Raw genomic sequence first — 90732 nt, 5'->3', positions numbered from 1 at the left:
TACTTCTTCTTGAAGATAAAAGCGGCTTTCCCCGGAAAGCCGCGATGAACCTTTTATTTTACGTGCTAACAGCCGTTTTTCTGACCGATAAACAATTTAAGCAGATAGATAAAACAAACAATCAGAAAAATAAATAGAGAAGCAAATTGGTACGTAGATAGATAGGTAAACACTAACGTTCAATGTGAAATGCTAACACTTCCTTGTGTCATTCTATCGCTGATAAGAAATCCCCCTCCCACCAGCAATAAGCTACTTGCAGTAAATACCATGCAGTAGGTTAATCATCGCTTTTACTTCTTCACTACTCAATGTGTAATACACAGTTTGAGCTTCTTTGCGAGTTTCGACCAAACCATCTCTTCTCAACCAAGCAAGATGTTGAGATAAAGCAGACTGACTCAGTTCCAACTTGCCACACAACTCCCCAACCGACAGTTCAGTGCCATGTAATAGGCACAAAATCTGTAAGCGACGCTCGTTAGCCATGGCTTTGAGTAGAATCACAGCTTGTGCTGAGTTCTTCTCCATCTCTTTTAAGTTCATAGTTTGGCTCCCTACAACCTTTACGCCAACTACGGGCTATCAGTATTTCCGGCATATTGCGGAGTTATGATAATCGATATCAATTCATTAACAAACTATCTCACTCGAACAATTTGCTAAAATCTGCGTCACATACGTTTTTTACTGCTGGATGTTGGATCATCCTCTCAGCAAATATGACGTAGTACTCCTCTTTTAACTCTTCAATACCGCCTAATAGTTGCAGTGATGTGTCGTCTTCCACTTCAGACATATAAAGCGTCGGTGCTAAAAATATTACGTCATGATGGTAACGAGCAAAAGCCTTCATCAATGCGGCATCATCAAACTCACCTAAAATATCTGGCTTAAGCCCTTGTCTATCAAACCATTGCAGCACTTTACGACCCATTGAGGTTCGGCTGCCAGGGATCAAAAGCTTTCTTTGCTCCAATACAGCAGGGAAATTAACCCCTTCAACCTGACCTGAACTAAAAAAGCTCATTCCACTCTCACCCAGCTTTTTACTGAACAGGCCCGGGCTTTGACTAGAGTCCACCGGACAGTCAGACAAAATCATATCGAGCTTATGTTGAGAGAGTTGCTCAAGTAGCATTTCATGGGTCGATTCAAAACAGCGCAAGTGAATGCTGTTATCTGGAGGGATGGTCGACATCAGTATCTTACTGACGAGTCTTTTAGAGAGCGCATCCGCGACGCCAACATCAAACAGAATATTGGAGTGCTGGCTGTAATTCACGATGTCCAGCATCTCGTAACTCAGGCCAAACATACGATCGGCATATTTAAAGACCAGTTGCCCAAGCTCTGTAGGCTCAACACTTCGGCCATTACGCTTGGTCAACTTGCCATCCATGCGTTCTTCTAAGGCTTTTATCTGCCCCGTTACCGTTTGTGGTGTTAGGAATAGGGCTTCTGCAGCTTTAGTAACAGAGCCTTGCTTGCAAACCATCCAGAAGTAATACAGATGGTTGTAGTTGAGATGCGACATAGATTTGCCGTAATAAAAGAGTAGATACCCTTTTATATCAAATATGACACCGCCACTCAACAAACTCGGAAAAACCTAACCAAACATAGATTTACCACTTATTTTTTCGAAGTGTATGATTTCATAATGTAATATTTCATCGATTATTTTCAATTTTTTTCTAACTTTTAAGATCTATATCACCTATAGAATTTCCATTAAAAAACAATTAAAAACAACAACTTAAAACAACCACATTAGCAATTGGAATATTTAAAGAGTAAATCATCACAAAAAAGTCGCACCTAAACCAAAATGTAATATTACTGAAATATTTCCCCTCTAACATCACGCTCAGATTAAACAAACAGACCAAACACAGACTTAAACGGTCCAATGGAGAAAACATTATGAACCAAGCTACTACTGCAGCAGCGCCTATCTCGAGCACTACTCGTTGGCTACGCTGGGCTAACTTGGCATTCATGCTTTACCTACTATTACTTTCAGTTTCAATGGTTGGTACAGGCTTCAAATGGGCAACAGGCGAGCAAGCAAAGGTTCTTTTCGAATTTGCTTCACACCCAGTTGCAGGCTTAATGATTGGTTTAGTAGCAACAGCGCTTATTCAATCATCAAGTACAGTTACTTCAATTATCGTTGGCCTTGTGGCAGGTGGTTTACCTGTTGAGCTAGCAATTCCTATGATCATGGGTGCTAACATTGGTACTACGGTAACCAATACGCTAGTTAGCCTTGGTCACGTTCGTTGTAAAGAAGAGTTCAAACGTGCATTCGCAAGTGCGACAATCCACGACTTCTTTAACCTATTAGCCGTTGCTATCTTCCTACCACTAGAGATGGCGTTTGGAATTCTAGAGAAAATTTCTCACTGGTTAGTATCACCGATGCTAGCAACAGGTGATATGAGCATGGGTGGTCTTAACTTCATCAAGCCAATCACTAAGCCTGTTGTAAGTGCGATTAAAGAACCACTATCAACGTTTGGCGACACTGTTGGCGGCATCATGCTTATCGCTCTAGGTATCGCAACTATCTTCGTAGCTATTACTGTAATGGGTAAGCTGATGAAGAGCCTAATGGTTGGTCGTGCTCGTGAGATTCTAAAGAACGCAATCGGTCGTGGTCCAATCCACGGTATCGCTTCTGGCTCTATCGTGACTATCCTTGTTCAGTCTTCTTCTACGACAACAAGCTTGATGGTTCCACTAGTAGGTTCAGGTGTTCTTAAAGTACGTGACGTTTACCCATTCACTCTGGGTGCAAACATCGGTACATGTATTACGGCTCTACTTGCAGCTACAGCAGTGTCTGGTGAGTTCGCAGTATTCGCACTACAAATTGCTCTAGTACACTTGGTGTTCAACATCATGTCAACGGTATTCATCTTCGGTATCCCGTTCCTACGTGAACTTCCAGTTAAAGCGGCAGACATGATTTCAGACATGGCTGTGAAGAACAAAGCTGTAGTGGCTGGTTACCTTGTTGCGGTATTCCTTGTACTGCCTGGTAGCGTGTTAGCTCTTACCGCTTAATAGCAAAATAAACATCGCTTATAGCAAAGCCCGCTACCTCCTAGGTTGCGGGCTTTTTCTTTTTAAGAGCAGATACGGGATTCGTGTAAGCGAGTATCGAAGAGAAAGAGCCAATGCGCGTTGAGAGTATACGAGTAACATAAAGCATCACACAGCATATGATTTCTCTGCTCTTCGAATCTCGATTACTCGTCACTGTAACTTAGATACAAAAAAGGCTGCACAGAGGCAGCCTTTCAATCAAACAAAGCGAGTGAGATTAAACCGAGAATGGGTACTTAATCGCTTCGTGGCATTCGTAACCTTCAACCCAGAAGTCATCCATCGTTACCCATGTTTCCAAATCTTCTAGAGACTTAATCTGAGGATTGATATGGAATGTTGGGCCAGCTAACGGCTCACGCTTTAACTGGATATCACGCATAGGTGCAAGTTGATCTTCGTAAATATGAGCATTTACTAGCTTATGGTAAGCCACGCCAGCTTTCTTACCCGTGATTTGCGCCATGATAGCTAGGAAGACATACACTTGAACCATGTTGAAGTTCAGGCCTAGCGGTACATCGCAAGAGCGCTGAGTGCTGTTTAGGTACAGAGTATCACCAAGTAGTGAGAAGTGATGGCTGTACATACACGGACGCAAACATCCCATGTGGAACTCACCTGGGTTGTAGAAGTTTAAGATCTCGCCGCGGTCATCAATACCGTTAGTTAGATCATCAACAATCTTCTTCAGTTGGTCGATATGACCGCCGTCAGGTTTTGCCCATGCACGTCCTTGAACGCCATAAACACGGCCCATGTCATCTTCACCCTTGCGGTAAGGGTTATTCAGCCATGCTTCATTCAGGTTAGAATTCGCATCCCAAGTTTTAGTCCCTAGCTTACGAAAATCTTCAGCATTGTCGTAACCACGGATATAGCCAAGCAGCTCAGCAACTGCGGCTTTCCAAAAACTCTTACGCGTTGTTACCAGTGGGAATTGGTTATTACCAACATCATATTCAAGGTCAGCATTGATCACGGTTAAGCAACGCTTGCCCGTGCGTTCATTTTCAATCCAAGTACCGTCATCAACGATACGCTGACAGAGATCTAAATACTGTTTCACACCAATTCCTTACTTCGTTTGTTGTGGTAATTCGTCTTTGTAGTGACCACGCTTGTATGCCCACACCATCATCAGCACACCGATGATAACCATTGGCAGTGACAAAATTTGTCCCATAGAGATAAATCCACCGAACAAACCTAGGTGAGCATCAGGTTCACGTACGTATTCTACTAAGAAGCGGAATGTACCATATCCAGCTAGGAATAACCCTGATACAGAACCAAGAGGACGCGGCTTTTTGATAAACCAGTTCAAGATGAAGAACAGCACGATACCTTCAAGCGCCATCTCGTAAAGTTGAGATGGGTGACGAGGAAGTGGACCACCGTTAGGGAACACAATCGCCCATGGCACATCAGTCACACGGCCCCAAAGCTCGCTGTTCATGAAGTTACCTAGACGGCCCATACCTAAACCAAATGGGACGAGTGGTGCAATCATGTCTGCCACGCCAAAGAAGGTGCGACCATTCTTTTTCGCATACCAGAACATTGCGGTGATAACACCCAGCAAGCCACCGTGGAAAGACATACCGCCAGTCCATACCTTAAATAGGTACAGTGGGTCTGCTAGGAAAAGGTCAAAGTTGTAGAAAAGTACGTAGCCAATACGACCACCCAACACCACACCTAGAAAGCCAGCAAACAGTAAGTCTGATACTTGCTCTCGAGTCCAACCACTACCCGGTTGATCAGCTCGGCGATTTGCTAACCAAAGAGCAAACATAAAACCGACAAGGTACATTAGGCCGTACCAACGAACTGAGATTGGTCCTAGTTCAATAAGAACAGGATCGATATTTGGGAACTCGATAAAACCCTGAGACATACTTGGCTCTCTATCTAAATTGATTAACGGTTAGCTCAATGACTAACAGAAAAGACACTACAGCAGCATTGTGGCTGCTATAAACATTAAAAATACCGCAAAGAATTTCTTCAGCACAGGGGTTGGCAATTGAGTGGCCAGTTTCGCACCCACTCGAGTGGTCAAAACTGAGGTACAAGATATCGCGATCAAAGCCGGTAGATAAACATAACCCAAGCTATACGCAGGAAGAGCATCGACAGAAGATCCATGCCAAATGAAACCTAGCATTCCCGAAATCGCGATAACACAACCGCATACCGAAGATGAGCCGACGGCTTTACGCATTTCCACACCGTGATGGTTAAGGAAAGGTACCGATAAAGACCCACCGCCAATGCCCGCTAAGCTTGATACCAAACCAATCCCGCCGCCACACAACACGGTTTTAGCTGAACCCGGCATCGATTTTTGGCTCTTGGAGCGAATCGACAATAGCATTTGCAACGCCAACACCAAAACAATCACACCAAAGACTTTTGGTAAGTATTGAGCTGGAATTACATCGGCCACGAAAGAGCCGAGGAAGCCACCTATCACCACACCTGGCATCAACCATTTAACGACAAACATCTCTACGTTACCCAACTTTAGATGGTTAATCGCAGACGATCCCGACGTAACGATGATGGTTGATAGCGAAGTAGCCAATGCCATTTGCATCGCAAACTCTTGGGGGATACCCGCTTTAGGAAGCAAAAACAGTAAGGCAGGAACAACCAGCAAACCACCACCAATGCCTAGCAAGCCTGCTAAAACACCAACAATAGCACCAAGGCCCGCTAACAAGCCTATCAGTTCATATGACACGTTAAATCCTATTTTTTACCTGCTCGAATGAAGCCTGTAAATTCACGCTCTTCGAAATAGTTCAGCATCATACTATAGATGTCACTACCATACGGTTTTGAAAGTGCCTTATTTGCCAAATCCTGTAATTCAGCCAAGTTCGATTGACGAATCAAATATTTGGTTCTTGCGACATTCGAGGTATTCATACTTAACGTCTCATACCCCAATCCAATCAATAGCAGCGCGCCCATCGGGTCACCGGCTAACTCGCCACAAATACAAACAGGTAATTGATATTGCTTACAAGTATCATGAATTTGTTTTAATGCCATGATCACCGCAGGGTGCATTGATTCATAGACATCGGATACTCGTGAATTGTTCCGATCAACCGCTAATAAATATTGGGTTAAGTCGTTGGTACCGACTGAAACAAAGTCGACCTTATGCGCAATCAGCGGCAGTATGTACAGCATGGATGGCACTTCAATCATGATACCAACGCGAGGCATACGCACTCGGTTATCAAGCTCATGCACTTCATCATACGCTTGTTCAATCAACTGTAGCGCGTCATCCAACTCCTGTGCACCAGAGATCATCGGCAGCAAAATACTCAAGTTATGGCTTTCACAGCTCGCACGTAGCATGGCACGTAACTGAATAATAAAGATGTCAGGATGATCGAGCGTAAACCGAATACCACGCCAACCAAGGAATGGATTGTCCTCTTCGATAGGAAAATACGGTAAGGCCTTATCACCACCGATATCGAGTGTACGCATCACCACTTGTTTCTCTGGGTAGCTTGCCAGTACAGAACGATACTGCTTGAATTGTTCATCCTCTGACGGGAATCTTTGCTGCAACAAGAAAGAAATTTCAGTTCGATACAGCCCTACGCCATCAACGCCTTGGTTGATAGCGATGTTAGTGTCTGCACTTAAACCCGCATTAAGCAGAATCTCGACTTGCTTGTTGTCTTGCGTTTTTGCCGGTAGGTACAGCTCGCGATTGACCATAGAGGAGAGCTCACTCTCTTCTAGAATCAGCCCTCGATACTCTTTGAGCAGGCTTTTAGTCGGCTCAATAAAGATCTCACCGCTATACCCATCAACAATCGCTCGCTTGCCATTAGCTTGAGCTAGGTTGAGGTTTACCCCCATGACGGAAGGTATGCCAAGCGCTCGAGATAAAATCGCTGCGTGCGAGTTCGCCGCCCCTTCCAAGGAAATCACCGCTAAGAGCTTTTCTTTGGGAATAGACGCTAATACCGAAGCGGTTAACTCACGAACCACTAGGATAATCGGCTTATCTAACGTGCGAAGTTCATGTTCAGAGTTGTGGAGGAAATAGAGCAGCCTTTGTCCGAGCTCTCGGATGTCTTGTGCTCTCTCACGAAGATACACGTCCGACATACGAGCAAAGCGATTAGAATAACTCTCTACAACCTGTCTTAGTGCCCAATCGGCTTTATCGCCTTTCTGGATTTGGCTTTTTAGATCCTTACGCAGCATAGGATCGTTGAGTAAGTGAGTAAACAGGTCAAAGATCGCCAACGCATCTTTATTGATTTCGCTATCTAAGCGCTTTCGCATGCGCTTAAAGTCATTGAGGGCGTTTTCAACCGCTACCGCCAACAACTCATGCTCTCTCTCTATATTGAGCGTCGAAGCAGGATAAACATCGGTGAGTTCAGGCTGAGTGTTGTCCCACCATAAGTCACCAATCGCCACGCCCGATGAAGCTGCAATACCTTTAGTAGCCGGTAGCTTCTGTTGCTCTAACAGCCAATGGCCTTGAGTTTGGGCGTGCGCCACAATAACGGCAAGTTGTGCAGAGAGCGTGACAAGGAAGGATTCTTCCATCTCACTAAATAAACGTGGGGTCTTCTGTTGAATGACCAATACACCGAGCACTTGCTTGCGGTGGATAATCGGAGTACCGAGAAAAGAGTGATAGACGTTTTCTCCAAGCTCTGGAAAAAACTTATAAGCAGGGTGAGCAGACGCTTGTGCAAGGTTGATAGGTTCAGCACTTCTTTTAACAAGGCCAACCAGACCTTCGTCAAAACCAATGTGAATGCTATTGCCTTTGAAGATCAGGCCTTGAGTTGCCATCAACTCAAGGCGCTGCATATCATTATTTGCCAAATACACGGTGCAACATTCCGTCTGCATCGCACTGCATGTCTCTTTAACCAAAATATCAAGAGCCGTCGACACATCTTCAACTCTTGATACGTGTTCAACTATTTCCCTTAGTTGACTGAGCATGCTTAACCTCTACGCAATTTGCGCTTTCCTTTTATTTTTCGCTCTTTAAACGGCATTGCTAAAGATGCGAACTCTTTCATCGCTCGACGGTAAACATCTCGCTTGAAAGAAACAACTTGTCGAACTGGGTACCAGTAACTCACCCAACGCCAACCATCAAACTCAGGTGTACTTCCACGCTGCATATTGATATGCGATTCATCGCAATCTAAGCGCAAAAGGAACCACTTCTGTTTTTGTCCAATACAGACAGGTTTAGAATCCCACCGAACCAGTCGTTTGGGTAGCTTGTAGCGTAACCAATGACGACTTGTCGCGACGATCTTTACATCCTTTTTAGTAAGGCCAACCTCTTCATACAACTCGCGGTACATTGCCTGTTCCGGAGTCTCACCTTCATCTATTCCCCCTTGAGGGAATTGCCATGAATGTTGCCCGTATCGTTTAGCCCAGAAGACCTGACCATGGTTGTTACAGATTACAATACCAACATTTAATCGGTAACCATCGCCATCTATCACTGGCCAACCTCTATCTAAATTTTTAATTACTCTGATTTTTCCACATATCCCCAATCGGAGCAAACTTAGTGACGTGATAAGCGCTATATTTATGAATAATAACTAGGAATATGGATAAGTTTTGCTCAAATTCTAGTTACCCACACAATAGTGAGACATAGACCACATTTATTCACCTTTTCTGTGAATAACTATGTGAAGAATTACCCGCAATCGTTTTTTTTAATCCATAGATTCATCAACACCAAAAACAACAAATCAGTCAAAATAATTTTATTATTATATAAATCAGTAAATTAAAATAACATTCTAGTTTTAAAAAACATTAGAAATGTAAAAGATCTTTCAGAAACCTGACATGGTTAAAGATCAACCACTCCGATGTTTATCCACACTACTAAGTGAAAGATTCATTTTGAACCCCATTTGGCAAGCATTTTATCCACCATAAACCCCTGTTTATTTATCCACTAAATTAATATTTCAATTAATTACCTTTATGTCCTGTGGATAACCCTGAGTTTGATCCCTTTTCTCGCAAGGAGATCATTTCTTAACCAGTCGTCATATGGTGATAACTTCTGATAAAATCATTTTTTTGATCATGCCTTTTATTATGAAACCAGAACCACAAACACAACAAGAGCTGTTAGAGCGCGCGTATGCCATCGCCGGAATGACCTTTAAAGAGCTCGCTGACGAAGCTGAGATGGTGATGCCAAACGACCTTAAGCGTGATAAAGGCTGGGTTGGGCAGCTATTGGAATGGCACTTGGGTGCACCTGCAGGCAGTAAGCCAGAACAAGATTTTGCCAAGCTCGGTATCGAGCTAAAAAGCATTCCGATTAGCTACTCTGGCAAGCCACTCGAAACCACCTTTGTGTGTGTTGCTCCTTTGATGGGTGTGCAAGGCATAACTTGGGAAACCAGCCACGTTCGAAACAAGCTGTCTAAGGTGTTGTGGATCCCTGTCGAGGGAGAAAGAGAGATCCCGCTAGCAGAGAGGCATGTAGGATCCCCATTATTATGGACACCTAGCCAAGCTGAAGACGAACTCTTGAAGCGAGATTGGGAAGAACTGATGGAGTTGATCGTTTTAGGCAATGTTGAACAGATAACAGCAAGACACGGTGAAGCACTGCATTTACGTCCGAAGGCTGCTAACAGTCGTGTGTTAACGGAAGCTTACGGTGCAAGCGGAAAACCTATCAAAACTAAACCACGTGGTTTCTATCTGCGAACTCAATTCACCCATAAATTACTGACAACACATTACGCATAGATCGTTTAATCGAGCCTCGATAGCCAAAACTATCAGTGCGTTAAAAAACAGTCTGGAATTAGAATCAATATCTCGCTACCAACGCCTCTTAATGAGGTTTGAGCGCCAGTTCAATATCACAGTAGCTTTGGCTTGGCTCATTACCAAACTCATCATAGGCGTTGTGTAAGCGAAGATACGCCTTTTCAAAGCCGAGCCGGAGTAACTCCTCTTTCACTTGATCCAAGGATCCAAAGTGAAGCGGCTCGCCGTCTTGCTTTACCGGTTCTAGCTTATGTTTGTACTCCACCGCCAATAGATATTCTGATATATCAGAACAGCCAATAACGTACACTTTGGGTGTTTGATAAGAGTCTTTGTGCTCTCCATGTAACCACATGTCTAACTGATGCTTTTGCATAACCGGCCTCCCTTACTCTCTATAGCTTAGTAGAACTCTATTTCTTTACTAGATAACGACTTAAAAAAGCACAGATCTCGGCTTAAAAAAGCAAAAAAGAGAAGCAAGCGCTTCTCTTTTTTGGCCAGTTCTAGTTCAAAAGTTTGCACTTTCGACGCCATAACTATCACTGTTAATTATCTTAGGGGTTGAAAGGTGCTATCAACCCCGCAGATTACGTCGGTATTCGCGCACTTAAGACACGACGAAGGTGACGTACTCGACGTTCAATCGTGACGACTTCTGGTTCAGAAAAACCAATCGGTCGACCGTCAGCTTCAAGACCAATATCTCTTAATAAGTGAGTATTGTTCCATGGCAGCTCATATGAACTACGACGAACTTTTCGTTGCCATTCACGCTCTTCACGACGAAGATCGGCACGGATAAGGACTGTTGCTAATTTTAAATATACTGAGTGACGCATAATAACTCTCCAGTTGTTGAATCAACTGAGGAAAAATAGCGTGTTAGATAGTATGAGGGCTTCTCACTTAGCTGCTATTTTTCCGCAGCCAAATAAGGGTACGGATCTATTAGTTAGGTTTATCTTGAGTGTTTCGATCGGCCATGGCTGATGTGTGTGACATATCAGTCACCATGTCAGTACATGGATCAAACGACGCGCAAATATGCTGTATAAAATCGAAATGTTTCATTTGCGCCTCCAAGCTAACTAAAAAATCCAAAAAGAAATGAGATAATAAAAGCAAATAAGTCTTTGTTAAACCATTGCTTTCACGGTTAAAGTCTAACCAAGTGAGTATATTATTCAACCGATAATTGATTAACAATTTCAAAACAAATGATTCACCCAAAATATCAGTTGCATATCACTTTATATATAACATATTCACTATGATTATATAAAATCACAGAACATCTCTCTTAAAGGCCGAGCCTCCAATAGCTCAATCTATCAATCTGTCAGCTGTCAGCTGCCAACAAAAAGTTGTAGCAATGGATATAAAAAAACCACGCATCATGCGTGGCTCTTAGATTTACACTAACTGGATAGAATCAATGAATAGAGAGCTCTAAACAACGCCTTCAGAAATCAGGCTATGTTTATTCAGCAATCGGTACATGGTTGCACGCGAAACTCCAAGCTCCTTAGCGGCCAACGATACTTGACCACCATAAGATTCCAGAACAATCAGCAACGCATCTCGCTCTGAACGCTCACGGATACTTTTGAGACTGCGGCGCTCATCATTCTGTTTTGGTAAATCCAGTTGTTGATCGTCAATGATCACCGCATCCGACATCAGCACGACACGCTTAATTTGATTCATCAGCTCACGCACATTACCCGGCCAGTGATAACGATTCATCGAGCGGATAGCATCGTCTGAAAAGCTCTTCGCTTGAGCATTGAACTCTTTTGAATACTCGCGTAGAAAATGATTAGCCAGTACTGAAATATCACTCACTCGCTCTTTCAAGCTCGGAACGTGAATACGCAGAACATTAATGTAATGATAAAGCTCTTCATTGAAGTCGCCCTCGATCAATGCCTTTTCGATATCAGAAGAGTTCGCGGCCAGAATACGCACATCGACAGGCTTAGGACCATCCGCAGTTTCAATTTTACCTTCTTGTAAGAAACGCAGCAGGTTCAACTGCTGATTACGTGGCATCGCCAATACATCATTGAGTAAGATGGTTCCGCCGTCGGCTTCTTCCAACAGACAAGGTGCTGCAGCGGGCTGTGCAGAGATACCAAATACCTCGGCCTCTATTCTCATTTCAGATAAGGCACGACAATTGACCGTTAAAAATGGCTTTTGCGCTCGCGAAGAGTTTTGATGAATTGAGCGTGCAACCGTCTCTTTTCCTGATCCACTCTCTCCGTAAATCAGGATACTGACATCAGTCGGCCCAATGCGCTTTACTTGGTCTCTCAAACGCTTCACAGCCACAGAGTCGCCAAGCAAACCCATATTGTTGTTGATGCCGTAGTTTGGCCATACTTTCTGCTCAAGCTTGAGCATACCCAATTGGTGACCAATGGTACTCAATAACTGGGCATCTGGGATTGGCGCCGTGAAAAAGTCGATACAGAAGTTCACGATAAATTGGCAAATGGTATCAGAGCTCAATTGCGATTCACGAATAAAGGCGAGCCATCTTACTTGCTTGTTGTTGCTCACGAGATTAGCGATACCGTTAAGGCTAAACTCATCATGACTAAGATCCACAATGCCAATGCATGGGCCAATGTCAGCAATCAAGGCATCGGCTTTTCGTAAATCTGCACACTGGGTACATTGCCAACCCACTTGCTCTAACACTGATAACCAGGGTTCGTACGCACCACCAACGACGATAAGAGAACCTGGTAAGGAATCCATCTTAAATTGAGTTCCCATCCTTCTTCCTTATTCTATTTTTATTTAAATCAAGCTAATACGAGTCACTGCTTCATCGTTCGACAAAATGCCACGAGATCGTATTCAGCGCAGGACGTATAGTAGTGAGACTATCTTAGATTTTATGTCTCAATAGTAAGACTATGTCAGAAATAATGGTTTTTCGAATCAAGAGTGCGGTACAGGCTAGGTTTTGCAGCCTAAAAACAGAAAAAGCCACCCGAAGGTGGCTTTTTTAATTAGATGGGCTGTTACATCCCATAAGCGAGTATTACGCTTGTGGACGCATTGCCGGGAACAAGATCACGTCACGGATTGTGTGCGTATTTGTAAATAGCATCGCTAGACGATCAATACCAATACCTTGACCCGCTGTTGGCGGTAAGCCGTGCTCTAGTGCAGTAATGTAGTCTGCATCGTAGTACATCGCTTCGTCATCACCCGCGTCTTTTGCGTTAACTTGCGCTTTAAAACGCTCATCTTGGTCTTGTGCATCGTTAAGCTCAGAGAAACCATTCGCTACTTCACGGCCACCGATGAAGAACTCAAAGCGGTCAGTGAAGAATGGGTTGCTGTCGCTACGACGAGCCAGTGGAGAGATGTCCGCTGGGTAACCCGTGATGAATGTTGGTTGAATTAGCTGAGGCTCAGCCGTTTCACCAAAGATCTCTTCAAGAAGCTGACCACAAGTCCAGAATTTCTCAACGTACAGACCTACTTCTTCTGCAATTTTAACCATCAATTCTCTGTTCTGAAGATCATCTTCAGTCAGAGCTTGAATGTTTGCATTTTCAGGTGTGTAGTGTTTGATTGCATCGAACATGCTCATGCGAGCGTAAGTGCCACCGAACTCAACCGTTTCGTCACCGTAAGGCATAGAAGTAGAACCAAGAACGTCCATCGCTGCTGTGCTTAGCATCTCTTCAGTTAGATCCATTAGATCTTTGTAGTCAGAGTACGCTTGGTAGAATTCCATCATTGTGAATTCTGGGTTGTGACGTGGAGATAGACCTTCGTTACGGAAGTTACGGTTGATCTCAAATACACGGTCAAAACCACCAACCACTAGACGCTTAAGGTAAAGCTCAGGTGCAACACGTAGGTACATGTCGATGTCTAATGCGTTGTGATGAGTGATGAATGGACGTGCTGTAGCACCGCCTGGGATCACGTGCATCATTGGCGTTTCAACTTCTAGGTAGCCTTTTGAGCTCATGAAGTTACGGATTGAAGACACAAGCTTAGAACGCACAATGAATGTGTTACGAGAGTCTTCGTTCACGATTAGGTCAACGTAACGCTGACGGTAACGCATCTCTTGGTCAGTTAGACCGTGGAACTTCTCTGGTAGAGGACGAAGTGCTTTAGTTAGCAGTTCAAACTCTTCCATGTTCACGTAAAGGTCACCTTTACCAGATTTGTGAAGCGCACCTTTAACACCGATGATGTCACCGATATCTAGGCCTTGGTACTTCTCTTTCAGTACTTTTTGTACGTCTTTCGCTGCGTATGCTTGGATACGACCAGAAGTTTCTTGAATCGCAAGGAATGGACCACGCTTCGCCATAACACGACCAGCGATCGCAACGATGTGGTTAAGCTCTTCTAGCTCTTCCTTAGTCTTCTCACCGAATTCCGCTTGAAGATCGCCAGCTAGGTGCTCGCGACGGAAATCATTTGGGTGACCGTTCGCTTTGCAGTTCAAGCGGATGTGATCCAGCTTGCTACGGCGTTCAGCGATTAGTTTGTTCTCTTCAGGTGAAGAAGCTTCTTGTGCGTTTTCGTTTTGAACAGCATCAGTCATTAGAGATGTACCTTGCTTTTATAATTTGGACAGCTATATTTTTGAAAATATAGGCATTTTTACCAATATTATTGGTAAAGCTTAATAGTTGGTAAAGCTTACAGACCTGATTTCAGGCTAGCTTCAATAAACTTGTCTAAGTCACCGTCAAGAACCGCTTGAGTATTGCGATTTTCGATGCCGGTGCGCAAATCTTTGATACGAGAATCATCCAGTACGTAAGAGCGGATTTGACTGCCCCAACCGATGTCTGATTTCGTTTCTTCGCTCGCTTGTTTTTCAGCATTTTGTTTTTGAATCTCAAGTTCAAAAAGCTTAGCACGTAGCTGCTTCATCGCTTGGTCTTTGTTCTTATGCTGCGAACGGTCATTCTGACATTGAACCACGGTGTTAGTCGGAACGTGAGTAATACGTACCGCTGATTCCGTGGTGTTTACGTGCTGACCACCAGCGCCAGAGGCACGGTATACGTCAATACGTAGGTCAGAAGGATTAATGTCGATCGTAATGTTGTCATCAATCTCAGGATAGATAAACGCAGATGCAAATGAAGTATGACGACGACCACTTGAATCAAATGGTGACTTACGAACTAGACGGTGAACACCAGTCTCTGTGCGTAACCAACCGTAAGCATACTCACCAGAAATACGTACCGTTGCGCCTTTAAGGCCAGCAACATCACCATCCGACACTTCGATAACTTCAGTCTTGAAGCCTTTCGAATCTGCCCAACGTAAGTACATGCGCAACATCATTGAAGTCCAGTCTTGAGCTTCTGTACCGCCCGAACCTGACTGTAAATCGATGTAGCAATCTGATGCATCGTGATCACCAGAGAACATACGACGGAATTCCAGCTTCTCTAGCTTAGCTTCAAGCTCGGCCAGTTCTGGTTCAATTTCATCGAACGTTTCTTGATCTTCTTCTTCAACCGCAAGCTCTAATAGGCCATCAACATCCTCAACACCTTGGTCAAGTTGGTCGATCGTTTCTACTACCGCTTCCAATGCAGAACGTTCTTTACCTAGCGCTTGAGCACGCTCAGGTTCGTTCCATACATCCGGTTGTTCTAATTCTGCGTTTACTTCTTCTAGACGCTCTTTCTTAGCGTCATAGTCAAAGATACCCCCTCAGGATATTTGTGCGCTCAGACACATCCTGCAGACGGTTTTTTATAGGATTGATTTCAAACATTTTAGCTCATCATTTATGAGTAGAATTTAACCGAAGAATTGTACTCAAAAGTGTGACGGAGATACAGAATTTTTTAGAGTGGTGAACCAAGATTCAACAACTTAATGGGATATAAAATTGACAGGCATAAAAAACACGTAAATTTTGTAAGGGCAGGAAGGAAAACAAGCCCTGTTTTTGAACAGAGCTTGTTGAATTTGGCACTATATGATGAGCATTATTGAGCCCAAAATCACTATTTGGCTTCGATATGATCAATCATCAGCTGCAACGATTGGTTGCCGCGAAATTCGTTGATATCGAGCTTAAATGCAAGATGAACGGTTTTTACTGATGCATCAGGCCAGCGACGTAGGTCGACGTTAAAGGCAATACCGTCAATCATCACATTGGTTGGGTGGCCTTTGTAGAGCGGCTCAAGCATCAGCTTAAGGTGCTTTTCACCCACCAGCTTTTGGTGCAGCACTTTAAACTCACCATCGAAGATTGGCTCAGGGAAAGCTTGTCCCCACGGGCCACCTGAACGCAGCGTTTCAGCGGTGTGCATCGAGAACTCTTCTGGTAACAGCTCACCATCAGACAAGATAATGCCCTTCAGTGCTGTTTCTCCAAGTTCATTCTTCACCACATCATTGAACAGCTTGCTGAAGCGTTCAAAGTCCTTTTCCATGATGGTTAAACCAGCCGCCATTGCGTGGCCACCAAATTTAAGAATCAAGCCAGGGTTTTGAGTATCAATTCGGTCCAATGCATCACGCATGTGCAGACCCGGAATTGAACGACATGAACCTTTGATACTGCCTTCGCCGCCATCTGCAAACGCAATCACTGGGCGGTGGTATTTGTCTTTGATACGCGAAGCCAAAATACCAATCACACCTTGGTGCCAATCACGTTGGAATAGTGCCAAGCCAGAAGGTAGGTCGTCTTTACCAAATTCAAGGCGCTCACAAAAAGCCATCGCTTCTTGCTTCATACCCTCTTCGATCTCTTTACGTGTTTGGTTCAAGCCATCTAACTCACTCGCCATTCGACGAGCCGCATGGATGTTGTTACTCATTAGCAGCTCAACACCAAAAGACATGTCGTCTAATCGACCAGCTGCATTGATACGAGGACCAAGAGCAAAGCCAAAGTCAGACGCCACCAAACGCTTAGCGTCTCGCTTAGCAATTTCGATCAAGGCTTGAATGCCCGGACGAGCTTTACCCGCACGAATACGTTGCAAACCTTGATGAACTAAAATTCGGTTGTTTTCATCGAGTGGAACCACGTCGGCAACCGTACCCAGCGCCACAAGGTCAATCAGTTCCATCAACTTAGGTTCTGTCATGCCGCGCTCTGCAAACCAACCCAATTTACGCATGTGAACACACAATGCCATCATCAGGTAAAAAGCGACACCAACCCCCGCTAGGGCTTTCGAAGGAAAAGCACAACTTTCAAGGTTTGGGTTAACCATAGCATCGACCATTGGCAGTTCATTGCCCGGCAAGTGATGATCGGTAACCAGAACCTCTAGCCCTTTCTCTTTAGCAAAGCGAACACCTTCAATTGAAGATACACCGTTGTCGACCGTCATGATCACTTCAGCACCAAGCTCGATTGCCTGTTCAACAACCTCAGGGCTCAAGCCATAACCATCTTCAAAACGGTTTGGTACCAGATAGTCGACGTTAGAGCTGCCGAGCATACGTAACGCTAAAACAGACAGCGCCGAGCTGGTCGCGCCATCGGCATCAAAGTCACCAACAATGATGATGCGTTTTTGCTGCTGAATAGCTTTGAACAACAGCTCAACCGCAGCATCAATGCCGCCCAGTTTTTGATAAGAGTGCAAGCCTTTCGCTGCTGTCTCTAGTTGGTCGGCACTGTCGATTCCACGACTCACATAAATGCGCTTTAACAAGTCAGGTAAGTGAGCAGGTAAGACTGAAATGTCGACCTCAGGACGGCGTTGGATCTCTATCATATAAAAATGGGCCCGATATCAATCAGGCCACTCCTTAAATCAAAAACATGGGGGATAAATTGGCAATACAGAAAACGAGATTATTGCTCTAAACGTTGAAGAAGTTGTGCTGGCGGTAAGTAACCACTCACCAACTCACCACTTGCTAGCACGATAGCCGGTGTGCCATTGATGCCAAGCTCACGACCCAGTTGGTATTGTTTAGCAATGATCTGCTTTTGCTCTGCTAGGTCTTTACCAGACGCTGGCATTTGACGGTTTACTTTAGCGTCATGCATCGCTGTTTTTGGATCATCTGAAGCCCAGATTGCTGCCATTTGATCGGCAACTTGCCCTGTCGCACCTTGGCGTGGGTAAGCCATGTAACGAACGGTAATACCCAGATCGTTGTAGCCCTGCATTTGGCTGTGCAGACGAACACAGTAGCCACACGTAATGTCAGTAAATACCGTCACAACATACTTTTCGTTATCGGCTTTGTATTCAATAACCGTATCCGACATCGCCGCGACTTTTTCAGCATTCAGCGGAGCTTGACGCTCAGCCAAAACATCACTGAACTTACCGTTTTCATCTAAAGAGTAAAGTGTACCGGCTAGAAAGTGATCGCCCTCTGGAGAAGAAAATATAATGCCGCTGTTGGTTTGAACTTCTAACAAACCATCGATATCCGAAGGAACAATCTTATCGACCTTAATACCGATTTTTTCAAAACGCTTAGTTAACGCAGCTGTATCAATAGCTTGAGCTGGAGCAGCTTCTACGGCTGTTGATGTTGTTTCTACTTTCGCTTCTGATGCATTACATGCAGTAATCATAAGAGGAAGCGCTAGTAGAGGAAGACGGCGTAATACGCTCATTAAGTTCACCTTAAAAATAAATGGATTTAAGCACGTGGGTGATGCTGCGCATGAATTTGCTTGAGCCTTTCAGTCGCCACGTGAGTATAAATTTGGGTTGTCGATAAGTCACTATGCCCAAGTAACATCTGTACGACCCTGAGATCTGCGCCATAGTTCAGTAAATGCGTCGCAAAAGCGTGTCTCAATACGTGTGGTGACAACAATTCTGTGTCGATACCAGCGACGACCGAGTAGTGCTTAATACGATACCAGAACGTCTGACGGGTCATTTGCTTGGCGCGTTTACTCGGAAAAACCACATCAGAACTGTTTTCGCCAAGTAGATGTGGACGACCCTGTTCAATAAAAGTCTCTATCCAATCCACCGCATTTTCGCCCATTGGTACTAAGCGCTCTTTGCCACCCTTACCAATAACACGCACCACGCCCTGTCTTAGGCTGATGTTTTCCATCGTCAAGCTAACCAGTTCTGTCACACGCAAACCGGTTGCATAGAGTAACTCAAGCATCGCCTTATCGCGAAGCTCAATCGGATCGTTCGGATCTGGCGCATCGAGCAAAGCATCAACCTGTTCTTCGCTCAAATCTTTCGGCAAGCGTTGCGGCAGCTTCGGGCTGATCAACAAGGCACTTGGATCATCGCCTCTGATTTTCTCGCGGTGCAAATATTGGAACAAGCGACGAATCGCCGACAACATACGGGCACGAGAGGTCTGCTTAAAATCGGCGTCGGCTAACCAGCCTTGATAATCCTGTAAACCTGAAAGGCTAATGAAGTCGAGGCGGTAATTGTTCTTTTCCATCCACGCTAATAACTTGGACAAATCGGTACGGTACGAGACAAGCGTATTCTCCGATAATCCTCGCTCCATCCACATAGCATCTAAAAACTGCTCAACGAGACCGTGGTCTGCGCTCTGCCCTTGAGGCGACTGCATAGTGTTACTCACAATATTGGAAACTGTTTTGAGAGTATGCCAGAGCAAATATGAATGCCATAAAAATTACGACTTGAGCGGATAATCGCTGCAATCGAAGTCGATTTATGGTTAGAATTCGCCATCTGAAATTAAAATCGAACGTTTGCTATGAAAATTGGATTATTTTACGGCTCAACCACCTGCTACACAGAAATGGCAGCAGAGAAAATTCGCGGCATTATTGGTGAAGACCTAGTTGATATCCATAACGTGAAAGAAAGCCCTCTTTCATTGATGGCGGACTACGACCTTTTATTGCTGGGCATCTCGACTTGGGACTTCGGTGAAATCCAAGAAGATTGGAATGAACTGTGGGAAGACATCGCAACCACGCCTATGAAAGGCAAGGTTGTGGCTCTGTTTGGTTTGGGTGACCAAGAAGGCTACGGCGAATGGTTCCTAGATGCGATGGGTCTATTGCATGATGAACTGAAAACCGCGGGTGCAGAGTTTGTTGGCTTCTGGCCAAACGATGACAGCTACGAGTTCGAAGCGTCTAAAGCGTTAACCGAAGACAAATCTCAATTCGTTGGTTTGGCGCTTGATGAAGATTCACAATACGAGCTAAGCGACGACCGTATCGCAAGCTGGGTTGAGCAAGTACTGGTTGAGTACAGCGAAAAGCTATAACCAAACAGAAGTACTCCCGGCTAAGTAGCTAACCAAGTAACTAGCTGGATATAAAAAGACCACAGAATACAAAAAGGCCTCATTACTGCGAAGTAATGAGGCCTTTTCTATTTCATCTCGAAGGACAATCTAATCTCAACGGAAGATTAAACAGTCTCTTCAGCCATCTCTTGTTCTGTTGACTTGCCAACAAAGAACATACAGATGATTGCAGCCGTTGTTGGAAGCAACCAACCCATACCGATCTCAAACAGTGGCAGCATCTTAAGTGCAGACACGTCTACACCCGCTACTTTAGCGCCATCAATAAGAGCAAACAGCAGTGACACTAATACCACTACGCGGTAAGCCGCTTTTGGATTAGGGAAACGGCTACGTAAGAATGTCAGAGCAACCAACGCGATAGCGACTGGGTACAGTGCAAACAGTACTGGAACAGACAGAGAAATCAGTTGAGAAAGACCAACGTTCGCAACGGTTGCACAAGCTACACCATTGATGATTACCCAAGTCTTGTAAGACAGAGGCGTTAGCGAGCTGAAGTAATCAGAACATGCTGACACAAGGCCAATCGCCGTAGTTAGACATGCTAATAGTACGATCACAGAAAGCACTAGCTGACCAGAAGGACCAAACAACGATTGAACGTATAGGCTTAAAATAGCACCGCCATTGTCTGCACCAGCTGCGACTGTTGCACTTGTTGCGCCTAGGAAAAATAGAGAGATGTAAACAAACGCCAGACCCGCTGCGGCAATACAACCCGCGCTAATTAGGTACTTAGTCGTCGCTGCACGGTCAGTAATGCCCTTGCTACGAATCGCATCAACAATCAGCATACCAAACATCAAAGAAGCAAAAGTATCCATGGTGTTGTAGCCTTCAAGGAAACCTTTGGTTAGTGGTTGAGTGATGTACTCACCGTGAGCCGCAAGAATATCGCCTTGAGGGTTAACGAATACAGCAATCGCCAGCACAACCAAACCAACGAACAGTGCAGGTGTTAGCACCTTACCAATGACGTCAATAAGCTTACCTTGCGACCATGAGAAGAACATCGCTACTGCAAAAAATGCAATCGAAAAGAGAGTTAGGTGAGCTTGAGAGGCATCGATGAAGAACGGTTTCACCGCCATCTCATAGGCAACAAGGCCAGTACGCGGTGCAGCAAATGCAGGACCGATAATGATAAAGATCAGTACAGCCATGATGGTTGCTGCTTTCTTAGGAAGATCTTTAGTTAAGTGACCCCAAGAGCCACCAGCCACTGCGACCGCGACGATAGTGATTAACGGCAGACCAACGGCAGTCAGCAGAAAACCAGACATCGCTGGAAGGAAGTGATCACCGGCTAATTGGCCAGCTAGAGGTGGGAAGATGATGTTACCCGCACCCAAGAAAAACGCAAAAAGCATAAAGCCCAATGCCATTATATCTGTTAGTTTTAGACTCTGTTTCACAGATAATCCTTAATTATATTTATGAATTTATGTTGTGCTTACATGAATGTTACAGCTCAAAGCTGTCAATCAATCTATAAAATAGTCGCGCATAATGACGAAACAACTGGCTAGCTGCAAGTCACCACACAAAAACACCATATAAATTTGCATATGAGAACAAAAAGCAGTGGATTCCACTAGCTATAGAAAAATAGCCACAATTATAAACTAACCATAATGCACAACAATATTCTTCCAAGCAGAACATTGATTCATACAAGCGGTTAACATTAGAGCTAATCACTTAAAATATCTCGATACTCAGAACATTAATGAAAGACAAAACAGTGCAAACTAAAAGCTTCAATTTTAAGCAATTCTCAATTTACGGCGGGAAAAGCGGTATGCCAGTCAGTACCGATGGCGTATTACTTGGCGCTTGGGTAAGCCTGCCACAAAGATCATGTGTACTCGATATTGGAACCGGGACAGGTCTGCTGGCTTTGATGGCTGCGCAGCGTTTTGAAGATGCTTCAATCTCTGCGATAGATATTGATCAACACGCTATTGATGCTGCCACTGTCAATATTGAGCAGTCGCCTTGGCAAAATCGTATCTCCCTTGATCACGGCAGCGTGTTAACAACCGACTTTCCACAAAGGTTTGATGCGATCATCTGTAACCCGCCCTACTTCAACTCTGGAGAACAGGCGCAGCAAAGCCAAAGAGCCACCGCCAGGCACACCGACAGCTTGGATCATTTAGCGCTTGCCCAGCGTTGTTTCGAGATAACAACCGACGCCGCGACTGCCAGTTTCATCCTACCGACGCCTGAGGGGGAAGGTTTTATCAAGCTTGCCGAGCAATGTGGTTGGTATCTAGCAAAACGCCTTGATGTAAAAACAACAGATAAAAAGCCAGCTAGCCGAATTTTATTCGAGTTATCTAAAGACCCTGCTTGCGAGCAAGATTTGCAGCGCGAATCGCTTACAATTCACCATCAAGGTGGTTATAGCGAAGCATTTATTGCGCTCACTAAAGATTTTTATCTCAAGATGTAGCAAATACCATGTGATCCTAATCACTAATGCTTCTATAATGTCCGACTACTCTTTTTTATCGTCTGCTTTTTGAGGCAGAAACATTTATTGCTTGTGGAGAAACAACAGTGATCAGAACCTTTGCAGAACTCGATCTAAACCAAGAGCTGCTTAAAGCAATTGACGAAATGGGCTACGAACGTCCAACACAGATACAAGCTGAAGCAATCCCACAAGCGTTAGATGGAAGAGACGTTTTGGCTTCTGCGCCAACAGGTACTGGTAAAACAGCATCATTTGTATTGCCAGCACTGCAATACCTACTGGATTTCCCACGTAAGAAATCTGGCCCTGCACGTATGCTTATCCTGACGCCAACGCGTGAGCTAGCAATGCAGATCACCGAACAAGCACGTGAGCTTGCTAAATACACCAGCCTAAATATCTTCACGATCACAGGCGGTGTGATGTACCAAGAGCACGCAGATATCTTAAGTACCACTCAAGATATCGTAGTAGCAACACCTGGCCGTTTGATGGAATACATTGAAGGCGAGCGTTTTGACTGTCGTGCGATTGAATGGCTGGTTCTAGATGAAGCCGACCGCATGCTAGACATGGGCTTTGGTCCTGTTGTTGACCGTCTGTCTGCAGAGTGTCGCTGGCGTAAACAAACTTTACTGTTCTCAGCAACGCTAGAAGGTAAAGGCATTGAAGGCTTCACTGAAGATCTACTGAAAAACCCAGCGGAGATCGATGCGAAATCATCACTTCGTGAGCGTAAGAAGATCACTCAGTGGTACCACCGTGCAGACACAGCAGAGCACAAGCTGAACATCCTAAAGCACGTCATCACAGAGCAAGCTGAGCGCAGCATCGTATTCTTGAAGACGCGTGATCGTCTAGGTGATCTACGAGCTCAACTTGAAAGCGCGCAAATCCCATGTGCGTGGATCCAAGGTGAAATGCCTCAAGATCGTCGTAACAACGCGATTGCTCGTTTCCGTGACGGCTCTGTAAACGTACTACTAGCGACTGACGTTGCTGCTCGTGGTATCGACCTTCCAGACGTAAGCCACGTAATCAACTACGACATGCCACGTACTGCTGACGTATACCTACACCGTATTGGCCGTACTGCTCGTGCTGGTAAAAAAGGTAACGCGGTTTCTATCATTGAAGCGCACGATCAACTAATGATTGAGCGTGTGGCTCGTTACACAGACGAACCAATCAAAGAACGCTTTATTGAAGGCATGCGCCCTACGCATAAGAAAGCGGCCGTGACTAAGAAGAAGAAGCCGAAGAAAGAAGATAAGAAAGCGGTAGAGAAACAAAAAATCGCGAAGAAGAAAAAAATCGCGAAGAAAAAGAAAGCAGCAAAGAAGAAGTAATCTACCAGCTTCAACGATTCAATAAAAAAGCCCCATGCAGTTCGCTGCATGGGGCTTTTCTCTATCTGGTCTGTTATCAGGCTAAAACCGAGAGCTACTCGTTAGCCAAGGACTACTAGTTTTGCTCTTCGCGCTTAAAGACAAGCTCTTTCGCGTTCGACTCTTCTTCAACGAAGTAGTAGCCCGCCGTATCAAACTGGGTCAGCGCCTCAACCGAGTCGATCTTGTTCTCGATGATGTAGCGAGCCATCATGCCACGCGCTTTCTTCGCGTAGAAACTGATCACCTTGTACTGACCGTTCTTGCAGTCTTTGAATACAGGGGTAATCACTTGGCCATCCAAGTTCTTCGGCTTCACGGCTTTAAAGTATTCGTTAGACGCCAAGTTGATCAACACATTGTCGCCTTGAGCATTCAACGCTTCATTCAGCTTGTCTGTGATGATGTTGCCCCAGAACTGGTACAAGTTAGTACCACGAGCATTCGCCAAGCGTGTACCCATCTCTAGGCGGTATGGCTGCATCAAATCTAATGGCTTAAGCAAGCCATATAACCCAGAAAGCATGCGCAGGTGGTCTTGTGCGTAGTCAAAATCTTCATCCGATAGCGTTTCAGCGTCTAGGCCAGTGTATACATCGCCTTTAAAGGCTAGGATTGCTTGGCGTGCGTTGTCTTGGGTAAAGGTCTCGCTCCACTGCTCAAAGCGCGCTACGTTCAACCCTGCGATTTTATCGCTGACTTTCATCAGTGCAGAAATATCTACTGGCGTCAGTTTGCGGCACTCTTCAATCAGCTCAGCAGAGTGTTCAACAAACTCAGGCTGACTAAAGCGTTCCGTCGCTAATGGTGATTCGTAATCAAGTGTTTTGGCTGGAGAAACGACAACTAACATAACTTTACCCTAATCGGTTATCTAACTGGATGCTGCTAGAGTATAGAAAAAACATCAACTTGTCTTTATGACTCTTCCTATTACTTCGATAGGGAGAATGAGCTTCGATAGACAGAATGAGACAAATGACAGGCAAACAAAAAGGCTAAGGTCGAAACCTTAGCCTTTCTAATCACTTTAGGATGAGCCGTTTATCGCTCCAACAAGATTACTTCTTGTTGTTGTCCCAAATACCGTCTTCCAGCTGAGACTTAAGCTCTGGGAAGTCATTCGAATCGAATGTTGGTACTTTACCCGCGTCTAGTTGGCGGTTGTAGTCTTTCGCTAGCTTAATCACGATACCTGATAGCAGGATAATCGCCACCAAGTTAACAATCGCCATTAGGCCCATCGATACGTCAGCCAGTGCCCATACCGTTGGTAACGTCGCTAGAGAACCGAACATAACCATACCCAGAACAACGATACGGAACAGCACTAGGCCCTTCTTGTTGTTGTGCTCAAGGAAGATAAGGTTCGTTTCAGCGTACGAGTAGTTTGCAATGATTGAAGTGAAAGCGAAGAAGAAAATCGCTACCGCTACAAAAATGCCGCCCCATTCGCCCACTTGTGCTGTTAGTGCACGTTGCGTTAGTTCGATACCCGTTACTTCACCGTGTGGTACATACTCACCAGACATCAGGATGATTGCGACTGTTGCTGAACAGATAACAATGGTATCCATGAACACGCCTAGCATTTGCACGTAACCTTGTGATGCTGGGTGCGGTGGGTAAGGCGTAGCAGAAGCTGCTGCGTTTGGCGCAGAACCCATACCCGCTTCGTTCGAGAACAAACCACGTTTGATGCCGTTAATCATCGCTTGTGCGATTGCGTAACCTAGGCCACCCGCTGCTGCTTCTTGCAGACCGAATGCACTCTTGAAGATAAGAGCCAGTACTTCAGGCACTTTCTCGATGTTCGCGAACATCACGTACATAGCGATCGCTAGGTAAGCCAATGCCATGATTGGAACGATGATTTCTGCTGTGCGTGCAATCTTACGGATACCACCGAAGATAACGAACGCAGAGATGATTACGATACCAACACCAACGTAGCTACGCTCAAGGTCGAATGCCGTATTCATTGCGCTTGCAATCGCGTTCGCTTGAACCGCGTTGAATACAAGACCAAATGCAATGATGAGGAAGATAGAGAATAGAACCCCCATCCAACGCATGCCTAGGCCTTTCTCCATGTAGTATGCAGGGCCGCCGCGGTAGTTACCGTCGTTATCACGCGTTTTGTATAGCTGTGCCAGTGTGCTTTCTGCAAACGATGTTGCCATACCTAGCATTGCGATTAGCCACATCCAGAAGATAGCACCAGGGCCACCAGCGGTTAGTGCTACAGCAACACCTGCCATGTTACCCGTACCTACACGAGCAGCGAGACTAGTACAAAGAGCTTGGAAAGAAGAGATACCAGCACTGTCTGCTTTACGGCTGTTTCTAAGAACAGAGAACATGTGGCCGAAATGGCGGAATTGAATGAAGCCTAGTCGTACAGTGAAGTAGATACCCACACCAACCAGTAAGTAAACTAAGATAGATCCCCAAAGGAGATCGTTCATCAAATTGATTAAGTCTGTCACGTGAACCTCGTAATTGAGTTTAAGCACCGATCATGCTTCCTAGCCTTCCTCTTAATCGCCTATGCCTCTGTCAATGTTGTGTCGGCACTCTTGTTATATTCTTGCGGCGATTGAGACTGTAAATGTCGCTTCATGCATCCATTTTACGTATCAGTGTATTTTTTGACGGGCGGATAATGCAGCGAGACGGCCTAAAAATCAATATGCAAATACACTTATATTAAAATGACATTTCACTAATAACACACCTTTTGTTAACACAACTTTCAACAATGCAGCCCAATAAAAGTCACATTATCGGGACATAATATCAACAACAGCCACGGCACTACCCCAACAAGAACACCATCCTATAAAAATGACGTCAGCCTAGGTTTTACAAGGTATAGTGAAGATCTTCGTTTTTTTCTAGGCCAATGAGATCCCTATACCGCACGGTACCATGTGCACTTCAATGCATTGTAGTCAAAACGCTATTCCATTCGCACAATGAATTAACATTCAATAACCCCCAATTTAATCGTTTACTTAGGTTTGTTTGCCTGTTTTTTATACATAATAATTCTCACAATGTGTGAGCATGCATAAGAAAATAGAACAAAAGCTTCATGGATTTGAAACAAATGAGAAACAAATCAAAGTTATTGTGAACCTAAATATGATATTTATTGGTTCGTAAGAACTAGTCCCACGGAAGGAGATATGGCTTATGGATAGCTTTCAATTCGATGAAGTATCAGAACTAGAAATGCCTCGTGTAACTCAAAAATCACGCTCGAAACCACTCAAGCGTAAGTGGCGTGAAATCGAAGCCATCAACGATCGTAGGCAGCTTGAGAAAGAGCTGAGAGAGATGAACCTAGGTCTTGATTTTAGCCTTGACGATATAAAACTTTAATCAGCACGATAAGAAATCAGATAGCAAAAGGCACCTATATAGGTGCCTTTTTATTTTTTGAGGTAGTTAATCCGCTCAAAGCGCCATTTAGAAACCAACCCTCTAATATAGAGGACACCTAAAATAGGTGCACCTCAACATTACAACGGGCTAAACACACTCTTGTTCATTTTGTCGAACCCGAGCCGCGAGTTGGCGATATTGATCGGCGATGGTCTCTCCAAAAACAGGGTCATCTTCCGGTTGAAGCCATTGAGACTCCACTTCTTGCCAATCTTTCACCGTGAACGCCTCAACAATCATGGGTAGCACATGCTTCTCTTCATATTCCATGTGCTTTCGCTGAGCCTTAACAAACGCTTCAAGCTGCTCAATAAAGACTTGCTGAGGAACCACCGCATCTTGAAGGATCATATCGACCAAACCTAAAAAGTCCGCCGTTTTCTCAGAAAGCAATTGATGCTCTAACTCCAAGTCTTCAATCGCTTGCTCGCTGCCATATTGCTTAAGATAGTAGCGATAAATGACGTCTTCTTTAGGGTGATGCACTTTGTCTGAATGGTTCATAAGGTAATGAACCACCTCTGCGATCAGGCTATAGTTTATTTCTCGCTCCTGTTTCAGAAACTCTAACTTACTGTTGAGTATCGCGAGTAAACGAGCCATATAGCCATGCTCTCGTCTTATCCTTTCAATCATCATAGTATTGCACTCCATTACACCTACTATTTATAAGTGTATACGAATATGCTGATTTATGATTTGACCCTGCTCAGAAAACCACCAACCTACACTTCTGTTGGTAAACGCCAGTCAATAGGTTGTTGATCCATAGAAGAAAGCAGCTTGTTGGTTGTAGAGAAATGCTGACAACCGAAGAATCCACGGCGTGCCGATAATGGCGATGGGTGAGGTGCAACCAACACATGATGCTTGTCGTCATCAATCGCTTGACCTTTCTTCTGGGCGTGTGCGCCCCACAACAAAAAGATGATCGGTTCAGAGCGCTGATTGAGCTCAGCAATAATGGCATCGGTAAAGGTTTCCCAGCCACACTTAGCATGTGAGTGTGCTTTTGCCTCTTCGACTGTAAGGACTGTGTTCAACATCAACACCCCTTGCGATGCCCAAGAATCGAGATAACCATGACTAGGAATCTCAAAGCCCTCTATATCTTGTGCAAGCTCTTTGTACATATTGCGTAGAGAAGGTGGGATTTTCACACCAGGAAGCACTGAGAATGCTAAGCCGTGAGCTTGGTTAGCACCGTGATAAGGATCTTGCCCTAAGATAACCACTCGCACGGATTCGAAAGGCGTCATATCAAAGGCACTGAACACCTGTTCTTGTGGCGGGTAGACGGTTTTACCACTATTACGTTGCTGTTCAACAAACGCGAGGACACTCTGAAAGTACTCTTTATCACGTTCATCATTAATAATGGATTCCCAAGTCTTTGGTGCGGTCATCGTTTTACTTCCCAATCATCAAGGTTTCTAGCGGCTTTCGCCAGACAAAAAAATAGCTGTATCGGCTAACTGTCCTAAATAAGGCTCTAGTTATACCTCATACAGCTATCAATAAACATGATGTGTAGGGTTCACTTGTTGATGAATCATAATAATCAGTTCAAGTTGTGCTTATCTCGATTAACCACTTTTCTGCTGTGTACGATGGTGGCCGTGGTTATGCACGTGACGGTTTGGTGTAGGTAAACGGCGTGCGACAGCAATAGTTGAAGTTTGGGTGATTGAATACATAAAGGCACCTCCTCTAAGACATCGTGAACTACATATTCACTTTAATACTATGAAAGAAAGGTGCCAATTTTTAGAAATAGACGGAAATAAATTTCCCCCTCTATTATTACGCTTGTTCGCTCGCTAGCGTTGCTGAGCGATGAAACATTCTAAGTTGTTGAATTTCCTCTTTCCAGATCGTCGAATCAATGGTTTCCAAGATAAGAGGGATACCATTAAAGCGAGAATCAGAGGCAATATACTCAAAACAATCCCAGCCAATTTCGCCTTTTCCTAAAGAATGGTGTCGATCGACTCGGCTCGCGAACTCAGCTTTTGAATCATTGATGTGCATTGCTCTTAGATAGTGCATACCCACGATGCGGTCGAACTCAGCAAAAGTATGCTCACACGCCTCTTTTGTACGTAAGTCATAGCCAGCAGTAAACGTATGGCAGGTGTCTAAGCACACACCAACACGTGACTTATCTTCTACCTGTTCGATGATCTCTGCTAGATGTTCAAACTTCCAACCCAGATTAGTGCCCTGCCCAGACGTATTCTCGATCACTGCGATTACGTCAGGTACCGCTTGATGAGCTAGGTTGATCGATTCAGCGATCTTCGCCAAACATTCGCTTTCTGAGATTTTCTTTAAATGACTCCCAGGATGAAAATTCAAAAGCGTTAATCCAAGTTGATTACAACGCTCCATTTCATCAATAAAAGCCGCGCGTGATTTCTCTAGCTTCTCTTCTTCTGGTGCTCCTAGGTTAATAAGGTAGGAGTCATGAGGAAGAATGTGCTCAGCACCGAAGCCCAACATTTTGCAATTAGCTTTAAAGGCACTAATGGTTTTCGCTTCTAGCGGTTTTGCCGCCCACTGTCTCTGGTTCTTGGTAAACAGTGCAAACGCATTGGCGCCAATTTCACGTGCACGCATAGGCGCCTGATCAACTCCACCAGCAGCCGAGACATGAGCGCCAATAAACTTAATATTTGTTTCCGGTTTTGAGGATGAATTATTGTTTGTCATTAAATCACTTTACACTTTCAGAATGCTTAATAAATAAAGGGTCGTATCGGTTGTAGTTCAATAAAAACACAACAAATGTAGTAAACTTACAACAAATATGACTGTTAAATATTTTTTATACTTTAAAATATTTTGTAATTACTTTGTTTTCAAAGGTTTTATTGATTTACCTCAATATAATCACCTTTGTAAAAATATGGTTTTTGGTTGTTTTTTGACTTAAATCAATGTTAACCTTACTAATATTAGGTATATATTACCCAGCTCAATAAAAATCGAAAGTTAACACCATAATCAAACCACATTCAGTGGACTAGGAGATAGTTATGATCCAAGGTATTCAAATTACTAAAGCAGCAAACGATGACCTACTAAACTCAATCTGGCTACTAGATAGCGAGAAGAATGAAGCTCGTTGTGTTGTTGCTACTGCAGGTTTCGAAGCTGACCAAGTTATCTCAGCTGCAGACCTAGGCGAGTACGAAAGCCGTGAAGTTGCAATCGAAGCAGCACCACGCATCGAAGGTGGCCAACACCTAAACGTTAACGTTCTTAAGCGTGAAACGCTAGAAGATGCAGTTGCTCACCCAGAGAACTACCCACAGCTAACCATCCGTGTATCGGGTTACGCTGTACGTTTCAACTCTCTAACAACTGAACAGCAACGTGACGTTATCGCACGTACGTTCACTGAGTCTCTATAATTTTTAGAGCTTAAATTAGAATACAAAAACGGCGCTCATTGAGCGCCGTTTTTATTTGTTCGAAAAACAAATGGACGTTACGGTTGAACTCGACGAAGCACAGCTTTTAGCGCTTCAAAATCGTTATCAAGATCTTCAGACAACAATTCCATCGCCGCGTGTTTTGCTAGCGGGCCAGGCAGTTCGATATCAGAACCTAGGATGTCATCAACCACTTCTTTGAATTTCGCTGGGTGTGCTGTACACAGGAACAAGCCAGTTTCGTTCTCTTGCAGTTGCTCTTCCAGTAGACGGTAAGCAATCGCACCATGTGGTTCACATAGGTAACCTTGTGCTTTTAGGTCGCGAACTGACTCAGCGCTCTGCTCGTCAGATACTTTACCTTTGCCTAGTGTATCTAAGCCCCAACCTTTCAGTTGGCAAAGCTCTTCGATACGAGGCCAGTTGTTTGGTTGGCTTACGTCCATCGCGTTCGATGTTGTCGCAACAGTCGGTTTTGGATCCCATTGACCTGTTTCTAGGTAACGAGGAACAGTGTCATTTTCGTTAGTTGCTGCGATAAAACGCTTAACAGGTAGACCTAGCGCTTTAGCCAATAGACCAGCCGTTAGGTTACCAAAGTTACCACTTGGTACAGAGATAACGAGGTTTTCACGTTGCTCTTTAGTCAGCTGAGAAGCCGCCTCAAAGTAGTAACAGATCTGAGCCATTAAACGGCTGATGTTGATCGAGTTTGCCGAATTAAGACCGATCTCTTTACGCAGTTCAGCGTCATCAAATGAGTCTTTAACTAGAGCCTGACACGCATCAAAGTCACCATCAATCGCCACAGTGTGGATGTTCTTGCCAAGCGTACAGAACAGCTTCTCTTGCAGTGGGCTGATCTTGCCTTTCGGGTAAAGAATCACAACATTGATGTCTTCCATGCCGTAGAAAGCATGCGCAACCGCCGCACCAGTATCACCTGATGTTGCCGTTAAGATAGTGATTTGACCACCATCAGAAACAGCTGCTAAAGATTGAGCCATAAAGCGGCCACCGAAATCTTTAAACGCCAGTGTTGGACCGTGGAAAAGCTCAAGCGCGTAAACGCCGTCTTTTACTTGGTTGATTGGTGCAGGGAATTGGAACGCTGCATCCACCATTTGGTCGATCTGTTCTTTTGGTAATTCATCACCAATCAATGCTGACAGAATCTTTGAGCTACGAGGGACAAAGTCCTCTGCTAGCAGCGCATCGATATCATCAAACTTTGGCAGTTCAGATGGGAAAAATAGACCTTGATTACGGCCTAAGCCTTGACGAACGGCTTGGCCAAAAGAGACTTGTTCATCATTTTCTTTGATGTTGTACAGTTTCATAACTCACTTCCTGTAACGATCGAACCCTGCTTATCTAGGCGACAAACGTGAACGAATCCTTCTTCATTTTGTACGTAATTTTGTTCTAACCAGCGTGCAACACGCTCGGCGACATCTTGTTCTTTGCAAATGCTAAATAGAGTTGGACCACTACCAGAAATACCAGTAGCCAGTGCCCCAGCTGACAGCGCGTATTTACGAGCATCAGCAAACCCTGGAAGCAGTTTCTCACGATATGGTTCAGCGATCACGTCTTTGATCATCTTCGCCGCCAGTTCAGGTTGACCTGAATGACACGCGTGGATAAAGCCCGCTAAGTGACGACCATGAGCAATAATATCCTGACGACGATATTGAGATGGTAGGATCTCTCTCGCTTCAGCCGTTGAAACCTTAATACCCGGATAAGCCATTACCCAGTACCAGTCGTCAAAACACGGTACTTCTTGGCTGATGATGCCTAACTCTTCAAGCATGAGCTGCACACCACCAAGGTAACATGGCGCAACGTTATCGTAGTGGATACCACCTGAAATCTTGCCTTCCATTTCACCCATCAGAGCAAGCAGTTCAGTTTCATTCAGGGGCTCACCGTGAAAACGGTTTAGCGCATCCAGTGCCGCGACGATTGAACATGCACTAGAACCCAAACCTGAACCGATAGGCATGTTCTTTTCTAGTGTCATTTCTAAAGGCTTTAGCGTAACGCCTTTTTTATCAAGCTCTCTCGAGAACACCACCCAGCAGTCGTAAACGATGTTTTCTTTTGCTTCAGTTGGCAGCTTAGAAACAAAGCTGCCTGCAGTTTTAAGTGAGAATGGTTCATCACCGGCTTTAACCATAACTCGGTCACCTAGCAGCGTGCCATCCACTGGAGACACAGCGGCCCCCAGCACATCAAACCCTACACTGACATTACCGATTGATGCAGGAGCATAAACGACAACATCCATATCACTTGAACTCATTCTTAAACTCCTAATTTCCAACCAAGAGTACGCATCACATCAGAGAATACGCCAGCAGCTGTTACTTCAGTACCCGCGCCGTAGCCACGCAGTACTAGAGGGATTGGTTGGTAGTAACGGCTGTAGAATGCTAATGCGTTCTCGCCATCTTTAATCTTGAACATTGGGTCGTCGCCATCAACAGCAGCGATACGAACCTTACACTTACCTTCAGCGATTTCACCCACATAACGAAGTACTTTACCTTCTTCTGCTGCGATAGCTGACTGCTCTTTGAAGTAAGCATCCGCTTCTGGTAGGCGAGCCATGAACTCTTCAACCGTACCTGAATCATCAAAACCCGGTGGCAGAGCTTGGTCTACTTCAACATCTTCAAGTTCAAGCGCCATGCCTGCTTCACGAGCAAGAATAAGCAACTTACGCGCCACATCCATACCAGATAGATCATCTCGAGGATCCGGTTCAGTGAAGCCGTTATCTTTTGCAATATTGGTTGCCTGGCTCAGTGTCATACCTTCATCAAGCTTGCCGAAGATGTAAGACAGTGAACCTGAAAGAATGCCGTTGAACTTCTCAAGTTCATCACCTGCAGAGATAAGGTTCTGTAGGTTTTCGATGACCGGTAGACCTGCACCTACTGTTGTCTCGTACATCAGCTTACGACGTGAGTTGCGTGCAACTTCACGAAGCTGATGGTAGTAAGCCATGCTTGCTGTGTTTGCTTTCTTGTTTGGTGTTACTACGTGGAAACCAGCCGCTAGGAAATCAGCGTACTGCGCCGCAATACCTTCGCTAGACGTACAATCAACCAATACTGGGTTGATGATGTGGTTACGTTGAACCAAAGCCGCTAAACGCGCTAGGCTGAACTCTTCAGTCGCACTCGACATACGGTCACGCCACTGCTCTAACGGTAGACCATCGCTGTCTAGCAACAAACCTTTACTGTTTGCTAAACCACATACGCGAATCACGATGCCTTTTTCAGCCAGTTTGCCTTGCTGACGTTGGATCTGGTCAACAAGCTCGCCACCAACACCGCCGACACCCACAACGAATACATCTAGGAAGTGCTTAGAGTTAAATAGGTTCTCGTGACACGCTTTGATTGCTTCAGAGATTTTGTCTTCAGGGATAACCGCTGAAATAGCGCGCTCTGAAGAACCTTGAGCAATAGCAACAATGTTGACGTTCACTTCAGCTAAAGAAGAGAAGAACTGAGATGCTACGCCACGTGAAGTGCGCATACCGTCACCCACCAGCGTTACAATCGCAACGTCATCCATGAACTCAACCGGCTCTAACAGGCCATCTTTAAGTTCAAGTTCAAACGCGTCTGACAACACTTGTTTCGCTTTCACCTTATCAGCCGATTCAATACAGAAGCTGATGCTGTACTCAGAAGAAGATTGAGTAATAAGGACGATAGAAACGCCGGCAGAAGACATCGCGCCGAATACACGACTCGCCATACCAACCATGCCCTTCATACCTGGGCCTGATACGTTAACCATCGTTAGGTCACTTAGCGTAGTGATGCCTTTGATTGCTAGGTTATCTTCGCCAGTGTCTTGGCCGATCAAAGTACCTGCACCCTGTGGGTTGAAGCTGTTTTTGATTAGGCAAGGAATATGGAATTGCGCGATAGGAGCGATAGTCTTCGGATGTAGAACCGAAGCGCCGAAGTAAGAAAGCTCCATCGCTTCTTGATAGCTTAGCGATTTAAGAAGACGAGCATCATCCACTAAACGCGGGTCACAGTTGTAAACACCATCGACATCTGTCCAGATCTCACAACAATCAGCGCGTAGACATGCCGCTAGAACCGCCGCTGAGTAATCAGAGCCATTACGACCTAGTGTGACTAGCTCACCTTTTTCATTACCCGCAGTAAAGCCAGGCATGATGTTAACGTGACCTTTAGGAAGTGGAGATTGTTGGAAGTTCTGAGTAGAGACATCCACATCGACCATAGCTTCAAGGTGATCGCCTTTAGCGTATAGGTATTGGACAGGGTCAATCAGGCTTGCTGGTTGGCCTTTCGCTTCCAGTACCGCTTTCATTAACTGGATAGAGATTCGCTCACCTTTACTGATGATGCGAGCATTAACGTGGTTCGGGCACATACCAAGTAGGTTGATGCCATTCACGAACTGCTTTAGCTGAGCAAGAGAGGTATCCACCTGCTCTTGAAACGCGGCACCATCGATAGAAGGCACGACCGCTTTGATCTCTGCAAACAGTGTGTTAAATGAAGATTCGATCTCTGTAATCTGTGCGTCAGCTTCACCATTTTTCAGTGCAGCTTCAATAACAGCGACCAACTTATTGGTTGTTTTTCCTGGAGCCGATAGTACAACGGCTAGCTCTTCTTGCTGGGCATTATTAGCGATGATATCAGCCGCTCGTAAAAAACGATCTGCATCAGCTAATGATGAACCTCCAAACTTTAAAACGCGCATCCCTTTCTCCATAAGTCATAAAAATGGTACAAAAAAAGGCCTGTATCTTGTTGGATACAGGCCTTTTTTTTAAAATCCGTTACTTAGCAGCCTGCCCCAACAATGTTAATGTCGGTAATAATAATGGTTGTGGTCATTACTAGGTGGCTTACGTGCTGCATATCAAATTCTCTGCTTGTGCTTTACTCTACGTGTATCAATTTTTACCACTGGACGTCAATGAAAAGTTGCGTTTTTTTTACATTCGCACCGTTTTTCAGAGCAAACCGTCATTTAAGGGATAAAACACCCTGTATAAACCTTCACTTAAGATACTGGATTTACTCATTGAACAGGCAAGAGTGATCAATTGCATATATAGTCATAACAAAATGCTATATCGATTGTGCAGCGAAAGTACAAGTTCTGTGCTTTAATTGAACGATAACGTTCGAAGAACAATAATAATGACATCAGGAGTGGGAAATGAAGAGATTACTTATTCTTTTGGCTTTTGCTATGCCTGTTGTTTGTTCAGCGAATAGCTTGCCTCTACTACCCAGCCAGATCGATAGTTCTTCTCATAAATTCTTTATCTCCACACAAAACGCGTCGAGTGAAAGCTTCGATACTTGGAAGATAGACAGTGGCTACTCTTATAGCTTGTTTTCAGATGTGGATCTTTACGTCGGTACACGTATCAATAGTGCGGCACTGAAACAGGAAAGTGGATTCTTGAGTGGTGTCAGTTATCAGTTCTCAGAAAGAGTCTCTTTTAACAGTTCTCTACACACCTATAAAGACGAGACCGAAGACAATGAGAAATCGGTAGCCGCAGAGGTTTCCAGCCGAGTGCAACTAACAGATAACCTAGATTTGCATGCCACCCTTGATTATGAAGAGTGGCAGCAAGGTGTTGAAGTGGGACTAGGGTTTCGCTTTTAGTCTCTTTAGCTTGTTCTTTATTAACAGATTAGTGCGGATTGAGATCCAAACTTTTAGTACATCACAAACCATTCCCCGTTCTAATCTATCAACGGCATTCAATTTGAGTCAGTTACGATTCAATTAACAGCTCAGATGAAATTAACACGCCATTCCAATCGGCATAAATATAGTCACCAGGCTGAATCAGTTGATTATGTATAGAGAGTGTCACATTCACTTGGCCGACACCGCGTTTCTCTGTTTTGAATGGCGATGCACCTAACGCCTGAACGCCAAGGTCCATTTGCGACATCATGCCTACATCACGCACCGCACCGTTTACAATCACGCCTTCCCAACCGTTTTCTATCGCGAGAATAGCGAGTTGATCGCCAAGCAGCGCCTTCTGGCATGAGCCATTTCCGTCAACGACAAGCACTTTGCCACAGCCGTCGGTCTCTAAAACCTCGCGAACCTTGGAATTATCGTGATAACAACGAACTGTTACAATTTTTCCAAAGAACGCACCACGTTGGCCGAAGTTCTGCAATGGCATGTTCAGTAGGGTGACTTCGCTTTCAAACTCATCACACAAGTCGGGTGTTATATCGTGCATATATCCTCCGTGAGTAAGGCGTTACCGGTTATGTCAGGCTAGCCTCTATGCTTTTATATGTTATTAAAATTAATCCTTTGTTTTCATTGTTCTATGCTCAATTTATTACTCAATAAAAGTTGATTGAGCATATTTATCTACTAGACTCTTAAGACAGCTTTCAGCTTCCTTGGTTCATAATCCGGTCTTTAGCAGGCAAGATGTGCGAAGCATCTCGAATAATCATTCTTGTTTTGGTGCTAAATAGTCACCATAACATTGGTTAAGTTGTAGCCATACTATTAAAGTTTGTTGCGATACGGCAATTGATGTAAATCAACAAAGTGAATGGAATTAACATTCTCGCGTTGTTAGCATGCTGTTAACATTATAGAATCCACTCCAATCACTAAAAGAATGATTGAAAGGCGTACTGGATCTACGTTATTGGGCAATACTTCAAGGAAGGCAGATAGCTGGAAGTAAGTGTTTTTTTGAAAACTTTAAGTTATCATCAAAAATACATTACCTGTATGTTATGTTTTTGCCTAGAATTTATTCTATTAGCACAGTTTCGTCACAAATTTAGGTACCGCCAAATGCAAACCCCGCAGATTCTTATCGTTGAAGATGAGCAAGTAACTCGTAACACTCTAAAGAGTATTTTTGAAGCAGAGGGATATGCTGTTTTTGAGGCTAGCGACGGTGAAGAGATGCACCAAGTGCTATCTGACAACCAAGTTAACCTTGTAATTATGGACATCAACCTTCCAGGTAAGAATGGCCTACTACTTGCGCGTGAACTACGTGAGCAAGCAAACGTAGCGCTTATGTTCTTAACTGGTCGTGATAATGAAGTTGATAAGATCCTTGGCCTAGAGATCGGCGCTGATGACTACATCACTAAGCCTTTCAACCCTCGTGAACTGACTATCCGTGCACGCAACCTTCTGAACCGTTCAATGAGCACAAGCTCTGTTCAAGAAGAGAAGCGTAGCGTTGAGAAGTATGAGTTCAACGGTTGGGTACTAGATATCAACAGTCGTTCTCTGGTTAGCCCAGATGGCGAAGGCTACAAGCTACCTCGTTCAGAGTTCCGTGCTCTACTTCACTTCTGTGAGAACCCAGGTAAGATCCAAACACGTGCTGACCTTCTTAAGAAGATGACTGGCCGTGAGCTTAAGCCACACGATCGTACTGTAGACGTAACAATCCGTCGTATTCGTAAGCACTTTGAATCTGTTTCTGGTACGCCAGAAATCATCGCAACGATTCACGGTGAAGGCTACCGCTTTTGTGGTGACCTAGAAGACTAATTCGATTCGCGCCTCTTACCATTTAGCACTACTCACCAGTAAGTGTTTTGAACACTAGAAGCGTCATCAATAGTTATTAAAAAGGGAGAATGCCAACGCATTCTCCCTTTTTTATTGTTCTTAATTGGATAAGATTTTAGTAAACCGTATCCACCTTAACGTCTTTCTCTACTAACCACTTCACGGTTTCGCCATCTTTAAGTTCCACCGCCACATCAACAGGCTTGTCACTGTCGATTTCTAGCTGCCATACAAACGCGACTTCCCATTGAGTTTCACTGTGTGTTCTTAAATCAAGATCGTCAGCCGTTACCAACAAGGTGTCTGCACCCTGTTTAACCGTAACACTTTCAACCGCAAGCGTTGCTGGCAGTTGTGAGTCTGACTCTAGGTAGATAGCACCATGTAGGGTCTTATCTTGAGTCTCGCCAATCGTTGGCATCTTGTTGTGCCAAAGGTTGCTTTTCATGGTAACTATTGCTGCAGATACTTCGACTTGATTATCTTGCTGCCATTCTACTTGTGGCGCAGAACAACCCGCTAATGCCACTACACATGCGGCGAATGCTAATTTTTTCATTATTCTTCTACCTTTGATTTAACCAACTCTTTAAAACTTCAATGTCATTCTGGTATTCGTTATTTATCTCATCAACCCAATCTGAAATGTTCTCCCACCACGCAGGCAAATCTGGAGATTGAGCTTTCTGGGCAACTTGTTGGATGCGTTTCAGACCAATAGAACCTGCAGCACCTTTAATCTTATGTGCCTCAGAAACGATACTGGCTTTATCTTTCGCGACCATGTTGGAGTTCAATATTTCCATATACTCCGGCATCATATCTTCGAACATCGCGATGCTATCCAAAACCGGTTTCGATCCAACAATATCAACATAAGACTCTAGCATATCAATATCAAGCAAAGTGGTATCAATTTCTGAAAGAAAAGGCTTACTCGCGTCGACTTTATCAATGCTCTCAACCTTATCGGTGCCCGCTACCTTCTCAATTACCTCTGGTGCATCTTCGATAAGTTCACTGATGACATCTTGGATAGCTCGAACCGACAAAGGTTTACTGATCGCTTCGTCCATGCCTTTCTGGAAGTACTCTTGCTTGTTGTTTAATACGTTCGCAGTTAACGCCACCAAAGGCGGTAGCTGGCTGTATTTCTCGCGGTAGTATTGAGCAATATCGAAACCCGTCATATCTGGCAGTTGGATATCCAACAACACCAAATCATAGTCTTCAGGATTGAAAGCAATTTGCGCCTCTTTACCCGTCATCACGACTGTCACTTCATGGCCAAGGCTTTCAAGTAGAGAGCGAGCCACTGTGATATTGAGTTCAATGTCTTCGACCATAAAGATCTTAAGATTCGACTGTTTTCTTGGCGTTTTGATCAGAGCCTGAGTATCGTGATTCACTGGAACTCGAATCGAAACCGTAAAGGTACTGCCAAAGCCCTCTTCACTGATGACTTCAATGTGGCCATCCATCATATTAATTAGCTGTTGAGAGACAGCGAGACCAATACCCGTGCCGACAGCGTGCAAGTTGTCCGTGCCCGATTTCACCTGATAGTACATCGCGAAGATCTTCTCGATTTCACTTTCAGGGATACCAATACCAGTATCTTCCACTTCCATCGTAATGTTGGCAAAGTCACCATCAATGTCGGCGCTGACTGTCATCACCACTCCACCATCTTTGGTGAACTTCATCGCGTTACTAACAAGGTTCCACAGTACCTGTCTAAGACGAGTACCATCCACCTCAACAGCAGCTGGAAGATCAGACAATCTTTCTAGATCGAACCTTAACCCTTTCTGCTCAGCCATCAACGCAGAGATACTTTCGATCTCGACAACGAAATCTTCAAAGTTAATAGGCGTAGGGAAGAGTTCAAGCTTACGGCGGTCGAACTTATCCATATCAATAATATCGTTGAAGATATTACCCAGTGTCACCGCGCTCACCTTGATGGTTTGCATCTGCTTGCGCTGTTCGGTGGTCAGTTGGCTATCAAGCAGCATGCGGCTCAAGCCAATGATGCCGTTGAGCGGCGTTCTTAACTCGTGGCTAATAGTTGAGATAAAGGTGGTCTTATCGCGGCTGGCTTTTTCTAACGACTCTTGATGCTCTTTACGTTCAGTAATATCGCGGCCAAAACCAACCAAGCCCAAGTGACGACCATCTTTGCTGTAGAAAGGCACTTTACGCAGTTCGAAGTAACTCTTGCGGCCATCTGGGTATTCAAGCCATTGGTCATAAGTCAGTGCTTGGTTGTCAGCAAATACTTTCTTATCGGTTTCAACAACTTGCTGAGCGACCTCTTTACTGTAAACATCCCAAGGAGTTAAACCAACTAGCTCTTTTTCTGTTTTACCAGTGAGCTCTTCAACCGCACGGTTACAACCAGAGAACACACCATCTTCATTACGGTAGTAAATAAGGTCAGGCGAGGCATCGATAAACGAGCGTAACAGTGCAGTACGTTCTGCGAGTTCAAGCTGAGTACGCTCGCGCTGGAACACCTCGTTTTCGAGATCTTGCATTGCTTCTGCGCGCGCTTCTTCCGCTTTTTCACGCTCTTCAATTTCTTGATTAAGCTTCTCGATATTGAGCTGCATTTTATTGTTGAGTTCTTGGTCTCGCTCACGCATGTCGCCAAGTTTAGAGACCAATTTCGCTAACCTTTGACGTGATTCTTCCAACTGGTCCACGACCACTGACAGAAAATAAACCGCCCAAGGCGTGATCACTAAACCGAAGAAAACTGAACGGACAATGTCGATGTCATCAACATTGCCTTTGAGTGCAAGGGTGATACCGACTTGCACAACAACAGCGAGGGCAACAAGCGCTAGGGCGAGTAAGATAGAAAAGCGGACAATCCCCAGTTTTACGAGTAGATCCACGTAATACTGGGCAAGATTTTTCATGGGTTTCATTTAGCGCTCCATGCGATAAGACTAGCAACATTCTACCCTGTTTGAAGATGGGAGGTAAGCTAGCTACATCACACGCAGCAAGTGTTCAGCGGTAATTTCGAAGGTTAATTAACCAATACAAATACTAACTAAGCAAAAATAGCCGGGGATAATCAAATTGCCAATTTTATAGCGTTAGCGAATTGAGTATGGATGCACCATTGAACGGTTGCGACCGTCTGATTTCGCTTGATACAACGCACTATCAGCCAAGGCAACAGCCGATTCCATTTCATCATCAGGTGTAGGAATGTAAGAGATAATACCAATACTCACCGTGATGAATTCAGAGACTGTCGACTTCTCATGCGCAAGTTCCAATTTTAGGACTTCATCATGAATACGCTGCGCCACTAGCTGAGCACCTTCGGTCGTTGTATTTGGCAGAATAAAGCCGAACTCTTCACCACCATAACGAGCCACACAATCAGATGAACGATTCAACACCTGCTTAAATGCCTGAGAAACCTGAATCAAAGCATCATCGCCTTGTTGGTGTCCGTAAAAGTCGTTGTAGCCTTTAAAGAAGTCGATATCACATAGCATGATCGTCAGTGGCAGCTTCTCACGCACATGATAATGCCACAGTGTAGAGAGCTGTTCATCGAAACGACGTCGGTTAGACACTTTAGTCAGGCTATCCATAAAGCTGAGGCGTTCAAGTTCAAGGTTGGCTTCTTCAAGCTTTTGTTCTGCTAGATAACGCTCTGTAATATCACGCGCCATGATCAACACACCATTAGTGCTCGATGCTGGATCTCTAAACGGTGATTTGACTACATCATACCAAGTAAATGTTCCATCACTTGAGACCACTTTGTCGATATAACGCAGTGATTTACTTTGATGAAGCACTTGATGATCGGTTTCTGATATTCGCGTATAGATGCTATGTGGCACCACATCTTGTAAACGTTTACCGATCAAGTCACTGACTTCAGAGATACCCAGCGCAGCCACAAATGGTTTATTACACGCTTGATAAACCATGTTTTCATTAAAGATACCAATCGAGTCTGGGCTGGCCTCCAGGAGGTTTTGCAAGATGGTGTCACGCTGCGCAAGTGCCACTTCGGTATCTTTTCGCTTCTCCATCTCGCCACGCAGTTTCTGCTGCATGTCATGCCAATCGGTCACATCATGACTAATAGAGAGCGTGCCGATGGTTTCTCCATCTTGGGAAAGCAGCACACTTTGGTAGGTTTCAAGCAAGCAGCTTTTTCCATCTTGATCTGTAGTCCAAGAGCGTTCACTTACACGACCTTTTAATACTCCACCAGAAACACTCAGGGTGCCCTCTTCAGCACGACCATGCCAAAACTTTTTAAACGAGCGATTACTCGTCACTAACTGACCTTTCTGATCTTTCACGTAGATCAGCTCAGACAAAGAATCCAAAGCGGTACGAGCAACATTCAGTTCTCGAACTTCTTGGGACAGTTCTTCGTTAGTGTTTTTATAAGGTGAGGCGTGAATCATCCAGGCCTGCTTATTTCTAAAATGGATCTTACGACCGATCAAGTTGATCTTGAACGACTCAAATTCAGAAAGCGCCCACAGGGAGACCTGCTCGAAGGCTCGAGAGTTGATGTGGTTGGTTAAGTAGTGACGAAAGCTGTTCTCGCTTTCCACAGTAGGAAAGCGAAAATTAACACCGATTTGGCGGATACCAAGCAACTGCATGGCTTGGCGATTGGCATAGAGTATTTCGCCACTTCGAACATCAACAAAGTAGAGTGGCGACGGGGTAGCAAGTAGAAGCGTTTCGATATGCGACTGATAACGAGAATAGAGATGCCAGCAGATGAGAGCAATCAGCAATACAACAACGATATAAATACCGTAGCCATACGCCCTGTCCCACAACCAAGTCATTACCAGTTCCATTTACTCTCAATCTATACCATAAAATCTGCTAGGGAAATGTTACCACTATTTATTGGTTTTATCTGCTGTTACCTACAGTCACCCATTTCTATTAATTGGCCGCGTTTAAAACAGGCAACGTGTACTCGAATGCAGAGCCCGTTTTGATGCCTTGAGCACCGGTTTTATCCAACGAACGACCTATTTCAGTCATCGCTAACCAGCGGTTCTCACACCATAAAGGAGAAAGTAAGGTTGGGCGTCTCGCCGCTGAAGAAACACGGTGATAAACCACGTCCGCAGGCGTGCGTTGAATGATCTCACTCGCGATATCGATGTACTCTTCAAGGCTTGGGGCTTCTAGCTTTCCGGCCTTCCACGCCTTAGCCATGGTACTGCCCTCTACTATATGAAGGCCGTGCAGCTTAATACCATCGGTGCCAACGGCTAATACCTTGTCTAAGGTTTCAAGGTTATCCGCTTTGGTTTCTTTTGGTAGGCCAACAATCAGATGAGTACACACCTTGATACCTAAAGCGCGTGCGCGTTGGGTGATCGTTTCATAAACTGCAAAATCGTGGCCGCGGTTAATTCGCTTGAGGGTTTTATCATTGGCGGTTTGCAGGCCAAGCTCGAGCCAAATCTCATAGCCTTGTTTAACGTAGCCCGCTAACAGATCCAACACCGCATCAGGCACACAGTCTGGTCGCGTACCAACACAAAGGCCGACGATCTCTGCACCGGGTGCTTTTAGCGCCTCTTCATACATATTCTTGAGCACTTGCACCTCAGCATAAGTGCTGGTGTACGCCTGAAAGTAAGCCAGATACTTCTTAGCACGAGCAATTTCACCCGCACGATCTTTTAGTTGTTCTGCAATACTCTGAACCTGAGTTTGTTCATCGGCAAAGGAAGCCACGTTACAAAACGTGCAACCTCCACGGCCAATTGTCCCGTCTCGGTTTGGGCAGCTGAAACCACCATGAAGCGTCAGCTTGTGAACCTTCTCGCCATAACGGCGTTGAAGGTCTTGGCCGATAGTATTGACCAACTCGTGTAATTGCATATTTTCAAAGCACTCAAGTAAATAAGAATGAATATCAGTCTTTTTTGAAAAAAAATTACATCCCTGCAAAATTCGACCAATTAGTTTACTCAAGGCTTTTTGCGAGCAACCTAACAAATATCAATAAACATGCAAAAAATCGGCTCTATTTGCCTAATGTTGCACATTTGTTAGGCATTAAATTCAAAATAAAACGAAAAAAATGGTCTACATGGGTCAACTTTCATTGCAATTCGCCTAGACAAAATTGTAGGATACTTACACATATTGGCTATTTTTGAGTATTTACTTACAACGAAAACTTGCTAATAAGTCGGTGATATCTAACTCCCACCTATATAAACCACTAGTTTGTGGTTAAAAATAAACAGGTATCACTAAGGATTGTTTTTCTCGCAATACTTTTCCTGCGAGATACGGAAAGGATTCAAACCGCCAGCATAGGCAGGTTTAGACCCATAAATATAAAAGGACAAGGCTGACTTTATACAAATAAGTTGCGCCTAGATTTAACTGGAAGGATGTATCTATGGTAGATCAAGAGCAGAACTCACAGGGTCTGTATACTCCTGAATTGGAGCATGACGCTTGTGGTATCGGTTTTGTTGCGCATCTAAAGAATCGCAAATCTCATGATGTAGTAACTCAAGCACTCGATATGCTTGCACGTATGGAACACCGTGGCGGCCAAGGCTGCGATCCGTGTTCTGGTGATGGTGCAGGTATCCTGCTACAGAAGCCGCACGAATTCTTACTAGAAGAAGCCGTAAAGCTTGGAATTAAGCTGCCATCTTTTGAAAAATATGGTGTTGGTGTTGTACTTTTCCCTAAAGATGAACACAAACGTGCACAGTGTCGTGACATTCTAGAACGCAATGCACAACGCCTTGAGTTAGAAGTTATCGGTTACCGTGAACTTCCAACGGACAATTCAATGATTGGTGCTGACCCACTAAGCACTGAACCTCAATTTGAACACGTATTTATTTCTGGCGGCCCTGGTATCACACCAGAAGAGCTTGAGCGTAAACTGTATGTTCTACGTAACTACACGGTTCGTGTATGCCTAGAAAGCGTTTCAAATATCGGTGATGACTTCTACATCAACTCTATGTCTTACAAGACATTGGTGTACAAAGGTCAGCTAACAACTGAACAAGTTCCTCAGTACTTCCTAGATCTGCAAAACCCAACCATGGTGACAGCTCTAGCACTAGTACACTCTCGCTTCTCTACCAATACATTCCCACGTTGGCGTCTAGCTCAGCCTTTCCGTTACATCGCGCACAATGGCGAAATCAATACGGTTCGCGGCAACCTGAACTGGATGAAAGCACGTGAAGCAATCCTAGAATCGGATCTGTTTACACAAGCTGAAATCGACATGCTGCTTCCTATCTGTCAGGAAGGTAGTTCGGATTCATCAAACTTCGATATGGCACTGGAACTACTTGTTCTTTCAGGTCGTACTCTGCCACACGCGTTGATGATGATGATCCCGGAAGCATGGCAAGAAAACAAAAACATGGATCCAACTCGTCGTGCGTTCTACCAGTACCACGCGAACGTAATGGAACCATGGGATGGCCCAGCATCAGTATGTTTCACCGATGGTGTTCAAGTAGGTGCAACACTTGACCGTAACGGTCTGCGTCCTTCTCGCTACACAGTAACTAAAGACGACTTCCTAGTAATGGCGTCTGAGTCTGGTGTTGTTGAGATTGCACCTGAAAACGTTGAGTACCGTGGTCGTCTACAACCAGGTCGTATCTTCGTTGCTGACCTTGAGCAAGGCCGCATCATTTCTGATGAAGAAGTGAAAGACAGCATTGCTAAAGCACAACCTTACGAAAAGTGGGTTGAAGAGAACCTTCTGAGCCTGAAAAAGCTACCGGATGCGAGCAACGAATTTAGCCAACCTTCTCCAGAGAAACTACTACACAAACAACAATCGTTTGGCGTGAGTTCTGAAGAAGTAAACGAAATCATTCTACCTCTTGCGAAAACAGGCTACGAGCCACTTTCTGCAATGGGTGCTGACTGGCCGCTAGCGATTCTTTCTCACCAATCGCAGCACCTTTCAAACTACTTCAAACAGTTGTTTGCACAAGTAACTAACCCGCCGATCGACCCGATTCGTGAGCGCATGGTTATGTCTCTGAACACTTACCTAGGTAAAGACCAGAACTTACTTGCTGAAACACCTGAGCACTGTCAAAAAGTAGAACTTGAGTCTCCAGTACTGTCTAACTCTGAGTTAGAAAAACTGCGTGCAATCGATAACGAGCACCTTCAGGCGAAGACGCTGGATATCGTATTCCAAGCAAATGGCGACCAAGGTAAGTTAGAGCGCGCACTTAAGCGTATCTGCCAATACGCAGAAGACGCAGTGATTGATGGCTACTCTATCATCCTACTGACAGACCGTGCGGTTAACTCTAACCATGCCGCTATTCCAGCAATGCTGGCGGTTGGCGCGGTTCACCACCACCTAATCCGTAAAGGTCTACGTGCTAAGTGTGACATCGTTGTTGAAACGGGCGACGCTCGTGAGACACACCACTTTGCAACGCTTATCGGTTATGGTGCAAACGCAGTTAACCCATACCTAGTTATTGAAACGATTGTTGAACTGCAACGTACTAAGAAGCTAGATCCAAACGTACACCCACGTGAGTTATTCGATAACTACCGTAAAGGTGTTAACGGCGGTCTACTTAAGATCTTCTCTAAGATGGGGATCTCTACGCTGCAGTCTTACCACGGTGCACAAATCTTTGAAGCACTTGGTGTTAGCAAATCAGTGGTTGAAAAATACTTCACAGGTACTGTTTCTCGTATCCAAGGTCTAACGATCGACGATATCGCGCGAGAAGTATTGGTTCGTCACCGTGTTGGTTACCCAGCTCGTGAAATTCCAGCTCAGATCCTTGATGTTGGTGGTGTTTACCAGTGGAAACAACGTGGTGAGAAACACTTATTCAACCCAGAAACGATTTCTCTACTTCAAGAATCGACGCGTAACAAAGATTACGGTCAGTTCAAGAAGTACGCAAAAGCAGTTGATGACCAAGGCGACAACGCAGCAACGCTACGTAGCCAACTGGACTTCATCAAGAACCCTGCAGGCTCTATTCCTCTAGCAGAAGTAGAACCAATCGAGAACATTCTTAAGCGTTTCGCAACCGGCGCAATGAGCTTTGGTTCAATCTCGCATGAGGCTCACTCAACACTGGCTGTTGCGATGAACCGCATTGGCGCGAAATCAAACTCAGGTGAAGGTGGTGAAGATCCAGCACGTTTCGAACGTAAAGAAAACGGCGACTGGGAACGTTCAGCAATCAAACAGGTGGCTTCTGGTCGCTTTGGTGTAACGTCTTACTACCTATCTAACGCTGATGAGCTACAAATCAAGATGGCTCAAGGTGCGAAACCGGGCGAAGGTGGTCAACTACCTGGTGATAAGGTTGATGACTGGATCGGCGCGACGCGTCACTCGACTCCAGGCGTAGGTCTAATCTCACCACCGCCACACCACGATATCTACTCAATCGAAGATTTGGCTCAGCTAATCTACGATCTGAAAAACGCGAACCGTAACGGCCGTGTCAACGTGAAGCTAGTATCAGAAGCTGGTGTAGGTACGATTGCATCAGGTGTAGCAAAAGCGAAAGCTGACGTAGTACTTATCGCAGGTTTCGATGGTGGTACGGGTGCATCTCCGATGTCTTCTATCCGTCACACTGGTCTGCCTTGGGAACTGGGTCTAGCAGAAACGCACCAAACACTACTGAAAAACGGCCTACGTAACCGTATCGTTGTTCAGTCTGATGGTCAGATGAAAACACCACGTGACCTTGCAGTAGCAACGTTACTTGGCGCGGAAGAATGGGGCGTAGCAACAGCAGCATTGGTTGTTGAAGGCTGTATCATGATGCGTAAGTGTCACAAGAATACCTGTCCTGTAGGTATCGCAACACAAAACAAAACTCTGCGTGAGCGTTTCGACGGCCGCGTAGAAGACGTAGTGACTTTCTTCCAATACATGGCTGAAGGTCTACGTGAAGTAATGGCTGAACTTGGCTTCCGCTCTATCGATGAGATGGTAGGTCAATCGCACAAACTTAAAGTTCGTGACGACATCGGCCACTGGAAGTACAAGAACCTAGATCTAACACCTGTACTGCACATTGAGCAGGCTCGTGAAGAAGATGGTATCTACAACCAGACACAACAAAACCACAACCTAGAAGACGTTCTAGACCGCAAGTTGATTCAAGCGGCAATTCCAGCGCTTGAGAAAGGTGAAGCTGTAAATGCGACTTTCCCAATCATCAACACGGACCGCTCAGCGGGTACCATGCTGTCGAACGAAATCTCGAAGGTTTACAAAGACCAAGGTTTACCACAACCAATGAACGTTAAGTTCCACGGTAGTGCTGGCCAATCTTTCGGTGCGTTCCTTGCGAAAGGCGTTAAGTTCGAAGTAGAAGGCGACGCGAACGATTACTGGGGTAAAGGTCTGTCTGGCGGTACTTTGGTTCTGTACCCAGATGCGAAGTCTTCTATCGTTGCTGAAGATAATATCGTGGTTGGTAACGTATGTTTCTACGGTGCAACCTCAGGTGAATCTTTCATTCGCGGTATGGCTGGTGAACGTTTCTGTGTTCGTAACTCAGGTGCGAAGGTTGTTGTTGAGGGCGTTGGTGACCACGGTTGTGAATACATGACTGGCGGTGTTGCCGTTATCCTTGGCTCAACAGGTCGTAACTTTGCTGCGGGTATGAGTGGCGGTGTCGCTTATGTTTGGGACAAAGCAGGTGACTTCGAAACCAAGCTTAACCCAGAACTTGTAGACCTAGATCCAATTGAACAAGAAGATAAAGATCTTCTACTAGATATGCTAACCAAGCACGTTGAATTCACAGGAAGTGAAGTTGCTCAGTCTTTCCTAGACAACTTTGAAGCAAGTGTTGCATCACTGATTAAAGTTATGCCACGCGACTACAAAGCAGTTCTTGAGAAGCGTAAAGCTGAAGCACAACAGGCACAAACGGAAGAAGTGGAGGCAGTATAATGGGTAAGCCTACTGGATTTTTAGAACACGGTCGCGAGCTTCCAAAGAAGCTCGACCCATCGGTTCGTATCGAAGACAACAAAGAGTTCGTACTTAACGAAGAGTTTGGTGACAAGATCAATACTCAAGCATCTCGTTGTATGGACTGTGGCGTACCTTTCTGTCACAGCGGTTGTCCAATTGGTAACATCATCCCAGAATTCAATGACGCGGTTTACCGTGACAGCTGGGAAGAGGCTTGGAACATCCTAAGCTCTACCAATAACTTCCCTGAGTTTACGGGTCGTGTGTGTCCTTCTCCTTGTGAGAGTGCTTGTGTACTAGGTATTAACCAAGACCCAATCACTATCTGTAATATCGAGAAAACGATTGTAGAAACTGCGTACCGTGAAGGGTACGCAAAACCAAAAACACCTCGCTCTCGCACGGGTAAAACCGTAGCGATTGTTGGCTCTGGACCTGCAGGTCTAGCCGCAGCCGAGCAGCTAAACAGCGCTGGTCACTCAGTGACGGTATTTGAACGTGACGAAAAAGTTGGCGGTCTACTGCGTTTCGGTATCCCAGATTTCAAACTGGGTATGGACGTGATTGATCGTAAGATCAACCTAATGGCTGAAGCAGGCGTAGAGTTTAAAGTTAACCAACACATAGGTGTTGATGTTAACGCTCAGCAACTACGCCAAGAGTTTGATGTGGTATTGCTAACTGGTGGTTCTACGGTTCCACGTGACTTGCCAATCCCAGGTCGTGAGTTGAAAGGCGTTCACTTTGCCATGGAGTTCCTTGGTCAAAACAACCGCCGAGCTAACAACCTAGATCTTAAAACAGAAGAGATTCACGCTAAAGATAAGCACGTTGTGGTTATCGGTGGTGGTGATACTGGCTCTGACTGTGTGGGTACATCAAACCGTCACAAAGCAGCGAGCATTACTCAGGTTGAGATCATGCCGATACCACCAGAGAAGCGCCCAGCAAACATGCCATGGCCTCAATACCCAATGATCATGAAGACCACGACTTCTCACGAAGAAGGTTGTGAGCGTCACTGGAACATCTTAACCAAAGAGTTCATCGGTAACGATCAAGGTCAGGTGACGGGTCTACGTATCGCAGACATCGTATGGAAAGACGCAGCTCCTGGTGAGCGCCCTACTTTTGATGAAGTAGCAAACTCAGAGCGTGTTATTCCTTGTGACCAAGCATTCCTAGCGATGGGTTTCTTACACCCAGAGCCAACAGGTGTACTTGCTCAGCTTGATATCAAACTGGATGAGCGCGGTAACGTTGCTTCTGAAGGTTACGCAACCAACCAGAAAGGTGTTTTCGCTGCTGGTGATATGCGTACCGGTCAATCTCTAGTCGTTCGCTGCATTAACGAAGGTCGTGAATGTGCGATTGCCATTGATGACTTCTTAATGGGTAACTCAAACTTAGAAGCGAAAGCTGATTCACTCATGCTTTCCGCATAATATTTCTCGGGCTAACGTCAATGACGTTAGCCTAGAGGAAAAGCAACACCCTTCCTAACTTTTATATTTGGCTAGCACTCGATGCTAGCCTTTTTTCTATCTAGCCTTTCCCTCTCACAACTACTCCGCCACTATAAATGTTAAATATCATTAACATTTACCACTCATATCTAACTGATATCAATCGACTATTTTAGATTATTACGTGGTTAATCGCGTTTACGCATGATAATTAACCATGAACTTGACCTTAAACACAATTAGCTATACGTTGTAAAGCTGATGAAAATAAAATCAATCGGTTTTGTTAACACAACCAATAACGTTTTAACTGGCTAAAGCAAACTATCAGTTTATAAAAAACAACAAGTATATGAATAGTTAGTCATTTACTGTCTGGATGACAGAGAAGCAAAAGGGAGAATTGCAATGGCTCTATATGATCCTAGTCTTGAAAAAGACAACTGTGGATTTGGTTTAATAGCGCAAATGGAAGGCCAACCTAGTCATAAGTTGGTAAGAACTGCTATTTCAGCCCTCGATCGCATGACACACCGTGGTGGTATCGCTGCGGATGGTAAAACCGGGGATGGCTGTGGCTTATTACTACAGAAGCCTGACTCTTATCTCAGAATTATTGCTGAAGAGAATAACTTCAAGCTCGGCAAGCAATACGCTGTCGGCATGATTTTCTTCAGCCAAGATCCAATCAAAGCGCAATCCGCGCAAGACATCGTCAATAAAGAGCTCGCTCAAGAGACCTTAACGGTTGCAGGTTGGCGCGTAGTACCGACCAACACCGACGTATTAGGTCCGATTGCCAAAGATTCAGTTCCCAATATTCAGCAAGTGTTTATCTCGGCCCCCGCGGGTTGGCGTGAACGCGATATTGAACGACGCCTTTATATCGCTCGTCGCAGAATTGAAAAACAGATCACCGAAGACAAAGATTTCTATATTTGTAGCCTTTCGACACAAGTCATGGTTTACAAAGGTCTGTGTATGCCGGCCGATCTTCCGCGATTTTACCTCGATCTTGCAGACTTACGCATGGAATCGGCGATATGTCTGTTCCACCAGCGTTTCTCAACCAATACTCAGCCACGTTGGCCACTGGCTCAACCATTCCGCTATTTAGCGCACAATGGTGAGATCAATACCATTGAAGGTAACCGACAATGGGCTAAGGCTCGTGCCTATAAATTCTCTTCGCCGTTGCTGCCAGATTTACAAACCGCCGCACCCTTTGTGAATGAGACAGGCTCAGATTCATCAAGCCTAGATAACATGCTCGACCTGTTCCTTGCCGGTGGTATGGATGTGTTCCGAGCGATGCGCATGCTTGTGCCGCCCGCTTGGCAAAACCACCCAGATATGGACCCAGATCTACGTGCATTCTACGACTTCAACTCAAAGCACATGGAACCGTGGGATGGTCCTGCTGGTATCGTACTTTCAGATGGTCGTTACGCTGCGTGTAACCTAGATAGAAACGGCCTGCGTCCTGCGCGTTATGTGATTACCAAAGACAATCTAATCACGCTCGCATCAGAAGTCGGTATCTGGAACTACGCACCGGATGAAGTCGCAGAGAAAGGCCGTGTTGGCCCGGGCGAACTGTTGGTAATAGATACTCGCCGCGGCAAGCTATGGCAATCTAATGAGATCGACAATGACCTCAAAGGCCGCCACCCATATAAAGAGTGGATGGAAAAGAACGTTCACAAGTTAACGCCATTTTCTGCGCTGCAAGATGACCAAGTGGGTAAGCGTAGCTTTGACGATGATACGCTCAAGACCTACCAAAAACAGTTTGCGATGAGCAACGAAGAGTCCGACCAAGTGCTGCGTGTGCTTGGTGATATGGGGCAAGAAGCAGTGGGCTCAATGGGCGACGACACGCCAATGGCTGTGCTCTCTTCAAAAGAACGCTTGGTCACTGATTACTTCCGTCAAAAGTTTGCACAAGTCACCAACCCACCGATTGATCCACTGCGTGAAAAGCATGTTATGTCTTTAGCCACCAGTATCGGCCAAGAGATGAACGTGTTCTGCGAAACAGACGGTCACGCCTACCGTGTGACATTTAATTCGCCAGTTCTGGTCTACTCTGACATGCAGCAACTTCTGCAGTTAAATCAAAAACACTATGGCCACGCGATTCTTAGCATGCACTATGATCCTGCTGATAAAGATCTTGAACAAGCCATTAATGACTTGTGTGATCGTGCGGTGCAAGAGGTCCGTGATGGTGCTGTTTTGATTGTACTTTCAGACAAGCACTTAGAGAAAGGCAAGCTCCCGGTTCCAGCAGCGATGGCTGTCGGTGCCGTGCAAACTCGACTCGCAGACAACAACCTACGTTGTGATGCTAACATCGTGGTTGAGACAGCAACCGCACGTGACCCGCACCAATTTGCAGTTCTGCTTGGCTTCGGTGCAACCGCAGTTTATCCCTATCTCGCTTATGAAGCATTGGGCAAAATGTTGGACGATGGTTCTTTAAATAAAGACTATCGCACTGCATTGCAAAATTACCAAAACGGCATCAACAAAGGTCTGTATAAGATCATGTCGAAGATGGGTATCTCGACGATTGCTTCTTATCGCTGCTCGCAATTATTTGAGGCGGTCGGTTTGCATACCGATGTCGTTGACTTGTGTTTCCGAGGCGTAACGACTCGTATCCAAGGCGCTAGCTTTAGCGACTTCCAACAAGATATCTATAATCTATCTCGCAAAGCATGGACTAAGCGTAAACCACTGGAACATGGTGGCTTACTCAAATACGTACATGGCGGCGAATACCACGCCTACAACCCAGACGTAGTCAGTACCTTACAAACCGCCGTAAAGACAGGCGAAACATCAGATTATCAATCTTTTGCGAAGCAAGTTAATGCTCGTCCTGCTGCCATGTTGCGTGACTTAATGAGCCTTAAAAAAGCAGCTCAACCTCTAGCATTAGAAAAAGTCGAACCGAGCAGTGATCTCTTTAAACGCTTCGACTCTGCAGCCATGTCGATTGGTGCCTTAAGCCCTGAAGCTCATGAAGCACTGGCCATGGCGATGAACCGATTAGGAGGCTACTCCAACTCTGGTGAAGGTGGTGAAGATCCACGACGCTTTGGTACTGATCGTAATTCTCGCATCAAGCAGATAGCTTCCGGCCGTTTTGGTGTGACACCACATTACTTAACCAATGCGGATGTTCTGCAAATCAAAGTCGCACAAGGTGCGAAGCCGGGCGAAGGTGGCCAACTGCCGGGGCATAAAGTCACCGCAGAAATCGCCAAACTGAGATACTCAGTTCAAGGGGTAACACTGATCTCCCCTCCTCCGCACCACGATATTTATTCTATCGAGGATCTGGCGCAACTGATTTTCGATCTAAAACAAGTTAACCCGAAAGCCTTGGTTTCAGTGAAGTTAGTATCGGAACCGGGTGTGGGCACCATTGCTACTGGTGTGGCGAAAGCCTATGCCGACTTGATTACGATCTCCGGTTACGACGGTGGTACCGCGGCAAGCCCGCTGACCTCGGTAAAATACGCAGGTTGTCCTTGGGAGCTTGGCTTAGCGGAGACTCAACAAGCACTAGTCGCCAACGGCCTACGCCATAAGATCCGCTTGCAAGTCGATGGTGGTTTAAAAACCGGACTCGATGTTATCAAGGGCGCGATTCTCGGTGCTGAAAGCTTTGGTTTCGGTACGGCGCCAATGGTCGCGATGGGTTGTAAGTTCTTACGAATTTGTCACCTAAACAACTGTGCAACGGGCGTCGCGACTCAAGATGAAACACTACGCCGTGAATACTTCAAAGGCCTGCCAGACATGGTAGTGAACTACTTTACCGGCCTAGCCGACGAAGTTCGCCAGTACCTTGCAGAACTTGGAGTCGAAAAGCTCACAGACCTGATTGGTCGCACGGATCTACTTGAAGCCGTTCAAGGCCTCACAGCGAAACAGAGCAAACTTGATCTATCTTCAATACTCGAAGCTCCGGTATCTCCAGAAGGTCACCCACTGTTTTGGACCGAGCCAAACGCACCATTTGATAAAGCTCAGCTCAACCAACAGATACTTGATGATGCCATTGATGCGATTGAGAAACGTCAATCCACCAGCCTTTACTACAACGTAATCAACACCGATCGCTCGATTGGCGCTCGTATCTCTGGCGAAATAGCGAAACGCTACGGTAACCAAGGCATGGCTGGCTCACCAATTAAGTTGTACCTCGATGGTACAGCGGGCCAATCTTTTGCAGTTTGGAACGCGGGTGGCGTCGAGCTATATCTGACGGGTGATGCCAATGACTATGTCGGCAAAGGCATGGCTGGCGGCAAAGTAGTGATCAAACCTCACCAAGGCACAGCGTTTACTTGTAACGAAGCGACCATCATCGGCAATACCTGCTTGTATGGTGCGACCGGAGGCAAGCTGTTCGCTGCGGGTACTGCGGGCGAGCGTTTTGGCGTGCGTAACTCAGGCACCGTTGCCGTGATTGAAGGTGCAGGTGACAATGCCTGTGAATACATGACCGGTGGTATTGTTGCTATTCTTGGCGCAACCGGAGTGAACTTCGGCGCCGGTATGACAGGTGGGTTTGCTTATGTGATGGATAAGAATGAAGACTTCCAAGGCCGTGTAAACAACGAATCGGTCGAAGCACTTTCTCTGTCGGACCTATTTATCCACCAAGAACACCTGCGCGGCTTGATTGCGGAGCACTTAGAAGAGACTGGCTCAGTACACGCTGAAGCTATTCTGGCGAACTTTGATGAATGGATTCCAAAGTTCTACCTAGTGAAGCCGAAGACGGCGGATCTCAACACCTTGCTCGGTCACCAAAGCCGCAGCTCTGCTGAACTTCGTGTTCAAGCGCAATAATTGGAAGGAGCCAATCATGAGCCAGAATGTATACCAATTTATTGATGTGAATCGCGTAGACCCAGCGAAGAAACCAATCAAGATACGTAAGATTGAGTTTGTAGAGATCTACGAACCTTTCACGAAGCAACAAGCTAAGGCACAAGCCGACCGCTGTTTAGACTGTGGTAACCCCTACTGTGAATGGAAGTGCCCAGTCCATAACTACATCCCTCAATGGCTCAAACTTGCCAATGAGGGGCGCATTATCGAAGCGGCTGAACTGTCTCACCAAACCAACAGCTTGCCTGAGGTTTGCGGACGAGTTTGTCCTCAAGATCGTCTATGTGAAGGCTCTTGTACCCTCAACGACGATTTCGGCGCAGTAACCATCGGCAACATTGAAAAATACATCAATGACAAAGCGTTTGAGATGGGCTGGAAACCAGACATGTCTCACGTTGAATGGACCGACAAAAAGGTCGCGATCATTGGCGCAGGTCCCGCTGGTCTTGCTGCAGCTGATATCTTAGTTCGAAACGGTGTGAAGGCCGTGGTATTTGACCGCTACCCGGAGATCGGTGGCCTGCTAACGTTTGGTATCCCATCGTTCAAACTCGAGAAAGGCATCATGGAAAACCGCCGCCGTATCTTTAGTGGTATGGGCGTCGAGTTTAAGATGAATACCGAAGTCGGTAAAGACGTTCAACTTCAACAACTTGTTGATGATTATGATGCCGTTTTCTTAGGTGTCGGTACTTATAAAAACATGCGAGCAGGGTTAGACAACGAAGAAGCACCGGGCGTTTATGATGCTTTACCCTTCCTTGTTTCCAATACCTACAAGGTCATGGAACTGGATAACCCAACGCCGTTTATCGACATGAAGGGCAAAAAAGTGGTTGTGCTTGGTGGCGGTGATACCGCGATGGACTGTGTGCGAACGTCTATTCGCCAGCATGCAGCTAACGTTGTTTGTGCTTATCGCCGAGATGAAGCAAACATGCCGGGCTCTCGCCGTGAGGTGAAAAATGCAAAAGAGGAAGGCGTGAAGTTCATGTTCAATCTTCAGCCATTAGCATTAGAAACCGATTCATCAGGCCATGTGACTGGCGTCAAAGTGGTGAAAACGGCGCTAGGTGAACCCGATGACGCAGGTCGCCGTCGTCCGGAACCCGTAGAAGGCAGTGAGCATGTTCTTGAAGCAGACGCCGTTATCATGGCATTTGGTTTCCAGCCTCATGCAATGGAGTGGCTAGAACCATTTGGTGTAGAGCTCGATCAATGGGGTCGCATCAAGGCACCCGGCAAACAAGAGTTTCAATACCAAACCACCAACAGTAAGATCTTTGCTGGTGGTGATGCGGTTCGAGGATCTGACTTAGTGGTGACCGCTATCGACGAAGGCCGTAAAGCCGCAGAAGGAATATTGGATTACCTAGAAGTGTGACCAGGGCGTGTTGATCTTTCGAGCTGATTTTTGCAGCGAGTTGCTGGGCATTTATACAAGGCAGAGGCGTCGATGTGTAGCTAGCCTACATGAGAAGCCGATAACGTAGTAGAAATGACCAGCAAACGCTGCCCGAAGGGTTCGAGCTGGGCGCCCCCGCAAAAAGCGTTTTACTCTTTGTTGAGGGAGATTTGCTTAGAGTGACTAGGCTACTTCCCCCTCGCCGCGATTAAAACGCTTTTATCTCGAACAAAATTTAACCACGAAAGGTCAACACGCCCTAGTATAAGGTTTCCTTTATTACTCAGGCCGTTACTATAAAAAAAGGATCCAATGATGGATCCTTTTTTGAATTAGATACGTTTATCACAAGCATATCGAAAATACGTAAACAATCGCAAACAAGCCAATACCTATAACTAAAACAACGCCATAGGAAACACTATGAAAAAAGCCGCTCTCCTTTCTCTATCTCTTTTGACTTTAACCGCTTGTAGCCAAGGAATCACGGACATGAAAGACAGAACTTCATCACTTTGTGGAGACAAACCAAACTGCGTATCAACTCAAGATGACCGTGAGCAGCATGCATTGGCCGCGTTTGAGTTATCAGATTCAGCAAACCTAGATGCGATTGAGCAGGTTGCACTAACCTTACCGGGTTCGAAAACCGCGAGTAAAACAGAAGATTACCTGCGTGTTGAATGTACTTCTCGCATCATGCGCTTTGTCGATGACTTAGAACTTAAGATCACTGATGGCAAACTGATCGTGCGTTCAGAGTCTCGTACTGGTCACTCTGATTTTGGCGTAAACCGAAAGCGTGCTGAACAACTTCGCGCTAGCTTAAAAAGCGAAGGCCTGATCAAATAGATAAAAGAATACGCAGATAAATCGCTGCTATTCGGATGAGAAGTGCTTCTGGGCAGTCGCTCGACACTTCTTATCCATGCTACAATTTCGCTCTACTGTTTAAATATTATTTATTAAGAGACTACACATGAAAATCGGCATCATTGGCGCAATGGAGCAAGAAGTTGCGATCCTAAAGGCAGCAATTTCAGACATTACTGAAGTTAATAAAGGCGGTTGTACCTTTTTCTCTGGTCAGATAAATGGTGTTGACGTTGTTTTGCTTCAATCAGGCATTGGTAAAGTAGCCGCTGCAGTGGGTACTTCAATCCTACTAAGCGAATACCAGCCAGACGTAGTACTGAACACGGGCTCTGCTGGCGGTTTTGATTCAACACTGAACCTTGGCGATGTGGTTATCTCAACTGAAGTTCGTCACCACGATGCAGATGTTACAGCTTTCGGTTACGAAATCGGTCAAATGGCAGGTCAACCTGCAGCGTTCAAAGCGGACGACAAACTGATGGCTGTTGCTGAACAAGCACTAGCGCAAATGGAAGATAAGCACGCCGTTCGCGGTCTTATCTGTACTGGCGACGCATTTGTTTGCACAGCAGAACGCCAAGAGTTCATCCGCAAGCACTTCCCATCTGTCGTTGCTGTAGAGATGGAAGCATCTGCTATCGCTCAAGCTTGTCACCAATTCCAAGTACCATTCGTGGTTGTTCGTGCAATCTCTGACGTTGCAGACAAAGAATCACCAATGAGCTTCGAAGAGTTCCTGCCACTAGCAGCTCAAAGCTCTTCAGAAATGGTTATCAAAATGGTTGCCCTACTAAAGTAAGCGACTAGACATGCAAACACTGTTTGATCAGGTATTTGCAAATGGCGTGCTCCTTGTGATGTGGGGAGCACTGCTTTTTCATTTAATTTTACCTATCCCCCATGCCGCACACCCCACGACCTTATGGCATAAGTTTGCTGAGCTTTTAGCAAGCAAGGTTAATAACAATAACAATAACAACCACAACTATTCCCAAAGTTTAATCTCAGGCACATTAGCCTGGGGGTTAATGGTACTGCCAACTCTGGTTATTCTATTGGCACTGCAACCATTGGTTTGGCAATCTCAACTGTTTGAATTGGCACTGTTATTACTCGCGATTGATTGGCGCAATAATGAAAAGCTGGCTAACCAACTGATCAAAGTACTTGGCCGAGAAGATAAAGCGGCCGCTCGTCAGTTACTGGCTCCGATTGTCAATCGTCAAACCGAATCACTTTCGTCACTTGGCCTCGGCAAAGCCGCCACAGAAACCATAATCATGGGTTACGCTCGTAACGTAGTTTGTGTGTTGTTCTGGTACGCCATTGGTGGTGGAATCGCTGCGTTAATGTATCGCCTTGTGGTCGAGTTAGCTCGAGCTTGGTCGCCAAGTCGCAAGCAGTTTTCTCCTTTCGGCTCAACGGCAATCAAGATCGTCGCTATCCTAGAACTTATACCAATGCGCTTATTTGCCTTGATGATCGTCTTTGGTGATAAAGCAACGCACACATTTAAGATGATGCTAGTCCAAAGTCGCTCTTGGCCACTACCCGGCCCAGCCTGGTTAATCACGGCTGTTGGCAACAAGCTGGAGTTATCATTAGGTGGCCCTGCGATTTACGACAACACTAAAGCCATTCGCGCAAAATTAGGCGGAAGAATCGCACCGTCAGCTCTGCATCTATCTCAGGTTCAGAAACTACTCTTTGGTCGCATCGCTATCTGGATATTTTTACAAAGCCTAGCCTTACTATTTATTCACCAAGGGATTTAGAGTGAAACCTTCAGCACTTGTTACAAGCCTTACTATTTTGTCTTCCAGCTTATGGCTGCCTTTATCATTTGCAGAAGAAGCACCACGGACTCAAGAACAAGTACAGCTGGCTCAACGCGTAGTCAGCCTTGCTCCTCATGCCACTGAACTCGCGTACAGCGCTGGTTTAGGCAACAACCTTGTTGCCGTAAGTGAACGAAGTGATTACCCACCACAAGCCGATAAGCTTGAAAAAGTGGCAAACTATCAAGGTATCAAGGTTGAGAAGATCATCGCACTTCAGCCTGATTTGATTCTTGCGTGGCCAGCGGGAAACCCGCCCAGAGAGCTCGCGAAACTAGAGCAATTTGGTTTTAATATTTACTACTCCAAGACCAAAAGCCTAGACAGTATCGCAACCAATATTGAACAACTGAGCGAATACGCTAGCGATCCAAGCATTGGCGAAAATAACGCTCAGCAATACAGAGAGCAGCTCAACGCGTTGAGACTAGAATACAAAGATGCCGAGCCAGTAAACTACTTCTACCAGCTCAGTGAAAAGCCGATCATCACTGTTGCTCAAGGACACTGGCCAAGTGAGGTGTTTGAGTTTTGTGGTGGCCACAATATTTTTGAAGACAGCGCCTCTCCCTATCCTCAAGTTGGTATTGAACAAGTTGTATTAAGAAAACCGCAAGTAATCTTCACTTCTCAGCACGCGATTGAGAATGGAACCATGTGGCAAACATGGGAAGATGAGATCCCAGCTGTCGCTCAAAATCAGATTTGGTCCCTCAATTCTGACTGGATTAATCGCCCGACAACGAGAACTTTGAAAGCGATCCAACAAGTGTGCGATTTCTTTGATAGAGCTAGGCAAAATCACTAACTATTTGCTGCGTTTTTTCGTACAATTCGCCACCGACCTGTCCCTACAATTTTAACTATAAGAGCACCAGTATCATGGACTCCATGCTGCTTTATATTATCGATTTATTTGGCACTGCCATCTTTGCCGTCTCAGGCGTATTTGTCGCTGGCCGTCTTAAGATGGATCCCTTTGGCGTAGCCGTTCTAGGCAGTGTAACCGCGATTGGCGGCGGCACAATTCGTGACATGGCATTGGGTGCAACTCCCGTGTTTTGGATCACCGATACCACCTACCTTTGGGTCATCATCATCACCTGTTTGCTGACCATGATTATTGTAAGACGCCCGAAACGTCTGGCTTGGTGGATATTGCCGGTATGTGATGCGATTGGCCTAGCGGTGTTTGTTGGCATTGGCGTGGAAAAAGCGCTTATCTATCAAGATTCAGCACTAGTGGCCATCATCATGGGTGTCATCACCGGTTGCGGTGGCGGTATTATCCGCGACGTGCTTGCCCGTGAAGTGCCTATGATTCTAAGAAGTGAAGTCTACGCGACCGCTTGTATCATTGGTGGTGCTTTCCATACCATGGCGATCAGCATGGGGCACGATTCAGAAACTGCATTTCTGGCCGGCGTGTTCTCAACACTATTGATAAGGCTTGGCGCTATTCGTTGGCATTTATCATTGCCGACCTTCGCTATCAAATAAGCTATCGTTACAAAGTGAAAGGCTCCGTAAAGGAGCCTTTCTTAATTTGAGCTCCCCAACACAATTATTATGCTCTCGCGCTACACGTGCGAGCATAGCTAAAAATACCTAACTTGGTTCAAAGCTTTAGTTTCAAGACTAGAGAATGAATGTTGTTTGAGGTAAGTTGAAACAATCATTCCCAAATTTCATGAATATAACCCAATGCTACTCGAAGGAATCGAAACTCTACTGGTATTGAGTAAAGCAAAGACCATGAGCCGCACAGGCAGTTTGCTTTATATCAGCCAATCAGCGGTCAGCAAACGGATTGCGAATTTAGAAAAGAAGCTAGGTAAAAAGCTCATTGAACCGAGTGGCCGACAGATAAAACTCACGCCAGATGCGATAGCATTAATCGAGAGTATTGGCCCGACATTCAATGAACTTCGTGGGCTTATTTATGAACAGCAAGAGTTGGAAGATACCACTCTCATCACCCTAGACAGCAATAAGTCTCTGATAGCCGGTTATTTAGGTGAGATGATGGGCCAGTTCATCCAGCAAGATAAGTACATCACCATTACCACCAACCACACGCCGAGAATTATCGAACGGGTGCAGTCCGGCAAGGCGACCTTGGGGTTGTGTGCTGGCTTACTGCCACCACATCATGGGTTGATGACCTTCCATCTTTTTGATGAACCGTTTTACATAGTGAGTAAGTCGCCGCTAACGGATCTCCCTCCAATGGTCATCACTAACGACATGACCAATCCAGCCAATTCTTATCAACTTTCTGTATTAGAAAAATTTGGTATCAAACCCTTGATGGAGATGGATGCCTACACCGCAGCGGCGCAACTTGCATTGGGCGGGACTGGGCCAGCGTTGATCCCGCTCTCTATCGTAAAAACACTCAATATTGAGCCTCAATATCTGTATAGCTTCACCGAATTAGCAGGCTTGATTCGGCCGATTCATATCTGTGTCAGACCAAATAGTTACCAGTCTCCACGAGTTAAAACACTGATAGAATCCATTGTTGATGCTGTTCCCAAAGCAGTTTAGACGCCATTAGCATCGACATCACGATCACAAGGGGGCGAATCCATTTCTGCCCTTTTGTCACCACCACTTTAGCGCCAAGCTGAGCGCCCATAAATCCACCGACCGCCATCACTAATCCCAACTCCCAAATAGGCAAACCAGCCAAAATAAAGAAAATTAAGGCAGCGATATTCGAGGTAAAGTTAAGTACTTTAGTACGCGCCGTAGCATCGACTAACGAGAAGTGACCAATAGCAACAAAGCAGACGGTGAAGATAGAACCTGTTCCTGGGCCAAAAAAGCCATCATAGAAACCCACGCCGCCACCAATACACAGAGCAAACATCGCCTCAGAGATCTTCTGTTTTCCTTCAGACGCTCTAGTTTGGGGTGCCAACAGGAAATAGAGAGAGATAGCGATAAGCAGCAGTGGGATAACACTGGTCAGTAGGCTCGCATCAATGTGCTGGACTAACTCAGCGCCAATTGCAGAGCCAATAAAGGTACAAAAGATAGCAAGGCGCATCTCTTTGATGCTGACGATACCGTTGCGCACGAAATACCAACTCGCGGAGAAGCTGCCAAATGAGCTTTGGAGTTTGTTGGTTGCCAGTGCCTGCGTGGGTGGAACTCCAGCCGCTAGCAATGCAGGTAGAGTCAGTAACCCACCGCCGCCAGCCATTGCATCAATAAAGCCTGCTGCCGTTGCAACAACAAACAAGATAGCCAATATTTCTAGAGTAATTTCCATATACCCAACGCCTTAAAATCCTGTGTAGCGACAAGTTACCACTCACAGCAGACGAGCAATAACGAAACACAAGATTCTAACCTATTCCAAATATTCATCATTAAGCTACCGCGGAATAACAGACATAAAAAAGCCCACTCCGAGGAGTGGGCTTTGAGCATTTATATCCGCATATCAGCGATACACTTTAGGCGATTAAGCTTGAGAAGCTTTAACCTGAGCGTGTAGCTCTTGAACTGAAGTTACTGACGTTTTCGCGTCTGCAGTGTGCGCCATACAAGTCGCGAATGCAGCATTTAGCGTAGTCGTGTAGTTAACTTTCTCAGCAAGTGCACCACGACGAAGAACTTTAGAATCTTCAATCGCTTGACGGCCAGCTGCAGTGTTCACGATGTACGTATACTCGTTGTTCTTGATACGGTCAAGAATGTGAGGACGACCTTCGTGTACCTTGTTTACTAGACGTGGGTTGATGCCCGCTTCGCCAAGGATAACCGCAGTACCGTGAGTTGCGTCTAGCTGGTAACCAAGCTTAGATAGTTTAGATGCTAGGTCAACAACACGCTCTTTGTCGCCTTCGCGAACAGAAAGAAGTGCACGACCGCCTTCTGGGTAGATGTTACCACAACCCAATTCAGCTTTAGAGTATGCTTCTGCGAACGTCGCACCAACACCCATAACTTCACCAGTAGAGCGCATTTCTGGGCCTAACAGTGGGTCAACACCAGGGAACTTGTTGAATGGAAGTACAACTTCTTTCACTGAGTAGTAAGGTGGGATGATTTCTTTGGTAAAGCCTTGAGACTCTAGAGATTGACCCGCCATTACACGAGCGGCAATCTTAGCGATTGGCGCACCAGTTGCTTTAGATACGAATGGAACCGTACGTGCTGCACGAGGGTTAACCTCGATTAGGTACACTTCATTGTTCTTAACAGCAAACTGCGTGTTCATCAGACCACGAACACCCAACTCGAACGCTAGCTTTTCAACTTGCTCGCGCATTACGTCTTGGATTTCTTGGCTTAGCGTGTATGCAGGAAGAGAACATGCTGAGTCACCAGAGTGAACACCCGCTTGCTCGATGTGCTCCATAATACCGCCGATTACAACGCGCTCACCGTCACAAATCGCATCTACGTCTACTTCAACAGCGTCATCTAGGAAGCTATCAAGTAGTACTGGAGATTCGTTTGATACGCTAACTGCTTCGTTGAAGTAGCGACGTAGGTCTTGCTCGTCGTATACGATTTCCATCGCACGACCACCAAGTACGTAAGAAGGACGTACAACAAGTGGGAAGCCGATTTCACGAGATTTCTCTACCGCTTGCTCCATTGTTGTTACTGTCGCGTTTTCTGGTTGAAGTAGGCCTAGACGGTCTACAGCAACTTGGAAACGCTCACGGTCTTCTGCACGGTCGATTGCGTCTGGGCTAGTACCGATGATTGGTACGCCAGCAGCTTCAAGAGCACGTGCCAGTTTAAGTGGCGTTTGACCACCGTACTGAACGATAACGCCTTTTGGCTTCTCAACACGAGCGATTGCTAGTACGTCTTCCAGAGTTACTGGTTCGAAGTACAGACGGTCAGACGTATCGTAGTCTGTAGAAACTGTCTCAGGGTTACAGTTAACCATGATAGTTTCGTAGCCATCTTCACGTAGCGCTAGTGATGCGTGTACACAACAGTAGTCAAATTCAATGCCTTGGCCGATACGGTTTGGACCGCCGCCTAGAATCATGATTTTTTCTTTGTCTGTTGGGTTTGCTTCACACTCGTCATCGTAAGATGAGTACATGTAAGCCGTATCTGAAGAGAACTCAGCTGCACACGTATCTACACGCTTGTATACCGGGTGGATATCGTATTGGTCACGTAGACGACGGATTTCGCTTTCCGCTACACCTAGAATCTTAGATAGGCGCGCATCAGCAAAACCTTTACGCTTAAGCTTGTTTAGCTCGTCTTTATTTAGACCAGCAAAGCCTTTCGCTTTAAGTTCTTGCTCTAGCTTAACGATGTCTTCGATTTGAACTAGGAACCAACGGTCGATTTGCGTTAGGTTGAATACACCATCTACCGACATACCAGCACGGAATGCGTCAGCGATGTACCAAATACGCTCTGCGCCAGCTTCTTTAAGTTCGTGACGGATAGTCGTTAGAGCATCTGGTGCGTCTAGGTCTACCATTTCGTCAAAACCAGTCGCGCCAACTTCTAGGCCGCGAAGTGCTTTTTGTAGAGATTCTTGTTGGTTACGGCCGATGGCCATAACTTCACCAACCGACTTCATTTGCGTCGTTAGGCGGTCGTTAGCACCTGCAAACTTCTCGAAGTTAAAACGAGGAATCTTAGTTACTACGTAGTCGATTGTTGGTTCGAATGATGCTGGAGTTGCGCCGCCAGTGATGTCATTCATTAGCTCGTCTAGCGTGAAACCAACAGCCAGTTTCGCTGCAATCTTAGCGATTGGGAAACCTGTTGCTTTAGATGCTAGTGCAGAAGAGCGAGATACACGTGGGTTCATCTCGATGATAACCATACGGCCATCTTTCGGGTTGATACCAAACTGTACGTTTGAACCACCTGTTTCAACACCAATCTCGCGTAGTACTGCTAGAGATGCGTTACGCATTAGTTGGTATTCTTTGTCTGTCAGCGTTTGAGCTGGAGCCACGGTGATTGAGTCACCAGTGTGAATACCCATAGGGTCGAAGTTTTCAATCGCACATACGATGATGCAGTTGTCGTTTTTGTCACGAACCACTTCCATCTCGTACTCTTTCCAACCGATAAGTGATTCATCGATAAGAAGTTCGTTAGTTGGAGATAAATCCAAACCACGACGACAGATTTCTTCAAATTCTTCTTTGTTGTAAGCGATACCGCCACCAGTACCACCCATCGTGAACGATGGACGAATGATACAAGGGAAGCCAACCATGTCTAAAACTTTGTAAGCTTCTTCCATCGTTTTCGCTGTATCAGCAGTTGGACACTCAAGGCCAATTGCTTTCATTGCTTTATCGAAGCGTGAACGGTCTTCTGCTTTATCGATAGCGTCAGCCGTTGCACCAATCATTTCAACACCGAACTCTTCAAGAACGCCGTGCTTTTCTAGGTCTAGAGCACAGTTCAATGCAGTTTGGCCACCCATAGTAGGTAGAACTGCATCAGGCTTCTCTTTAGCGATGATGTTACGCACAACTTCCCATTGGATAGGCTCGATGTAAGTTGCATCTGCCATGTCTGGGTCAGTCATGATTGTCGCTGGGTTTGAGTTTACAAGAATAACTCGGTAACCTTCTTCGCGAAGCGCTTTACAAGCTTGAGCACCAGAGTAATCGAACTCACATGCTTGGCCGATAACGATCGGGCCAGCACCTAGAATAAGAATACTTTTAATGTCAGTACGTTTTGGCATTGTCTACTACTCCGAATTACGCTGTGTGCTGTTTGATTAGTTCAATAAAGTGGTCGAATAACGGCGCTGCATCTTCTGGACCTGGGCTTGCTTCAGGGTGACCTTGGAAGCTGAATGCTGGTTTGTCTGTACGGTGAATACCTTGTAGAGAACCATCAAATAGTGATTTGTGCGTTGCACGTAATGTCTCTGGAAGGGTTTCTTCGTCAGCAGCAAAGCCGTGGTTTTGCGAAGTAATCATCACAACATCACGATCTAAATCTTTAACCGGGTGGTTTGCGCCGTGGTGACCAAACTTCATCTTCACTGTCTTAGCGCCTGACGCAAGAGCAAGAATCTGGTGACCTAGACAGATACCGAAGATTGGTAAGCCTTTTTCTAGGAACACTTTTGTCGCTTCAATTGCGTAAGTACATGGTTCTGGGTCACCAGGGCCATTTGAAAGGAAAACACCGTCTGGGTTCAGAGCAAGTACTTCTTCAGCTGAAGTCTCAGCAGGAACAACCGTTAGGCGGCAGCCGCGGTCAACAAGCATTCGTAGGATGTTTCGTTTTGCACCGAAGTCATAAGCAACAACGTGGTATGGCAATTCTGAGTCTGCTTTCGCTTCAGGAAGTCCACCCGTAAGCGTCCACGAACCTTGTTTCCATTGATACGCTTCTTTTGTTGTAACTTCTTTCGCAAGGTCCATACCTTTCAGGCCAGGGAATTCTTTTGCTTTAGCAAGAGCTAGAGCTTCGTCTAGGTTTCCATCGTTTACTGAAGAGCCAGCTACGATACAACCGTTCTGTGCGCCTTTTTCACGAAGAATACGCGTCAGCTTACGAGTATCGATATCAGCGATACCAACAACGTTTTGCGACTTAAGGTAATCAGAAAGGGATTGTTCATTACGGAAGTTAGAAGCGATTAGAGGGAGATCGCGAATCACAAGGCCTTGAGCGTGGATTGAAGAAGATTCTTCGTCTTCGGAATTGGTTCCGGTATTGCCAATGTGAGGGTAAGTAAGGGTAACGATTTGTTGAGAATAGGAAGGATCAGTGAGGATTTCTTGGTACCCCGTCATCGAGGTATTAAAAACGACTTCACCAACTGCAGAACCTACAGCGCCAATGGCTTCACCGTGAAATACTGTCCCATCTTCTAGGACGAGTAGTGCTGACTTCTTCAAGACAACCTCCAGAAATAAAAATGCATTAAAATTGATTTAATTTGCAAATCTACCTTCCTGCAACACCAAAAACTGCGTGTTTATGGAAATTAGACAAATTGGCGGTATTTTAGTGATCTGCGTGATACGTGTCAACATTTAACTCAAAAGAAATTAAACATTTGTAAGGACTAATTCAATTTACCCCCTCAAAGCTCCAAAAGTTCAACTTTCATACGCATTTAGCTCGAATATTACGATTTTCTAATTTTCACCCCTCATTTTAGCCAACCATAGAGTGATAAAAATATCAGCAACAAAACGCAATCGATAAATACCAAGAGAAAACATGACAATTTAAAGATCTAAAACAAAAAACATACTAAAGACCACATAAACAGCATAGAAATGGAGTCAAAAAGGCGATAAGAAGAAAGTAGAAGGAAGATCGGAGAAGTGAGATTACTAAGGAAAAGGCACCAAATAAAGAAAGCGCCGGCAATTGCCAGCGCATAAATATCTATTTATAGGTCATTCAAACCAAGCACATCCGTCATGGTATAAAAGCCTGCTGGTTTATCATTTAACCAAACCGCGGCCTTGATTGCGCCATTAGCAAAGGTCATTCGATCAGTGGCTTTATGGGTAATTTCCACTCGTTCACCGATATCAGCAAACATAGCGGTGTGTTCACCAATAATGTCACCGGCACGAATCGTCGCGAAACCAATCTCATCTTTAGTGCGCTCGCCAGTAATACCCTCGCGTGACCATACAGCTACATCGTTCAGCTCGTTGCCCATAGCACCCGCAATAGCTTCGCCCATACCAATCGCAGTACCTGACGGTGCATCGACTTTATGGCGGTGGTGCGCCTCAACGATCTCGACATCACAGTAATCGCCCATCACTTTAGCGGCCTTCTCTAGCAGCTTAAATACAAGGTTCACACCAACGCTGTAGTTAGGTGCCATTACGATAGCCATCTCTTTTGAAGCAGCATCAATCACCTGCTTCTCTTCTTCAGAGAAGCCCGTTGTACCGATGATCAGTTTTTTACCGTGACGTTTACAAAGTTCAATATTCGCTAATGTGCTAACAGGGGCAGTAAAATCGACAATCACATCAAACCCTTCGATGGCTTTAGACAAATCATCGACTAAAGCAACATCAAAACGACCTTCACCGCATAACTCGCCGACATCTACGCCGACCAAAGATGACTCTGGACGCTCTGAACCAGCTCCAACACTTGCTTCTGAATTATGATGAGCGGCTTTCACCAAGTTGCGGCCCATGCGGCCCGCTGCTCCTGCAATTGCAATTCTTACCACTGCGAATATCTCCATTGTTTTGGTTACCGTTGCCACTTATCTCTTGCAGCAACGTTCAATCGATTAATCTCTTTAAACTAACAACAATCTCAAACTCAGGCTAGCAATTACGAAAACTCTTTTATTACTCGCTCTAAAATTGGCACATTTGCCTCTGGGAAGGCGTATTGATTCAATGATTCTAGGCTTACCCATTCACCTTGTTGACCTTCTTTGCCATAAGGCTGCTCTTCAAAGTCGGTCACAAGGATGAAGTCGAACTTAAGCGACTTATCGGTGTAATCAAATTCAAGGTGCTCAAACAGAGACTGCTCTGTCACCTTGATGCCAATCTCTTCATCAAGCTCGCGAGTCATCGCTTGCTCAATGGTTTCACCCTCTTCAACCTTGCCACCTGGAAATTCCCAGAAACCGCCTTTGTGTTTGTCGTCTGGACGTTTAGTGATAAATACCTGTGACTTATCTTGGTTGAAGATAATGCCCGCTACAATGTGGATTCTTTTCATATGATGGTGTTCCTTAATAAAACGTGAACTCACATAGTCCCTGAATACGTCATCCTCAAGAAGGAGGACCGACTGAGCTGGGGAGCTAAAACAACGTGAGCCTAACTAAACGAGATTCCCTACTACGCTCGTTCTCGCTATAGGGAATGGCGACTTCCTTGCGTAACAAAGTAAGCCATGAAATTTACATACAAAAAGAGCCGCCTAAGCGACTCTTTATATTCTATTTGTCAGTTTTATGAAGCTAAGTTGTAGTGTATGAGAGCAAGGCGGTGGCACGGAGCTTACGACTGTAAGTGAGTACCACCAACGCAGCTATCATGCGCTACAGCAACGATTCATTAAACTTACGCGATTTTACCGTGACACTGCTTGTACTTCTTACCGCTACCACATGGGCATGGCTCGTTACGACCCACTTTACGCTCGTCACGCACTACCGTTTGTGGAGATGCCGCTTCAGCTTCATCGTCAGCTAGCTGGTTTTCAGCTGTTGCATGTTGCGCTTGTGCACGACGCGCCGCTTCTTCAGCTTGAGCTTGACGTTGAGCTTCCATCTTTTCAACTTCTTCTTGTTGCTGAACGCGCACTTTAGAAAGGATGGTAACAACGTCTGTTTTCAGTACATCTAGTAGGCCTTCAAACAGTTCAAACGACTCGCGCTTGTACTCTTGTTTCGGGTTCTTCTGAGCATAACCACGTAAGTGGATACCTTGACGAAGGTGATCCATCGCAGCCAAGTGCTCTTTCCAAAGGCCGTCTAGCGTTTGTAGCATCACAGATTTCTCGAAGTTACGCAGTACTTGAGCACCAACCACTTCTTCTTTCTGTTTGTACGAATCAACCGCCATAGCAAGAATACGCTCACGCAATGCTTCTTCATAAAGCTTGTCGTCTTCGTCTAACCAACCTTGAATATCAAAGTCTAGATCGAAGTCATTCTTCAGACGATCTTGCAGACCCGCGATATCCCACATATCTTCAAGAGACTGAGGTGCGATGTATTCATCAATCACTGATGCCAATACATCTTCACGGTTGTGTTCGATCATCTCACTGATATCGTCAGAGCTCATCAGTTCATCACGAAGCTCATAAACCACTTTACGTTGGTCATTGGCTACATCATCGTACTCAAGAAGCTGCTTACGAATATCGAAGTTACGACCTTCAACTTTACGTTGTGCTTTTTCAATTGAGCGAGAAAGCATCTTAGATTCGATCGCTTCGCCTTCGTCCATACCACTTTGGATAAGACCAGCCATACGATCCGATGTGAAGATACGTAGCAGAGAATCTTCCATTGATAGGTAGAAACGAGAAGAACCCGCATCACCTTGACGACCAGAACGACCACGTAGCTGGTTGTCGATACGGCGAGATTCATGACGCTCAGTACCAATGATGTGCAGACCACCTGACTCAAGCACTTTATCGTGGATTACTCTCCAGTCAGCTTTGATCTTCTCGATCTGCTCTTTGGTTGGATTCTCTAGCTTCTCAACTTGTGCCTGCCAGCTACCACCTAATACGATATCGGTACCACGACCAGCCATGTTAGTTGCGATAGTTACCGCACTCGGCATACCAGCTTGTGCAACGATCTCTGCTTCCATTTCGTGGAATTTAGCATTTAGAACGCTGTGCTTAATTTTTGCTTTTTTCAGTGCGTTAGACAGTAGTTCAGACTTCTCGATAGAAACCGTACCAACCAATGATGGCTGACCAGCAGCTACACGGTCTTTGATGTCTTCAATGATCGCATTGAACTTGTCTTCTTCGGTACGATAAACCACATCTGGCATATCGTTACGAACCATAGGCTTGTTGGTTGGGATAACCACTGTTTCTAGGCCGTAGATAGACTGAAATTCGAAAGCTTCTGTATCGGCTGTACCTGTCATACCTGACAGTTTTTCGTATAGACGGAAGAAGTTCTGGAATGTAATCGATGCTAGCGTCTGGTTTTCATTCTGAATCTTCACACCTTCTTTAGCTTCAACAGCTTGGTGTAAACCTTCAGACCAACGACGACCTGGCATAGTACGACCAGTATGTTCATCAACGATAACCACTTCGCCTTCTTCAGTAACGATGTAGTCGACGTCTTTCTCAAACAGTACGTGTGCACGCAGCGCTGCATTAACATGGTGCAATAGGCTGATATTAGTTGGAGAGTAAAGCGTGTCACCCTCTTCCATCAGGCCGTTTTTGACCATTAGCTCTTCTACAAATTCTTGACCGTTTTCAGTCAGGTGAACCTGTTTCGATTTCTCGTCCATGGTGTAGTGACCTTCACCACGGTACTCTTCAGAATCTTCTTTATCTTGGCGCTCAAGGTTAGGGATCAACGTGTTAATACGCGTGTAAAGATCTGAACTATCTTCAGCTGGGCCAGAGATAATAAGTGGAGTACGAGCTTCATCGATTAAGATTGAGTCAACCTCATCGACAACAGCAAAGAAGCGCTCACGTTGAACACGATCTTCAGCACGGAAAGCCATGTTGTCACGTAGGTAATCGAAGCCAAACTCGTTGTTTGTTCCGTATAGGATATCCGCTTGGTACGCTTCTTTCTTCTCTGGTGGAGCCATGTTTGGCACGTTTACGCCAACAGTCATACCAAGGAATTCAAATAATGGGCGGTTTGTTTCCGCATCACGCTTCGCTAGGTAGTCGTTCACCGTTACTACGTGAACACCTTTGCTAGGTAGGGCGTTAAGATAAGCTGGTAGGGTTGCTGTAAGAGTCTTACCTTCACCAGTACGCATTTCTGCAATTTGGCCAGCATTTAGAACCATGCCACCAATCATTTGCACGTCAAAGTGACGCATGCCGTAAACACGCTTAGACGCTTCACGTACCGTAGCAAATGCTTCAGGTAGAAGTTGGTCTAGCGATTCACCTTTATCTAAGCGCTCACGAAATTCAACCGTTTTTGCTTTTAGTTCTTCGTCTGAAAGTGCTTCAAACGTTGGTTCGAAGTTATTAATTTCTTTTACAATTTTTCTAAGGCGGCGCAGTGTTCTGTCATTGCGACTGCCAATTACCTTTGTCAGCAGCTTAGTAATCATGTGCTTGGAATCTCTTCGTTCTCAGATCGTCCGCGATCTATTTTAAATGCCGTCAGTGTCTCTACTAGCTATGAACTAGTCTTCAGTTACTAACCAAGGATACTGAGATAAATCTAGTATCTTTGATATTGTACTTGAGAGTAGAGTTTTCAAGGCTTGAGTTAAAATTAATGCCCTTTAGTGTAAGTAATTTTCACACCAACAACCATTTATAACCCCATTTGTTTGATGTGCTTGGAACTTTTCTTTCTAATTGCTGATGGATTAGCCAGACTGCAGCTCATTGGGAGACAACTTTCGGATGTTGACGACACTGTATCTGGAAAATAGATACAAAAAAACCAGGTCAATGACCTGGTTTTCGAAATCTTATATTGCTGTAAACAACAATTACGCTAGAACCATTCCTGGTTCAGCAAATGCAACAGGAGAGCCTACTTCTTCTTCGAATGTTGCCCATTCCCAAGCTTCTGCGTCAGCAAGTACTGCACGTAGTAGTTGGTTGTTTAAGCCGTGACCTGATTTGTATGCACGAAACTCACCAATAATAGCGTGTCCACACATGTACAAGTCACCAATCGCATCTAGTACTTTATGAGTTACGAACTCATTGTCAAAACGTAGACCCTCTTCATTAAGAATTCGGTATTCGTCAAGTACGATAGCATTATCAAAGCTACCACCAAGTACTAGGTTTTGAGATTGTAGATACTCAATGTCGCGCATGAAGCCGAAAGTACGAGCGCGAGAGATTTCTTTCACAAAACCTTGTGAAGAGAAATCAAACAACAAACGTTGCTCATCAGATTCAATTGCTGGGTGGTTAAAGTCGATCTCAAAGTCCATACGGAAGCCGTTAAATGGAACAAACTCTGCCCACTTATCGCCATCTTCAAAACGGATAGGCTTTTTGATACGAATAAAACGCTTCGCTGCATTCAGTGTTTCTACACCCGCTTGCTGTAGCAAGTATACGAATGGGCTTGCGCTACCATCCATAATTGGGATCTCAGGTGCATCTACTTCAACAATAATGTTGTCGATGCCCATACCCGCTAAAGCTGCGTTAAGGTGTTCCACTGTAGAGATACGTACGCCTTCGTCATTAACAAGAGCTGTACATAGCATAGTGTCACGAACTGACGCTGGATCAGCTGGGAAATCTACAGGTGGATTTACATCTGTACGACGATAAACAATACCTGTATTTGCAGCTGCCGGGCGAAGAGTAAGTGTGACTTTACGACCAGAGTGGAGACCCACACCAGTTGTTTTCACAATTTCTTTCAGAGTACGTTGTCTGATCATCTGCTTGCCTCGTTATCAGTGCTACAAATCACGGTCAGTATTTACCGACCGCGAATTTTACCATTAATTCGACGATAGTCAAATTTTGGGTATTTGTTAATCAGCCTGACGTCGTAAGAATGCTGGAATATCTAAGTATCCACTCTCTTTCTCAGCCTTAGGTGCTGCACTTTGGCTAGCGCCTGTACCTGAAGAAACAGGTGACGTTGTTGGTTGCGGCTTAACTTGAGGTTTAACCTCAGTTTTTTCTTGCAATGGTTGTGCCACTTTCTCTTCCACTTTTGGTGCAGTTTGAGCCGCTACCTGTGGTTGAGGAGTTGGTGCAACCTTAGCTTTACCACCAGCAACTAATGTAATGTCTGGTTTTTTCTCTGTGCCGATACCTGTTGCTACAACAGTTACACGGATTTCATCCGTCATATCAGGGTCTAGAGAAGTACCAATCACAACTGTTGCGTTATCAGATGCGAATGCCTTAACTGTATTACCTACTGTTTCGAATTCATCTAGACGCATATCTAGGCCTGCTGTGATGTTCACAAGAACGCCACGTGCGCCAGCTAGGTCGATGTCTTCTAGTAGTGGGCTAGAAATTGCCGTTTCAGCAGCTTCTTCAGCACGATCTTCACCTTTTGCGATACCGCTACCCATCATTGCATGACCCATCTCAGACATTACGGTGCGAACATCCGCGAAATCGACGTTAATCATACCAGGGCGAGTAATTAGCTCAGCGATACCTTGTACAGCGTTTTTAAGTACATCATTTGCACTTGCGAAAGCTTCTAGCAGAGTTACGCCGCGGCCAAGTACTTTAAGTAGCTTTTCATTTGGAATCGTAATTAATGAATCCACATGTTTAGAAAGCTCTTCAATACCTTGCTCAGCAAACGCTAAACGCTTTTTGCCTTCAAAGCTAAATGGCTTAGTTACAACAGCAACCGTCAGCACACCCAACTCTTTCGCAACTTCAGCAATAACTGGAGCAGCACCTGTACCAGTACCACCGCCCATACCAGCTGCGATAAATACCATATCGGCGCCAGTTAGAACTTCTTTAATTCTTTCTCGATCTTCGAGAGCTGCATCACGGCCTACTTGTGGGTTTGCACCAGCGCCCAAACCTTTAGTGATATCACCACCAATTTGGATCACGCTGCTCACGCTTGTTTTACGAAGTGCTTGTGCATCAGTGTTAACACTGATGAATTCTACGCCTTCGATTGATTCACGTACCATGTGCTCAACAGCGTTACCGCCACCGCCACCAACTCCAACGACTTTAATTACTGCATCGTCAGACATTTCCATCATCGGTTCAAACATGTGTTATCTCCGTTTTTTCCTGCAACTCAGGTTAAAACTCTTTTTGTATCCAATTACGCAATTTGCCAAATAAACCAGACATAGAAGGTGCTGAACGCTTAGGTTCGCTGTAATCACCTTCATCACTGATCTGACAATCTCTTGCGTAATGAAGTAAACCAACCGCCGTAGAATGATACGGCTCTTTAACATAGTCAGTTAAGCCACTAACTTCTAACGGCTTACCAACTCGAACTTGATTGCGGAAAACACGTTCCGCACACTCTACCAATCCGTCAATTTGTGCCGCTCCACCAGTAAGAACGACGCCAGCTGCAAGGTGGTGTTTAATACCTTCATCTCGTAGCTGTAATTGAACCGTATCAATAGTTTGGTTAACGAGACCCATAAGTTCAGTGTAACGTGGTTCAATCACTTCCGACAAAGTTTGTCGTTGCAAACTTCTCGATGGGCGACCACCAACACTTGGGACGTTAACAGAGTCATCCTTGCTTACGAGTTCACTCAGAGCGCAACCATGGTTTACTTTTATCTCTTCAGCATCGCTCACTGGCGTGCCGAAAGCGAAGGCAATATCACTGGTTACTGCATTTCCTGCGTAGGAAAAGACTTCTGTGTGTCGAAGTGCGCCGCCAGTCCAAATGGAAATATCCATTGTACCCGCACCGATATCGACAACACATACTCCAAGCTCTCTCTCGTCTTCAGTAATTACCGCATTGCTTGAGGCAAGTCCTGAAAACACGATTTGTTCTACTGTGAGACCACATCGTTCAACAGCTTTAATAATGTTTCTCGCCATGTCGCTATGGCAAGAAATTAGGTGAACACTGACTTCCATTCGAACACCAGATAAGCCAAGTGGGTTCTTAATCCCTTCTTGATAATCAATGGTAAATTCTTGTGGGATCACGTGCAGAATTCTCTGCTCATCACCTATTTTAATTGATTTCGCGGTATGGATCGCTCGATCCATATCGTCTTGAGACACCTCTTCATCAGAGATAGTGCCCATGCCTTTTTCAATTCGGCTTGCGATATGTTTGCCTGATAGCGAGATAAACACATTGCTGATTTGGCATTCCGCCATCAACTCTGCTTGATCAATTGCTCGCTGAACTGACTTAACTACCGACTCTAGGTCGTTCACACCACCTTTATCCATACCTCTGGATGGGCTTTGCCCAGAGCCAATGATATTGATTTGACCATCAGGCAATATTTCACCAACCAGAGCTGATATGGTCGCAGTGCCTATATCAAGACCAACGATTATGTTGTCATCTGCGGTCTTAGTCATCTGTGCTCTCTTCTAACTCTTGCTCTGGAAACCAGCCTACAGCGGCTCCCGTATCATACCTGAGGTCGATGTAGCTCACTTGATTCGCTTTACTACCAAGTTCGTTGTAAAGCGAAATGAAGCGTTCAACACGCTCATCTAAAGAATCTTTACCTAGTTCTAAACGGATACCGTTATCTAGGATTATTTGCCAAGCGCGACGCTCATTGAGAACGAGAGAGGTAACGGTTAACCCTAGACTGTTAATCAAAGGGGTTATCTGTCGCCACTTTTCTATCACTTCTTGGCTGGTGCCGTCTGGGCCGTAAAGCTTAACTCTATCGCCCTTCAACAGGCCGATATCACCATTAAACACCTGACCATCGTCATTCAGCAGCATGTTACCGTTCCAGATTGCTGCCGCATGGTACTCAGTCAAAAATACTTTTATTGTGTCTGGCCACTGCTTACGAATGGAGACCACTGAAACCCAAGGTAACGCTTCTAAACTGTCTTGCAACACACCGATGTCTTGCGACATGAAGGTTCCAATGTGCTCTAGCTCGCTAAAGGCATGTTGAACATCACCAGCGGTTACGTAAGTTAAGTCGCCTTGAAGTACTATTTTGGAGAGAGGCAATCGCTGATCGTCCCACATCCAAGTTAGTGTGGTATAGAAAAGAAACCCAATGAATAGCAATACCATGACAAAAAAAGACCCGCCTAAGGCGTGTTTCTTGAGCGACGGTAAACTGAATAGGTGGCGGTTTTCGCTAAAAGTACTTTCTACCAAAGCCCGCATTCCCTGTCGTTGGTTCGCAATTCTATTCCCTATCTTCGTAATAGAGGTAAAAGCACTTACTTTAACCTATGAATTATACTGAGCAAAATCAAACTATCAAACGTTGATAATAAGATTTTTGGTCAATTTTAGGTCAATCGCAAGAAGTGAGCGATTGACCACAGTCTGTAGACAGTATTCTGTTACGCGTTCTGCATTTTATTAATGTCTAACTGTAACGATTCCAACTGCTTCGCTACTCGACCAACATCGCCTGCACCCTGCGTTAAAACAAGGTCACCGCCTTGAATTACGTTGGCTAAAGCCGATGGCAGTGCGTTGATATCGGCAACAAAGATTGGGTCTATCTTACCACGCCCACGAATAGTTCGACTTAATGAACGTCCGTCAGCCCCTGCAATAGGTTTCTCACCTGCAGAATAAACATCTAACAGAATTAGGACATCAACCTGCTCAAGAACGTTCGCGAAATCATCATACAGATCGCGAGTACGGCTATAACGGTGCGGTTGGAAGATCATAACAAGACGTTTATCAGTCCAGCCACTACGAGCAGCTTGAATCGTCACATCAACTTCGGTTGGGTGATGACCGTAATCATCGACCAGCATTGCAACGCCTTTACCTGTTTCATACTCACCTAGGTGATCGAAACGGCGACCCGTGCCTTCCGTTCCCGCCATCGCTTTGAGAATCGCTTCATCGCTGATGTCATCTTCTGTTGCAACAGCAATCGCAGCCGATGCATTCAATGCGTTGTGGCGACCTGGAATGTTCAACGTGATATCTAAGTTAGCTTTACCTTCACGTACAACCGTAAACTTGCCTTGTTGACCTTCTTGTACGTAGTTTTCAATACGAATATCTGCGTCTTCAGAGAAGCCGTAAGTAATCACTTGGCGGCTCACCTGAGGGATAAGTTCACGTACAACAGGATCATCTACACACATCACAGCCTGGCCGTAGAACGGCAGGTTGTGTAGGAAATCGATAAATGTCTGCTTTAGCGTTTCGAAATCGCCGCCATAGGTATCCATATGATCCGCTTCAATGTTTGTCACGATACTAACCATAGGTTGCAGATGTAAGAATGACGCATCACTTTCATCAGCTTCAGCGATAAGGATACGGCTTGAACCTAAACGTGCGTTTGTGCCTGCACTTTTCACCAAACCACCGTTTACGAAGGTTGGATCTAGGCCGGCTTCCGAGTAAATCTGTGTCACTAGCGCAGTCGTGGTTGTTTTACCGTGCGTACCTGCCACAGCAATACCGTGACGAAAACGCATCAGCTCAGCCAGCATTTCTGCACGACGAACGATCGGTGTGCGCGCTTCACGAGCTGCAATAATTTCTGGGTTTTCTTCGTTGATAGCGGTTGAAACAACCACCACACTTGCGTCGGCAACGTTACTCGCTTGGTGACCGATATAAACGGTCGCACCCTTGCTAACTAAACGATCAGTCACTGGGTTTTGAGCAATATCAGAACCCGTGATCTGGTAGCCTTCATTTAGCAAGACTTCAGCAATCCCGCTCATTCCGGCACCACCAATACCAATGAAGTGGATAGATTTAACACGGCGCATCTCTGGCACCATTGCACGGATTTGCGCTAAGTCTTGGGTATGTTCAATCGTCATCAATTCAATCTCATTATTTTGCTAAAGCTTTAATCGCTTCAGCGACGGTCACATCAGCATCAAGCTTGGCGGCTTGACGAGCTTTTGTTGCCATCATTTTTAATTCATTTCTATCAAGCTGCGCGATAGTGTTCGCTAGCTTATCAGCCGTTAGTTGAGGCTGTTCAATCATTAACGCTGCGCCACATTCAACTAAATGGTCGGCATTCAACGCTTGTTGTCTGTCTTTGTGCATAAACGGAACGAAGATAGAACCGACACCTGCCGCAGACACTTCTGATACGGTTAATGCACCTGAGCGACACACTAATAGATCTGCCCACTCATAAGCTTGCGCCACATCATCAATAAATTCAGTCACTTGAACATTACCAACAGAATGTGATTTGTATTGCTCAATAACTTGTTCTTGATTGTTCTTACCCGCTTGGTGCATCACAGTGAAGCCTTCACCAAGCTGCGCCATCGTTACTGGCAAGGTATCGTTTAGGATTTTTGCGCCCTGACTGCCGCCCATAACCAAGATGCGGATGTCACCATCACGCTCAGCCATGCGTTGCTCGGGTTCAGCTAAGGCAACCACATCTTCGCGTACTGGGTTACCCACCACTTCTGCGGTAGGGAAAGCACCAGGGAAAGCTTGGAAAACCTTTTTAGCAATCTTAGACAGCCATTGGTTGGTTAAACCTGCCACTGCATTTTGTTCATGGAGAACCACTGGAATGCCAGACAACCATGCCGCGATACCACCCGGGCCACTCACGTAGCCACCCATACCAAGTACCACATCAGGCTGCCATGCTTTGATGTGTTGCCTTGCTTGAAGTATGGCATTAATAATCTGGAACGGCGCTTTAATTAACTTGCTAATGCCTTGACCACGCAGGCCTTTCACTTTGATGAAGTCGATTTCAATGCCATGCTTTGGCACTAAATCCGCTTCCATTCTGTCTGCTGTGCCTAACCAGCGAATTTCCCAACCTTGTTGCTGAAGCTTTTTCGCTACTGCTAACCCTGGGAAAACGTGACCGCCAGTACCACCAGCCATCACTAAAAGTTTTTTGTTTTGTTTCATCACGTTAGATTCTTATTCTACTAATTCGTTTTGACTATCAGCTTGTTCTTTTTGTTGCATTCGGCATTCGTGGTCAATGCGCAGCAGCATTGATACCGCCACAGACATAACAATTAAACTCGAACCACCATAACTGATTAGCGGTAGGGTTAGACCTTTGGTCGGAACGATGCCAGATGCAGCACCTACGTTAACAAGCGTCTGAAACGCAAACCAAATACCAATACCAAAAGCCAGATAGCCGCTGAACACTTGATCGTGTTCAAAGGCTTTTTTGCCAATAAAAATGGCTTTAAAAACCAAGCTAAAGATGAGTATCAAGACCAAGGTCACGCCAACAAAACCCAATTCTTCTGCCAACACAGCAAATACAAAATCGGTGTGCGCTTCGGGTAAGTATTCGAGTTTCTGAATTGAGTTACCGAGCCCTTGCCCCATCCAATCACCACGGCCAAACGCCATCAATGACTGAGTTAACTGGTAACCACTGCCGAACGGGTCGTTCCAAGGTTCCCAGAATGAGGTAACACGTCGAACACGATAAGGTTCTATAACAATCAAACCGACGACCGCGGCAATACCTGCCACCATCAAGGCGATAAACTGTGAAAGCTTGGCACCAGCAATGAATAGCATGCCGAACAGGGTCACCAGCATTACAACTACTGTACCTAAATCGGGCTGGCCTAGCAGCAGCACGGCAAAAGCGCCGAATACCATGATCGGTTTACCAAAACCACCGAAGAAGGTTTTTCTCACTTCATCTTGCTTCCGAACCAAGTAGCCCGCCATAAAGATAAACAGCGATAACTTGGCGACTTCAGCGGGTTGTAAGTTAAATAGCCCTAATGGGATCCAACGCGATGCGCCGTTAACCGACTTACCGACGGCTAATACCACAATCAGCAAGAAGAAGGACAAGCCCAGTAGATACATACTGTATTGAAACCAGCGTTGCATCGGGATTTGCAATATGACGCTAGAGACACCTAACGCCAATACAAGGAAGATGGCATGACGGAACATAAAGTGAAACGGCTGATCGGTTAAACGAGCACTGATGGGGAACGAAGCAGACGTCACCATCACCAAACCTGTCAGCATTAGCCCAAGAGCAATCCACACCAATTGACGATCGTAAAGCGCCTCGGGAGTAGCACGGTTTAGCCACTGCCAGATGGATTGATTAATCTCTTTGACTCTTTGCACTGAATGTTAGTCCTTCAACACGTTAAGCATACTCATGAGCAAGCTCAGTGAACGCATCACCTCTTGCCATGAAATTATTAAATTGATCGAAGCTTGCGCACGCCGGAGACAGCATCACCATATCTCCAGCCACCAGCTGTGGCGAGATAGATTCGATTATCTGCTGCATGGTATCGAACTTTTGTGCCGATGGGTGCAGAGGCATGAATTGATCTGCATCTTCACCGAAACAACACAGCTGAACACGCTCAAGTTGCGCCAATACTGGTTCAAGCTCACTAAAGTCAGCACCTTTACCAACGCCGCCAACCAAAAGATATAACGTACCTTGATACTCCAACCCAGACAGGGCTGCCAATGTGCTGGCTACATTCGTTGCTTTGGAGTCATTAACCCATTTGATTTCGCGCTTGTCAGCCACGACTTGGCAACGATGCGTCAAACCGTTATAGGCCTTCAAAGCATCAAGACTTTTGCTGTAGTCGATACCAACTTGCTTCAATAGTGCAAGTGAGACTAACGCATTCGCCACATTGTGACGTCCAACCAATGTTAAATCTTGGGTAGCAAGGACAGGTTTACCGTGATCGACCAACCACTCAGTACTATCAATCGTTGATACACCAAACTCTTGGTTATCTAGGCCAAAAGTCAACAATGGCATTGTCTGGTCAGGGTAAGTCTCTTTGTCTTCACGATTAACAATCGCACACTGCGCGTTATTAAAGATTCTTAACTTGGCCTCACGGTAATCAGCCATGCCTTGATAGCGATCCATATGATCTTCAGACAGATTTAAGAATGCCGCAGCGGCAAGTTTTAAATTCGATGTAGTTTCTAGCTGAAAACTTGAAAGTTCAAGGACATATAAATCCGCATCAAGTTCTAGAAGGTCTAGGGCAGGAATGCCAATATTGCCGCCAACGCCAACATTAAGCCCAGCAGCCTTAGCAAGCACACCAGTCAAATCCGTCACGGTACTCTTACCGTTTGAACCAGTAATCGCCACAACAGGCTTATCTACAGCCCAACCAAACAGCTCGATGTCGCCAACGACAGGCGTACCCGCTTGAAGCACATCTTGAATTTCAGGTGTCGCTAAAGCAATGCCTGGGTTAGCAACCACCAGATCAGCCTCAGCTAGCCATTGGCTATTCCAGCTTCCAGAATGCAGCTCAACCGACTCAGGCAAAGATTCCTTTCCTGGTGGTAGCTCTCGCGTATCAATTACCTTTACGCAAGTATGGGGCTGATATTTTACGAGATGTTTAACGACAGAGAGCCCGGTAATACCGAGCCCCACAACCACTACATTTTGAATATTTTGCCAACGTTCCATTTAAACAAGATGCTCTTAATAGTTTTAAAGAGCCCCTATTCAGAGGCTCATACAGGATTAACGAACTTTCAGTGTCGCTAGGCCAACCAGTACTAATACCATTGAGATGATCCAAAAGCGCACGATAACACGCGGTTCTGGCCAGCCTTTCAGCTCATAGTGGTGGTGAATCGGTGCCATACGGAAAATACGCTGGCCACGTAATTTGTAAGAGCCCACCTGCAGGATTACTGACAAGGTCTCCATTACAAACACACCCCCCATGATCACTAGTACCAACTCTTGACGAACGAGTACCGCAATCACACCTAACGCACCACCCAGTGCTAGAGAGCCAACATCGCCCATGAATACTTGTGCTGGGTAAGTGTTAAACCATAGGAAGCCAAGGCCTGCACCAACGATAGCAGTACATACCACAACCAGTTCAGAGGTGTATGGGATGTATGGGATGTGTAGGTATGCTGCAAAGTTAACGTTACCTGTCGCCCAAGCGATAACAGCAAAACCCGCTGCAACCATAACCGTTGGCATAATCGCCAAGCCGTCTAGGCCATCAGTTAGGTTTACCGCGTTACTGGTACCCACAATAACAAAGTAAGTTAGAACAATGTACAGTAAACCAAGTTGTGGCATCACATCTTTAAAGAAAGGCACCACTAATTGTGTTGCTGCAGTGTCTTGCCCATGAGCATACAGAGCAAATGCCACTACCAAAGCAATCGCCGACTGCCAAAAGTACTTCCAACGAGCAATCAGACCATCAGTGTTCTTACGAACGACTTTACGATAATCATCAACAAAACCAACTGCACCGTAACCGCCTAGCACGACAAGTACGGCCCAAACGTAAGGGTTTGATAAGTCAGCCCAAAGTAAGACCGTAATGATGATCGCAGCAAGGATCATCACACCACCCATGGTTGGTGTACCACGCTTACTGAAGTGAGATTCTGGGCCGTCATTACGAACAACTTGGCCAATTTGCAGCATTTGCAGACGCTCAATTAAACGAGGTCCCATCCACAGCGACAGACATAAAGCCGTCAAAATGCTCGCGATTGCACGAAACGATAAGTATTCGAACAAACGGAAAAAAGAAAAGTGTGGCTGTAGTAGCTCTGCAAGCCAAATTATCATGAAAAGTTCTCCTTTAAAGCAGCGGCTATTTTACTCATTCCTGCACTATTGGCGCCTTTTACCAACAAGGTATGTGGCGCGTTTTCTGGCAAGCTCAAGTGCTGCTCTATGTGCGCGATCATCGCTTCATGCGTTGCAAAGTGAGTGCCGTTACACACTTCACTAATCACCTTGGTATCATCACCGTAAGTGAGTACATGCTCAAAAGCGAATGGGGCAGCATATTCACCGACTTGACGGTGAAGTGCAAGGCTTTCATCGCCTAACTCAGCCATATTGCCTAAAATCAACCAACGCTGACCTTTGAAGCTCGACAACAATTTAGCAGCAGCCTTCATTGCCGGTACACTGGCGTTGTAACTGTCATCTATCAGCTTGATATTCTGACTTAATTGTTGAACCTCAACTCGGCCTTTAACTGAGATAAGATTCGCTAAACCGCTTTTAATTTCTGCAAGCGTGGCACCGAATTGAATGCTCAGTGCTGCTGCGGCTAATGCGTTGGCTACATTGTGCTGACCAATAATGCCAAGTTCGACATCGATAGCGCCTTGCGGGGTCTGCATATCAAAGCAAGCTTCACCCTGCTCGTTGATGCGAATATTCGTCGAAAAGTAATCCGCCGTGCTGTCACTTTCAGAAAAGGTCAGTACGTTTTTGTCTGCAAGCACATCTTTCCAGAAGTCACCACCATTGCTCTCTAGGTTAACAATAGCAGTATCACCAGCAGCAAGCCCCTGAAAAATTTCGCCTTTCGCTTGTTTAACACCATCAATTGAGCCAAAGCCCTCTAGATGCGCGGCAGCAACGTTATTCACTAAGGCCACCTGTGGTTTCACAAGCTGCGTGGTATAGGCAATTTCACCAATGTGGTTCGCGCCCAGTTCTATCACGGCATAGTCGTCATTGGGTTCACTGCGCAGCAAGGTTAGTGGTACTCCAATATCATTATTGAAGTTACCCGCTGTAAACAGCACTTTGCCACGTTGTTGTAGAATACTCGCGACCATCTCTTTGACGGTCGTTTTGCCACAGCTTCCTGTTATCGCCATGGTTGGCACGTTACATTGTTTGTGGATCCAAGCACTTAGCTGACCTAAAGCAAGTTTAGTGTCTTCAACAACAACTTGAGTAATATTTAGGTCAAGTTTTCGTTGAACTAATAACGCACTCGCATTGGCCTCAACAGCCTGACCACAAAAATCATGCGCATCAAAACGTTCACCTACGAGAGCAACAAACAGTGCACCTTCTTCAACGGTGCGAGTATCGGTAGAAACCGCATTGATCAAACTATTGCTCGATTTGCCAGCCTCTATCAGCTGACCACTGACCACGGAGCAGATCTGCTCGAGTGATACATCAATCATTATGAAATACCTAAAAGTTGTAGTGCTGACTCTCGATCCGAATAGTGGATCGTTTTGTCTTTTAATACTTGGTAATCCTCATGGCCTTTACCAGCCAGAAGAATAATGTCGTTATTACCCGCCTGCTCTAGAGCAAACTTAACCGCCTGAAAGCGATCGTGTTCAACAAAGGCGACTTCAGGCTCACTTAAACCTGCCAGCATGTCTTTAACAATCAATGCCGGGTCTTCACTGCGAGGGTTGTCATCTGAAATAATAATGTTATCGGCGAACTGCTCTGCGGTAACCGCCATCATAGGGCGCTTGCCTGTATCTCGATCACCACCGCAGCCAAAGATTGCCCATAGCTTTCCAGAGCAATGTACACGTAGTGCTGCCAATGCTTTCTCTAAAGCGTCTGGCGTATGCGCGTAATCGACAACCACTTTTGCTTTGTTCGGCACTTGGAACAGTTCCATACGACCAATCACAGGTTGCAACTGAGGCGCAGTGTCGACCAAGATTTGCTTATCGATACCTAATGACAGCAAGGTCGCAAAGGCAACCAGTACATTTGATGCGTTGAACTGGCCAATTAAAGGAACAGACAGTTGTCCCTGCCCCCAGCTACCATCAAAAGCGAGTTTGATACCCGTCTCTGCATAAGCAACATCAGATGCCCATACCGACTGTTGGTAGCCAGTTAACGGAAGCAATGACACAGCTACTGCATTGGACAGATCAGCCATCCAAGCTTTACCGACTTCATCATCAACATTAATCACAGCGTGCTTACACTTATGCTGAGTAAACAAGCTCTTCTTAGCCAGAGCGTACTCTTGCATCGTGCCGTGGTAATCCAAGTGGTCACGGCTCAGGTTAGTAAATACGCCAACCTCAAAATCCAAAGCTTTTACTCGGCCTTGAACCAAACCATGAGAAGAGATTTCCATCGCTGTGTAAGCCGCGTTTTCTTCCGCTAACTCACTCAGTGTGCGTTGTATTTCAATCGCACTGCCGGTGGTATTCGCCGCGGTTTTAAGGTTGTCTAGAAAACCGTTACCCGTGGTGCCCATTACCGCAGAGCGTTGGCCGACTAAATCTAGCCACTGAGCAATCAATTGGGTGATAGTGGTTTTGCCATTGGTGCCGGTAACACCAATCAGCTTAGTCGCCTGAGACGAGTAAACACGACCGGCCAACTCAGATAACACCAAGTTAAGGTCTTTAATGTAAACAACCGGAACAGCATCCAACCACTCAATCAGACCATGGGCCTTTTCAGCATCAGCTTGTGCGATAACGGCATTGGCTCCCTGTGAGACCGCTTTGTCAATGAAACGACGGCCATCAACAGCATGCCCAACTACAGCAACAAAAATATCGCCGTCTTTGATGGCACGACTATCCAACTCCAACTGTTCAACGGCAATCGCATCCAGCTCAGGTGAACTAAAGTCACCCCAAGGAGAAAGTAAAGATGACAGCGTGAGGCTATTACTCATATTGAATCCTGATTGGCTCTATTCTTGAAACTTGTTTTCATCAGCAGGGACATTCAGAATTTGCAGTGCGCCCTTCATGATTTCAGAAAAAACAGGGGCTGCGACCGAGCCACCATAGTAGAGGTCACCTTGAGGTTCATTGATCATCACAACCAAAGAGACTCTTGGGTCACTCACTGGAGCAACACCTGCGGTATAGGCGAAGTACTCGTCTCCATAACCACCGGAAATCGCTTTTCTAGATGTACCTGTTTTTGCTGCTACTCGGTAACCCGGCACGGCAGCTCTTGTCGCTGTACCGCCCTTTTGGGTTACGCCTTCTAGCATGTTCAAAACCAACTCAGCATTTTCGCGCTTGATGATCTGTTTTGAGAAATCTTGGTCGTTGCTTTTAACGATATGGATAGGTTCGTAAACACCGTGATTCGCTAACGTCGCATAGGCATGAGCCAATTGCAGCGGAGTAATCGCTAGACCATAACCAAAGGATAAGGTAGCGATTTCAAACTTAGACCAGCGTCGACGGTTCGGGAAAATACCCGCGGTCTCACCGACTAGATTCAGCCCAGACATCTCGCCAAGACCAACAGAACTGTACATGCCCAGTAGCGCTTCAAGTGGCATATCCAGTGCTAACTTCGCCACACCGATGTTACTCGACTTCTTAAGGATTAACGCCAAGTCTGCCTTACCAACTTTGGAAGTATCACGTACACGGCTACCACCGATTTGCATGATGCCGTTACCCGTATCAATTACAGTATCAGCATCCGCGGTACCATTTTCGAGAGCGGCAAGAACAACAAACGGCTTAACCGTCGAACCTGGCTCAAAAGCATCGGTGATCACGCGGTTACGCATCTTAAAGCTTTGTAAATCAGCACGATTGTTTGGGTTGTAAGACGGTGCGTTAACCATGGCCAAAACCGCACCCGTTTTTACGTCTAATAAGATGGCAGATCCAGACGTCGCCTTGTGATCGGCTACCGCCTGTTTAATCGCTCGATAAGCGATGGCTTGTAAGCGCTGATCGATGGTCAATTCGAGTGGTTTACCTTCTTCACGCTCTTCTAGTGCAATGTTTTCAACTACTCGCCCGTAACGGTCTTTACGGATTGTACGTTTACCTGCTTCACCCGTGAGCCACTTATCGTAGCTGCGCTCGACACCTTCTAGGCCGTGTCCATCAATTCCGGTCACACCAATAAGATGCGCGCTGACTTCACCGGCTGGGTAATAACGACGTGATTCTGCTTTAAGACCAATACCCACCAGCTTTAAGTCGCGGATGTATTTCGCCATTGCTGGGCTAACTTGTCTTTGTAGGTAGATAAAACGACGAGATTTGTCGCTGGAGATCTTGTTGATCATCGATTGTCGATCTAAGCCAAGTACATCAGCTAGCGCATACCAACGATCAATTTGGGCCATGCCATTTTTATCGAAAATCGTTTTAGGATCGGCCCATACCGCTTCAACTGGAACACTCACAGCAAGCGGCTCGCCATTGCGGTCTGAAATAATACCGCGAGCAGAAGGAATGGCCTTAACACGTACTGAGCGAAGGTCGCCCTGACGAATTAAGTTATCTGGTTCAATAATTTGGATGTAAGCCACACGACCAACCAGCGCAGCAAAGGCAAGAAACACGAAAGCAATAACGACGTTGAAACGCCATTTAATAAGAATTGGATCCGAATCCTTTTCGCTCTTCACTCGCTCTTTCGTTGGTTTCTTAACGGCTTTTGCGGGTGCTTTTTCCTTTTTACCGGTCATTTCAGTGTGATCACAACTTCTTTTTCAGAGTCTGGACGTTTCATGTCTAGCTCTCTTTTTGCCGATGCTTGAACGCGACTATGTTCAGCCAGAGCCGTCTCTTCAAGCATTAAATTTCGCCACTCATCATCAAGCTGTTCTCGCTCCACCAACGCCGTGTCTTTTTGCGTGATCGCCTGACGTGACATATGTGTCGTAAGAACGACCCCCATCGCACTCGCGAAGATACAGATAAGAAGCATCAATGGGACCTTGCCCACGGAGATCAAATCAAAAAATATTATCTTGGCTAAGTTCGGTTTGGAGGTCTTCATTGACTATAGCTTTTCTGCGATTCGTAATACTGAGCTACGCGAACGAGTATTCTCATCCACTTCATCTTTAGAAGGCTTGATCGCTTTACCAACAGGCTTAAGATCAGCACTGCCTAGCGCTTTGATCTGCTCTTCTGTTAGTGGCAGGCCATGTGGTACTTGCGGACCTTGGCTCTCTTTACGGATAAAGCGCTTCACCATGCGGTCTTCAAGAGAGTGAAAGCTAATAACAGACAAACGGCCTTCAGGAGCAAGAATGCTTGCTGCGCCTTTCAGGGCTGTATCGATCTCTTCAAGTTCACTGTTGATGTAGATACGGAAGGCTTGGAAAGCACGTGTTGCTGGGTGCTTTTTCTCTTTGAAGCTTTTTGGAGCTACATCCGAGATAAGCTTAGCCAACTGACCAGTGCGCGTTAGAGGTTCGTTCTCTTCATTCTCTTGATAAGCGATGATGCCTTTCGCGATACGACGAGCGTGTTTGTCTTCACCGAACTCACGGATAACCCATGTGATGTCATCAAGATCGGCTTCAACTAACCACTGAGAGACAGGAATACCGGTTGTTGGGTCCATACGCATATCAAGCGGACCGTCTTTCATGAAGCTAAAGCCACGCTCAGCGTCATCTAGCTGTGGTGAAGAAACACCTAGATCCAGTAACACACCATCCACTTGACCGACTAAGTCATAACGCTCCGCATATTCAGCCATACCTGAGAACGGGCCGTGAATAATCGTAAAACGAGGGTCATCAATCTTTTGCGCTTCTGCAATCGCTTGTGGATCGCGGTCAATACTAAAGAGTCGTCCATTCTCGCCCAGTTTAGACAGGATTGTACGGCTGTGACCACCACGGCCAAAAGTACCATCGATGTAGGTACCGTCAGGTTTGATCGCAAGTCCGTCAATAGATTCGTTAAGCAATACTGAAATATGTTTGAATGCTTCTGTCATAGTCTTCTCAGTGAGTGGATTGAGCCATTAGTTCGGCAATAATTTGTTCTATTAACGTTTTAGTGTACTGATTTCACGCCGTATCTCCACCATATTGTGTATAGGCTTTGGGAATTTTTGACCCAAGCTCATATCAGGGTGAAGGATTCTAAGGAAATCTAAATAATTTACGTCAATATAAAGCAAAAAACCCATCACTACCGTTAAGTAATGATGGGTTCTTTATATAGGTGGAGTTGACACATACGCCGGGTTCTGTTCCGCTTGCGCGGCGGTAACCATTCGTCTAGGCCTGCAATCGCTCACAGGCTCAAGCAATCTACCCGCCCCCATACGCGAGCAACGCAATGTGAGGGCCTATTTGATCTTGCTCCGGGTGGAGTTTACCTTGCTACGAACTGTTGCCAGTCGCACGGTGCGCTCTTACCGCACCCTTTCAGCCTTACCTGTGCCCCTTCCGAAGAAATGAGGCCATCGGCGGTCTTCTCTCTGCTGCACTTGTCGTGGGCTCGCGCCCCCCAGACGTTATCTGGCACCCTGCTCTATGGAGCCCGGACGTTCCTCCCCTCTACCAGTCTCCCGAAGGACTTCAACGTCAGTTTCCCGAAGGACCTCAACGTCAGTCTCCCGAAGGACATCAGCAAAGCAGCGATTACCCGTTCAACTCCGAGGGCGGATTGTATAGAGATTAGGGTGCAGTGTCTAGCGAGATCACAAATATGGTGCAAACCTCTAAGCAACTGCGTGAATTTTACACAATTCAGACAAAAAAAGAGGAATAACGGCAATACCATCACTCCTCACAAGCTTTTCAATACAGGTTAGCTACTCTATAAAGAGGT

69 protein-coding genes, 1 other RNA gene, 1 pseudogene and 1 other annotated feature are annotated in these 90732 nt (G+C 45.5%); of the genes and pseudogenes, 20 read left to right on the top strand and 51 right to left on the bottom strand.

Annotation, left to right across the window (positions count from 1 at the left end; translation table 11 throughout):
• Positions 1–252: 252 nt before the first annotated feature.
• Positions 253–546, bottom strand: a complete 294-nt coding sequence (locus AB6E78_RS05245; RefSeq protein ID WP_004735028.1) for a metalloregulator ArsR/SmtB family transcription factor — start codon at positions 544–546, stop codon at positions 253–255.
• Positions 547–646: 100 nt separating this feature from the next.
• A complete protein-coding gene (nhaR, locus tag AB6E78_RS05240) occupies positions 647–1537 on the bottom strand; it encodes a transcriptional activator NhaR (RefSeq protein WP_017070067.1) in 891 nt (296 codons plus the stop codon).
• A 389-nt stretch (positions 1538–1926) separates the two neighbouring features.
• Between nhaR and AB6E78_RS05235 the strand changes: the two genes are divergently transcribed.
• Positions 1927–3072, top strand: a complete 1146-nt coding sequence (locus AB6E78_RS05235) for a Na/Pi symporter (protein WP_017059340.1) — start codon at positions 1927–1929, stop codon at positions 3070–3072.
• Between the two features lie 259 nt (positions 3073–3331).
• Here the strand turns inward: AB6E78_RS05235 and AB6E78_RS05230 are convergent, their stop codons facing one another.
• From AB6E78_RS05230 to rppH, 5 genes are read right to left on the bottom strand one after another with little or no spacing between them, the layout of a single operon-like run.
• Complete coding sequence (locus tag AB6E78_RS05230) at positions 3332–4183, bottom strand: thymidylate synthase (RefSeq protein ID WP_017059339.1); 852 nt, start codon at positions 4181–4183, stop codon at positions 3332–3334.
• Between the two features lie 9 nt (positions 4184–4192).
• Positions 4193–5014 (bottom strand): prolipoprotein diacylglyceryl transferase, encoded by an 822-nt coding sequence (gene lgt / locus AB6E78_RS05225; RefSeq protein WP_017059338.1) that lies wholly within the window; start codon positions 5012–5014, stop codon positions 4193–4195.
• Between the two features lie 57 nt (positions 5015–5071).
• Positions 5072–5863, bottom strand: a complete 792-nt coding sequence (locus AB6E78_RS05220; RefSeq protein WP_372112594.1) for a sulfite exporter TauE/SafE family protein — start codon at positions 5861–5863, stop codon at positions 5072–5074.
• Between the two features lie 8 nt (positions 5864–5871).
• Positions 5872–8121: a phosphoenolpyruvate--protein phosphotransferase gene (gene ptsP / locus AB6E78_RS05215; RefSeq protein WP_017059336.1), complete on the bottom strand. Its 2250-nt coding sequence runs from the start codon at positions 8119–8121 to the stop codon at positions 5872–5874.
• A gap of 2 nt (positions 8122–8123) precedes the next feature.
• Positions 8124–8642, bottom strand: a complete 519-nt coding sequence (gene rppH, locus AB6E78_RS05210; RefSeq protein ID WP_017059335.1) for an RNA pyrophosphohydrolase — start codon at positions 8640–8642, stop codon at positions 8124–8126.
• 616 nt (positions 8643–9258) lie between these two features.
• On the opposite strand from rppH, the gene mutH reads away from it, so the two are divergent.
• Complete coding sequence (gene mutH / locus AB6E78_RS05205) at positions 9259–9924, top strand: DNA mismatch repair endonuclease MutH (RefSeq protein WP_032546406.1); 666 nt, start codon at positions 9259–9261, stop codon at positions 9922–9924.
• A gap of 88 nt (positions 9925–10012) precedes the next feature.
• Here mutH and AB6E78_RS05200 read toward each other — a convergent pair whose 3' ends face one another.
• The 9 genes from AB6E78_RS05200 to xerD all read right to left on the bottom strand — a co-directional run bounded on the left by AB6E78_RS05200 (position 10013) and on the right by xerD (position 19509).
• Positions 10013–10324 (bottom strand): DUF6482 family protein, encoded by a 312-nt coding sequence (locus AB6E78_RS05200; protein ID WP_004735016.1) that lies wholly within the window; start codon positions 10322–10324, stop codon positions 10013–10015.
• A gap of 214 nt (positions 10325–10538) precedes the next feature.
• Positions 10539–10790, bottom strand: coding sequence for a hypothetical protein (locus AB6E78_RS05195; protein WP_017059332.1), 252 nt, complete (start codon positions 10788–10790; stop codon positions 10539–10541).
• A gap of 109 nt (positions 10791–10899) precedes the next feature.
• Positions 10900–11022, bottom strand: coding sequence for a hypothetical protein (locus AB6E78_RS05190; RefSeq protein WP_258954150.1), 123 nt, complete (start codon positions 11020–11022; stop codon positions 10900–10902).
• 378 nt (positions 11023–11400) lie between these two features.
• Complete coding sequence (gene vpsR, locus AB6E78_RS05185) at positions 11401–12735, bottom strand: cyclic-di-GMP-binding transcriptional regulator VpsR (protein ID WP_102453244.1); 1335 nt, start codon at positions 12733–12735, stop codon at positions 11401–11403.
• Positions 12736–13006: 271 nt separating this feature from the next.
• A complete protein-coding gene (gene lysS / locus AB6E78_RS05180) occupies positions 13007–14539 on the bottom strand; it encodes a lysine--tRNA ligase (protein ID WP_004735013.1) in 1533 nt (510 codons plus the stop codon).
• Positions 14540–14637: 98 nt separating this feature from the next.
• Positions 14638–15736 (bottom strand): peptide chain release factor 2 gene (gene prfB, locus AB6E78_RS05175; RefSeq protein WP_100208942.1). Its coding sequence is split into 2 segments (ribosomal slippage): positions 14638–15660 and positions 15662–15736, totalling 1098 coding nucleotides; the frame shifts between segments, so codons are not numbered across the junction.
• Positions 15737–15971: 235 nt separating this feature from the next.
• Complete coding sequence (recJ, locus tag AB6E78_RS05170) at positions 15972–17708, bottom strand: single-stranded-DNA-specific exonuclease RecJ (RefSeq protein WP_017059329.1); 1737 nt, start codon at positions 17706–17708, stop codon at positions 15972–15974.
• Between the two features lie 80 nt (positions 17709–17788).
• The gene (locus AB6E78_RS05165; RefSeq protein ID WP_017062874.1) at positions 17789–18568 is read right to left on the bottom strand and encodes a thioredoxin fold domain-containing protein; all 780 of its coding nucleotides are present in this window, start codon (positions 18566–18568) and stop codon (positions 17789–17791) included.
• A gap of 26 nt (positions 18569–18594) precedes the next feature.
• On the bottom strand, positions 18595–19509 hold the full coding sequence (gene xerD, locus AB6E78_RS05160; RefSeq protein ID WP_017059327.1) for a site-specific tyrosine recombinase XerD: 915 nt from the start codon (positions 19507–19509) through the stop codon (positions 18595–18597).
• Between the two features lie 150 nt (positions 19510–19659).
• Between xerD and fldB the strand changes: the two genes are divergently transcribed.
• Entirely contained in the window at positions 19660–20181 is a 522-nt protein-coding gene (gene fldB / locus AB6E78_RS05155) for a flavodoxin FldB (RefSeq protein WP_017062875.1), read from the top strand.
• 146 nt (positions 20182–20327) lie between these two features.
• On the opposite strand, the gene brnQ is transcribed toward fldB, so the two are convergent.
• Positions 20328–21641 (bottom strand): branched-chain amino acid transport system II carrier protein, encoded by a 1314-nt coding sequence (gene brnQ, locus AB6E78_RS05150; RefSeq protein ID WP_017059325.1) that lies wholly within the window; start codon positions 21639–21641, stop codon positions 20328–20330.
• Positions 21642–21955: 314 nt separating this feature from the next.
• Here brnQ and AB6E78_RS05145 point away from each other — a divergent pair, with 314 nt between their 5' ends.
• Positions 21956–22684 (top strand): tRNA1(Val) (adenine(37)-N6)-methyltransferase, encoded by a 729-nt coding sequence (locus tag AB6E78_RS05145; protein WP_017062876.1) that lies wholly within the window; start codon positions 21956–21958, stop codon positions 22682–22684.
• Positions 22685–22791: 107 nt separating this feature from the next.
• Entirely contained in the window at positions 22792–24057 is a 1266-nt protein-coding gene (srmB, locus tag AB6E78_RS05140; protein WP_017059323.1) for an ATP-dependent RNA helicase SrmB, read from the top strand.
• 115 nt (positions 24058–24172) lie between these two features.
• On the opposite strand, the gene yaaA is transcribed toward srmB, so the two are convergent.
• Positions 24173–24949, bottom strand: coding sequence for a peroxide stress protein YaaA (yaaA, locus tag AB6E78_RS05135; RefSeq protein ID WP_017059322.1), 777 nt, complete (start codon positions 24947–24949; stop codon positions 24173–24175).
• A 208-nt stretch (positions 24950–25157) separates the two neighbouring features.
• Positions 25158–26585: a sodium:alanine symporter family protein gene (locus AB6E78_RS05130; protein WP_032545312.1), complete on the bottom strand. Its 1428-nt coding sequence runs from the start codon at positions 26583–26585 to the stop codon at positions 25158–25160.
• A gap of 709 nt (positions 26586–27294) precedes the next feature.
• Between AB6E78_RS05130 and AB6E78_RS05125 the strand changes: the two genes are divergently transcribed.
• Positions 27295–27483, top strand: coding sequence for a DUF3545 family protein (locus AB6E78_RS05125; RefSeq protein WP_017059319.1), 189 nt, complete (start codon positions 27295–27297; stop codon positions 27481–27483).
• Between the two features lie 150 nt (positions 27484–27633).
• Here AB6E78_RS05125 and AB6E78_RS05120 read toward each other — a convergent pair whose 3' ends face one another.
• The 3 genes from AB6E78_RS05120 to nfo all read right to left on the bottom strand — a co-directional run bounded on the left by AB6E78_RS05120 (position 27634) and on the right by nfo (position 30258).
• Complete coding sequence (locus AB6E78_RS05120) at positions 27634–28185, bottom strand: hemerythrin domain-containing protein (RefSeq protein WP_017070073.1); 552 nt, start codon at positions 28183–28185, stop codon at positions 27634–27636.
• Positions 28186–28271: 86 nt separating this feature from the next.
• Entirely contained in the window at positions 28272–28952 is a 681-nt protein-coding gene (gene ung, locus AB6E78_RS05115; protein WP_017059317.1) for a uracil-DNA glycosylase, read from the bottom strand.
• A 397-nt stretch (positions 28953–29349) separates the two neighbouring features.
• Positions 29350–30258, bottom strand: a complete 909-nt coding sequence (gene nfo / locus AB6E78_RS05110) for a deoxyribonuclease IV (RefSeq protein ID WP_017062881.1) — start codon at positions 30256–30258, stop codon at positions 29350–29352.
• A gap of 326 nt (positions 30259–30584) precedes the next feature.
• Here nfo and grcA point away from each other — a divergent pair, with 326 nt between their 5' ends.
• On the top strand, positions 30585–30962 hold the full coding sequence (gene grcA / locus AB6E78_RS05105; protein ID WP_017059315.1) for an autonomous glycyl radical cofactor GrcA: 378 nt from the start codon (positions 30585–30587) through the stop codon (positions 30960–30962).
• 77 nt (positions 30963–31039) lie between these two features.
• Here grcA and thrC read toward each other — a convergent pair whose 3' ends face one another.
• Genes thrC through thrA form a run of 3 tightly spaced genes read right to left on the bottom strand, consistent with a single transcriptional unit; the run spans position 31040 to position 35753 of the window.
• On the bottom strand, positions 31040–32323 hold the full coding sequence (gene thrC / locus AB6E78_RS05100; RefSeq protein WP_017059314.1) for a threonine synthase: 1284 nt from the start codon (positions 32321–32323) through the stop codon (positions 31040–31042).
• On the bottom strand, positions 32320–33276 hold the full coding sequence (thrB, locus tag AB6E78_RS05095) for a homoserine kinase (protein ID WP_372133765.1): 957 nt from the start codon (positions 33274–33276) through the stop codon (positions 32320–32322). Before thrB ends, thrC begins: the two co-directional genes overlap by 4 nt.
• A gap of 17 nt (positions 33277–33293) precedes the next feature.
• Positions 33294–35753 carry a bifunctional aspartate kinase/homoserine dehydrogenase I gene (gene thrA / locus AB6E78_RS05090; protein ID WP_017059312.1) on the bottom strand — a complete coding sequence of 820 codons (2460 nt, stop codon included), beginning with the start codon at positions 35751–35753 and terminating at the stop codon, positions 33294–33296.
• Positions 35754–35782: 29 nt separating this feature from the next.
• Positions 35783–35901 (bottom strand) — a sequence feature (Thr leader region).
• Between the two features lie 317 nt (positions 35902–36218).
• Here thrA and AB6E78_RS05085 point away from each other — a divergent pair.
• Positions 36219–36677: a hypothetical protein gene (locus tag AB6E78_RS05085; RefSeq protein WP_017070076.1), complete on the top strand. Its 459-nt coding sequence runs from the start codon at positions 36219–36221 to the stop codon at positions 36675–36677.
• A gap of 112 nt (positions 36678–36789) precedes the next feature.
• Here the strand turns inward: AB6E78_RS05085 and AB6E78_RS05080 are convergent, their stop codons facing one another.
• Positions 36790–37275: a putative 4-hydroxy-4-methyl-2-oxoglutarate aldolase gene (locus AB6E78_RS05080; RefSeq protein ID WP_017059310.1), complete on the bottom strand. Its 486-nt coding sequence runs from the start codon at positions 37273–37275 to the stop codon at positions 36790–36792.
• A gap of 47 nt (positions 37276–37322) precedes the next feature.
• On the opposite strand from AB6E78_RS05080, the pseudogene AB6E78_RS05075 reads away from it, so the two are divergent.
• Positions 37323–37424 (top strand): annotated as a pseudogene (locus AB6E78_RS05075) (ribonuclease activity regulator protein RraA); the annotation flags it as partial.
• 429 nt (positions 37425–37853) lie between these two features.
• Entirely contained in the window at positions 37854–38570 is a 717-nt protein-coding gene (gene arcA, locus AB6E78_RS05070; RefSeq protein ID WP_004741534.1) for a two-component system response regulator ArcA, read from the top strand.
• A gap of 136 nt (positions 38571–38706) precedes the next feature.
• Here the strand turns inward: arcA and AB6E78_RS05065 are convergent, their stop codons facing one another.
• From AB6E78_RS05065 to AB6E78_RS05050, 4 genes are all read right to left on the bottom strand, one after another.
• Positions 38707–39150, bottom strand: a complete 444-nt coding sequence (locus AB6E78_RS05065) for a hypothetical protein (protein WP_372133764.1) — start codon at positions 39148–39150, stop codon at positions 38707–38709.
• 7 nt (positions 39151–39157) lie between these two features.
• The gene (gene arcB / locus AB6E78_RS05060) at positions 39158–41527 is read right to left on the bottom strand and encodes an aerobic respiration two-component sensor histidine kinase ArcB (RefSeq protein ID WP_017072313.1); all 2370 of its coding nucleotides are present in this window, start codon (positions 41525–41527) and stop codon (positions 39158–39160) included.
• Between the two features lie 174 nt (positions 41528–41701).
• Complete coding sequence (locus AB6E78_RS05055; RefSeq protein WP_017059307.1) at positions 41702–43453, bottom strand: diguanylate cyclase domain-containing protein; 1752 nt, start codon at positions 43451–43453, stop codon at positions 41702–41704.
• A 91-nt stretch (positions 43454–43544) separates the two neighbouring features.
• A complete protein-coding gene (locus tag AB6E78_RS05050; protein WP_017062887.1) occupies positions 43545–44498 on the bottom strand; it encodes a TIGR01212 family radical SAM protein in 954 nt (317 codons plus the stop codon).
• Positions 44499–45027: 529 nt separating this feature from the next.
• Here AB6E78_RS05050 and gltB (AB6E78_RS05045) point away from each other — a divergent pair.
• From gltB (AB6E78_RS05045) to AB6E78_RS05000, 10 genes are all read left to right on the top strand, one after another.
• The gene (gltB, locus tag AB6E78_RS05045; protein WP_372131532.1) at positions 45028–49575 is read left to right on the top strand and encodes a glutamate synthase large subunit; all 4548 of its coding nucleotides are present in this window, start codon (positions 45028–45030) and stop codon (positions 49573–49575) included.
• Positions 49575–51044, top strand: a complete 1470-nt coding sequence (locus AB6E78_RS05040) for a glutamate synthase subunit beta (RefSeq protein WP_061033364.1) — start codon at positions 49575–49577, stop codon at positions 51042–51044. The genes gltB (AB6E78_RS05045) and AB6E78_RS05040 overlap by 1 nt, the downstream gene beginning before the upstream one ends.
• Before the next feature lie 429 nt (positions 51045–51473).
• Positions 51474–55937 carry a glutamate synthase large subunit gene (gene gltB, locus AB6E78_RS05035; RefSeq protein WP_372133763.1) on the top strand — a complete coding sequence of 1488 codons (4464 nt, stop codon included), beginning with the start codon at positions 51474–51476 and terminating at the stop codon, positions 55935–55937.
• A gap of 16 nt (positions 55938–55953) precedes the next feature.
• Positions 55954–57366, top strand: a complete 1413-nt coding sequence (locus AB6E78_RS05030) for an FAD-dependent oxidoreductase (RefSeq protein ID WP_004734983.1) — start codon at positions 55954–55956, stop codon at positions 57364–57366.
• Between the two features lie 444 nt (positions 57367–57810).
• Entirely contained in the window at positions 57811–58239 is a 429-nt protein-coding gene (locus tag AB6E78_RS05025) for a DUF1499 domain-containing protein (RefSeq protein ID WP_135444439.1), read from the top strand.
• A gap of 127 nt (positions 58240–58366) precedes the next feature.
• Entirely contained in the window at positions 58367–59062 is a 696-nt protein-coding gene (gene mtnN, locus AB6E78_RS05020; protein ID WP_017090520.1) for a 5'-methylthioadenosine/S-adenosylhomocysteine nucleosidase, read from the top strand.
• A gap of 10 nt (positions 59063–59072) precedes the next feature.
• Positions 59073–60038 carry a cobalamin biosynthesis family protein gene (locus AB6E78_RS05015; protein WP_017070822.1) on the top strand — a complete coding sequence of 322 codons (966 nt, stop codon included), beginning with the start codon at positions 59073–59075 and terminating at the stop codon, positions 60036–60038.
• 1 nt (position 60039) lies between these two features.
• Positions 60040–60909, top strand: a complete 870-nt coding sequence (gene btuF / locus AB6E78_RS05010; protein WP_017059298.1) for a vitamin B12 ABC transporter substrate-binding protein BtuF — start codon at positions 60040–60042, stop codon at positions 60907–60909.
• A 74-nt stretch (positions 60910–60983) separates the two neighbouring features.
• Positions 60984–61601: a TRIC cation channel family protein gene (locus tag AB6E78_RS05005; RefSeq protein ID WP_050649519.1), complete on the top strand. Its 618-nt coding sequence runs from the start codon at positions 60984–60986 to the stop codon at positions 61599–61601.
• 204 nt (positions 61602–61805) lie between these two features.
• The gene (locus AB6E78_RS05000; protein WP_102394343.1) at positions 61806–62651 is read left to right on the top strand and encodes a LysR family transcriptional regulator; all 846 of its coding nucleotides are present in this window, start codon (positions 61806–61808) and stop codon (positions 62649–62651) included.
• Here AB6E78_RS05000 and AB6E78_RS04995 read toward each other — a convergent pair.
• From AB6E78_RS04995 to rnpB, 21 genes are all read right to left on the bottom strand, one after another.
• A complete protein-coding gene (locus AB6E78_RS04995; RefSeq protein WP_012603222.1) occupies positions 62602–63381 on the bottom strand; it encodes a TSUP family transporter in 780 nt (259 codons plus the stop codon). The genes AB6E78_RS05000 and AB6E78_RS04995 overlap by 50 nt on opposite strands.
• A 195-nt stretch (positions 63382–63576) precedes the next feature.
• A complete protein-coding gene (gene carB / locus AB6E78_RS04990) occupies positions 63577–66807 on the bottom strand; it encodes a carbamoyl-phosphate synthase large subunit (RefSeq protein WP_017059294.1) in 3231 nt (1076 codons plus the stop codon).
• Positions 66808–66823: 16 nt separating this feature from the next.
• Positions 66824–67978: a glutamine-hydrolyzing carbamoyl-phosphate synthase small subunit gene (gene carA, locus AB6E78_RS04985; RefSeq protein WP_010434758.1), complete on the bottom strand. Its 1155-nt coding sequence runs from the start codon at positions 67976–67978 to the stop codon at positions 66824–66826.
• A 503-nt stretch (positions 67979–68481) separates the two neighbouring features.
• Complete coding sequence (gene dapB / locus AB6E78_RS04980) at positions 68482–69306, bottom strand: 4-hydroxy-tetrahydrodipicolinate reductase (protein ID WP_372132813.1); 825 nt, start codon at positions 69304–69306, stop codon at positions 68482–68484.
• 92 nt (positions 69307–69398) lie between these two features.
• Complete coding sequence (mutT, locus tag AB6E78_RS04975) at positions 69399–69797, bottom strand: 8-oxo-dGTP diphosphatase MutT (protein WP_048618233.1); 399 nt, start codon at positions 69795–69797, stop codon at positions 69399–69401.
• A gap of 347 nt (positions 69798–70144) precedes the next feature.
• The gene (gene secA, locus AB6E78_RS04970) at positions 70145–72871 is read right to left on the bottom strand and encodes a preprotein translocase subunit SecA (RefSeq protein WP_017059292.1); all 2727 of its coding nucleotides are present in this window, start codon (positions 72869–72871) and stop codon (positions 70145–70147) included.
• Between the two features lie 390 nt (positions 72872–73261).
• A complete protein-coding gene (lpxC, locus tag AB6E78_RS04965) occupies positions 73262–74179 on the bottom strand; it encodes a UDP-3-O-acyl-N-acetylglucosamine deacetylase (RefSeq protein ID WP_010434751.1) in 918 nt (305 codons plus the stop codon).
• A gap of 96 nt (positions 74180–74275) precedes the next feature.
• Entirely contained in the window at positions 74276–75505 is a 1230-nt protein-coding gene (gene ftsZ / locus AB6E78_RS04960; RefSeq protein WP_017059291.1) for a cell division protein FtsZ, read from the bottom strand.
• Positions 75506–75536: 31 nt separating this feature from the next.
• The gene (gene ftsA / locus AB6E78_RS04955; protein WP_010434747.1) at positions 75537–76805 is read right to left on the bottom strand and encodes a cell division protein FtsA; all 1269 of its coding nucleotides are present in this window, start codon (positions 76803–76805) and stop codon (positions 75537–75539) included.
• Complete coding sequence (locus tag AB6E78_RS04950; protein ID WP_017059290.1) at positions 76798–77490, bottom strand: cell division protein FtsQ/DivIB; 693 nt, start codon at positions 77488–77490, stop codon at positions 76798–76800. Before AB6E78_RS04950 ends, ftsA begins: the two co-directional genes overlap by 8 nt.
• A gap of 278 nt (positions 77491–77768) precedes the next feature.
• A complete protein-coding gene (gene murC, locus AB6E78_RS04945) occupies positions 77769–79229 on the bottom strand; it encodes a UDP-N-acetylmuramate--L-alanine ligase (RefSeq protein ID WP_017059288.1) in 1461 nt (486 codons plus the stop codon).
• Positions 79230–79242: 13 nt separating this feature from the next.
• Positions 79243–80304, bottom strand: a complete 1062-nt coding sequence (gene murG, locus AB6E78_RS04940) for an undecaprenyldiphospho-muramoylpentapeptide beta-N-acetylglucosaminyltransferase (RefSeq protein WP_372132809.1) — start codon at positions 80302–80304, stop codon at positions 79243–79245.
• Positions 80305–80316: 12 nt separating this feature from the next.
• Positions 80317–81513 carry a cell division protein FtsW gene (gene ftsW / locus AB6E78_RS04935; protein WP_017059286.1) on the bottom strand — a complete coding sequence of 399 codons (1197 nt, stop codon included), beginning with the start codon at positions 81511–81513 and terminating at the stop codon, positions 80317–80319.
• Positions 81514–81535: 22 nt separating this feature from the next.
• The gene (murD, locus tag AB6E78_RS04930; RefSeq protein WP_029235639.1) at positions 81536–82852 is read right to left on the bottom strand and encodes a UDP-N-acetylmuramoyl-L-alanine--D-glutamate ligase; all 1317 of its coding nucleotides are present in this window, start codon (positions 82850–82852) and stop codon (positions 81536–81538) included.
• A gap of 57 nt (positions 82853–82909) precedes the next feature.
• Positions 82910–83992 (bottom strand): phospho-N-acetylmuramoyl-pentapeptide-transferase, encoded by a 1083-nt coding sequence (gene mraY, locus AB6E78_RS04925; protein ID WP_017059284.1) that lies wholly within the window; start codon positions 83990–83992, stop codon positions 82910–82912.
• Positions 83989–85362 carry a UDP-N-acetylmuramoyl-tripeptide--D-alanyl-D-alanine ligase gene (murF, locus tag AB6E78_RS04920; protein ID WP_372132806.1) on the bottom strand — a complete coding sequence of 458 codons (1374 nt, stop codon included), beginning with the start codon at positions 85360–85362 and terminating at the stop codon, positions 83989–83991. Before murF ends, mraY begins: the two co-directional genes overlap by 4 nt.
• Positions 85362–86846: a UDP-N-acetylmuramoyl-L-alanyl-D-glutamate--2,6-diaminopimelate ligase gene (murE, locus tag AB6E78_RS04915; protein ID WP_372131518.1), complete on the bottom strand. Its 1485-nt coding sequence runs from the start codon at positions 86844–86846 to the stop codon at positions 85362–85364. Before murE ends, murF begins: the two co-directional genes overlap by 1 nt.
• An 18-nt stretch (positions 86847–86864) precedes the next feature.
• Complete coding sequence (locus tag AB6E78_RS04910; protein WP_136978384.1) at positions 86865–88622, bottom strand: penicillin-binding transpeptidase domain-containing protein; 1758 nt, start codon at positions 88620–88622, stop codon at positions 86865–86867.
• The gene (gene ftsL / locus AB6E78_RS04905) at positions 88619–88936 is read right to left on the bottom strand and encodes a cell division protein FtsL (protein ID WP_019824585.1); all 318 of its coding nucleotides are present in this window, start codon (positions 88934–88936) and stop codon (positions 88619–88621) included. Before ftsL ends, AB6E78_RS04910 begins: the two co-directional genes overlap by 4 nt.
• Before the next feature lie 3 nt (positions 88937–88939).
• Positions 88940–89890, bottom strand: coding sequence for a 16S rRNA (cytosine(1402)-N(4))-methyltransferase RsmH (rsmH, locus tag AB6E78_RS04900; RefSeq protein WP_017066240.1), 951 nt, complete (start codon positions 89888–89890; stop codon positions 88940–88942).
• A gap of 228 nt (positions 89891–90118) precedes the next feature.
• Positions 90119–90558, bottom strand: an RNA gene (gene rnpB, locus AB6E78_RS04895) — RNase P RNA component class A.
• Between the last annotated feature and the right edge of the window lie 174 nt (positions 90559–90732).

It is taken from the genome of Vibrio sp. 10N.247.310.98 (assembly GCF_041467395.1).
GTDB classification, from domain to species: domain Bacteria; phylum Pseudomonadota; class Gammaproteobacteria; order Enterobacterales; family Vibrionaceae; genus Vibrio; species Vibrio crassostreae_C.
The sequence above is the reverse complement of the archived record's forward strand: the minus strand, read 5'-3'. Positions and strand labels throughout refer to the sequence as shown.

Coding starts and splice junctions, on each gene's coding strand:
- AB6E78_RS05245 (WP_004735028.1), bottom strand. CDS start 546: ATGAACTTAAAAGAGATGGAGAAGAACTCAGCACAAGCTGTGATTCTA.
- nhaR (WP_017070067.1), bottom strand. CDS start 1,537: ATGTCGCATCTCAACTACAACCATCTGTATTACTTCTGGATGGTTTGC.
- AB6E78_RS05235 (WP_017059340.1), top strand. CDS start 1,927: ATGAACCAAGCTACTACTGCAGCAGCGCCTATCTCGAGCACTACTCGT.
- lgt (WP_017059338.1), bottom strand. CDS start 5,014: ATGTCTCAGGGTTTTATCGAGTTCCCAAATATCGATCCTGTTCTTATT.
- ptsP (WP_017059336.1), bottom strand. CDS start 8,121: ATGCTCAGTCAACTAAGGGAAATAGTTGAACACGTATCAAGAGTTGAA.
- mutH (WP_032546406.1), top strand. CDS start 9,259: ATGAAACCAGAACCACAAACACAACAAGAGCTGTTAGAGCGCGCGTAT.
- AB6E78_RS05200 (WP_004735016.1), bottom strand. CDS start 10,324: ATGCAAAAGCATCAGTTAGACATGTGGTTACATGGAGAGCACAAAGAC.
- AB6E78_RS05195 (WP_017059332.1), bottom strand. CDS start 10,790: ATGCGTCACTCAGTATATTTAAAATTAGCAACAGTCCTTATCCGTGCC.
- AB6E78_RS05190 (WP_258954150.1), bottom strand. CDS start 11,022: ATGAAACATTTCGATTTTATACAGCATATTTGCGCGTCGTTTGATCCA.
- vpsR (WP_102453244.1), bottom strand. CDS start 12,735: ATGGGAACTCAATTTAAGATGGATTCCTTACCAGGTTCTCTTATCGTC.
- lysS (WP_004735013.1), bottom strand. CDS start 14,539: ATGACTGATGCTGTTCAAAACGAAAACGCACAAGAAGCTTCTTCACCT.
- recJ (WP_017059329.1), bottom strand. CDS start 17,708: ATGATAGAGATCCAACGCCGTCCTGAGGTCGACATTTCAGTCTTACCT.
- AB6E78_RS05165 (WP_017062874.1), bottom strand. CDS start 18,568: ATGAGCGTATTACGCCGTCTTCCTCTACTAGCGCTTCCTCTTATGATT.
- xerD (WP_017059327.1), bottom strand. CDS start 19,509: ATGCAGTCGCCTCAAGGGCAGAGCGCAGACCACGGTCTCGTTGAGCAG.
- fldB (WP_017062875.1), top strand. CDS start 19,660: ATGAAAATTGGATTATTTTACGGCTCAACCACCTGCTACACAGAAATG.
- AB6E78_RS05145 (WP_017062876.1), top strand. CDS start 21,956: ATGAAAGACAAAACAGTGCAAACTAAAAGCTTCAATTTTAAGCAATTC.
- yaaA (WP_017059322.1), bottom strand. CDS start 24,949: ATGTTAGTTGTCGTTTCTCCAGCCAAAACACTTGATTACGAATCACCA.
- AB6E78_RS05125 (WP_017059319.1), top strand. CDS start 27,295: ATGGATAGCTTTCAATTCGATGAAGTATCAGAACTAGAAATGCCTCGT.
- AB6E78_RS05120 (WP_017070073.1), bottom strand. CDS start 28,185: ATGATGATTGAAAGGATAAGACGAGAGCATGGCTATATGGCTCGTTTA.
- ung (WP_017059317.1), bottom strand. CDS start 28,952: ATGACCGCACCAAAGACTTGGGAATCCATTATTAATGATGAACGTGAT.
- nfo (WP_017062881.1), bottom strand. CDS start 30,258: ATGACAAACAATAATTCATCCTCAAAACCGGAAACAAATATTAAGTTT.
- grcA (WP_017059315.1), top strand. CDS start 30,585: ATGATCCAAGGTATTCAAATTACTAAAGCAGCAAACGATGACCTACTA.
- thrC (WP_017059314.1), bottom strand. CDS start 32,323: ATGAAACTGTACAACATCAAAGAAAATGATGAACAAGTCTCTTTTGGC.
- thrB (WP_372133765.1), bottom strand. CDS start 33,276: ATGGATGTTGTCGTTTATGCTCCTGCATCAATCGGTAATGTCAGTGTA.
- thrA (WP_017059312.1), bottom strand. CDS start 35,753: ATGCGCGTTTTAAAGTTTGGAGGTTCATCATTAGCTGATGCAGATCGT.
- AB6E78_RS05085 (WP_017070076.1), top strand. CDS start 36,219: ATGAAGAGATTACTTATTCTTTTGGCTTTTGCTATGCCTGTTGTTTGT.
- AB6E78_RS05080 (WP_017059310.1), bottom strand. CDS start 37,275: ATGCACGATATAACACCCGACTTGTGTGATGAGTTTGAAAGCGAAGTC.
- arcA (WP_004741534.1), top strand. CDS start 37,854: ATGCAAACCCCGCAGATTCTTATCGTTGAAGATGAGCAAGTAACTCGT.
- AB6E78_RS05065 (WP_372133764.1), bottom strand. CDS start 39,150: ATGAAAAAATTAGCATTCGCCGCATGTGTAGTGGCATTAGCGGGTTGT.
- arcB (WP_017072313.1), bottom strand. CDS start 41,527: ATGAAACCCATGAAAAATCTTGCCCAGTATTACGTGGATCTACTCGTA.
- AB6E78_RS05055 (WP_017059307.1), bottom strand. CDS start 43,453: ATGGAACTGGTAATGACTTGGTTGTGGGACAGGGCGTATGGCTACGGT.
- AB6E78_RS05050 (WP_017062887.1), bottom strand. CDS start 44,498: ATGCAATTACACGAGTTGGTCAATACTATCGGCCAAGACCTTCAACGC.
- gltB (WP_372131532.1), top strand. CDS start 45,028: ATGGTAGATCAAGAGCAGAACTCACAGGGTCTGTATACTCCTGAATTG.
- AB6E78_RS05040 (WP_061033364.1), top strand. CDS start 49,575: ATGGGTAAGCCTACTGGATTTTTAGAACACGGTCGCGAGCTTCCAAAG.
- gltB (WP_372133763.1), top strand. CDS start 51,474: ATGGCTCTATATGATCCTAGTCTTGAAAAAGACAACTGTGGATTTGGT.
- AB6E78_RS05030 (WP_004734983.1), top strand. CDS start 55,954: ATGAGCCAGAATGTATACCAATTTATTGATGTGAATCGCGTAGACCCA.
- AB6E78_RS05025 (WP_135444439.1), top strand. CDS start 57,811: ATGAAAAAAGCCGCTCTCCTTTCTCTATCTCTTTTGACTTTAACCGCT.
- mtnN (WP_017090520.1), top strand. CDS start 58,367: ATGAAAATCGGCATCATTGGCGCAATGGAGCAAGAAGTTGCGATCCTA.
- AB6E78_RS05015 (WP_017070822.1), top strand. CDS start 59,073: ATGCAAACACTGTTTGATCAGGTATTTGCAAATGGCGTGCTCCTTGTG.
- AB6E78_RS05005 (WP_050649519.1), top strand. CDS start 60,984: ATGGACTCCATGCTGCTTTATATTATCGATTTATTTGGCACTGCCATC.
- AB6E78_RS05000 (WP_102394343.1), top strand. CDS start 61,806: ATGCTACTCGAAGGAATCGAAACTCTACTGGTATTGAGTAAAGCAAAG.
- AB6E78_RS04995 (WP_012603222.1), bottom strand. CDS start 63,381: ATGGAAATTACTCTAGAAATATTGGCTATCTTGTTTGTTGTTGCAACG.
- carB (WP_017059294.1), bottom strand. CDS start 66,807: ATGCCAAAACGTACTGACATTAAAAGTATTCTTATTCTAGGTGCTGGC.
- dapB (WP_372132813.1), bottom strand. CDS start 69,306: ATGGAGATATTCGCAGTGGTAAGAATTGCAATTGCAGGAGCAGCGGGC.
- mutT (WP_048618233.1), bottom strand. CDS start 69,797: ATGAAAAGAATCCACATTGTAGCGGGCATTATCTTCAACCAAGATAAG.
- secA (WP_017059292.1), bottom strand. CDS start 72,871: ATGATTACTAAGCTGCTGACAAAGGTAATTGGCAGTCGCAATGACAGA.
- lpxC (WP_010434751.1), bottom strand. CDS start 74,179: ATGATCAGACAACGTACTCTGAAAGAAATTGTGAAAACAACTGGTGTG.
- ftsZ (WP_017059291.1), bottom strand. CDS start 75,505: ATGTTTGAACCGATGATGGAAATGTCTGACGATGCAGTAATTAAAGTC.
- ftsA (WP_010434747.1), bottom strand. CDS start 76,805: ATGACTAAGACCGCAGATGACAACATAATCGTTGGTCTTGATATAGGC.
- AB6E78_RS04950 (WP_017059290.1), bottom strand. CDS start 77,490: ATGGTATTGCTATTCATTGGGTTTCTTTTCTATACCACACTAACTTGG.
- murC (WP_017059288.1), bottom strand. CDS start 79,229: ATGACGATTGAACATACCCAAGACTTAGCGCAAATCCGTGCAATGGTG.
- murG (WP_372132809.1), bottom strand. CDS start 80,304: ATGAAACAAAACAAAAAACTTTTAGTGATGGCTGGTGGTACTGGCGGT.
- murD (WP_029235639.1), bottom strand. CDS start 82,852: ATGGAACGTTGGCAAAATATTCAAAATGTAGTGGTTGTGGGGCTCGGT.
- mraY (WP_017059284.1), bottom strand. CDS start 83,992: ATGATAATTTGGCTTGCAGAGCTACTACAGCCACACTTTTCTTTTTTC.
- murF (WP_372132806.1), bottom strand. CDS start 85,362: ATGATTGATGTATCACTCGAGCAGATCTGCTCCGTGGTCAGTGGTCAG.
- murE (WP_372131518.1), bottom strand. CDS start 86,846: ATGAGTAATAGCCTCACGCTGTCATCTTTACTTTCTCCTTGGGGTGAC.
- AB6E78_RS04910 (WP_136978384.1), bottom strand. CDS start 88,622: ATGACCGGTAAAAAGGAAAAAGCACCCGCAAAAGCCGTTAAGAAACCA.
- ftsL (WP_019824585.1), bottom strand. CDS start 88,936: ATGAAGACCTCCAAACCGAACTTAGCCAAGATAATATTTTTTGATTTG.
- rsmH (WP_017066240.1), bottom strand. CDS start 89,890: ATGACAGAAGCATTCAAACATATTTCAGTATTGCTTAACGAATCTATT.